Annotated in this window: 80 protein-coding genes, 1 tRNA gene and 1 pseudogene (1 of these 82 cut by a window edge); 47 read left to right on the top strand and 35 right to left on the bottom strand. The window is 38.1% G+C overall.

Going from position 1 to position 101582, the window contains the following annotated elements; genetic code table 11:
• Positions 1–424: 424 nt before the first annotated feature.
• From dnaG to K322_RS0105855, 4 genes are all read right to left on the bottom strand, one after another.
• On the bottom strand, positions 425–2449 hold the full coding sequence (gene dnaG / locus K322_RS0105870) for a DNA primase (RefSeq protein WP_026626053.1): 2025 nt from the start codon (positions 2447–2449) through the stop codon (positions 425–427).
• Positions 2450–2554: 105 nt separating this feature from the next.
• The gene (locus K322_RS0105865; RefSeq protein WP_026626052.1) at positions 2555–4279 is read right to left on the bottom strand and encodes an ABC transporter ATP-binding protein; all 1725 of its coding nucleotides are present in this window, start codon (positions 4277–4279) and stop codon (positions 2555–2557) included.
• Entirely contained in the window at positions 4280–5287 is a 1008-nt protein-coding gene (locus K322_RS0105860) for an NAD-dependent epimerase/dehydratase family protein (RefSeq protein ID WP_026626051.1), read from the bottom strand.
• Between the two features lie 81 nt (positions 5288–5368).
• Positions 5369–5620, bottom strand: coding sequence for a hypothetical protein (locus tag K322_RS0105855; RefSeq protein ID WP_134436938.1), 252 nt, complete (start codon positions 5618–5620; stop codon positions 5369–5371).
• A 228-nt stretch (positions 5621–5848) separates the two neighbouring features.
• Here K322_RS0105855 and rnr point away from each other — a divergent pair, with 228 nt between their 5' ends.
• From rnr to gpmA, 4 genes are all read left to right on the top strand, one after another.
• The gene (gene rnr / locus K322_RS0105850; RefSeq protein ID WP_374116881.1) at positions 5849–8002 is read left to right on the top strand and encodes a ribonuclease R; all 2154 of its coding nucleotides are present in this window, start codon (positions 5849–5851) and stop codon (positions 8000–8002) included.
• A 145-nt stretch (positions 8003–8147) separates the two neighbouring features.
• Complete coding sequence (locus tag K322_RS0105845) at positions 8148–9584, top strand: MBOAT family O-acyltransferase (RefSeq protein WP_026626048.1); 1437 nt, start codon at positions 8148–8150, stop codon at positions 9582–9584.
• A 113-nt stretch (positions 9585–9697) separates the two neighbouring features.
• Positions 9698–10702 (top strand): hypothetical protein, encoded by a 1005-nt coding sequence (locus K322_RS0105840; protein WP_026626047.1) that lies wholly within the window; start codon positions 9698–9700, stop codon positions 10700–10702.
• A gap of 98 nt (positions 10703–10800) precedes the next feature.
• A complete protein-coding gene (gpmA, locus tag K322_RS0105835; RefSeq protein ID WP_026626046.1) occupies positions 10801–11547 on the top strand; it encodes a 2,3-diphosphoglycerate-dependent phosphoglycerate mutase in 747 nt (248 codons plus the stop codon).
• 65 nt (positions 11548–11612) lie between these two features.
• On the opposite strand, the gene K322_RS0105830 is transcribed toward gpmA, so the two are convergent.
• Both K322_RS0105830 and K322_RS0105825 read right to left on the bottom strand, forming a co-directional pair.
• Entirely contained in the window at positions 11613–13988 is a 2376-nt protein-coding gene (locus K322_RS0105830) for a hypothetical protein (RefSeq protein ID WP_026626045.1), read from the bottom strand.
• The gene (locus K322_RS0105825) at positions 13951–15015 is read right to left on the bottom strand and encodes a hypothetical protein (RefSeq protein ID WP_026626044.1); all 1065 of its coding nucleotides are present in this window, start codon (positions 15013–15015) and stop codon (positions 13951–13953) included. The genes K322_RS0105830 and K322_RS0105825 overlap by 38 nt, the downstream gene beginning before the upstream one ends.
• Positions 15016–15484: 469 nt before the next feature.
• On the opposite strand from K322_RS0105825, the gene zwf reads away from it, so the two are divergent.
• Together zwf and pgl are read left to right on the top strand one after the other, a co-directional pair.
• The gene (gene zwf / locus K322_RS0105815) at positions 15485–17014 is read left to right on the top strand and encodes a glucose-6-phosphate dehydrogenase (RefSeq protein ID WP_026626042.1); all 1530 of its coding nucleotides are present in this window, start codon (positions 15485–15487) and stop codon (positions 17012–17014) included.
• Entirely contained in the window at positions 17011–17733 is a 723-nt protein-coding gene (gene pgl / locus K322_RS0105810; RefSeq protein ID WP_246037474.1) for a 6-phosphogluconolactonase, read from the top strand. The genes zwf and pgl overlap by 4 nt, the downstream gene beginning before the upstream one ends.
• An 80-nt stretch (positions 17734–17813) precedes the next feature.
• Here the strand turns inward: pgl and lpxA are convergent, their stop codons facing one another.
• From lpxA to prmA, 7 genes are all read right to left on the bottom strand, one after another.
• Positions 17814–18596 carry an acyl-ACP--UDP-N-acetylglucosamine O-acyltransferase gene (gene lpxA / locus K322_RS0105805; RefSeq protein WP_026626040.1) on the bottom strand — a complete coding sequence of 261 codons (783 nt, stop codon included), beginning with the start codon at positions 18594–18596 and terminating at the stop codon, positions 17814–17816.
• 98 nt (positions 18597–18694) lie between these two features.
• Positions 18695–20080 (bottom strand): bifunctional UDP-3-O-[3-hydroxymyristoyl] N-acetylglucosamine deacetylase/3-hydroxyacyl-ACP dehydratase, encoded by a 1386-nt coding sequence (locus K322_RS0105800; RefSeq protein ID WP_026626039.1) that lies wholly within the window; start codon positions 20078–20080, stop codon positions 18695–18697.
• Between the two features lie 58 nt (positions 20081–20138).
• Positions 20139–21185, bottom strand: coding sequence for a UDP-3-O-(3-hydroxymyristoyl)glucosamine N-acyltransferase (gene lpxD, locus K322_RS0105795; RefSeq protein WP_026626038.1), 1047 nt, complete (start codon positions 21183–21185; stop codon positions 20139–20141).
• A 127-nt stretch (positions 21186–21312) separates the two neighbouring features.
• Positions 21313–22308, bottom strand: a complete 996-nt coding sequence (locus K322_RS0105790; RefSeq protein WP_026626037.1) for a hypothetical protein — start codon at positions 22306–22308, stop codon at positions 21313–21315.
• Positions 22309–22325: 17 nt separating this feature from the next.
• Complete coding sequence (gene purD, locus K322_RS0105785; protein WP_026626036.1) at positions 22326–23597, bottom strand: phosphoribosylamine--glycine ligase; 1272 nt, start codon at positions 23595–23597, stop codon at positions 22326–22328.
• A 77-nt stretch (positions 23598–23674) separates the two neighbouring features.
• The gene (locus K322_RS0105780) at positions 23675–24949 is read right to left on the bottom strand and encodes a dicarboxylate/amino acid:cation symporter (RefSeq protein WP_026626035.1); all 1275 of its coding nucleotides are present in this window, start codon (positions 24947–24949) and stop codon (positions 23675–23677) included.
• 282 nt (positions 24950–25231) lie between these two features.
• Positions 25232–26074, bottom strand: a complete 843-nt coding sequence (prmA, locus tag K322_RS0105775; RefSeq protein WP_026626034.1) for a 50S ribosomal protein L11 methyltransferase — start codon at positions 26072–26074, stop codon at positions 25232–25234.
• 533 nt (positions 26075–26607) lie between these two features.
• Between prmA and K322_RS0105770 the strand changes: the two genes are divergently transcribed.
• The 4 genes from K322_RS0105770 (at position 26608) to K322_RS0105755 (ending at position 32991) form a co-directional block, all read left to right on the top strand.
• Positions 26608–28020, top strand: coding sequence for a hypothetical protein (locus tag K322_RS0105770; protein ID WP_026626033.1), 1413 nt, complete (start codon positions 26608–26610; stop codon positions 28018–28020).
• 184 nt (positions 28021–28204) lie between these two features.
• Positions 28205–29728, top strand: coding sequence for an OmpP1/FadL family transporter (locus tag K322_RS0105765; protein WP_026626032.1), 1524 nt, complete (start codon positions 28205–28207; stop codon positions 29726–29728).
• Between the two features lie 207 nt (positions 29729–29935).
• Positions 29936–30754 carry a 3-methyl-2-oxobutanoate hydroxymethyltransferase gene (panB, locus tag K322_RS0105760; RefSeq protein ID WP_026626031.1) on the top strand — a complete coding sequence of 273 codons (819 nt, stop codon included), beginning with the start codon at positions 29936–29938 and terminating at the stop codon, positions 30752–30754.
• Positions 30755–30921: 167 nt separating this feature from the next.
• The gene (locus tag K322_RS0105755) at positions 30922–32991 is read left to right on the top strand and encodes a DNA topoisomerase 3 (RefSeq protein ID WP_026626030.1); all 2070 of its coding nucleotides are present in this window, start codon (positions 30922–30924) and stop codon (positions 32989–32991) included.
• On the opposite strand, the gene K322_RS0105750 is transcribed toward K322_RS0105755, so the two are convergent.
• Positions 32981–33472 (bottom strand): outer membrane beta-barrel protein, encoded by a 492-nt coding sequence (locus K322_RS0105750; protein ID WP_026626029.1) that lies wholly within the window; start codon positions 33470–33472, stop codon positions 32981–32983. The genes K322_RS0105755 and K322_RS0105750 overlap by 11 nt on opposite strands.
• 179 nt (positions 33473–33651) lie before the next feature.
• On the opposite strand from K322_RS0105750, the gene K322_RS0105745 reads away from it, so the two are divergent.
• Both K322_RS0105745 and K322_RS0105735 read left to right on the top strand, forming a co-directional pair.
• Positions 33652–34176 (top strand): NUDIX hydrolase, encoded by a 525-nt coding sequence (locus tag K322_RS0105745; protein WP_026626028.1) that lies wholly within the window; start codon positions 33652–33654, stop codon positions 34174–34176.
• Between the two features lie 285 nt (positions 34177–34461).
• Positions 34462–35358 (top strand): hypothetical protein, encoded by an 897-nt coding sequence (locus tag K322_RS0105735; protein WP_026626026.1) that lies wholly within the window; start codon positions 34462–34464, stop codon positions 35356–35358.
• 53 nt (positions 35359–35411) lie between these two features.
• On the opposite strand, the gene floA is transcribed toward K322_RS0105735, so the two are convergent.
• The 3 genes from floA to K322_RS0105720 form a co-directional block, all read right to left on the bottom strand.
• Positions 35412–36401, bottom strand: a complete 990-nt coding sequence (gene floA, locus K322_RS0105730; protein ID WP_026626025.1) for a flotillin-like protein FloA — start codon at positions 36399–36401, stop codon at positions 35412–35414.
• A 111-nt stretch (positions 36402–36512) separates the two neighbouring features.
• Positions 36513–37001 carry an NfeD family protein gene (locus K322_RS0105725; RefSeq protein WP_026626024.1) on the bottom strand — a complete coding sequence of 163 codons (489 nt, stop codon included), beginning with the start codon at positions 36999–37001 and terminating at the stop codon, positions 36513–36515.
• 4 nt (positions 37002–37005) lie between these two features.
• Positions 37006–38427, bottom strand: a complete 1422-nt coding sequence (locus K322_RS0105720) for a hypothetical protein (protein ID WP_026626023.1) — start codon at positions 38425–38427, stop codon at positions 37006–37008.
• 255 nt (positions 38428–38682) lie between these two features.
• Between K322_RS0105720 and K322_RS0105715 the strand changes: the two genes are divergently transcribed.
• From K322_RS0105715 to K322_RS0105705, 3 genes are all read left to right on the top strand, one after another.
• Entirely contained in the window at positions 38683–39366 is a 684-nt protein-coding gene (locus K322_RS0105715) for an O-methyltransferase (RefSeq protein WP_026626022.1), read from the top strand.
• A gap of 10 nt (positions 39367–39376) precedes the next feature.
• Positions 39377–39937 (top strand): cob(I)yrinic acid a,c-diamide adenosyltransferase, encoded by a 561-nt coding sequence (locus K322_RS0105710; protein WP_026626021.1) that lies wholly within the window; start codon positions 39377–39379, stop codon positions 39935–39937.
• Between the two features lie 74 nt (positions 39938–40011).
• A complete protein-coding gene (locus K322_RS0105705) occupies positions 40012–40233 on the top strand; it encodes a DUF2795 domain-containing protein (protein ID WP_026626020.1) in 222 nt (73 codons plus the stop codon).
• Between the two features lie 55 nt (positions 40234–40288).
• On the opposite strand, the gene K322_RS18690 is transcribed toward K322_RS0105705, so the two are convergent.
• The 14 genes and pseudogenes from K322_RS18690 to K322_RS0105635 all read right to left on the bottom strand — a co-directional run bounded on the left by K322_RS18690 (position 40289) and on the right by K322_RS0105635 (position 55715).
• Positions 40289–42973 (bottom strand): outer membrane beta-barrel protein, encoded by a 2685-nt coding sequence (locus K322_RS18690; RefSeq protein WP_051290660.1) that lies wholly within the window; start codon positions 42971–42973, stop codon positions 40289–40291.
• A gap of 120 nt (positions 42974–43093) precedes the next feature.
• Positions 43094–43504: an ExbD/TolR family protein gene (locus K322_RS0105695; protein ID WP_026626019.1), complete on the bottom strand. Its 411-nt coding sequence runs from the start codon at positions 43502–43504 to the stop codon at positions 43094–43096.
• Between the two features lie 67 nt (positions 43505–43571).
• Positions 43572–44282, bottom strand: coding sequence for a MotA/TolQ/ExbB proton channel family protein (locus tag K322_RS0105690; RefSeq protein WP_260202835.1), 711 nt, complete (start codon positions 44280–44282; stop codon positions 43572–43574).
• A 230-nt stretch (positions 44283–44512) separates the two neighbouring features.
• Positions 44513–45946 (bottom strand): NADH-quinone oxidoreductase subunit N, encoded by a 1434-nt coding sequence (locus K322_RS0105685; protein WP_026626017.1) that lies wholly within the window; start codon positions 45944–45946, stop codon positions 44513–44515.
• 94 nt (positions 45947–46040) lie between these two features.
• Positions 46041–46619, bottom strand: a complete 579-nt coding sequence (locus K322_RS0105680; RefSeq protein ID WP_026626016.1) for a hypothetical protein — start codon at positions 46617–46619, stop codon at positions 46041–46043.
• A 44-nt stretch (positions 46620–46663) separates the two neighbouring features.
• On the bottom strand, positions 46664–48133 hold the full coding sequence (locus tag K322_RS0105675; protein WP_026626015.1) for a complex I subunit 4 family protein: 1470 nt from the start codon (positions 48131–48133) through the stop codon (positions 46664–46666).
• Positions 48134–48245: 112 nt separating this feature from the next.
• A complete protein-coding gene (gene nuoL / locus K322_RS0105670; RefSeq protein ID WP_035331421.1) occupies positions 48246–50183 on the bottom strand; it encodes an NADH-quinone oxidoreductase subunit L in 1938 nt (645 codons plus the stop codon).
• A gap of 57 nt (positions 50184–50240) precedes the next feature.
• On the bottom strand, positions 50241–50579 hold the full coding sequence (nuoK, locus tag K322_RS0105665; protein ID WP_026626013.1) for an NADH-quinone oxidoreductase subunit NuoK: 339 nt from the start codon (positions 50577–50579) through the stop codon (positions 50241–50243).
• A 44-nt stretch (positions 50580–50623) separates the two neighbouring features.
• Entirely contained in the window at positions 50624–51124 is a 501-nt protein-coding gene (locus K322_RS0105660) for an NADH-quinone oxidoreductase subunit J family protein (RefSeq protein ID WP_026626012.1), read from the bottom strand.
• A 189-nt stretch (positions 51125–51313) separates the two neighbouring features.
• Positions 51314–51784 (bottom strand): annotated as a pseudogene (locus K322_RS0105655) (4Fe-4S binding protein); the annotation flags it as partial.
• A gap of 59 nt (positions 51785–51843) precedes the next feature.
• On the bottom strand, positions 51844–52962 hold the full coding sequence (gene nuoH / locus K322_RS0105650; protein ID WP_026626010.1) for an NADH-quinone oxidoreductase subunit NuoH: 1119 nt from the start codon (positions 52960–52962) through the stop codon (positions 51844–51846).
• 107 nt (positions 52963–53069) lie between these two features.
• Entirely contained in the window at positions 53070–54701 is a 1632-nt protein-coding gene (locus K322_RS0105645) for an NADH-quinone oxidoreductase subunit D (RefSeq protein WP_026626009.1), read from the bottom strand.
• A gap of 109 nt (positions 54702–54810) precedes the next feature.
• Positions 54811–55374, bottom strand: a complete 564-nt coding sequence (locus K322_RS0105640; RefSeq protein WP_026626008.1) for an NADH-quinone oxidoreductase subunit B — start codon at positions 55372–55374, stop codon at positions 54811–54813.
• Positions 55365–55715 (bottom strand): NADH-quinone oxidoreductase subunit A, encoded by a 351-nt coding sequence (locus tag K322_RS0105635; protein WP_026626007.1) that lies wholly within the window; start codon positions 55713–55715, stop codon positions 55365–55367. Before K322_RS0105635 ends, K322_RS0105640 begins: the two co-directional genes overlap by 10 nt.
• Before the next feature lie 413 nt (positions 55716–56128).
• Here K322_RS0105635 and K322_RS0105630 point away from each other — a divergent pair, with 413 nt between their 5' ends.
• The 30 genes from K322_RS0105630 to K322_RS0105475 all read left to right on the top strand — a co-directional run bounded on the left by K322_RS0105630 (position 56129) and on the right by K322_RS0105475 (position 93190).
• Positions 56129–57145, top strand: a complete 1017-nt coding sequence (locus K322_RS0105630; protein ID WP_026626006.1) for a branched-chain amino acid aminotransferase — start codon at positions 56129–56131, stop codon at positions 57143–57145.
• A gap of 38 nt (positions 57146–57183) precedes the next feature.
• Positions 57184–57957 (top strand): LPS export ABC transporter ATP-binding protein, encoded by a 774-nt coding sequence (lptB, locus tag K322_RS0105625; protein WP_026626005.1) that lies wholly within the window; start codon positions 57184–57186, stop codon positions 57955–57957.
• A gap of 30 nt (positions 57958–57987) precedes the next feature.
• Positions 57988–58419, top strand: a complete 432-nt coding sequence (gene ruvX / locus K322_RS0105620) for a Holliday junction resolvase RuvX (RefSeq protein ID WP_026626004.1) — start codon at positions 57988–57990, stop codon at positions 58417–58419.
• Positions 58416–58979, top strand: a complete 564-nt coding sequence (def, locus tag K322_RS0105615) for a peptide deformylase (RefSeq protein ID WP_026626003.1) — start codon at positions 58416–58418, stop codon at positions 58977–58979. The genes ruvX and def overlap by 4 nt, the downstream gene beginning before the upstream one ends.
• 4 nt (positions 58980–58983) lie before the next feature.
• Positions 58984–59766, top strand: a complete 783-nt coding sequence (locus K322_RS0105610) for a polysaccharide biosynthesis/export family protein (protein ID WP_026626002.1) — start codon at positions 58984–58986, stop codon at positions 59764–59766.
• Positions 59763–60548, top strand: a complete 786-nt coding sequence (locus K322_RS18685) for a polysaccharide biosynthesis/export family protein (RefSeq protein ID WP_051290659.1) — start codon at positions 59763–59765, stop codon at positions 60546–60548. The genes K322_RS0105610 and K322_RS18685 overlap by 4 nt, the downstream gene beginning before the upstream one ends.
• A gap of 41 nt (positions 60549–60589) precedes the next feature.
• Positions 60590–62977, top strand: a complete 2388-nt coding sequence (locus K322_RS18680; RefSeq protein WP_051290658.1) for an exopolysaccharide transport family protein — start codon at positions 60590–60592, stop codon at positions 62975–62977.
• Between the two features lie 177 nt (positions 62978–63154).
• Positions 63155–65230 carry a tetratricopeptide repeat protein gene (locus tag K322_RS0105595; RefSeq protein ID WP_026626001.1) on the top strand — a complete coding sequence of 692 codons (2076 nt, stop codon included), beginning with the start codon at positions 63155–63157 and terminating at the stop codon, positions 65228–65230.
• A 645-nt stretch (positions 65231–65875) separates the two neighbouring features.
• Positions 65876–67822: a threonine--tRNA ligase gene (thrS, locus tag K322_RS0105590; RefSeq protein WP_026626000.1), complete on the top strand. Its 1947-nt coding sequence runs from the start codon at positions 65876–65878 to the stop codon at positions 67820–67822.
• 120 nt (positions 67823–67942) lie between these two features.
• On the top strand, positions 67943–68578 hold the full coding sequence (gene infC, locus K322_RS0105585) for a translation initiation factor IF-3 (protein ID WP_374116878.1): 636 nt from the start codon (positions 67943–67945) through the stop codon (positions 68576–68578).
• A 51-nt stretch (positions 68579–68629) separates the two neighbouring features.
• Positions 68630–68827 (top strand): 50S ribosomal protein L35, encoded by a 198-nt coding sequence (gene rpmI, locus K322_RS0105580; protein ID WP_026625998.1) that lies wholly within the window; start codon positions 68630–68632, stop codon positions 68825–68827.
• Between the two features lie 104 nt (positions 68828–68931).
• Positions 68932–69276, top strand: coding sequence for a 50S ribosomal protein L20 (rplT, locus tag K322_RS0105575; RefSeq protein WP_026625997.1), 345 nt, complete (start codon positions 68932–68934; stop codon positions 69274–69276).
• A 283-nt stretch (positions 69277–69559) separates the two neighbouring features.
• On the top strand, positions 69560–71215 hold the full coding sequence (locus K322_RS0105570) for an ABC1 kinase family protein (protein ID WP_026625996.1): 1656 nt from the start codon (positions 69560–69562) through the stop codon (positions 71213–71215).
• A 424-nt stretch (positions 71216–71639) separates the two neighbouring features.
• Entirely contained in the window at positions 71640–72326 is a 687-nt protein-coding gene (locus K322_RS0105565) for a succinate dehydrogenase cytochrome b subunit (protein WP_035331417.1), read from the top strand.
• Between the two features lie 118 nt (positions 72327–72444).
• Positions 72445–74403: a fumarate reductase/succinate dehydrogenase flavoprotein subunit gene (locus K322_RS0105560; protein ID WP_026625994.1), complete on the top strand. Its 1959-nt coding sequence runs from the start codon at positions 72445–72447 to the stop codon at positions 74401–74403.
• Between the two features lie 24 nt (positions 74404–74427).
• Positions 74428–75183 carry a succinate dehydrogenase/fumarate reductase iron-sulfur subunit gene (locus tag K322_RS0105555; protein ID WP_026625993.1) on the top strand — a complete coding sequence of 252 codons (756 nt, stop codon included), beginning with the start codon at positions 74428–74430 and terminating at the stop codon, positions 75181–75183.
• 321 nt (positions 75184–75504) lie between these two features.
• Positions 75505–77334 carry a dihydroxy-acid dehydratase gene (gene ilvD / locus K322_RS0105545; protein WP_026625992.1) on the top strand — a complete coding sequence of 610 codons (1830 nt, stop codon included), beginning with the start codon at positions 75505–75507 and terminating at the stop codon, positions 77332–77334.
• A 30-nt stretch (positions 77335–77364) separates the two neighbouring features.
• Positions 77365–79062 carry a biosynthetic-type acetolactate synthase large subunit gene (gene ilvB / locus K322_RS0105540; protein WP_026625991.1) on the top strand — a complete coding sequence of 566 codons (1698 nt, stop codon included), beginning with the start codon at positions 77365–77367 and terminating at the stop codon, positions 79060–79062.
• Positions 79055–79531: a hypothetical protein gene (locus K322_RS0105535; protein WP_026625990.1), complete on the top strand. Its 477-nt coding sequence runs from the start codon at positions 79055–79057 to the stop codon at positions 79529–79531. Before ilvB ends, K322_RS0105535 begins: the two co-directional genes overlap by 8 nt.
• A gap of 25 nt (positions 79532–79556) precedes the next feature.
• Positions 79557–80102, top strand: a complete 546-nt coding sequence (gene ilvN, locus K322_RS0105530; protein ID WP_026625989.1) for an acetolactate synthase small subunit — start codon at positions 79557–79559, stop codon at positions 80100–80102.
• Between the two features lie 23 nt (positions 80103–80125).
• Entirely contained in the window at positions 80126–80857 is a 732-nt protein-coding gene (locus K322_RS0105525) for an acyl-[acyl-carrier-protein] thioesterase (protein ID WP_035331416.1), read from the top strand.
• 73 nt (positions 80858–80930) lie between these two features.
• On the top strand, positions 80931–81977 hold the full coding sequence (gene ilvC / locus K322_RS0105520) for a ketol-acid reductoisomerase (RefSeq protein ID WP_026625987.1): 1047 nt from the start codon (positions 80931–80933) through the stop codon (positions 81975–81977).
• 157 nt (positions 81978–82134) lie between these two features.
• Positions 82135–82208: transfer RNA gene (locus tag K322_RS0105515), tRNA-Ile, on the top strand.
• Positions 82209–82594: 386 nt separating this feature from the next.
• Positions 82595–83731, top strand: a complete 1137-nt coding sequence (locus K322_RS18675) for a T9SS type A sorting domain-containing protein (RefSeq protein WP_051290657.1) — start codon at positions 82595–82597, stop codon at positions 83729–83731.
• Positions 83728–87087: an RHS repeat domain-containing protein gene (locus tag K322_RS0105505; protein ID WP_026625985.1), complete on the top strand. Its 3360-nt coding sequence runs from the start codon at positions 83728–83730 to the stop codon at positions 87085–87087. Before K322_RS18675 ends, K322_RS0105505 begins: the two co-directional genes overlap by 4 nt.
• Positions 87088–87096: 9 nt before the next feature.
• Complete coding sequence (locus K322_RS20160; protein WP_026625984.1) at positions 87097–87348, top strand: hypothetical protein; 252 nt, start codon at positions 87097–87099, stop codon at positions 87346–87348.
• A gap of 85 nt (positions 87349–87433) precedes the next feature.
• Positions 87434–89374: an RHS repeat domain-containing protein gene (locus K322_RS18670; protein ID WP_221406996.1), complete on the top strand. Its 1941-nt coding sequence runs from the start codon at positions 87434–87436 to the stop codon at positions 89372–89374.
• Positions 89375–89451: 77 nt separating this feature from the next.
• Positions 89452–89934: an RDD family protein gene (locus K322_RS21335; RefSeq protein WP_026625983.1), complete on the top strand. Its 483-nt coding sequence runs from the start codon at positions 89452–89454 to the stop codon at positions 89932–89934.
• 758 nt (positions 89935–90692) lie between these two features.
• On the top strand, positions 90693–92066 hold the full coding sequence (locus K322_RS0105480; protein WP_026625981.1) for a glycoside hydrolase family 28 protein: 1374 nt from the start codon (positions 90693–90695) through the stop codon (positions 92064–92066).
• 179 nt (positions 92067–92245) lie between these two features.
• The gene (locus tag K322_RS0105475) at positions 92246–93190 is read left to right on the top strand and encodes a DMT family transporter (protein ID WP_026625980.1); all 945 of its coding nucleotides are present in this window, start codon (positions 92246–92248) and stop codon (positions 93188–93190) included.
• 6 nt (positions 93191–93196) lie between these two features.
• Here the strand turns inward: K322_RS0105475 and K322_RS0105470 are convergent, their stop codons facing one another.
• The 3 genes from K322_RS0105470 to K322_RS0105460 all read right to left on the bottom strand — a co-directional run bounded on the left by K322_RS0105470 (position 93197) and on the right by K322_RS0105460 (position 97555).
• A complete protein-coding gene (locus K322_RS0105470; RefSeq protein ID WP_260202613.1) occupies positions 93197–93982 on the bottom strand; it encodes a LytR/AlgR family response regulator transcription factor in 786 nt (261 codons plus the stop codon).
• Positions 93982–96726, bottom strand: a complete 2745-nt coding sequence (locus K322_RS20155; RefSeq protein ID WP_026625978.1) for a sensor histidine kinase — start codon at positions 96724–96726, stop codon at positions 93982–93984. Before K322_RS20155 ends, K322_RS0105470 begins: the two co-directional genes overlap by 1 nt.
• Positions 96727–96952: 226 nt before the next feature.
• Positions 96953–97555 carry a riboflavin synthase gene (locus tag K322_RS0105460; RefSeq protein WP_026625977.1) on the bottom strand — a complete coding sequence of 201 codons (603 nt, stop codon included), beginning with the start codon at positions 97553–97555 and terminating at the stop codon, positions 96953–96955.
• 347 nt (positions 97556–97902) lie between these two features.
• Between K322_RS0105460 and K322_RS0105455 the strand changes: the two genes are divergently transcribed.
• Together K322_RS0105455 and K322_RS0105450 are read left to right on the top strand one after the other, a co-directional pair.
• The gene (locus tag K322_RS0105455; RefSeq protein ID WP_026625976.1) at positions 97903–99336 is read left to right on the top strand and encodes a PDZ domain-containing protein; all 1434 of its coding nucleotides are present in this window, start codon (positions 97903–97905) and stop codon (positions 99334–99336) included.
• A 72-nt stretch (positions 99337–99408) separates the two neighbouring features.
• The gene (locus K322_RS0105450) at positions 99409–101019 is read left to right on the top strand and encodes an ABC-F family ATP-binding cassette domain-containing protein (protein WP_026625975.1); all 1611 of its coding nucleotides are present in this window, start codon (positions 99409–99411) and stop codon (positions 101017–101019) included.
• A gap of 102 nt (positions 101020–101121) precedes the next feature.
• Here K322_RS0105450 and K322_RS0105445 read toward each other — a convergent pair whose 3' ends face one another.
• A protein-coding gene (locus K322_RS0105445) for an NAD(P)-dependent oxidoreductase (RefSeq protein ID WP_026625974.1) crosses the window boundary here: on the bottom strand, positions 101122–101582 show its 3' end. Its footprint extends 865 nt past the window's final position; only the last 461 of its 1326 coding nucleotides appear in the window; its start codon lies off the right edge, out of view; it ends in the stop codon at positions 101122–101124.

Below are 101582 nucleotides of genomic sequence, written 5' to 3'. Positions count from 1 at the left end.
ATACGAGACATCCTGTTATCCCAACTATAACAGAAGTTGAAAAATAGTCCGATAAGTATATGTATAAATAGAGGCATAGCAAAACTCATTGCATCGGTATGATACAACAAACACCTTTTTATTCTATATAGGTAGAATTTAGATTGGCGAACTAATTTAAGTTTTATTCGCCTATGTAGTATACGCCTGTGCGTGCGCGTGTGTGGTCTCTCTCTCTCTCTCTCTCTCTCTCTCTCTCTCTCTCTCTCTCTCTCTCTCTAATATTTTAGCACATATATGCAAGCCTAAATCGTTAAAATTTAGAATACCCCATATATTTTTTATGTTAGAAAAAATCGCCATCTAGCTGGATAAGAGATTATTTTACAGGGCAAATATATGTATATATATTTTAACACGCAAGATATCCACCCTTTTCTCTCTTTCAAAACCTCAATACAACTTTCTCTAGCAGCGCTTTAGCCAAAATATCACGTATCCTTTTTAACTCTTGAAACTCTCCAAGGATAGCTGTTGCTCCATCCATATCGCCATCTTTCCATTTTTGATTCATTCGAGACATCAATTCTTTCAATTTTAGAGACATATAAGCATCCTTGAGTTCTAATAAAGCCAAAGGAATCGCAGTTTCCAGTTGTTTTTCTTCAGCTAACGGTGTATCTTCTCTTTTAACATTTTCACCATACTGTTTTGTATGAACTTTCCCCAATTCATAACGGTCTTCGAGCAGATGAGCAGCCAGTTTGCTAATATCCTGTCGGGGATGAGCAAGAAAATAGCGACTAGGTACAAAATTAGGGTCATCCATCTGGCTCACCGCCTCATCAATCACCTCTTTATATAGTGGGTGCTGAAACCAAAGGCCATCCCGTTCCAAGTCGAACTTGATATACTCTAAAGCTGAAACTCTCTCTTCCGGCTCACTGTCTTCGGCTGCTTCGCCTTGAATCATCGGCAAGTTTCCATATCTCACCACATAATACAAGATTGACAATTCGTATTTATCTAAGGTATTCTGCCTGTTAACTCCTTCACGGGGTTTTATATTGATGGTAGATGCAACATTCGCTACTGCCTCATAAGGACTCTCCGGAGGTATAGATTCCGAAGGATTGGATGTTGTCCGTTTTTCATATTCCTTCTCCAGATAGTTGAGCCGTTTTTTGTTTACCTCATCTATCAGTACTCTTTCATCTATCCCAAGCAGATTACTGCAATCACGAATATAAACCGAACGGATAATACTATCGGGAATAATAGTAATACTGTTTACAATATCCGAAATAAGTGCGGCTCTTTTTATTGGATCCTCACCTGCCTCATCCAGAAGCAATTGCGTTTTGAAACGAATAAAATCGACTTCATACTCCTTTATATAAGTCTGTAATGACTCGGCATTTTGTTTACGGGCAAAAGAGTCTGGATCTTCTCCGTCAGGCAAAAGGACGACTTTTATATTCATACCTTCTTCGAGCAGAAGGTCTATCCCGCGCAAAGCCGCCTTTATACCGGCAGCATCACCATCATACAAAACTGTTATATTAGTCGTAAAACGATGAATCAACTTAATCTGCCCGAAAGTCAAAGCCGTACCCGATGATGCGACTACATTTTCGATACCGGCCTGGTGCATGGAGATAACATCGGTATAACCTTCAACCAGATAACAGCAATCAGCCTTCGTTATAGCCTGTTTCGCAAAGTATATACCATATAGCTGGTCGCTCTTATGATAGATGTCACTCTCTGGAGAGTTTACATACTTTCCAGTATTCTCCGCCTTTTTGAGTATGCGCCCTCCAAAAGCAACAACCTTGCCGGACAGTGTATGTACAGGAAACATAACACGCCCACGAAAACGGTCAACCACATAATTGTCGCCTTCGATGGTCAGTCCCGTTTTGATCAGATACTCTTTCCTGAATCCGTTTTTCTGGGCATCCTGAGTAAAAGCATCCCGTTGTTCGAGACTGTAACCCAACTGAAATTTCTTGATTATATCATCCCTGAATCCCCGTTCTTTAAAATAAGACAATCCTACGGTTTTTCCTTCCGAATGATTATGAAGGGTACTCACAAAATAATTACGGGCATGATCATTCAGAATAAAAAGACTTTCTCTTTCGTTATAAGCATTCTTTTGGTCTTCAGTCAGTTCCTTCTCCTGAATCTCTATATTATATTTCTTACCCAGATACTTTAATGCTTCATAGTAAGAAAGCTGTTCGTGCTTCATTATAAAATGAACTGCACTACCTCCCTCTCCACAGGCAAAGCATTTACATATATTCTTGGATGGAGAAACATAAAACGACGGGGTTTTGTCGGTATGGAAAGGACATAACCCAACCAGGTTCACCCCCCGTTTTTTGAGTGTGACAAACTCGCCTACAACGTCATCAATACGTGCAGCCTCTATTATCTTATCTATTGTAATCTGATCTATCATTAAAATATCCTTTCCGGACAACGAAGTTAAGAATAAACTTCAGACTTAGTCTTATTATATCGACACAGGATATTCACACAGTTATCAACAGGTCTTCGGAAGAGCCTAGAAAACCAGTTGCTGCGAATTATAAATCTCCTGATAAATTTTAGATTTCTCAATCAATTCCGAAGGAGTACCTATAGCTTCAACACGTCCGTCTTCTAATACAATCACCCGATCCGCCGATTGCATCGTATTCAACCGTTGAGTGATAATCAGAACTGTTGTATCTTTCAAAACTGAAGCCAATCCCGCTCTTATTTTTTGCTCAGTATCCGAGTCTACAGCACTTGTACTATCATCAAGAATCAATATTTTAGGCTTACGGATCAATGCACGGGCAATACAAATACGCTGCTTCTGACCTCCTGAGACATTTACTCCTCCCCGACCCAATAAAGTATCATACCCATCGGTAAAAGACATTATAAAATCATGAGCTTGAGCAACCTTAGCGGCAGCCTTGATTTCTTCTTGCGAAGCATCAGGTTTGCCCCACCGTATATTTTCGATAATACTTCCGGTGAAAAGCTCATTTTTTTGCAACACCATACCTATTTTATTATGCAATTCATCCAGATGATAATCTTTAACATTGATATTATTAATCATCACTTCACCAGCCGTAGCATCATACAATCGGGGAATCAGCTGCACCATAGAACTCTTAGCCGATCCGGTAGCCCCTACTATAGCGATGGTTTCACCGGATCTGATATGGAAATTTATATCTTTCAATATATCTTCAGCCCCGTCTCTGTGTCGAAAATCAACATGACGGAATGATATATTTCCCTGCTCGATAAGATGCTTAGCCTGCAATCCTTTTTCGGTATTTGCGAGAGAAGGATCCGTATCCAGAACTTCAAGAATCCGCTTTGAAGATGCCGAAGCACGAGCGAAAGACATCATTATCATCGACAACATCATCAACGAAATGAGTATCTGAGCCAGATAATTGACAAACGAAATAAGCTCTCCCACTTTCAGGTCTCCGTGAATAACTTTTACCCCGCCAAACCAAAGTATGGCTATTACCGACAGATTCATGATCAACTGCATTATAGGAAAAGCCGAAACAACAATATTCGAAGCTCTTACAACCATATCCTGCAAGTCTTGGCTGCTGCGGGTAAATTTTTCTTCTTCGAAATCTTCACGGACAAAGGACTTTACGACTCGTATATTTATAAGATTTTCCCTGACAATCCCATTCAACCTATCCACAAGCTGCTGAACCTTTACGAATAACGGAAAACCCTTTCTCAATATCAAATAAATACTTATACTCAATATAGGAATTGCAGCAATTAGGACTAATGACAACTCTTTATTGATCTTTACTACAAAAAACACAGACATGATAATCATCAGCGGAGCACGTAAAAATATCCGCATCAGGATAAGTACAATATGCTGTATTTTTGTAATATCATTGGTTAGCCGGGTAATAAGGGATGCCGAATTGAATTTATCAATATCAGAGAACGAAAGCTCTTGAATTTTCCGAAACAGAGAATTTCGAAGATCCGTTCCGAATCCGATAGAAGTTCGTGACGAAGTGTAAATATTGGCTATACTGGCGGCTAGTCCGGCAACCGATACGAGCAGCATATACAAACCTATGGATGTGATAGCAGATAAATTCCGTTCCATCACACCTTCATCTATTATACGAGCCATAAATAGTGGCTGTATCGATTCACTAGATACGTTTACAAGAACAAAAAGCGGACTCACAAGCAATCCCACTTTATATCGTTTCAGTATTTCCCAATATTTTTTCATTTACAACCAATGATTCTTCTTGTACCATTCGACAGATTCCCTGAGCCCTCTTTCCAGATTATACTTGGGAGAAAAACCCAAATCTTGGACAAGTGGTGTTATGTCACATTCCCAATTACGCTGTTTCATTATTTTATATTTATCACGATTCAGAGTAGAAGGTTTTTTTGTGAATTTCGATATTTCCTCCGAAATTACTGATATCACTTTTAGAACAGACAAAGGAACTTTTAAACTTAACACATACTTCTTTCCTAATATTTTTTTCACAAGAGCAGTATATTCCTTATCAGTATAAACGTCTCCATCTGCAACAAAGTACCCCTTGTTCCGAACGGAACTCTCCAGCGCAAGATATACAGCATCAACCAAATCCTTCACATAAATAAATGTCAAGTGCTGACTTTTGAATCCTGCCCCGACATCCAATCCCGATTTCACGGTCTTCAGCATCAAGAAATAGTCCTTTTCACGAGGGCCATATACCCCTGTCGGACGCATAATGATATAAGAAAAAGCTGCCTTTTCTTCGAGAAAACGTTCCGCCTTAATTTTACTTTCGCCATAAGCCGTATTAGGATTGGGAATATCCACTGTTTTTATCGGAGTATAGTTAACTTCATCTCCGATTCCATAAGCACTCAGGCTACTCATTAATACAAATTTTCCTAACGATATATTCGCCGTATTTATCGCCTCAATCAGATTAGCTGTATATTTAAAATTGATCTTATCGAAATCATCACTATTCAGACATTTTGTAACACCTGCATTATGGATAATATAGTCGATTTCTCCGTATTTTTCAACAAAATCAGACAACTGACCAGTTAGTCTATTTACATTAGAAAACTCTAAATCAACAAATTCAATCCTGCTATCCTGTAAATACTCTCGACTACTGCTTTTTCGGACTCCTGCCCAAACCTGCCAGCCCAAAGACAAGGCTTTTTCAACTAAAAAACTACCAATAAATCCGCTGGCTCCGGTTATTATTACTTTTTTCATATATAAAATACAGCTTATCTTTTTAACGGTTCTCCGAGTTTAAATGTTTCGATAAATGCAAGATTTTCGAAAATCTCCTGCTTACTTTTTTACATTATTCACATACAATGAAATCAGGCAACCTTCTGCAAAGGTAGTAGCTGTTGAGTAATAATATTCACCCAATTTATAAATCATTACACTCGATTGCATATACGGCAAGTCAAATTCTATATCACACGGTGATTTAACAGCATTTAAGCGACCTGCTTTTTGATCTTGATTTGAAGCAAAAAGTAATCTTATCCCACAAAACAAAATGAAAAAGCAAAGTGTTGTTTTCTTTAAATTCATTGCCAAAGTATTATTGATAATATTGAGAACAAATATAAACACTTTTAAATAAAGCCGATTAAAGAAATAAAAGACCATATAAGCAAATTCAACCGATAACCACAACTTATTCCAGCAGAGGATAAGTTGTCTAAATAATATTTCATTACATTTGTAAAAGGGATATATATCACATCTTAAACAGAAAACAAATATCTCTTGTTATATAATAAATTTGAATACATACCAATTATGTCTAAAAATAACATACCGTCAAAACCGACTAAAAAGAGAAAAAAGAAAAATGACCTTGTTTCAATGGTGGTCAATTTTTTCAATAAGAATACCGAAAAAGCATACAATTACAAACAAATAGGAGCCGATCTGGGCATAAAAACCCAACCCGAACGTATGTTATTGATGAATATTCTGGAGAATATGGTGGAAGATGCTTTCATTATCGACACCGGAAAAGGCAAATACAAATCAAATACAAGAGGATTGTTTCTCGAAGGACACTTCGAACGGAGAAGCACAGGGAAAAATTTCTTCGTACCAGACGATGGCGGAGAAAATGTTTTCGTTGCAGAACGTAATTCAGCCCATGCCATGAATGGCGATAGAGTACGTATACAGATGTTGGCCAGAAGAAAAGGAAGAGGTTCGGAAGGCGAAATTGTAGAAATTCTGGAACGTAAACAAACCCGTTTCGTCGGGACATTGAATGTCCAGAAGTTTTTTGCTTTTCTCGAGATGGACAGTAAAATTCTGGCTAATGATATTTTTATTCCGAAAGAAAAACTTAAAAACGGAAAAACAGGAGATAAAGCTCTCGTTGAAATAACAGAGTGGCCTGATCGTGCAAAAAATCCGGTTGGAGAAGTTATTGACATTCTCGGAATAGCCGGAACAAACAATGCCGAAATGCACGCAATACTTGCCGAATTTGGGCTACCTTACAAATATCCTGAAGCTGTAGAAGCCGAAGCCGAAAAAATTCCAACGGAAATAACAGAAGAAGAAATAGCGAAACGTGAGGATTTCCGTAAAGTAACGACTTTTACTATCGACCCTCGTGATGCCAAAGACTTTGATGATGCCTTATCGATCCGCCAGTTGGATAACGGGAACTGGGAAGTAGGAGTACACATTGCCGATGTTACCCACTATGTAACTCCGGGAGGAATTATAGATAAAGAAGGCGAAGAACGTGCAACATCCGTTTATCTGGTAGATCGCACCATCCCGATGTTACCCGAAAGATTGAGCAACGGACTTTGTTCTCTCCGTCCGAATGAAGAGAAATTATGTTACTCGGCTATATTTGAACTGAATGAAAACGCAGATATAAAGAACTACCGGATCGGACGAACCGTTATCGAATCAGATCGCCGTTTTACGTACGAAGAAGCACAATCTATAATCGAAACAGGCGAAGGAGACTTTAAAGAAGACGTCTTGAAACTGGATCAACTAGCAAAAAAGCTTCGGGAAAAGCGTTTTCAGAATGGATCTATTGCCTTTGAACGGGAAGAAGTACGCTTCGAAATCGATGAGAACGGAAAACCGCTAAGCGTATATTTCAAGGAACAAAAGGATTCAAATAAACTGATCGAAGAATTCATGTTGCTGGCAAATAAAACAGTAGCCGAATTTATAGGAAAGGTTCCTAAAAACAAGCAAGCCAAGACCTTTGTATATCGCATACACGATTTACCAAATCCCGAAAAACTGCAAAGCTTGTCGGAATTTATCCGCCGCTTCGGATACAAAGTCAAGACTGATGGAAGCAATACTGCTGTAGCTAAATCAATCAACCAACTATTGGATGATGTCCATGACAAACCCGAAGAGAATCTAATCTCTACCATAGCTGTACGCGCTATGGCAAAAGCAGTGTATTCAACCTCAAATATCGGACACTACGGTCTGGCTTTTGATTACTATACACACTTTACTTCTCCGATCAGACGTTACCCCGATATGATGGTACACCGCCTGCTCACCCTCTATATGGAAGGAGGACGAAGCGTAAGCAAACAACTGACCGAAGATGAGTGTAAACACTGCTCCGAAATGGAACAATTGGCAGCTAATGCCGAACGTGCATCTATCAAATACAAGCAGGTAGAATTTATGTCGGATAAAATCGGCAGGGTATTCAAAGCGCTTATATCCGGTGTAGCGGAATGGGGTATATATGCCGAAATCGAAGAAAATAAATGTGAAGGACTTATCCCCATGAGAGAACTCGATGATGACTTCTACGAATTCGACGAAAAGAACTACTGTATACGCGGACGACGCAGCAAACGCGAATATCGTCTGGGAGATGAGATTGAGGTAAAGGTCGTTAGAGCCAATCTCGAACGTAAACAATTAGATTTCTCTATTGTAGAATAAGATAGAAATTCGTACTTTTGCACGCTGTTCGGCGTGCAAAAGTGTCGCATTGAGACATTAGTATCATTAAATACACTTCAAAAAAAACACTCCGGCTCATTAGGGAATCAGGTTAATAACAGTCATCAAGCCTCAACATTTCCAAATGTTATTTAACTCAGGTATTTTTGCGATATTCTTTATTTGTGTATTTTTCCTCTATTGGTTTGTTTTTAACAAATCCCTGAAGTGGCAAAATATATTTTTGGCTGCATGCAGCTACTTTTTCTATGGATGCTGGGACTGGCGTTTCATGTTCCTTCTGGCATTCTCCACTTTCCTCGATTATTATTCAGGACTGAAAATCTCAAACAGCAAATCACACAATAAACGAAAATTCTGGCTGATCCTCAGTGTAGGGATCAATCTCGGATTTTTAGGAATTTTCAAATATTACGATTTTTTCGTCACCTCATTTGCCGAACTTTTAACATGGTTTGGTTTCACACCTCATTTTGCCACACTCAACCTGATTCTGCCGGTAGGCATTTCTTTCTATACATTTCATGGTTTATCATATGTTTTCGACATATACTATGGAAAGATCAAGCCTACACGAAATGCAATAGACTACTCTCTGTTTGTCAGTTTCTTTCCCTTATTGGTAGCAGGTCCTATCGAACGGGCGACACACCTCCTCCCTCAGGTCGAGCGTCCACGCACATTCAGTTATAGCAAGGCTGTAGACGGATTGAAACAAATACTGTGGGGATTGTTCAAAAAAGTTGTAATAGCGGATAACTGCGCAGAATTGGTAAATCAGATTTTTAATAATCACTGGTCATATTCGGGCAGTACGTTGGCTATTGGAGCAATGTTGTTTGCTATTCAAATATACGGAGACTTCTCCGGATACTCCGATATAGCTTTGGGTACAGCCCGGCTTTTAGGCTTTGAATTATTGCAGAATTTCCGCTTTCCCTACTTCTCTCGAGACATAGCTGAATTCTGGAGACGTTGGCATATCTCACTTTCTTCATGGTTCAAAGATTACCTTTATATTCCTTTAGGTGGCAGCCGTGGGGGAATGCTAAAAACTATACGCAATACATTTATTATATTCATTGTAAGCGGATTCTGGCATGGAGCGAACTGGACATTTATAGTATGGGGAAGCCTAAACGCCTTATTCATCACACCATCAATCATTTTCAAAAGAAACAGACGTAATCTGGACACGGTTGCTCAGGGAAGATTGGTTCCGTCGGTAAGAGAGATAGTGCAATTAGTTTCAACATTTATCCTTTCCAGTTTTGCATGGATCTTTTTCCGATCGGAAAACATGCAACAGGCAATTCTTTATATCAAAGAAATGTTTTCTGCTTCGCTTTTCAAAATACCCGAAGTCTACTCCGGTAAAATATTTATGGTGCTTATTCTGTTCTTTATAGTCGAATGGTGCGGGCGGGAAGGTAAATATGCTTTGGAACAATTTACCACTTCATGGAAACGTCCGTTACGGTGGGCTTTTTATTATATGATCATCGTTGTTATAATCTATATGACAGGCAATGAGCAACAGTTTATTTATTTTCAATTTTAGGGACTCTATTTACGGTCACAAACCTATTTAATGCTTTGATAAGTAGGACAGCCAAAGCCTGTTATAAACTAAAAACATATCATTAAATACTTTTATTTACTTAGTTGTTTAAAATGAAATTATTTTTACGAAAGGTTCTGCAATTTCTGATTTTACCTGTAATCATCTTTATTGGATTGTTGGCAGGATATATCATATACGACCCTTTCAAAGTAGTAAAATCATACGATGATTATTCACACTCTTTCAATATAAACAGAGGATACATATCCACTGAAGTTTTCTTACGTAATTACCGTAAACAACAGTACAATTCATTTATATTCGGCAGTTCACGCATCTTCGGGTTTCATGTCAGCTCATGGAAGAGCCATCTGAAAGCAGATGCCAATGTATACTCGTTTGACGCATACGGAGAAAAAATATCCGGTATGTATCATAAATTAAAGTTTCTGGATGAAAAGGGTATTGATATCAAAAATGCTCTTCTCTGTTTTGATACAGACTATACATTCCGAAAGCAAGAAAATCAACCGAAATATCTATACATCGAGCATCCAGCATTATCAGACATCAGTTGGATTGAATTTCATGAAGTTACCTTTGAGACATATTTGAATCCTTCTTTTCTTTACTCATTATACGCAAAAGAAGTATTCGGAATCAATAATGAGTATGTCAACCGCCACTATTCTAAAGACGGCGGAATTACTTACGATACGATAACTAACGAACCAAGACGAGAAGATCTGGATTCGAAAATAGAAAAAGACTTCTCCGGATATTATAGTCAGGTCTATTTTTATAGTGTAACCGAAACCGGAGAGCCTCCTTACCCTATCATAGATGATAAGGCGACTAAATATATGCGGCAAATTAAAGAAATCCTGGATAATCATCATACCGACTATCGGATTATTCTCAATCCGTTATATTCACAGGCTATATTCCATCGGATAGATATGGAAACTATAAAGAAAGTATTCGGATCCGATCGGATTTATAACTTTACGGGATCTAATAATATCACCAAAAACAAATATAACTACTACGAAGAATCTCATTTCCGTCCTTTTATAGGAGATAGTATAATGAATATAATTTATGGTGATAAGTGACTAATGCTCTTTAAAAAATGAATCCTATTTATTACCTTTGTAAAGGTTTGCCATGGGTAAACCTGCAATTCAGATTATCCAATTAAAATAAAACATATATGAAAAAAGTAGTTTTGATCCGTCACGGTGAAAGCCAATGGAATCTAGAAAACCGTTTCACAGGTTGGACAGATGTTGATTTGACAGAAAATGGTGTTAAAGAAGCGATTAAAGCCGGAAAATTATTGAAAGAAGAAGGTTTCAAATTCGAGAAAGCATATACTTCTTTCCTTAAAAGAGCTAACAAAACTCTGAATACTATTCTTGATCAAATGGATCTGGACTGGATCCCTGTTGAAAAATCATGGAGACTGAACGAAAAACATTACGGAATGCTTCAAGGTTTAAACAAGGCGGAAACTGCTGAAAAATATGGAGACGAACAAGTTCTGATTTGGAGACGCAGTTACGATGTACCTCCTACACCACTTGATCCAAGCGACCCTCGTTCGGCATCTCAAGATCCACGTTACGCAGGAGTACCTAAAGCATATATTCCCGAAACTGAAGCATTGAAAGATACTGTAGAACGCATTCTACCTTATTGGCAGGAAGTAATCTATCCTTCATTGGTAGATCATAACGAAATTATCGTTGCTGCTCACGGTAACAGCTTACGTGGTATCATCAAATACCTGAAAGGTATATCTGATGAGAACATTGTTAGCTTGAACTTACCAACCGCAGTTCCTTACGTATTCGAATTCGACGATAATTTGAATCTTGTAAAAGACTATTTCCTTGGAGATCCCGAAGAAATCAAAAAATTGATGGATGCGGTAGCTAATCAAGGTAAGAAAAAATAAGGTCAGTGACCTTTCATAAAAAAGTCCGGTTCTGAAGAATCGGACTTTTTTCTTAACCATGAACCTTATTTTACAAAAGCTTCATATAACAAGCATTCATTTTGTTTGTCAAACAATGTTTTCTTTCGATAAAGACGTTCATATTCATTCGAATATTGCGTAATCAATGGTTTATTCTGTTTCGGATCATCAGACAATGAATAACAGCTAACTAACATCAATGTCGCATACGCTTTCTGTTCTTTATCTTGTGCCATACTGTAAGCTTTTTGATAATATCCGGTAGCCAAGCTGGGTGTTCTATAATTTTTGATCCACATTGATGCACATGTTTCCTTCGGATTCGGAGTATAATAGCTATCTCCCGAACTCCATCCATAAGACATCATCATCCACGAGTTTCCGTAATAAGAGGTATTATAATAAGCATGCCCTAGCTTAAGATAAGTATCAGCAACTTTCTTCTTGTCTTTACCAGCGGCCAACACCTCCAGATCCAGCAAAGATTTTACAAATCTGGTTTTATTAAATTCATATCCGAAATCTCTCTTGGTCTTAAAGAATTTAGGCACAAAAGGATCTTCATTCAAGTACATCGCATACTCGTAATTATTTTTCCAGAACTGTTGATCCATACTTTTGAAAGTTTCAAAAGCCAGTTTGAGATCCCCATTGCGAAAGGCAATAGTTCCTTTCAGATCTTTATAAGCATCTATTTTATTAAAAGGCTGGTTACATAAGAACTTCTCAAAATCAGTTTTATTTTGCTTCTCAATAAGAATTATCAGTTTATCCATATCAGAAGTTGAAGCATACATATCAAATAGTCGAAGCCTTCCATAATATTCGGATGCAAAAGCCGGAACCTGATAATCTTTCGGATAACTCTGTTCGAAATCATAAGCTGTTTTCAACAGGCACATAGAGACAATATCACCCTTTTTGTAAAATTCATTAGCCAAAGCCAGATTCAAAGTAAAATACACACGGGAGTTTTCGTAACACGGATCCGAAAGGTTCTCCTTATTGTCTGCTTCGGGTAAATATTTTCTGATTGCTTTTAGTTTCGACAGATACCCTGTTTTAAAACGTTCTGTTGTTACATCTTCGGTTTTAACCCAAATCCAAGCATCTTCAATCACTTTTTGTATCTGAACCGACTCGTCAGCCTTAGATGATATCATAGCTAAATATTTTACCGCATCCTGTTTATTCTCTTCGAGTAAACTCAAGTGGGCTAGGGCTAGGGAGTAGTAATCTTTATAAGACTGCACTTTTGACTCGGCCTTCAATTTTAGTATAAAACTTTTCAACCTCGCCAGATATTTCAAATCGGTTTCCTGATTGTTCTTTGCAGAGTCTTCAAACCACCTCTGATAAGCGGGTTCTTTATCTTTACAGCCTAAAGTTCCCTCCTCCGATTTCCAATATACTGTAGACAAAAGCCAATCTTCCAATTTACAAACCTCTCTCATTACCAGAAACGGCATATAAGACGAATTTTTATCCCATGTTTCGATTTGCTGCATTCGGTCAAGCTCACGCCCCGGATATTGAATAGACCTTATTACGGCATCAATACTTTTCTCTTTTGCTGTAAACCATTTAGGAGTCTGAACAGTATCATTATACATTTGGGCACAACGCAGCTTTTTCTCATCGCAATTATCAAAACACTGAATATACAATTGATTGGCCTCAGCTTTACTATCCTGCCTGTCTAAAGACATAGCACAAAATAGAGCCGCCCAAGCACTCATAAGATTATCAGGCTTTACCGATCCGAAATGAGATTTAAAAATACGGGAAGATGTTTCAAAATTACCGGATTCCCAACCTAAACGCGCAACCTGAAACGCATAACGGTCTTTTAAGAAAGAAGACTTTACATTCTTATATTTATGTTCGGCTCTAAGAAATAACTGTGTCCTTTTCTCATCAGTCTTTGCATTTACCGTGCCCCATTCTTCAAATTGAAAATCAGGATCCTGTAAATCATTAACCGATACTTCGGCTTCTTTAGCAAACAACAGATATTCTAAAAGGTCTTTATGTTTCTTATCCCTTATCAAATAAGCGACTAATGTGTTTTTCTCCGCCCAAGCTTTAAGTCCATCGGTTTCGTATGCCATAATAAAATCCGTTGCCGAAGTTTCATACTGGATGACGTATATATCATCGAGTTTCACATCCGGTGAAGTCGCTTTTTGCCACTCCCCGATATTTCTTTTACGATCGTTCGACATAGGATCGGGATGCATAGAATGATAACGTACAGCCGTTGTATACCAAAAAGGCTGCATATTGTCCATGGATGGCAAAGCAGCTCTGAACGTCATGGGACGATTTTCCCAGTCATACTCGTAATATCCGCAAGCTGTTGTTTTTTTACAAAAGATCAGACTAACGGCCAGTCCGATCAAAAATACCTTTAATCTCATTTATCTGTTTTCTTTTTAGTATTTTAGAGCTAAAGTCCCACGAAAAGAAAGTGATACGTGAATACTTATCTATTTTTACATTCTTATACAGGTAGTCGGCCAGTTCTTCCAACTCCATCTGGTTCAACCCTTCTATCCTTATTTCATCTCCGGGACGCGCAAAAAAATCGCCTATTACCATTTCGGTGTTTAACATAAACCGATTTTCTCCGATCCTGGTATATCTCGAATTGATATAATCCTCGTTTTTTGCATTACGGATAACACCTTTAAACTGCTGGTTTCTGAAAATAACACCCCATGAAAATACAGGCAAAGCCAAGTCTATATTCAGAGGATATTTTACCCCTTGTACATATTTCTTTATTTCATCAATGGTCGCTATCGAATTTTTGGCATCATATTCATTTGCAGCCTGCACATTGTAACACATCAATAATACCCTATCTACAGGAGGAATACCCGCCGCAGTTGGATTCTTATACTGCCACAAGCGTAAAGTAGTTGTAATTTCTTTATCAGGAATTACTTCTTTCAGACGCTGAACAAAGTAAAAAAAATTGTCTTTACTCTTTTGCGACCAATCACAATCAATGAGGATATCAGAATATTTCGATCCGAACTGTTGTTTTTCAAATCGACTGTTCACTTCCTCAATGCGGTCTCTAATTCTTAGAGCGAGAGTATCGAGCTGCCCCTCGGTTGATTTCAAAAAAACTATATTCGAAAAAAAAACAGACGGAGTTATATGTTTACAATATAGCGAATCTGTACCGGCTTTGATTGTCCCGACAGGCTTTGCCATTTTCGAAAACACATCCCAGCCTACATCAAAATACCGTACATACATATGATTGGCTCCCATCTGCGACCAGATAGTGCTATCGGCTTCATCAAAGTCATATTGAGTCTTCCAATAACAAAAAGACCTTTGCTCATCACGGGTTCGAGTCTCTTTGACACAAGCTGTCAATGCTAAGAAAAGCAATAATATTACACAAGCCGTATATCGGAATTTCACAATCATATTACAATATCAGAAATTAAGGTCTAAGACCTATCTATTACTTAAAGAGTCTATTTCAAAGGTAATATTTTATCTAAGTAACAGCAAGTATTTCAAAAGGCATTTTCAGGCATAACTTTCTGACGTTATTATGATTGGTATAGCAATAAATAGGTCTAGTACCTTAATAAATTTCTCAGCAGACCAAAATGTAATAACAAAGACAGTTAATCGCATAGATAATATTAATCAACTATTACAGGTTATCAAATTGCTTTATTTCAGCAATTTGATCGTTTTCATCCCTCTTTTTATAAAAAATATTAAAGCTCTGGATAGAAAAGTTACAATAAATAAGTAACTTTAGATGTTGATTTATAATTCAATAGTCATCCAAGGTCTGAGACCTTTCCATAGCTTCGATTGTCAAACAACCGAAGATTTGTACAAAATGCACATGAAACAAGCAGTTAGAGATACAATACATTTTATGAAAAAAATACAGGATCAAATACTCGTAATATTCGGAGCATCGGGAGATCTTACTTATCGTAAACTAGTGCCCGCTTTGTTTGATTTGTATAAACAGAAATCATTACCGGATAATTTTGTAATGCTGGGAGTAGCACGCAGTGATTTCTCGGATGACTCATTCCGAGAAAAAATGATTGGAGGTATACGGCAGTTTTCCTTATCTAAAGATGCGCCGCAATCAGAAGTCGACCATTTTGCAGATAAACTGTTCTACTTATCCATTAACACGGACGAATCAAAAGATTACGCAAAATTAACCGAAAAGTTGTCCCTATTGGATTCGGAAAAGGGTACAAACGGCAACTATCTGTTTTACTTATCAACTCCACCTAATCTATACCCTCTTATTCCCAAATTTCTGGCTGAACAGGGACTTAATAAAGCAAAGGGTAAAATACGCCGTATCGTTATAGAAAAACCTTTCGGAACTGATCTAAAATCGGCAGTATATCTCAATAAAGGGTTGTTGGCCGACTACGAAGAAGACCAAATATACCGCATGGATCACTATCTTGGAAAAGAAACAGTTCAGAACCTGCTGGTTACACGGTTTTCGAATAGTATTTACGAACCATTGTGGAATCGCAATTATATACATCATGTCGAAATTACCGCAGCCGAAAGTCTGGGAGTGGAGAACCGTGGAGGTTATTATGACCACTCGGGAGCATTGCGAGACATGATTCAAAATCATCTACTTCAACTATTGGCACTTGTTGCAATGGAACCTCCTACAGTAATAGGATCAGATGCAATACGCAATGAAAAGCTAAAAGTATTTCAGGCCATTCGCCCGCTATCGCAGGAAGACATTCTAAACAATGTTATAAGGGGACAATACACTACAGCTAAGGTAAAAGGCAAGCCCCAGAAAGGGTACCGCGAAGAAAAAGGTGTAGACCCTGATTCGCGTACTGAAACATACGTAGCATTGAAATTATTTGTAGACAACTGGCGGTGGGGAGATGTTCCGTTCTATATTCGTACAGGGAAACATCTTCCGACACGAGTATCAGAGATAGTTATACATTTCCGCCCGACACCTCTCAATTTGTTTGTTGACAATAAAGAATATTGCAATGACGGCAACATTCTCGTTATCAGAATACATCCGGACGAAGGTATACTCCTCAAAACAGGAATGAAAGTACCGGGAGCCGGCTACAAAGTAAAAGAAGTGAATATGGATTTTCATTATTCGCAACTCCAAGACACTTATGTACCCGGAGCATACGAACGCCTTTTACTGGATGCTATGCTGGGAGACTCGACCCTTTACACCAGAGGTGATGCATTGGAGGCAGCATGGCGTTTTGTGCAGCCGATACTCGATTACTGGCAAAACAACCCCGAGGCTCCATTGTATGGATATCCTTGCGGATCGTGGGGACCCAATGTCGCAGACAGCCTTATAGAGGGCAAAAACATGACATGGAGATATCCATGCAAAAACCTATCCGACGACGGAATATATTGTGAATTATGAAAGATATAGTAAAAGTGTACAAAGACGCAGAAACCCTGAGCGAGGGATTCACTGCGTTCCTGAATGAAGAGTTAGCGAACAAAGAGCTGGTTAATATATCTTTATCAGGAGGAACAACCCCAAAATCGATTTTTAAATACTGGGCTGAAAATTGCCAGGATTCGATTGACTGGAAACGGATTATCTTCTTTTGGGGTGATGAACGCTGCGTGCCTCCGGGAGATGAACACAGTAATTATGGGATGACAAAAGAATTTTTGTTCAGCAAGGTTCCGGCTATTTCAAAAAGGCAGATACACCGTATACATGGAGAAGGAGAACCCGATGAAGAGGCTATCTGGTACAGTAATATTATCAAAGGATTTGTTCCATATGTAGATGAAACTCCTTCTTTTGACATAATGATGCTCGGACTTGGCGATGATGGGCACACTGTTTCGATATTCCCTTATGAGATCAATCTATGGGACAGTCCGAAAAAATGTGTTGTGGCAAAACATCCGACATCAGGCATGACACGAATCAGTCTTACGGGACGTATTGTAAATAATTCTCAAAACATCGTTTTCCTCGCTATGGGAAAAGATAAGGCTCTAAAGGTAAAAGAAATTATACAGCAACGCGAGCAGTTTATCAATAGTTATCCGGCAGCACGTGTAAATCCGAATTTCGGAAAACTATATTGGTTTCTGGACGAAGATGCAGCAAGCCTGCTATAATTATCTATTATACAAAAAATAAAGAGGTTGCTTATAAAATAAGCAACCTCTTTATTTTTATCCTATCGTAAATCAAATCATTAAAGATATCCTCTCACAATACCTCTTGGCGATGATTTTACAAAATCAACTATCATTTCCATTTCAGGTGTACGTTCAAAATCCTGTTCGATCTTTACAACAGCATCCGAAAAATTCAGACCCGATTGATATAACAATCTGTATATTTCCTGAATCTGGTTAATTTGTTCATTCGAGAAATTTCTGCGACGCAAACCTACAAGATTGATTCCGGCATAAGTAACAGGCTCTCTTCCAGCAATCACAAAAGGAGGAATGTCTTTACCCAAACGTGTACCGCCTTGTATCATCACATGTTTTCCGATACGTGTAAATTGGTGAACCAAAGTTCCCCCACTCAATATTGCATGATCATCGACTTCCACTTCTCCGGCTAGCTGAGTAGCATTACCCAATATAATATAGTCTCCAAGCACACAGTCGTGTGCAACATGGCTATATGCCATCAAAAGACAATGACTTCCTACTTTAGTTGTACCTTTTGAACTTGTTCCCCTGCTTATTGTGGCACATTCACGTACTGTAGTATAATCACCCACAATAGCAAGTGAGTCTTCTCCTTTGAATTTTAAATCCTGAGGAACCCCGGCTATTACTGCCCCCGGGTGTATTATACAATGTTTCCCGATACGTGCACCATACCTGATATTGGCTCCAGACATAATATGCGCTCCGTCTCCTATCTCTGTGTTATCGTCTATAAATGAGAATGGCTCTATTATAACGTCTTTTCCTATTTTAGCATTCGGGTGAACAAATGCATTCGGTGAAATTTCTGACATATTACAAATTAGTAATTGTTAAAGTTTAATGAAACATCTTTCGAATATAATCAACTTTGGCTGTTTCTCTTTCCAAAGTAACACATAGGTCTGCGACCTTATTTATTCTTAATGATTTGCGCAGTAAATTCCGCTTCAGAGACTACTTTCTCTCCGATGAATGCATACCCCTTCATAATAGCAATACCACGTCTGATCTCAGAGATCATATCTAAACGAAAGATCAAAGTATCTCCGGGAACTACTTTCTGACGGAATTTCACATTATCTATTTTCAGGAAGTAAGTCGAATACCTCTCCGGTTCTTCAACACCCGCTAATACAAGCAGACCTCCGACTTGTGCCATAGCCTCAACCTGCAATACTCCGGGCATAACAGGTTCCTGAGGAAAATGACCAGCAAAGAAAGGCTCATTTACTGTTATATTTTTCACACCGACAATGTGCTTCTGTCCAATTTCGATAATCTTGTCAACCATCAGAAATGGATAGCGGTGCGGCAAAAGTTCTTTAATTTTATTGATATCTAACAAAGACTCTTTGCTAACGTCATACACAGGGGGTTGAACATCGTTCAGTTTGATCTGTTTACGAATAGCACGAGCCAATTGATTATTTATTTTATGACCGGGACGTGTAGCTATCACACGGCCTTTAATCGGCTTACCAATCAAAGCCATATCCCCGATTATATCAAGTAACTTATGACGTGCGGGTTCATTCGCATACTGAAGAGGCTTATGATTGAGATAACCCAATTCGGACGCATCTTTATGAGGAACGCCCAAAAGATCACCTAACTTATCTAAATCTTCTTGAGAAATTTGTCTTTCGTAAATCACAATTGCATTATCCAGATCACCGCCTTTAATTAATCCGGCTCCTAACAATTGCTGTATTTCTCTGACAAAAACAAAAGTACGGCAACTTGCAATCTCTTTCTCAAATTGAGTCAGGTCATCCAATGTAGCCGATTGATTGGGTATATATTTAGATTCGAATTCAATAAAAGAATTGACGCAAAAATTTTCATCGGGAAGAAGAATAAGCTTTGATCCGCTCTCTTCATCTTTCACTTCGATTTTTCTTCTCACGACAAAGTAGTCCCTGTCATCATTTTGTTCAACAAGCCCCACTCTGTTTATTTCTTTAACATACTCTATCGAGCTGCCGTCCAATATCGGAAATTCAGGAGCATTGACTTCTATAAGACAGTTATCAACACCTAGTGCATACAACGCAGACATAGCATGTTCTACAGTACTGACATGAACATCTCCTTTCATCAATACGGTTCCTCTTTGGGTAGCACCTACATTTTCCGCCAAAGCGTCAATTACAGGCTCTCCTTCAAGATCTACTCGTTTTATTTTATATCCATGATTCTCAGGAGCAGGATTAAATGTTATGGTTATAGGTAAACCGGTATGCAACCCCTTTCCTTTCAGTGTAAAACTTCCTTGTAGCGTTTTCTGCTTTTCCATTTTATTTCTCTAGAGTAATATTTACTTTCTCTTGTCAAATATGACTCGTTTCTTTATATTATTTATTTAATGTTTCTTTCAACTCCTTAATTTCCTTCTCCAGTTGAGCTATCTGACGATACATATCCGGTAATTTAGGGAAAATCACGCTCGACTTAAAGAAATTCTTCACAGGTATCGCAGGTGACCCTAAAATTTGAGAACCCTCTTTTATATTGCTTATTATACCCGATTGAGCTCCGATACTTGTATTGTTGCCGATAGTAATATGTCCTCCAAGTCCTACCTGTCCTCCGATAACACAATGATCGCCAACTTTAGTAGATCCCGAAATACCGACCTGAGCAGCCATTACCGTATTAGCTCCTATCTCGACATTGTGAGCAACCTGAATAAGATTATCCAACTTAACACCTTTTCTAACAATAGTAGCATCCATTACGGCACGATCTATTGTAGTGTTTGCCCCGACCTCAACATCATCTTCGATAATTACAATACCCATTTGAGGTATCTTTTTATACACTCCGTCTTCCGGAGCAAAGCCAAAACCATCCGACCCGATGACTACTCCGGCATGAATAATACAGTTTTTTCCGATTTTACAACCCGGATAAACTTTCGCTCCCGGATACAAAATTGTATTTTCGCCGATAGTACATCCGTCTCCGATGTACACTTGCGGATAAATTTTCACATTATCAGCAACAGAGGCATACTCCCCTATATACGCAAAAGCCCCGACATAAATATCAGAACCTACTTTTGAAGTTTCGGCAATATAGCTCATTGCTTCGACCCCTACCTTCTTTGGCTTCGACTTTTCCACCATATCAAGCAATATTGCAAGGGATGCATAAGCATTGAAAACTTTTACAAGAGTCGCCTTAACCGGTTTTTCCGCAACAAAGTCTGAATTTACCAACACAATACTCGCATCGGTATCATATATATAATGAGTATACTTCGGGTTTGCAAGAAAAGTCAGAGTTCCGGGCTTTCCTTCTTCAATTTTCGAAAAATTGCTTACAGACACGTTAGGATCACCTTCAATGGTGCCCTTAAGTACTTCTGCAATTTGTTGAGCAGTAAAAGAGAGTTGCATATATTTAATATGTATATCTGGAATATTTAAAGTTTTAGATTGCGAAATAAGGAATAATTTTCCAATAATAAATATATTTTAGACGAAATTATGACTCAAACCGTTAATATAGCTTTTATTATACGTTTTACAAATTGTAAATATAAACCGCCACACACAGTAATACAAGAAGATAGAATAATATCACTTTCCACCGTACAACGGCCAATGACAAGAAATGCGACAGCAGCAGCGCTCCGCTTATCACAATCAGGTATGCATCTAACTTCGGATCATATACAATAAACCAGCAAGACAGGATTGATAAGATGAAACATAAATAAAAGAACATCATATTTGTCCTGATCCTTATTTTATCATGAAATGAGTTTGCCTGATAATAGAAAAACAACAAACAGCCTAATAGAGTAGCAGGAACCAGATAATACAAATCGAAAAGTGCCGATTGTTCAAATGAAAGATCCACTATCGGATATAAAGAAAGGAAAGGTGCTACGAAAGCGGCTGTATCCCCTATCGCAAGAAAGACAAAAAAGGCAAGCCAATATATTGATGCAACACCCAGCAACATCGCTACAACAGTCTTGAAACGAAAACACCTCATCATACTAAGTCCTATCAGAAACAGAGGAAAAAATGTAAGCGTATAAAACGAAAACATACTACCCACCGCAAGAAAAAATCCTATCGAATAAGATTTTCCGGAGACATTATTCTGATGATACGTCGACAAAAGAATATATATCGACAACAAAACAGACATCACTCCAATATACTGAGGAGTCATAAATAAAAAAGCCGGATGCAGACTAAACACAAAAATCACCAGTGAGGGAACCATGTATGTCCGTGTACGAATCAATGCATAACGGGCATTAATCTGTCCGAGATAAAGAGCTAGACCTACTACCGAAGCAAAGCTAAAAGCCGCAGAGATAAGTTTGTCGGACAGAATATCCAATAACAATCCTCTCCACAAATATCCTGCTCCTAACTTTTCAGGAGTATAATCTGCCACAGAAAAGAAGAAGCCTAAGCGAAGAAAACACGAAAGAATGATTGAGAAAAAAATCAGATTTTTATTCTCAATCACTCCTCTTTTAAAAGATCTAACTATATCCATGTATATGGTCTGTAACCTTATTGTAAATCAAAACCGATATCCTTACGGTAGTTCTTCCCTGCAAAAGAAACGATTGTTGCGTTCTTAAAAGATTTTGATAAAGCCTCTTCTTTTGTTTCGCCATAAGAACTAATAGTCAATACACGTCCGCCATCTGTAACAACAGCCCCGTTTGCTAATTTTGTTCCGGCATGAAACACTATACTACCCGATACACCATCTAATCCGGCAATAGGTTTTCCTTTTTCATAATCACCGGGATACCCACCGGAAACAAGCATCACCGTTGTAGCATAGCGGGTATCAATTTCCAAGATTTTATCCCGAAGAGTTTGTGTCGCAACCCCTTCCAGTAGATCCACAAAGTCGGACTTAATACGGAGCATCACAACCTCAGTTTCAGGGTCTCCCATACGGGCGTTATACTCAATTACCATCGGTTCGCCGTCAACAGCAATAAGCCCGACAAAAATAAATCCCTTATAATCAATCTCATCTTTTTTCAGACCTTCAACAGTAGGGATAACAATACGCTCCTCTACTTTTTTCATAAAATCCGCATCGGCAAAAGACACAGGCGATACAGCCCCCATTCCTCCGGTATTAGCTCCGGTATCACCTTCTCCGATCCGCTTATAATCTTTTGCGACAGGTAATATTTTATACGAATCGCCATCGGTCATTACAAAAACAGAACATTCAATTCCCGACAAAAACTCTTCGATAACAACAGTTGATCCCGCATCGCCAAAACGTCCGTCAAACATTGCTTTCAGTTCGTTTTTTGCCAAACCCAGATCATCTAGAATAACTACACCTTTTCCTGCAGCCAAACCATCGGCCTTTAAAACATAAGGAGGATTCAGTTCCGACAGAAAATCATACGCACCTTCAAGCTCACTCGCCGAAAAGCTTTTGTATCTTGCCGTCGGTATATTATGGCGCATCATAAACTGCTTTCCAAAATCTTTGCTGCCCTCCAGCTGAGCTCCGTGTTTAGAGGGACCTATTACCGGAATGTGTTTTAAAGAATCGTCAGTCTGAAAAAAATCATATACACCTTTCACCAAAGGATCTTCGGGTCCCACAACAACCATATCTACTTTTTCTTTCAAAGAAAAAGCTTTTATCGCAGCAAAGTCAGTCGCAGAGATATTTACATTTTCGGCAATCAGTCGGGTTCCGGCATTACCGGGAGCCACAAAAAGCTTACTAACGCGCGTACTTTGCTTTATTTTCCAAGCCAGAGCATGCTCACGCCCACCGCTTCCTAACAATAAAATGTTCATAAGGTAATATTGGTTTACTGGTTAAGTCCGTAAAGTTAATAATCTTCCTATTTATTACGGATATCTATTACAGAGAATTATTCAGAATCAACAACAGGAGCATCCAGATCTCCCTCCCATTTACTCACAACCGTTGTAGCCAAGGCGTTTCCTAAAACATTGGTCATGCTCCGCGCCATATCGCAAAAATGATCTATAGGCAACAACAATGCAACTCCTTCGGGAGGAATGCCGAACATAGAACACGTAGCCACTATAATAATCAAAGAGGCTCTAGGCACACCTGCAATTCCCTTACTGGTAAGCATCAACACCAACAGCATTACGATCTGAGAACTGAGGCTCATTTCTATACCGTAAAGCTGAGCAATAAATATACTGGCAAAGGTCATATACATCATACTGCCATCGAGATTGAACGAATATCCCAAAGGTAGAATAAACGATACGATCTTCGACTTACAGCCAAATCGTTCCAATTCCTGAACAAGTTTCGGAAACACAGCTTCGCTGCTCGATGTAGAAAAAGCAATCAGTAATGGGTTGCCGATAATCTTTATCAATGACCAAACTCTTTTGCCAAGAATAACATACCCTACAAGAATAAGAACAACCCAAAGGGTTGCGATACCGATAACAAAAGCGAGCAAAAAATGGGCATAAACTTTAAAAATAGACAATCCATGCATAGCTACAGCAGCTGTCACCGTTCCAAATACCGCAGCAGGAGCAACCCACATAACATACCCTACTATTTTCAAAATAACATGAGTAATAGTATCCAATGCTCTTGATATCGGAAGTCCTTTCTCTCCATATGATCCTAAAGCAATACCGAAAATAACGGCAAAGACCAATATCTGCAAGATCTCATTATGAGCCAAAGCCTCAAATAGACTTTTGGGCACAACATGATTTACAAACTCAGCCAGAGATAACTCCTGAGTTTTACCTAGTAATTCTTTTGCACTTGCAGTATTATGTATATCAATACCGGAATCTGCGCCCGGTTGTAAAACATTTACCCAGATCAGTCCTATCGACAAGGAAACCAATGTAGCCGAAATAAACCAAAGCAGGGCTTTTCCTCCTATCCTCCCGACCATCTTAGCATCTCCCATCTTGGTTATACCAACCACTATAGTACAAAACACCAATGGAGCCACAATCATCTGAATCAGCCGGATAAATATCGTACCTAACAGTTTTATATTCTCGGCAACAAGAGTCATCACTCTTAACGGGCAAAACATATGAACACACTGACCAAGAATGATTCCCAATATAAGAGACAATACAATATAATAAAACAGCTTATTACCGGCGGAATTCTTAGTTTCTTTTATTTCCATAGATAAATCAAGTAACAGAAAGTATTTAACAACGTATTCTAAAGCAACAATTACCCGTTGCTATTATGTTTACAAAGTCAGCAAAAAGCGACAACCTTGAAACTGAAAAACTAACCCCTTTTATAATTTCCACATCCGTTGAAACCCAAAACATACAAATATATAAACATATTATCAAAAATATGTCTTTTTAACGAACATAAACCCACGAAACAAAAACAAACGGTTGCCTTTTAGTTAAAAAGCAACCGTTTTGAAAGACATACAAATATCTAACAGAATCTAATTTTTCAGAAATTTCACAGCTACCCAATTATCTTTCGAATTAAAGTGATCGAATAACAAGCCATTTTTCTCGCATTCAGCCTGTATTACAGGAATATCTTCTTTATAAAAGCCGCTCATATATAGAGTTCCTCCTTTATTCAGCACTGAAACATAGACATTAATATCATTCAACAATATATTCCGGTTAATATTAGCCAGAATAACATCAAACGTCTTATCAGCATGAAGCAGATCCGCCCCTCCGATCTTCAGCTCAATGTTCGATACTTTGTTGAGATTCAGATTTTCTTTTGCATTATCATATGCCCATTCATCTATATCTATCGCCTCAATTGGGTCTGCGCCTCTCATAGACGCTAAGATGGCAAGAATAGCAGTACCGCATCCCATATCAAGCAACGACTTACCTGAGAAATCTTCATTCAGAATTTCTCTTATCATCAGTTCGGTTGTCTGATGATGACCGGTACCGAATGCCATTTTGGGATCTATATAAATATTGTATTCATAAGTAGCAGGTGCATTATGAAACGTACTTTGTATAATACAACGATCATCGATAACCAGAGGCTGGAAGTAATTCTTTTCCCATTCTTCATTCCAATTGCGGTCTTCTACTTCTGATATTTTATAATCGAAAGAAGCTTCCACCGGAAAATCGGACAACAAACTATCCAGAGCACCCTTGTCAAAAACCTGAGTTTGAATATACGCTTTGATCCCCAACTCGGTATCAACAAAACTTTCGAACCCTATTTCCCCCAAGGTTGCAGAAAGTACTTCCGTTACAACCTCATCATGAGGTCTACAAACAAAATCTATTTCAATATAATCCATCTGAATTTCTGGTTTTAAGGTCTCCGACCCATTTTTTATTTAAATATATATATCAGAACTATGATTTACGATAAGAAACACGATTAAGTAATAAATAACATCTAACCATATACTGTTATTTGATTGTTCATTACCAAAGTGACAAGTAGGTCTAAGACCTTTATTTTAAACCTTTCGTGCTATTTCTAAGACAAAATTACTCTTTTTAACTTCATTTTCGAGTATCAGGCTCTCTTTTCACATTATAACACATTTGGCCATTAAGTTTTTTTATTACCTTTCTGCTCTAAATTAAGAGCATGAAGACATCGAACATTAGTTTATATATAATTGTTCTTTACTTATAGGGAAGACCGTTGTCGCTTTTAACTTATTTATAGATTTCAGACGCAACAATTGCACACTTTTTGCATCTTATCTATATGATACAAAAAATAGCTCACACTAAGATTAAACCTTTAAAGACTATCTGTAGTCTAATTTAGGAACAAGAAAAACGATTCAAAAAAAATATAAGGAGAGGAGATAAAACAATGAAAAAAGGCAAATTATTAATATTGGCTGCGTTATTACCATTGGCTGGTTTCTCTCAGGACTGGGGCGATGATATCTACGGATCTTCCCCTCAAAAAAAAGAAACCACTAAAACGCAAAAGGTTGAAACCCCAGTTTCAAAGACCTCCAATACGAAACAGAACAATACAAATATCGCCGTTTCTAACAGAAACAGCGATATGGACATTTACACCAATGGTAATGTAAATGTGGATGTAGACGCTTACAATCGCAGAGGCGGAAATGCAAATGTTTATTCGCAGAATGACACATTGGCATACGATGAAGACGATGCGCAATACGAATACACCGACCGTATCGTAAAATACCACAATCCCGCAAACAGTGTAACAATTACCAGCGATGATGATATCAATGTATATGTTATAAACGACGTATATGACGATTATTATTACTCTCGCGGATGGAATACCAGTTTCCGTTGGGGAATAGGATATAACCCTTGGTACTATTCATACAGCAGTTGGGATCCCTGGTACTGGGATTCATGGTACTACCCCGGTTATTACTCTTGGTATAGCCGTCCTTATTGGGGATGGGGTGGTTGGTATTCCGGCTGGTATGGTGGTTGGTACGGAGGTTGGTCTGGCGGATGGGGCTGGTCCGGCGGATGGCACGACCCATGGTATTCAAGACCTTACTCACGCAATTATTATAGTAATGGTCGAAACAGTGCCGGCAGATACGGTAATAATTCTTCAGGCAGATACTCTTCATCAAGAGATAACGGAAGATATTCAGGAGGTAGATCTTCAGAAGGCGGAAGGTACAGTTCCGGCCGTACTTCCAGCGGAGGACGCTACAGCAGTGACAATGTCCGCTCAAGCGGCCGATATAGTTCAGGTCGCACTTCTGCAACCGATGGAAGATACAGCACCGGAGGAAGAACATCATCCAGAGAATCAGGTATCAGCACAAGACCATTGAATACGGGAGGAAGAACTTCATCAGGACGTACTTATATAAACCGTGATGCAACTTATGATGCGAGTACAGGACGTATATACTCCAATGGCAGAACATCTTCGTCATCAAGAGGATCAAGCGATAATTCGGGAACAACATCATCTTCTAATTCCGGAAGATATTCATCGGGAAGAACATCGTCTTCATCTAGTTCAGAAAGAACTTCCACCAGTGGACGATCCTCTAGTTCAAGAAGTTACAATAGCGGAAGTTCATCAAGCTCCAGCAGATCTTACGACTCAGGTCGATCTTCGTCAAGCAGCAGTAGATCTTACGATTCGGGCAGGTCTTCGTCTTACAGCAGCGGACGGTCTTCATCAGGAGGATCCTCGTACAGCGGAGGTGGAGGCAGCAGCCGTAGCTCTTCTGGTGGAGGCGGAGGCGGACGCAGCAGCCGCAGATAAAATCAGATAAGCGATCTTGGATATATTAAGGTTTCAGACCCTTTTATTACTTTGGTAAGCATAACAGCTAAAGTCTTTTATAAATTTAAATATATCATTAATACTTGCTGTTATTTAATAAAAATAAAAACGAAAGTTGCTTTAATAATAGGGCAACTTTCGTTCTAAGAAACAAAAATAGATTATGAAAAGAGTTTTTACACTAGCTTTAGTTTTAACATCCATTGCCGGAGGAGCTTCAGCTCAAGGCTCACTGGATGCTTTTAACCTGTCATACAACGATTTGAAAGGAACAGCCCGATCGGTATCAATGGGGGGAGCTTTCGGAGCCTTAGGAGGTGATGTCTCGGGAATTGCAATAAACCCTGCCGGTATCGGAGTATACACAAAATCGGAAATCGTTACCACTCTTAATTTTGCTAATACATCCATCAAGTCGAATTTTTCGGGAAACAGCATGGATGATAAAAAATTTAAAGTAAACTTCGACAATTTAGCCTTCGTAGGAACAGTTCCTATCGAAAGCGATGTGGTTCCATTAATCAATTTCGGATTTTCATACAATAATCTAAAGTCTTTTAACCGTAAATACAGGGCAGGAGCAAATGGGCTGAATCAGTCCTTTACTCAATACTTGGCAGATAGAGCTAATAACCAAAAAGACTTTGACAATATCACATCAGGCAACGGATATAACACTGCTAATGATTGGATGAGCGTATTAGGTTATAGCGGCTATCTAATTGACGAAACAGACAGCAAAACTTTTATTCCTACATTCAGACAAGAAAATACGACGGAAACAGCTAATACAGACCTTTATATTCAAGAAAAAGGTAACGTCAGTTCATATGATTTTAATGTCGGAACGACAATCGATGATATACTTAGCATCGGGCTTACGGTAGCCGTAACCGATATAGACTATCACTTATCATCTACATTATACGAAAAATTCTCGTCAAACAACGATGATTATTATCTGGATAATGAATTGAAAACAGATGGTACAGGATGGCAGGTAAAAGCAGGACTTATCTTTAAACCTATAAAAGAATTGAGAATCGGTGCTGCATACCACTCTCCTACTTGGTATAACATGACTGATCGTTACTACGGAGTAGTAGATGCATCATGGAATAGTGAATTAATTGGTACACCCGGATACAGAGAAGGCGGAGCATCTAATGATTATAAATTAAGAACACCTGACAAATGGATATTCAGCCTTGCTGGTATAATCGGTCAATATGCAATAATCAGTGCAGATTATGAATTAACTAATTACAGTAAAACCAACCTGTCTAACAGATACGACAGAGATTATAACTTCAGTCGGGAAAATGGTCTAACAGAACAATATTTCAAAAATTCATCAACAATACGAGTAGGTGCAGAAATCAGATTCACACCTCAGTTTTCGGGACGCGTTGGTTATATGTGGCAACAAAGTCCATTTGAAAAAGAAGTTAAAGACCGAAATATAATTCCTGAAACTGCAGGAACTGTACCTCAATATACAATCGTAGGAGATGCAAATCACTTTACATGGGGACTAGGTTATAAGTTCACTCCAAATTTTTACACAGATATCGCTTTTGTAATAAAAAACAGAAAAGATGACCTATACCTTTATCAGGATTCAGACAAAGTAGAATTGAAAACGAATCAGTTCTCAGGTCTGATAACTTTCGGCTGCCGATTCTGATAAAATAGTAAAAAGTAAGGTCTCAGACCTATTTATTACTCTGGCGAGTAAAACATTATAAACTAAAAGTATAACATTAATACTTTCTGTAATTCAAAATAGAAAAGCTGTACAGAATCCGGATGGATAGTGCAGCTTTTTCTTTTTTCTCAGATTATTCCACTTGCTTTTTATACCTTTGCTTCATTATTTTTTATTTAAACTATCATGTCAACTTATACAGAAGATAACAGGAAAGTAACCACACACCGCCTTCAGGAAATGAAACAGCGAGGCGAGAAAATATCAATGCTTACTTCATATGATTTTTCGATGGCGTCGATTGTTGATCAAGCGGGGATGGATGCTATCCTTGTAGGAGATTCAGCATCAAATGTAATGGCCGGTAATGTCACCACCCTACCCATGACCCTCGATCAGATGATCTATCACGGAAGATCAGTGGTGAATGGTGTTAAGCGCGCATTAGTTGTTATAGATATGCCCTTCGGGACATGCTCGGGAAATCCTACTCAATCTTTGGAAGCGGCTATCCGCATCATGAAAGAAACCGGAGCCGATGCTTTGAAAATAGAAGGCGGTAAAGAAATAATTGACGATATAAAGAAAATAATCGATGCAGGAATACCCGTTATGGGACATTTGGGATTAATGCCTCAGTCCATCAATAAATATGGAACTTACGCAGTAAGAGCCAAAGATGGAGACGAAGCCAAGAAGCTACTCGAAGATGCCCGCTTACTCGAATCGATAGGTTGTTTCGGTATTGTTCTGGAAAAAATCCCGGCTCAACTCGCCGGACAGGCATCTAAAGAATTAAGTATTCCGATTATAGGTATTGGTGCAGGAGGTGAGGTTGACGGACAGGTTTTGGTTATACACGATATGCTCGGTATAAATAAGGGATTCTCCCCTAAATTTTTGCGCCGTTATGCCGACTTACATACAATAATGACCAAAGCGGTACAGAGCTATATAGAGGATGTAAAAACCCGTGACTTCCCCAACCAGAACGAAAGCTATTAACATCTCTGACAGATAAAAAAGATAAAGACACACAGGCTGCAATCTGTCGAAAAGGCATAATTGCAGCCTTGGTTTTATTTAGAGACATAGAAATAACCAAAGCAATAAAAGAGGTTTAGACCTTAATTATATTTACTGATCGAAACTAAAGAATACCCAAAGCGATAATGAAAGTTTGTATAGCCGAAAAGCCCAGTGTAGCCCGTGAAATTGCCAATGTATTAGGAGCCAACAGTAAAAAAGACGGCTACTTTGAAGGGAATGGATATCAGGTGACCTGGACATTCGGGCACTTCTGTACACTCAAAGAACCCCACGAATACTATTCGCAATGGAAACGCTGGTCTTTAGATGTGTTACCGATGATACCTCCCCGATTTGGAATAAAACTTCTGGACAATGACGGGGTAATCAAACAATTCGGTGTAATTGAAAATCTTATAGCCAAAGCAGACGAAGTGATAAACTGCGGTGATGCGGGACAAGAAGGAGAATTGATCCAACGGTGGGTAATGCAGAAAGCCCAATGCAAGTGCCCGGTTAAGAGACTCTGGATATCATCGCTTACCGAAGATGCCATCCGTGAAGGTTTTCAGAAACTGAGGGAGCAAAAAGAATTCGATAAACTATACGAAGCCGGATTATCCCGTGCCATCGGCGATTGGCTGCTTGGGATGAATGCGACCCGTCTATACACAGTTAAATACGGACAAAACAAATCGGTATTATCCATCGGACGTGTACAAACTCCTACTCTGGCTCTGATAGTAAACAGACAACTCGAAATAGAAAATTTCAAGCCAGAACCTTATTGGGAACTTAAAACCATCTACAGGGATACGACATTTTCGGCTACAAAAGGCAGATTTACTACTGTCGAAGAAGGAAAAAAATTTCTCGATGAAATAAAAGACAGTATCTTCGAAGTTACAGATGTTACGACTAAAAATGGAGAAGAGTATCCTCCAAGACTATTCGACCTTACATCGCTGCAAGTAGAATGTAACAAGAAATTCGCCTTCTCGGCAGAAGACACACTAAAAACAATTCAGTCCCTTTATGAAAAGAAGCTGACCACCTACCCTCGTGTAGATACCACTTTTCTGAGTGACGATATTTTTCCGAAAGTACCTGCTACACTTAAAGGACTGTATGGGTATGAAACCCTGGTAGAAGCTGTATTGGCAAGTAAAATAAAGAAGTCGAAAAAAGTATTCGACAACAGCAAGGTTACCGACCACCATGCTATCATTCCAACAGGTGTAAGAGCAACAGCCATCAGCGAAAACGAACGCAAGGTTTACGATCTGATCACACGCCGCTTCATCGCTGTTTTTTATCCGAATTGTAAAGTATCCACAACAACCGTGCTGGGAGAAGCCGCTAAAGTAGAATTTAAAGTAACCGGAAAACAAATACTGGATCCGGGATGGCGTGTTGTTTTCGAAAAACAATCGGCTAATAATTCTGCCGATGATGAAAATAATAACAAAGACGAAGAAAATATTCTTCCCGATTTTATAAAAGGTGAAAACGGTCCACACGAACCATCATTAAACGAAAAATGGACTACCCCTCCTAAATATTACACCGAAGCAACTCTACTGCGTGCAATGGAAACCGCCGGAAAGTTAGTGGATAATGAAGAATTGAGAGACGCCTTAAAAGAAAATGGAATTGGCCGCCCCTCAACCCGTGCAGCTATTATAGAAACCTTATTTAAACGGAATTACATACGTAAAGAAAAGAAAAACCTCTTTGCAACGATCACCGGTGTCCAGCTAATACAAACCATTCAGGAAGAGCTGCTTAAATCGGCAGAATTAACCGGAATATGGGAAAATAAGCTGAGACAGATAGAGCGCAGCCAATATGACACACGGGTGTTTATTGATGAACTGAAGCAAATGCTGATACAGGTAGTCACTAATGTAAGAAACGATTGGAGTCAAAAATCTATCGAGATAGAAGAAGTAAAAGAACCCGAAAAAAAGCCGGAGAAGAAATCTTCACCGAGAAAGAAAAAAGAAGACACCGGAGAAAAGAAAGCAAAAGCATCAGCAAAGAAAACAGATAAAGAAGTTACCTGCCCTCTTTGCAAAAAAGGAAAACTGCTGAAAGGAAAAGCGGCATATGGTTGCTCGGAATGGAAAGCAGGATGTACTTACCGCCTTCCGTTCGATGGCAATGTAGAAAATATGAGCAATGACGAATTAAGAAAATTTCTTAAAACCTGATGCCATACCCTATCGAAAAGATTGCATAATTAGAATACCATTCGGGCTTCTCTTTTTTCAATAATAACTGATGAAATTCGAAATTCAAAAACCCGCGATCAGATAAGTCAAACTCGGCTCCTAATCCTAGATTACAGCCAAAATCCGTTATATTTCGGTTGTTCGGAACAGCCGAAAAACTATTGTTGCTTGCAACAACCCCAATTACAGGATAAAGCCGAAAGTTATCTATTATATTCACCAGATAGTGACCGTTAATACTTATATCTAAACCCAAGTTACTATCCGAAGGAATATAAGCTGTAACATTTGCTGCTAAACGGATATTATATGGCAGAGAGTAACGATAATTGGCTCCTATACCATATTTGGCATCATCAATCTTAGAACGATAGTTCAGGTCAAATACGAGTGACGATTTTTGAGCGTAAGTACAAATACATAGTACTGCAAATAAAATTGTGATAAGTGTCTTTTTCATATATTATGAGATTAGTGTTTCTCAAAAGTAGATATTCTTATATTCACCATCAATACCTAAAAATAATGAGATTCAGTTTCTGATTGAGTGAATGGGTTTTCTTACGTACGGGGATATTTCTGATAAGGGATCTAAACTACAGAAAAAGAACAAAAAGAATTATCTTTGTACAAAAAAGAATGCAAGAAGAAATTTTCCCGCTGGTAGATGAAGATGGCAATGTTATAGGACAAGCCTCCCGAAAAGAATGCCATAGCGGATCGAAGCTTTTACATCCGGTTATACACCTCCATATATTTAACAGTAAGGGCGAATTATATCTCCAAAAAAGATCAGCAACTAAAGACATACAACCCAATAAGTGGGACTCATCGGTAGGCGGACATATAGATCTGGGTGAAACGCCCGAAATTGCAGCTAAACGCGAAGCGCGAGAAGAAATAGGGCTACAAGACGTAACCATACATTTTATCCAAAAATACATTATCGAAACAGATAGAGAAAGAGAACTCACTTACTGCTTTTATTCCATTTCTAATGAAACTCCTCATGCCGATATGAACGAGGTTACAGACGGGAGGTTCTGGAATATTTCAGAAATAGCAGATCAATTGGGAAAAGATATTTTCACACCTAATTTCGAATTGGACTTCAAGCATTTCTTAAACTCGGGCATTGACAATTTACTCGAAAAATACAAATAAGATTATTTTTATCTATAGAGAAAGTCTGTTAACAGTGACCAGATGAAAGAGGAAAAAGTAACAATGAAAAGTGTACATAAAGTGAGTCACCTTTGTAACCTTTTTTTAACAATGATCAATAAAAAGGGGTTACAAGAAAAAAAGGAACAACCGAAGAAGTGCAATTTTGACGTCACCTTTGTTACCTTTTTGAAATTGATTACTGATAATTGTTTATTGATAACTATTCATTGACTCCGTTACTTTTGTAACCTTTTCAATATAATCTAAAAAAAACAAGATATAATGCAATTTAAACTAATAGAGAACGGAGATTCTGTTCGCAAACACGATAAAGAGATTCTAAAACAAGCAATTTTGTCTTTGAAAGAAGACGAAGATTGCTACATTATACTCGAACCGAAAAGTCCTATAGATAACAGCATCTACCTACAGATAAGTATTGAAGCAGGTCAATATAAGGTAGAGACACGACTGGTATTCGGTTCGGATGACGACTTCAAGCATCTTAGTAAACGGTACAGCAACAATGAAGAGGTAATCCATCTATTTGATGATTATTATACCGACTGTAAGTTACCCGACCTTCGCTCATGGTCTGACGATACATCGACCTTCAAAGAGGAAGAAGAAAGAGACATGGTCAAACTGTATAAAAATACAGAAGGGCAGATTCACTATTTCGAAATGTGGATAGATGAAGAAGACATCCTTACATCTCACGAAGGCATTCTTGGCGAAATCGGTGAAACTGAAAGCTTCGCCAAACCAAGTGACGAAGACCACCTTCCTCCACGAATAGCTATGGCTAAAGCCATCAAAACATATCATGAGCGGGGTTATAGCGAAGACATCAATCTCACCGAACTGATCATACAATATCCGGTGGAAAAGAATACCAAGCCTTCCGCCATCGACAAGCAGATTGAAGACATAGAGGCTTGTTTGAATAATTGTTTGGGATGGACGGGAAACGGACATTGCGACGGAGGAGACTACACCTTTGACATAGCAACATTCTTCTGCTATGTGGTAGATAAAGACATCGCAACGGAAACAATTATTGAAGCATTAGAGGAAGACGGACTTATGTTTGCAGGCGTTAAAATCGCCTATGCTGATGAAAAGACCGAAGAATATCTTCTAATCTATCCGAACGAAGGTACATTCAATATGATATAAAAATAGCGGTTGTATCTTCCGAAACAACCGCCTTATGCTCTTTGATATAATGATTATTTTTTATCCGTTTTACTATTGCTTCCTCCTGAAGGACGTGCGATAGAGTCACGCATTTCGGTATCGGCCTGGATATTCTGCATTTTATAATAATCCATCACCCCAAGATTGCCGCTGCGGAGAGCTTCTGCCATCGCTTTTGGTATCTCGGCTTCCGCTTCAATCACTTTAGCACGGGCTTCCTGAGCTTTCGCTTTCATTTCCTGTTCAAGAGCCACCGCCATCGAACGACGTTCTTCAGCTCTTGCCTGAGCAATATTTTTATCGGCTTGTGCCTGATCGATCTGTAATACAGCTCCGATATTCTTACCTATATCGATATCGGCAATATCAATTGAAAGGATCTCAAATGCAGTACCGGCATCAAGACCTTTACGCAATACAAGTTTAGATATAGAGTCTGGATTTTCCAACACCGATTTATGACTGTCGGATGAACCGATCGACGATACAATACCTTCACCCACACGGGCTAATATGGTTTCTTCACCTGCTCCTCCGACTAACTGTTTGATATTGGCACGAACCGTTACACGGGCTTTAGCTATCAGCTGAATACCATCTTTGGCAACTGCCGTAACAGGAGGTGTATCTATAACTTTCGGGTTTACCGACATCTGTACAGCATTAAATACATCACGACCCGCAAGGTCTATTGCTGTAGCCATCTGAAACGAAAGATCTATATTAGCTTTAGAAGCAGATACAAGAGCATGTACAACTTTTTCGACATGACCGCCTGCCAGATAGTGAGCCTCCAGTTCGTCTCTCGTGATTGTTTTCAATCCTGCTTTATGAGCCTCTATCATAGCTGTGACGATAGTACGGGGAGGAACCCGGCGAATACGCATCAAGAACAACTGTATCAATGAAACCCGAACTCCCGCAGAGATTGCATTAATCCACAAGAAGAACGGAACGTAATAAAAGAATATCAGCAGAAGTATGACTGCTAATACTGCAATTGCGACAAATAAAATCGGCATAATTTATTCAGGTTTTAATGTTAATAAGCAAATGCAAGTACAAGTACTTAATGATATATTTTCAATTTATAATAAGCTCTGGTTGTTATATAAATAGGTCTTCGACCTTATTTATACCGGTATGGCACTAGGCTTTACCAGCACGGTTGATTTCTCGACATGAACGATTTCGACGTTTTCACCCTCGTCTATAAATTCGCCCGTTACAGACTTGGCTTCAACAACAGATTCATTGTTGAATTCGACTTTTCCGATAGGATTCAGGCGGGATAAAGCAATTCCCTTATCCCCAACCGATAGGGTTTGTATTTCGGGTTGTTCAACCACGGCATCTATATCAGTTTTAAGGGCAATATGATCGAGTCCATTCGATTTGATGACAAACACAAAAGCCCCTACTCCAATAATTATATTGGCAGCTATAGTAACGTATCCGGCAGTTGCATCCACATAATAGAAGGCATACACGATACTGCCCACCATCATAACACCACCTGCAATTCCGGCAATAGTGATGCCGGGCAACAAGAATATCTCAGCCAGCATCAAGGCTACTCCTATCACTATCAAACAAACGATTATAATAATTTCGACGGTCATATTCTTAATTATGGTTTACCTTAATTTCTTCGTTTCTGGTATTCACTTCCAAGTCAGAAATAGTCTTCATCAATTGCTCCTGTGATTTTTCAAGATCGACAATTATCGCTGATAAAGATTTCTTCTGAGCAGCAGAGGCTTTACTGTAATCGAAACGCTTGGTTTCCAGATTATCATTTAAAATATCCAGACTCTTCTGTTTTGACTGTAAGTCTTGAAACATCGTACGAGCCTTTGTACTCTTAAAGTCTGAGTAAAAGTGATAAATCCTACTGTCATCAACAATAAACGTAAAGTCTATTGATTTCGTCTCTACTTTAGCAACCTCCTTCTTAGCCTTTTCTCTTATCGAGCGGTAGTCTTTTCCGGGTTGCCATGTATTTCTGATTGATGTTATACGAGCCCTGCTTTCGATATACTTGTCATCGTCACTCTCGACAAGTTTAACTTCTTCGTTAGGTATAAAAGTATATATGCAGACTTTGCCCTCAGGTTGAAAGCGGTCAGTAGCAAACCAACCGACACCCTTCTCTTCGTCAAAGACATAAAGATAATCATTTGCGGGAGAGTTAAAAGGCATATTCAATAATTCGGGGGTAAGAAACGAATCGTTATTGAAGTTATAACGGGTTACATAGATATCATATCCACCCAAACCATTATCGTCTTTTGCTGAAAAATAGATTGTCGATCCGTCAGTTAAAACAAACGGATAATTCGCATCTCCATCCAATCCGAAGTTATCGGCAGACAAAGCTTTCTTATTGCCGTATCCCGACAAAAGCTTATCCATAGAATAAAGAGTATACTTAGACTTAGATGGTTCGCCGAAATAAATCTTAGAGCCTTTTTCATTCATATACACAACTGATTCTACATTGCCCTTTGATTCGAAGACATCCTGATATCGTGACAAACTTCCCACCTCGGGAGATAACTTATATGCCGACAATAAAGACTGTTTATCCACAATCAGGCTATCAATGATCTGAATATCCTCTGTTCTGGATATTGCCTTTTGCATTTTATCCAAAGCTTGATTATAGGGAGCCAAAACCGATTCCTTTTCACGAGGACGAGCCTTTGCGTACCGTTGCAGCAGTTCTTCAGCCTCACTAACTCGGTACTCTTTTATATACAAGTCGCCAAGATACAGGTATGATTCGGGCAAGTTCCTTTTCGATGCAATCAGAAGACATTCTTCAGCCTTTTTCAGGTCACCGCCTGTCTCAACCAAACATACTCCATACCATAAGTTAAGAGATGCATCATTGGGTTTCGCATTATATTCCCTTTCGAAAACAGGTAAGGCTTTGCCGAAAGCTCCATTTTTATAATCGGCCTTCGCCTGAGCCAGCTCTTTTGTATTTTGAGCACTCGCGCCAAAAAACAAGAACAATAATATAGTCAGACTCCAATATTTCATACAAATCAACGTTTAAAACACAGTTGGTAATCAAAGATAAAAAATAATATGTTAAGGACATTAAGCTCTTAGACCTTTTTATTGATATAGGAAGTATAATAGACAAAGCCGTTTACATATTTAAAGATGCATAATTAAATACACTTAGCTACTTATCCTCTTCCTTTTAGAGAGGAGGCATTCTTTTTTCAAGCTGTGTTTTTAATTTGCAAAGAAGATTATATTTTTGTATCTTCCTTAAAAGAAGGACATCATATGCCAAAGATTTATCGCCTGTCTCGCACAGGCACCCGCATACTATATAAGGTGAGACATCACAAAGGACACGGAATACACTCTCCGTTTGTCTTCAATTTCATAACCAAAGTAATTGAAGAAAAGGCTCCGTATTACGCATATAATGATATCCGTGAGTTTATCTTATCACAACCGGACATCACGTTCAATGAAAATAAGTTCGAAAGGCTATTGTTTAAGTGTGTAAACTATTTCAATGCAAAAAAGATACTTGAACTGGGAGCCGGATCCGGAATAAATACACTTTACCTCACTGTAGCTTCGAAGCAATGTATTTGCTCTTCAGTAGAAACTGATCTCAATAAAAAAGAAGCAATCGACCGATTATACAATAAATGGGGATACAACATCCGCTTATCTCATGAGAAATTTCCTCAGGTTGACAAACCCCTCGATTGTATTTTGCTGAATTTACGAAATTACGAAGCCGACCATACAGCCCTCATAGAATACCTTCTCTCATTGATCAACGAAAATAGTTTCATTATAGTTGATGGTATCCGAACAAACAGGAAACATCAAATGTTATGGAAAAGACTAATCGGATGTAATGAGGTAAGAGTATCAATGGACTTGTTTCATGTTGGTATACTGTTCTTCAATCCGAAATACTATAAACGTAATTTTAAACTCAGTTATTGAGACTATCGATATGAAAAAAAGCTTAGTATATACAAAAACCGGAGATAAAGGCACAACTGCTTTAGTCGGAGGAACACGGGTTCCGAAATCGCATGTCAGATTGGACGCATATGGAACTATTGACGAACTAAATTCGTTCGTCGGTCTACTTATCTGCCAGATAAAGGACGAAGAAACTCTTAAAGTATTATCTTTTATTCAGCATAAACTATTCACCGTTGGATCGTATTTGGCAACAGAAACAGAAGCCATCGCCCCTAAGGCTGCAAGTATTATCACTGAAGCTAATATTTCAATGCTCGAATCCGAAATGGATCGTATAGACAGCGAACTACCCCGCCTAAGACAATTTGTATTACCCGGAGGCAGTGAAGCCGCTGCCCGGGCACATCTATGCCGTACTGTAGCAAGACGGGCAGAGAGATGTATTTACAAAGTAAAAGATGAATATCCTGTAGAAGATAATATAATGAAATTCGTAAATCGGCTTTCAGATTACTTCTTTATTATTGCCCGAAGAGAATGTAATAAAGATGGTAAAGAAATATTTTGGGATACTTCTTGTTTATAAGAAATATTAGTTTATTTTTGCCGAAAATAAAAACTGGGATAATAAATTAAAGGAACAAATAAAAATATATCACTATGTATTGGACTCTAGAATTAGCATCAAAATTAGAAGATGCACCATGGCCTGCTACAAAGGATGAACTAATTGACTATGCTCAACGTTCGGGTGCGCCCTTAGAAGTTATAGAAAACCTTCAGGAGCTTGAAGATGAGGGTGAGATATTCGACACAATCGAAGATATTTGGCCGGATTATCCAAGTAAAGAAGATTTCTTCTTTAACGAAGACGAGTATTGATAAAGATCGTAAATGAAAAAAGAGAGAGCAGAACTATAAATTCTGCTCTTTTCTATTAATAGTTGTACGAGTCTGTATCTTGTGCAGCAGATGATATTTTGCCGTTCAGAATATTAAACCTGTAATTGAAGCTCACTAACACATATCTCCCTATCATATTGGTTTTAGTATCAGAGATATAATTACCGGATACAACACGTAACAGATTATTCCGATCAGCCAATAGATCATAACACTGTACCTTAACGGTTCCGGCTTTCTTTTTCATAAATTGCTTCGACAAAGAAAGATTCCATAACAACTCCGAATTCTTAAATGCAGCAGAGTATCCATGATTATAAGTATAGCTGACTTCGTTCTGCAGGGAGATATCATACGGAAACTTAATCATCGTTGAAGACTTCACTCCAAGATTAGAGGTACCCAAATCTCCTTCTTGAGATAAATTATTGCGTGTAATATTAAATGCGACATTCGCTTGCAGGCGCTGGTCGAATTTTTCCGACTTATAGCTTATCGAAAAAGATTCGCTCAGGGTCAGGTTATATGTAATATTCTTCGCTCCATTAGAGTATCCGATATTACGGACAAAGTAAGCAAAAGAACTGTTATCTACCGTAAACTTCTTATTTTTAAGAGGTGTATTAAACATAATACCACCATTCATACCCCAATTACCTTTAACGTTACGATAAGAACTCTCAACGTTCCCGTCTTTATCTGTAATTGTATAATCTACAATCTTATTGGCTATATAATTCCCGGATGCAGTAATCATAAAGAAAGCCCCTTTTTCATAATCCGATACCTGATAATACATACTTATATTATTATCGAAACTGGGTTTTAAATCGGGATTTCCGTACGTTCGGGACAACGCATCGAGAATGATTGTATCAGCAGACATCTGTCTTAAAGTAGGATGTTCGGTAGTCCCATAATAATCAAAGTCGAATGTAGCATTACTTTTCGGACGGTATGTAAACTTAAAAGAAGGAGAGAAATTGACTACACTCTGTGTTTGCTTTTCTATAATAGAATCTCTTACCGTTGATCTGTTCTTTGAGTGTGTAGGATCAACGCTGAATCCAATTGTATATTCATATTTCTCATGAATAGATTGAAATCCGACATTAAATCGCTGAGTCGAATAACGAGATAATGAGTTTCGGGTATATGCTGTATCTATCACAGTATATTCTCCTTCAGGATCCCTACGAAAAGTAGAACGATCTCTGCCCGAATAATCCTGACGGTAATTGTACGAAAACTGCAGAGAATGATGAGTATCCAATGGCTCTACATAAGAGAGCATCACCCCCCAATTATTTCCCGAACTACTAATATCAAGTTTCTGATCTAATATCTTTGTCGAATTTAAAGACTGGTACCGGGTAAAAGAATAGTTCGTCCCATCATCCTGAGACCCTCTGAAAGCTCCGGTCAAACTCAAGCTGATATTCCGGCCTTTTGCATTTAATTTTCGTCCGATAACCAATGATCCATTTAAGTTATATACATCTCCCTGTGTTATATAATCAGACCATCCGGAAGTCGAATCTTTTTGATTTTGCATATAAGAAAGAGAATTACTCTTGCGCACATCATCGGCAGTTCCGGTAGACACACTCATACGAGTATATATAGTTGTCAGAGAATCCGGCATCCATTTAGAATTCAGAGAGAAGGTCAGATTCCGCTTTCTATTATTAGACGAAGATGACTGAGTACTCATCCGGTTTCCTCCTTCTATAAAAGTCTGGGTATTGCTGTCCATCTTAAACAGATTGTCATTGTCTTCATACCTCACATTCCCTCCAACCGAAATTTTACTATTACGCTGTATATTGAAGTTTGTACTCAGATTTCGCTCTTTTGTTATCCCGTCGTATTGGCTCGAAACACCACTATACTCAAAATTATCGGTAACATTATTCAAATTACCTATAACAGCAAACTGGTTATCATCTTCCATATAGTTTGCATTGAACTTATTAGCATAGCGGTCATCAGTACCGTATCCTACACGGGCATTACCAAACACCGATTTTTTCATGCCCTCCTTTACTGTGAGGTTTAAGACTTGCTCGGCATTATTATCTTTGAATCCCGTCACTTTAGACATGTCCGACTGCTCTTTAAACAACTGTAGTTTATTCACCATTGAGGCAGGCAAATTCTTTAGAGCCAAATCTATATCATTATCAAAGAATTCTTTTCCATCTATCAGTATCTTCGAGATAATCTTGCCGTTAGCCATCAGTTTACCATCGGAGCTCACTTCTATCCCGGGCATACGCCTGACCAAATCCTGAAGAAGAGCATCTTCTCCCACCCTGTAAGCGTCGGCGTTGTATTCTATTGTATCTCCTCTTACCACAATATCAGGAACTGGAGCTATTACCACAGCTTCGCCAATACTATATTCTGCGAATTTCAATAGAATGGTATTCAATTCGACCTTCGATCTGTCGTTTATATATATCGGATATTTCTTTTTCTGATAGTTTACACAAGATACATCAAGAATATAACGACCTCTTTTTGCCGGAATAGAAAATTCGCCCGAATCATTTGTCACCGCCCCTGAAACATAAGTACTGTCCTGAGCTTTCAACAAACGGATAGAGGCATAAGAAATCGGCTCATTCTTCAAACTATCCCGAACAATACCGGTTATAGTCTGGGAATAAGTTGCAACAGATAAGCATAAAAGAAGAAATACATATAGATATTTCACCAACAACTACTATTTTTCTATTATCAATCCACTCTTCTTTCCAAAAGTGACTCTTGGAATATAACGAAAAAAAAGAGCATCTAGTATGATACTCTTCTATATAATGGCTCCGGATATAAACTAATTATTCTTTTCGGTAAACAGCACCATCTTGACATGCAATTTATTACCGATATCTATTACATTAACGATATCTTGCAGATTTAACATTTTATCTGCCTGCAGCAACACATTGACATCATCACCATCGTGTCTTTCACCGATAGAGTTCACCAGTTCCTGTTCCAAGGTATCAAACGTCACCTGCTTATCATTTACATAATACTTAAGATCGGATGTTATGATCAGAGTGATATTTTTCTTAGTTGCAACCTTTTCTGCAGTCGATGAGTTAGGCAATAATACACGTATTGCGGCAGGAGTCACCATAGTCGATACAATCAGAAAGAATAATAACAAGAAAAACATGATATCATTCAATGAAGCTGTATAAACTTCTGCTGCTCTATTTTTTCGACGTTCTATTTTCATCTATAGTTATAATTACTCATTAGGGTCACAGACCTATTTATTGCATTTTCAGTAAAACGACCATAGATCATTCAGCCGAATGATCTATCACTTGGCTCCTCCTACGGTTTTTAAGAGCTTTTAAGGCATCATTCGAATCCTTATCCAGATTAGATATTATCTTATCAATACGCCCGTTTAAAACATAGTATCCCGAATAAGCCACAATACCGACCAAAAGACCGGCTCCCGAACAAATCATTTTTTGATATAATCCATCCGAGATAGTAGCAATATCAAGATCCGCTGTCTGAGAAATATTATAAAAGATAGTAATCACACCAAAAATAGTTCCCAAAAAACCAAGCATCGGAGCAATAGAAGCAATAATACCCAGATAATTCATGTGATTTTCTAACTTCGAAATCTGCTGACGGGCCTCGATTTCCATTGTCTGCTCTATCTCACTGATAGGTTCTGATTCTTCTTTTAATCCAGCGGCAACAACTTTACCCAGAATATAAGGTTTTTCGAAACAGAAATTCAACGCCCGATCTGTTTTTCCTTCCGAAATAAGCTCTATAATACGCGATTGCCAGATAGAATCACGTTTGCCAACTTTACTTATCGTCATCCAACGTTCAATTATATAATAAATCGAAAGTACCGAGAGTATGGCAATGGGAATCATTACCCATCCACCTTTTAAAATCAAGCTAAAATAACTCTCCGGAGCAGCAGTTGCCGCAGGTTCTAATGTAGAAGTTGCCGATTGCAACAAAATAAATAAATTCATCATAAGAGAACGAAAAGATTAGGAAAAAATGATTCGTTTCAGCATCACAACTACCTGTCATATTTCACATATAAAGAAAGTAAAGCGCTGAAACTTTATAACAGGCTAAAAATAACTAATTCGATAAACATAGAAACAATGTTTATCGAATTTAGTTCTAAGGTCTCAAACCTTTTTATTATTTTTTATAAGCATAACTGGTAGTTATCTCTATAAAATATATTATTCGAATATTAGAAACCGAAACTTACCGAGTTGATGTACTCGTAGAAACAACTGATAACTCCGATAAAGAAAATACCTATCATAGAACAAATTAAAGATATTTTCAGATATCCATCTGTCTGCAGGTTTTCGATAGGATCGTTTGTTTTCTTTATAAACATCGCCTTCACCACCAACAAGTAGTAGAACAAAGATATCACAGTATTTACCAATGCCAGAAATACCAATATCGTATTTGCAGGGTTACCGGATTCCATAGCCGAAATAAAGACAAATAACTTACTGAAAAATCCTGCTGTAGGAGGGATACCACCCAAAGAGAACATCGAGATCATCATTACCAAAGCCAACTTCGGATTACTGTAATAAAGTCCGTCATAGTCATTCATATTCACCTTTCCGGTCTTATTTTCAATGCTGGTGATCACACCAAAAGCAGCCAGATTAGAGAAGACATAAACAAATACATAAAATATTGTAGCTGCCATCCCCAATGTACTTCCACTGAAAACCCCCAACATGATATAACCGGCCTGCGAGATAGAAGAGAATGCCAGGAATCTTTTCATATTCTTCTGACGAAGTGCAAATAGGTTACCGACAGTGATAGTTATTAATATGATAATCCAGATTAGAGGATGCCATACGACTTCCAATGCTGGAAATACTTTATACAGAATCAACATCAAAGCAAATACTGCCGCCCCTTTAGAGATGGTCGACAAGTAAAGCGTAATATTGGTAGGTGCACCTTGATATACATCAGGAGCCCAAAGATGGAAAGGAACCAACGACAACTTAAAGAATAAACCCGAAAGGAAAAATATCATTGCCATTATGATAAGTGGCGATGAATATATATTCTGGAAAATATCAGCAAAATAAAGAGTACCGCAAGCTCCATATAAGAACGAAAGTCCGAATATCATTACCGCAGACGAAAATATTGCATTGAATATATATTTCGCTCCGGCTTCGGCACTGTTTTGTTTATATTTATCAAAAGCAACTAATGCGGCTAAAGGCAAAGATGCTGTTTCGAGCCCGATATAGAATAAAAGAAAATTACCCGAAGAAATCATCAGATACATCCCCAGCAAAGTAAGGATAGTCAACATGAAGAATTCTCCGCGTTTAATAACAGATTCGGCTTTACCAAGCCATTCATTAGCCTGAAGCATTATCAAGAACACCCCGATATTCAACACGCTTTTCATTGTCACCTGAGCAGCACCCGTCAGATACATACCACCGAATGACTCTCCGGTATCTTTATTAATAAAGAAACAATAAACAGTATGTGCTAAGAATAGCAAGCATGCAAAAGGAAAGTAATACTTCTTTGCATTGTCTGAAGCGAATAAATCATAACAAATAAGTATTAGAAATACCCCTATCAGAGATAATTCCGGCTTCATTAACAAATAATTGCTCAAATCCATCTTTTCAAATCTATATTTTAAACTTTAAGGCCTTAGCCATCTTTCTTTGGATCAAACCAAAGCTATTTTACTTTCTAATTTATAAATCAAATCTCTAGCGATAAAGATATCTTGACATATCAACATACCGGTCTTTGTCGGCGGCATTAGAATAGCCATAAATATTCGAATCAGAAAAAGTATTAACCGTCTGGTATTTATTCATATTAGTTTGACGTACCGCTACGGTATAAGACCCGAATCGACCAACTGTTTTATCAACGGTCAGGATAATATCAATACCCGGTTTAGAATAAAACAAAGACTCGTATTTACCTTTCAATCTCGATTCTCTGGTTACCAACCGATAACGGTCATTAACCAAGTCTCGCTTCACCATATCATAGATACTAGGAGAATAAAACTCCCACGCAGCCAACTTCATATCGCTAGCAAAGTCTGGAACAATAAAAGAAATCTTAGAGTTGTTATTATACGAATAAACATAATTCGTCGATAGCCCTCCGGCATACTCTCCCCAGAAATTGTACCCTTTGGATGAAACAGCCGCGTTAAAGTAATCCTGATCTTTTCCCGCCAGATCAATCAGCTCAGGCAAAGAAAAACTTTGAGCGGAAACAAAAGAAGCAATAGCTAAAAATGTTCCAAGGAATAGCGATTTTAGTTTTTTCATAAACTTCTCGGATTATCGAAGTTAATTAAAAGTCTCGAAAACCTTTAATGTAAACAAGCATGAATCATACTCGATATCCAGCCCGGGAACAAACCAACCCCGGCCACACTAAGAACCAATCCTACAACTGCAACTTTTTCGTACCAAACAGCATCTGTAAGCTCCAGGTGATGATCGTTTATCACAGGTCCGTAAAGAATCTTACCGACAACCTTCAATATATATACGGCAGTGATCACAATAGATGCACAAGCCATTATAGTCAATACTCTGTGGAACATATCGGTATGTTGGAAGGAACCTACAAAAATAGTCATCTCCGCAACGAAACCACTCAATCCGGGAAGCCCCAGAGAAGCAAGCCCAGCCAATACATAACAAACGGAAAGGAAAGGCATAATTTTCATCAATCCTCCTAACTCTCTAATATCACGAGTATGTGTCCGTCCGTAGATCATACCGATCAGGGCAAAGAAAAGGGCGGTCATCAAACCGTGAGACAACATCTGCATTACCGCTCCGGTTACCGCTGTATTATTCATCATAAGAATAGCGAATAATACCAGTCCACAGTGGCTCACCGATGAGTAAGCGTTTATATATTTCAAGTCGGTTTGAGCAATCGCACCGAAAGCTCCGTAAACCACACTTATACCTGTCAATATCAAAAAGATCCACGACATTTCGTTTGCTGCTTCAGGCAATAAATGCATAGCAATACGTAAACAGCCGTATCCTCCCAATTTCATCAGTACTCCGGCATGAAGCATCGAAACCGCAGTAGGTGCAGATGCGTGACCATCAGGAGACCATGTATGGAAAGGAAATAGTGCACCAAGTACACCGAATCCTAAGAATGTAATAGGGAAAATCCAACGTTGTGCAGCAACTGGTATCGCATTATTTTTAGCTATCTCAAGGATATTAAATGTCAAGTTGCCATCAGCCGATGAATTGAAGTAAATACCAAGAATTCCCACAAAGAGGAAAGCCGATCCACCCATCAGCATCAGGGTAAGTTTCATCGCTGAATATTCTTTTCTACCTGTCCCCCAAAGACCGATAAGCAGGTACATAGGTATCAGGGCTATCTCGTAGAAGAAGAACATGGTAAACATATCTATCGAAATAAAGAATCCGTATACACCTACAGCCAGCAGCGTAAGCCACATAAAGAAATCTTTAGGAAGAGGATTCATATTCCATGAAGCAAATGTTCCGGTAAGCATAATGATAGCAGTAAGCAGTATCATCAGCACCGATATACCATCGACCCCTATCGAATAATAAATATTCAACGGCTTGAACCATGCATAATCAAATCTGAATAACATTGCACTTGTTGGATCAGCCTCTCTTGCTGCAAAGAACATAAACAAAAGAGCTACAGCCAATACAAGTCCGACAGCCGTTCCTATTACCGCAACTGTTCTTACTTGTTTGATGTTTCTACAGAAAATAAATCCTATCAACATCAAAACGGGTATCAATACTATTAATGAAAGAATATTCATTGTTCTACAATTTAAGCAAAAGCTGATATTTAAATTAGACAATCCGAATTATACTTATCGGTTGCTTTTTTACTTGACTAATAACAAAGAGGCCTGAGACCTTAAGCTAAACTTATTGACAAATATAACAAACCAGACAGAAAGCAAATATGGCGACAAACACCAAAGCTCCGATCAGATATGCAAGGGCATATTGCTGAATACGTCCCGATTGGAAACCTTTAATTTTATCAGAGGCACTATTTGTAACAAATGCCAGTGCATTCATAAACGCATCAACAACATGGCGGTCAAACCAAGCAATCGGTTTAGATATTCCGTTGAATATAATTTTACGGGTTACAAACAACCACATTTCATCGAAATAGAATCTATGGCTCGCACCCTTATATAACCAGTTGACTTTTGAAACAAACCGATCCGGTATGCTTGTTTTCTTATAGTACATCACAGTAGCTATACCAATACCTAATATCGCAACTGCAATACTTGATAATGCTATTGGCATCACCAAATGCGCTTCGAAAGGTTTTCCGTCAGTAGTAATTAATTCCGAGAAAGGAACAAATCCGGAAAATACAGACAACACGCCCAATATGATCAACGGAATAGTCATTGAAGCTTCGGCTTCGTGAGGTTCGTGATGATAATGCTTGTGAGTATCATTCCAGAATATTCTGTAATACAAACGGAACATATAGAATGCTGTAAGACCTGCACCGATAAATAAACATGCAAACAAGAATTTATCATGGTGGAAAGCCGCAGCTAAAATTTCATCTTTACTCCAGAATCCCGAGAATGGGAAAATTCCGGCAATCGCCAAACAAGCGATCAGGAAAGTTATGTGTGTAATCGGCAGTTTTTTCCAAAGACCACCCATATCATCCATCTCATTACTATGAACAGCATGGATAATAGCACCTGCACCTAAGAATAGTAATGCTTTGAAGAATGCGTGAGTAAACAAGTGGAACATAGATGCCATATAACCCAACCCATCGTGGCCTCCGTAAGAGGAAACCCCAAGAGAGGTTATCATATAAGCAATCTGCGATATGGTAGAAAACGCGAGAACACGTTTTATATCAGTCTGCGCACAAGCTACAATCGCGGCATAGACTGAAGTTATCGCCCCAATGTATCCGATTATTGTCAGTACTTCGGGAGTACCGAATACATATATAGGGAATAGACGTGCAACCAAAAATACTCCGGCAACAACCATTGTTGCAGCGTGGATAAGAGCAGACGCCGGTGTTGGACCTTCCATCGCATCGGGTAACCAGATATGGAACGGCATCATAGCCGATTTACCGGCACCTCCGATAAAGATAAACATCATTGCCCATGATAATGCAGATATTCCTAAGAACGAAGCTCCAAGAGCAGATCCTAAGAATGGAGCATCTAAAGAAGTCAATGTTGCAAAATCGAAAGTTTTTGAATAGAATGAAAGAACCAAGATACCGATAAGGAAAAACAAGTCGGCAAAGCGGGTCACGATAAAGGCTTTCTTAGAAGCAGCAACCGCACTTGGTTTAGTATAGTAGAAACTGATAAGAGAGAATGAAGATACCCCTACAAGTTCCCAGAATATATACATTTGGAAAATGTTAGTAGCTACAACCAGCCCCAACATCGAAAAGGTAAATAAAGACAGGAACGAGTAATAACGTTGAAACCCTCTCTCGCCTTTCATATAGCCTAAACTATAGATATGCACCATCAACGATACAGTTGTAATAACCACAAGCATCATTACGGATATCGGATCGAGCATAATACCAAGATCAATATGCAGATGCTCGGTAAATCTCAGCCACTCGAAATGATAAGGCATTACACTTTCAAAAGCATCGGAAGCTCCTCTTCCGATCTTAAAGAAATATTCATATCCGGTCATATATGACAAAACTGTCATAACAGCCAGCGATAGAGTACCCAGTACTCCGGCAACTATCGGTTTCATTTTACCCCCCAGCAGTCCCAGAATAAGGAACATAATGGCCGGCAGGACAATTATCAGTAACGTATACGAATAAGGCATATCTATATCGTTTTTTTGTATTCTTTTTTAGTGTCTGTTCACAAAAGATCTATGACCTCAATGTTTCATTGTTGTTATATTCTCATCTATATACACGCTCTTCACATTGCGGTAAATAGTAATAATAATGGCGATAGCAACAGCCGTTTCGGCAGCGGCCACAGCAATGGCAAACAATGCGAAGAAAAGCCCTTCCAATTGTCCCGGATAAAGAAACCGGTTAAAGATTACGAAGTTCAGATCCGCTGCATTCAACATCAATTCTATTGACATCAATACCATCAGCATATTTTTTCGAGACAGAAAACCATATACCCCGATAAAGAACATAAGCGTACTTACAGCCAGATATGCTTCCATCGGTATGGAAAAGGTTTCTACAAGAAATTGATTCATATTATTATATTATTAAGCTATTCTACTGATTTTATTTCTTCCGGTTATCGTTTACGGGCAATCATAATACCTCCTATGATACAAGCCAAAAGCAATAAGCTGACAGCTTCAAAAGGTAACAGGTATTGATACTTGCTGGTTCCCATCATAGTAGTTCCCAGTTGAGTCATATCCAGAGTCGATTCCATATATGTATATACCTTCGACACATTATAGTATATTATATGACCGCTGATACCTAAACCGAGAAGAGCAACCAATCCGGCTAAAAGTATCCGCTTGGGTTTTTCAAATTTCACATCCTGTCCGGGATGGTTAGTCAATAAGATGGAAAAAATGAATAATACCATTACACCTCCGGCATATACGGCAACCTGTACCGCAGCAAGGAATTGGTAATCCATCATCAGGTATAAACCTGCTGTAGCAAGCAATACAAATAGCAAGTATGTTGCCGATCTGATTATTAAACGTGAAGTAACAGCCATCAGAGAACATCCGACAATCACTACCGCTAAAACGCAAAATATAATAAGCTGTGCCATAGTTAATCTATCCGTATTTTATTCTTTTGTCACATTATCAGCAGAAGCATCCGTTTTAGGTGCAACCTCCTGATTAGTGGTATTTTCTTCTTTCTTTTCAACAACAGGCTGCGAAGCCGGAGCAACAGTTTCAACCGGTTGTGGAGCAGGAGCTGCTGCAGGTTTTTCAACCACAGGTTTAGGTTCCGGTTTCTTTTTCTCTTTAAGCTTCGAACCGGCATGATTCAATTTCAACTCTAATCCTTTACGAGTAAACATAGCCCCTTCGAAATTATTACTGAAAACAATAGCATCCGACGGACAAGTCAGCACACACAGATTACAGAATGTACATAAACCCAGATTATAGTGATATTCGTCCAGAATCTTCTTTTTCTTACCGTCTTCGGTAACAATCATCTGCGAGCGCACCTCAATTGTTCCATTCGGACAATTCATCTGGCATATACCGCAAGCGGTGCAATTATGCTCATTATTTTCATCGTGAGGCATAACAAGTTCGCAACGAAAACGATCCGAAATAACCAAAGTATCTCTGTTCTCAGGATACTGAGAGGTTACTTTTTTCGCGAATAGTTCTTTCCATGTAACACGCATCCCTGTAAACAGCGATCCGATCCCTTGGAATAAACCTTTAAAATATTGTGAAACAGAACTCATTTTCTTTCAATTAAATTTCGCAACTAGTAACTAGCTAATTAAAAGGTCTGCGACCTTAATTAAAGTATATTAAATATATCTTTTAATGTCAGACCTGCCAACACAAGAATTACCATCAACAGAATATTGACCATATTGATCGGAAGAAGATACTTCCATTCGAGCGTCAATAGTTGGTCGATACGCAAACGAGGGAATGTCCAACGCACCCATAAACTGATAAATACCAGAATACCTGTTTTACCAAAGAACCATACGTATGAAGGAATATAATTCATCACTTGATTAAATCCATCCCAACCTTGTATTTGCAAAGGCATCCATCCACCAAGAAATACAGTAGTAGCAATAGCCGCAACGATAAACATATTCAGGTATTCGGCCAAATAGAAGAATCCAAACTGCAAGCCTGAATATTCGGTATGGTATCCGGCTGTTAATTCCGACTCGGCTTCGGGTAAGTCAAAAGGCCCGCGGTTAGTTTCGGCATGACCCGAAATCAGATAAATAACAAACGCAATCACAGAAGCAATATGCCCGTTAAATATATTCCAGCAATACGCCTGACTTTCGATCATTGTCGAAAATTGCATTGTTCCCGAAAGAACAACCATAGTCATTAATGCAAATCCTGCAGAAAGTTCGTAACTGATAAACTGGGCTCCACTTCGCATAGCCCCGATCATCGAGAATTTATTATTACTTGACCATCCGGCCAAAAGCACTCCGATAATACCTAGAGAAGATACAGCCACTACATAAAAAACACCGATATTAAAATCGATTACCTGTAAGCCTTCTCCGAAAGGGATCGCTCCAAAAGTCAGCATAGATGCGACAATCATAAAGAATGGAGCTGTATAAAACAAGAATTTATCAACATTGTCAACATGGATAATCTCCTTGATCAGGATCTTTATCATATCGGCAACACTTTGTATCATACCATATTTACCAACACGGTTTGGACCTAAACGAGCCTGAAAGAATGCGGTAATTTTTCGTTCTACATAGATAAGAATCAAAGCTAGAACCGCATAAGCTGTCAATAAAGCTGCACCAATAAGTACAAACTCAATAGTCAATACAGCCCAATGGGGCAGATTGTCGCTCAAGAAAGTATCGAATGCAGTCGTTAACTTCGAAAGCTCTAATGGTCTTGAAATATCTAACAACATATTTTTTATATTGATAATATAAGTAACTGATAGAATTTAAACATCTGTTTTTAAGCCACAAGTATCTTTGGTTATTTTTCACCAAAGCAATAAAAAGGTCTGCAACCTTAACGGTCGATATCGGGAATCACATAGTCCATAGAACCACCGATACTGATAAAGTCAGACAATTTCTCACCTTTACAGATGAGAGGCATTACCGAAACGGCAGCCATAGACGGCGATCTGAATTTCAAACGATAAGGAAATTTATCTCCACGGCTTTCGATAAAGACTCCAAATTCACCACGTCCGGCTTCTGCTCTTTGATAGAATTCGCCTTCGGGAAGTTTTATTATCGCCTTAGTTTTTGCCTGGAAATCTCCGTCCGGTATATTATCGATCAACTGTTCGATAATATGCAAAGACTCTTCTATCTCGTCCAAACGATTTTTGTAACGAGCATACGCATCGCATTCGGAACGGATAATTTCCTTAAACTCGACTTTATCGTAAAGGGCGTAAGGATGATATTTCCGCACATCACAAGAGAAGCCCGATCCTCGACCGGCCGGCCCTGTAACACCGTACGTAATAGCATCCTCTTTCGAAAGGATACCTAATCCTTCCATACGACCAATAGCGATTACATTACCTGTAAACAAGCGATGATATTCGTCTAGTTTTTCTCTCATATATATAACGAATGCCTTCACATCTTTCTGGAAGTCGTTATAAATATCGAACATCACACCACCAACCACATTATAATTGACAATAAGGCGACCTCCCGAGGTCTTTTCGAAAATCTGCAATATATGTTCACGTTCACGTATACCATATATAAATGCAGTAGTAGCCCCTAAGTCCATACACATACTTCCCCAACCGATCAAGTGCGAATCGATACGGTTAAGTTCGTCCATGATGGTACGTATATATTGGGCTCTTTCCGGGATTTCTATTTGAGCGGCTTTCTCTACACACATACATAATGTATGACGGTTGATACTTGCCGATAAATAATCAAGACGGTCTGTAAAGTGTAGTATTTGTGGATATGTAAGTTTTTCGCTTAGTTTTTCTATTCCACGATGGATATAACCACTATGGACATCTATTTTTTTGACTATCTCTCCATCCAACGCCATACGGAAATGCATTACTCCGTGTGTTGACGGGTGCTGCGGTCCTACGTTGATCACATAGTCATCTTTTTCGAATATTTCAGAAGTTTCTTCTTTTAAACCTTGAGGAGTTTCCACAATGCGGGGAGCAATATCAACAATCTCCTTACTTTCCACATCAACAGGATTCAACACAGGGTCAGCATCATAATCTTTTCTCAAAGGAAATCCTCTCCAATCAGAATTCAGGAAGAAACGACGCATATCAGGATTGTTTATAAAACGGATACCCAACATAGCATACACTTCACGCTCATTATAATGAGCTGTTTCCCATAAATCTGTAACTGAATATAAAAGAGGTTTTTCTCTATCCGCAGTACTAGTTTCCAATACTACTTCCTTGGTAAGGTCTTTAGATGAAGTAAGCAGGTAATTTACACCAAGAGTCTCGCCCCGGTCTACACCTGTAAGCATTGCTAAATAATCGAAAGGCAACTCTGCATTATAACGAAGCGTCTTGGCCAAATGGTGTAAACTGTCTTTATCTACAGTTACTGTCAAGATCTGCTTATCATCAGCTATAATTGCCTCAGGTACTGCTTTTAAGATTATATTTTTGATATTTTCCATTGATCGCTTATATGAATCGGTCTTCGAGCTTTTATATAATAGTAAATTCCACTATCAGAACAATCAGCCTTGGATTTACATATACCAAAACTGCATCAGGCCTTAGACCTTACTTTTTCACTTTAAATACGAATCTTTCGAGCTTAATCTTTCTCTGCAATTGCATAAGACCATAGAAGAGAGATTCGGGGCGGGGCGGACAACCCGGAATATAAACATCCACAGGAATTATTTCGTCAACACCCTTAACCACGTGATATGAGTCTACAAAAGGACCACCTGAAATAGCACAACTACCCATTGCGACTACATATTTAGGCTCAGCCATCTGATCATAGACACGTTTCAACAATGGAGCCATTTTATGAACGATAGTACCTGCTACAACCATTGTATCTGCTTGCCGCGGACTATTACGTGTTACCTCCATTCCGAAACGGGCAATATCGAAGTGAGCTCCTGCCGCTGCCATAAATTCAATACCGCAACAGCTTGTGGCAAAAGCCAAAGGCCAGACAGAATTGGAACGCCCCCAGTTGATCAGATCATCCAAAGCACCAACTACTACCGGCACACCTCCTGCACGGAGTTCTTCTGCGTATTTTTCGAGATATTCATTATCCCTGAATTCTTCATTAGGGATACCTTTTATATATATTTTCTTTACTTCCATTGCAACACTCCTTTCTTCCAGGCATAAGCTAAACCTAAGCCTAATATAAACAAGAAAAATAAAATGCTATACAACCCGGCTATTCCAAAACTACGGACAACTGTTGCCCATGGAAAAAGGAAAATAGCTTCTACATCAAACATTAAATAAAGAATAGCATACAGATAGTATCCTACACGAAATTGCATCCACGAAGTGCCTTTGGTTGGCACACCACATTCATAAGCCTGACCCTTTTGTTCATTAAAAGATTTAGGCGACAGCAATATAGCCATTCCTAAACCAGCACAAACTAAAGTCAAACCTGTAATGAATACAACTAAAAAAAGAGAAGAATCCATATATTGATCATTCAAAAAATTCAAGCATTATCAAACCGATAAGACAAATGATTGTTCAAATTATCAAGTGCACTTGCCATATTCGATGCAAAAGTAAAGCTTTTTTTTTAGGAACAAAAGAAATCCTTAGAAATTAAACTCTTCATAAAAATTCTTTAAACAGGATTAACATACTATAAACTATAAATTAAGAAAACACATCAACACCTTGATCCGACAGATAGAATGGCAACACTTCAATTATCCGAGCAAAAAATCTGTTATCAGTTGATTTCTTTTAATGAAAAACAAGCACAACACAGATTTCTTTACACTAAAACAAATTTTAATCAAGTAAAATCGTACTTTTGCACAAAGTATCAACCATTAAATATCAGGTTTTTATTTTCAGACAATTATAAAGTTTGCGGAACATGAGCACAATTGATTGGGAAAATTTATCATTCGGTTACATGAAAACCGACTTCAATGTTAGAAGCTATTTTAAAGATGGCAAGTGGAGCACACCTCAGGAAACAACATCAGAAAGCATTGACATTCATATGGCTGCAACCTGTTTACACTATGGACAGGAAGCATTCGAAGGTTTAAAGGCTTTTCGTGGCAAAGACGGAAAGGCTCGAATTTTCAGAATGAGAGAAAATGCACTCCGTATGCAATCTTCTTGCAGAGGAATACTCATGGAAGAGCTTCCGATTGATATTTTTGAAGAATCAGTATTGAAAGCCGTTAAATTAAACGAAAAATATATCCCTCCATACGGAAGCGGAGCATCTTTATATATCCGCCCGCTATTGATAGGAACAAGTCCGCAGGTAGGAGTAAAACCATCTAAAGAATACCTGTTTTTAGTATTCGTAACACCCGTAGGCCCTTACTTCAAAGAAGGCTTCAAGCCTACCCCGCTTGTTATATTAAGGAGTTACGACCGTGCTGCACCTCATGGAACAGGAACATATAAGATCGGAGGAAATTATGCCGCCAGCCTTGTGGCAGGAGACAAAGCTCACGAAATGGGATATTCGGCCGTACTTTACCTTGATCCTAAAGAAAAGAAATACATCGACGAAGGCGGCCCTGCCAACTTTTTCGCAATAAAAGACAATACATATATAACACCGGCATCTTCATCCATCCTGCCGTCTATCACCAATATGAGCCTTATACAATTAGCTCAGGATATGGGCATGAAGGTAGAAAGACGACCTGTTAAGGAAGAAGAGCTCTCCACTTTCGAAGAGGTGGGTATATGCGGAACGGCTGCTGTAATAAGTCCTGTTGAACGGATAGACGATGTTGAAGAAAATAAATCTTATCAATTCGTAAAAGACGGTATCGCGGGTCCTATCTCAACTCAACTCTATAATAAGTTGAGAGCTATCCAAAACGGAGATGAAGCAGACACTCATAATTGGGTTACCGTTCTGTAAATTAACAACAATAAGAAACAACTATAGCAAATAGCTGCATGGAACAAGAGCGACCACAAATGATACTGAGAACCGACGATCTCGTAAAAAAGTATAAATCGAGGACTGTTGTCAATCATGTATCTATTGAAGTAAAACAAGGAGAGATTGTAGGTCTTTTAGGTCCCAACGGGGCAGGAAAGACCACAACTTTCTACATGACTGTCGGACTGGTAATGCCCAATGCCGGCAGAATCTTCCTAGACGACACCGAAATAACCAAAGACCCCGTATATAAACGAGCTCAGCAGGGAATCGGGTATTTGGCTCAGGAAGCCTCCATCTTCCGAAAGATGACTGTCGAAGATAATATCAGGGCAGTATTGGAGATGACAGGACAACCTAAAGAATATCAAAAAGAAAAGCTGGAAAGCCTGATTGCAGAATTTGGGCTACAGAAAGTCCGCAAAAACCTCGGAGACAGATTGTCCGGAGGAGAAAGACGTAGAGCCGAGATAGCCCGATGTCTGGCTATCGATCCGAAATTCATTATGCTAGATGAACCATTTGCCGGAGTTGACCCTATTGCCGTTCAAGACATACAGGAAATCGTAGCGAAACTCAAGTACAAAAACATTGGAATACTTATTACAGACCACAATGTAGATGAAACATTGAGTATCACCGACAGGGCTTATCTCCTATTCGAAGGAAAAGTTCTTTTTCAGGGAACACCCGAACAACTAGCATCGAATGAGATTGTTAAAGAAAAATACCTAGGTCGGGATTTCGAACTAAAAAGAAGATCAACAGAACATCTTCGTGAATTGTAGAATAAAAAAAAAGATATATCTTTGCCACAAATGGGGAGATTACTCGCGATAGATTATGGTACAAAACGTACGGGATTAGCTGTGTCTGATCCGATGAAGATCATTGCTACAGGCCTGACTACGGTTCTTACCCGTGACCTTTTTCAGTATCTTAAAGATTATTTTAACAAAGAAAAGGTCGACGAAGTTATTATAGGGATACCCAAAAAGATGAATAATGAATCATCTGAAAATATGAAAAATGTTAAAATTTTCATATCCAAATTCATTAATTTATTTCCGGACACACCTATAACAGGTTACGATGAACGATTCACATCAAGTATCGCACATCAAGCTATGATTGACGGAGGCTTGAAAAAAAAAGACCGTCAGGACAAAGCACTTGTTGATGAAATAAGTGCCACAATTATACTTCAAGACTATATGGAAAGTCTAACTTATAAAAATAAAAATTTATGATACTCCCTATATATTTATATGGACAGCCTGTTTTAAGAAAAGTTGCTCACGAGATAGACAAAGATTATCCGAATCTTTCTGCCCTTATCGAGAATATGTTTGAGACAATGTATAATGCCGACGGAATTGGACTAGCAGCTCCACAAATCGGACTCGATATACGTCTATTTGTGATAGACCTCGAACCTCTGGCAGAAGATGACTCCAGATACAAGGGTTTTAAAAAAGCCTTCATAAACGCAGAGATACTTGAACGTACCGGCGAAGTCGTAACAACACAGGAAGGATGTCTTAGCATTCCCGGTATCAACGAAACTGTACCAAGAGAGGAAACAATAAAAATTAAATATCTTGATGAAAACTTCATCGAACACACAGAAGAATATTCAGATTTTTTTGCACGTTGCATCCAACATGAATATGACCATATAGAAGGGAAATTATTTATAGATAAAATATCAGGGATACGAAAACAATTAATTAAATCAAAACTTAATAATTTAATAAAAGGACGGGTTAATTGTTCCTACAGGACAAAAGCAATTCAAAACAAACCATAATTTTATGAAAATTAAACTGCTACTCTTAACAACACTACTCGTATCATTCTTGGGGTCTTGCGTAACTCCGAGGGATACAAATTTACTTCAGGATATTCCGAAAAACTATCCGATCGATGTAAATCTGAATAACGATTACAAAGTTATTCCCGGCGATCAACTTATTTTAAAAATATACACCCTTGACGAATCCATGCAGGAGCTTTTCAAGCCCTACATACAAAGCAGCTCTCAAGGTATCGCCTCAGCAGGGACATCTGTCAATACACCAAATGTCCTAAATATATATTCAGATGGGACAGTCAAGATTCCTTATCTAGGAAAAATATACGTAGAGGGATATACCATACCGGAAATAAAAAAACTCTTTGAAGATAAGTTCACAACATTTTCACCAAATTTAACAGTTGATGTCACCTTACAAAACCGCTTCTTCTCAGTGTTAGGAAAAGCCGGACAAGGACGCCATGCCATGCCATTACACAAATTAAATATATTTCAGGCTTTGGCGATATCGGGGGCATTTGATAAATTTGGAGACCGCACCAGAGTTAAAATAATCAGACAAACTCCTAATGGAACAGAAGTAAAAACTTTTGACATAAGATCTAAAGATATAGTTGATTCGGAATATTACTATATCCAACCTAATGATGTAATATATGTAAATGAAATGTCCAGAACATTCTTCGGACGAGTAACGACATTCTCGGGAGCCCTTGGGCTAATTGGAATTTTGGGGACAATAACAGCAGCTATAACATTTATCATTAGATCAACAAAATGAGAACAATAAAAAAACAACTCAAGTTATATACAATATTAGGAATATCAATCATTATAGGCCTTTTGAACAGTTCTTGCTCATCGCCTAAAACGACAAACCTATTGCAAGAGAAAAAACCTGTATATACAGCTAAACCCTTCCAGGACTACAAATTACAAATAAATGATGAAATCACATGTTCGATATTCACTAACAACACGGATTTCGCCAACTCTTTCAACGGATTAGAAGGTTTACAGGGAGTAGTATCAACATCCGCCAGTAACGGTTCTGTTTATACAATTTATGACACAGGAAACATAAGTATCCCCTTTTTCGGAGAAATACACCTCCTGGGACTGACAATTGCAGAAGCTGAAGATGTTGTTCAGGCTAGAATGCAACAAGCAATACCAGATGCTCAGGTCAAAATCTTTCTGAATAACAACCAATACTATATTGTTTCGGAAGGACAGAATGGAAGTTATGGGATATACAAAGACAATATGACCATTTTTCAGGCACTTGCAATATCAGGAATCCCAAACGCTGATTACGAAATAGGGAAAGTGAAGATTATCCGTCAAGATGAGACCGGCAGATCAATAATTAAGCAATTTGATTTAAGATCCGAGTCAATTATCGAATCTGAATTTTATTACATAAAGCCCAATGATATGATCTATTATTCAACAAGCAAGACTGCCTTCTTTAGGATCACATCATTTCAATCTTTGATATCAACTCTGTTAGCGCCAATCTCGGCAGCACTAACCGTGTGGGCATTTACAAATAAGTTTTAATATAAAAACGATCTTTTCGGATTGTAAGAGGAGGGATATACATGGAGCAAAGTTTAAACAAACCAAACGATTTTGGCACTGATCCATATTTTGACGAAATACAGGCAAAGACGAAGTTTTCGTTTGATTTTGTCCTATGGTTTTACAGAATATTAAAATATTGGTATCTTTTTATATTATCTCTGGCTTTATTTTTAGGATATGCATACCTTAAAAACAAAAGTTGGACTCCTCTGTATCGATCCTCTGCAACCCTAATGATGGAGCCTAGAGGCAACAACGGTGTAGCAATGGGTTCAGTGCAATTGGGAAGCCTTGTTCAGAGCTCAGTTAATCAACAGATGATACTGAATTCATATGACATGGTGGTCAGGACAGTAGGAAAGCTTCCTCAAATGCGGGTAGACTATTTTCTCAAAACGAAATTCAAAACAGAGAACCTATATGGAATGACCCCGATCTCAATAGAGGCAAAATATGTTGCACCCAGTGCATACAGTATTGTTTTCGAAATAGAGCCGATAAATGCAGATAAATGCAGGATTTTTTATCCGGGATCAGAATCGACACCTCCTTTTTCTATGGAGGTTCCATATAATCAATTCGTTCAGGAATCGAGATTCTACATCAAAATAAATAAGACGGATAGGTTTACTCCGAATTTTACACCTTTTAGTTTTCGCTTTATCTCGAAAGAAGAGCTAATTGGTCGCTATACAGGTCGTACATCATCGGGCTATCAAAGAGAAGGATCAACAGCTTTGGCTGTTTCGATATTCGGAACCAGTCCTCTGCAGGATGTCGATTTTCTCAGGGCATTATTAAAAGAATTTGAAGACTATAACCTTACTCTTAAAAATGAAGCTGCTGACAGAACAATCGCATTTATTGACAGACAGATGGCCTTAATTTCCGACTCATTGCAACAATCGGAAACAACATTCAAAAGGTTTCAGGACGAAACGGGGTTGTATAAAATAGAAGGAGGAGATAAAAGGCTTGAGCGCAATGACATACTAACAGCAATGGCTGAAAACAAAGCTCAAGAAGATATTATTCTAAGATTAACGGATGAGATAAAATCATCAATACTCAACAGTACAGAATTGGTATCACCTAACGCTTTTGGCATTAATGAGCCTAAGCTATCCCAGTCTATTGCAGATTACAACAACATAATAAAAAAACTGGCTAGTATGGGGGAAGCTCATCCTCTATATTCAAAGAGTGAGCAATCTATGAACAGTTTAAGAATAAAAATTTTAGAGGATTTAAGGACTGCTCAGGATAAAATACAGGAGAAAAAAGAATTATTAAATGCTTCATTATCCAGTGTGGAAACAGAAATGACAACCTTACCGGCTCAGGAAAGGGAATACGCAAGATATGAAAAGGTATATAAAGTGAACGATGCTTATTATACCTATCTCCGAAACAAAAGATATGAAGCCACAATTCAAAAAGCATCAAATATCCCTGACAACTTTGTACTAGAGGAACCTCGCCAGATGGGAGGTCCAATTAACGGAGATGAAAAAAACAAGACCTATACATTTTATCTGGCTATCGGGTTGGCTATTCCATTGATATTCGTCATCTGTAAAGAAGAACTCTTCAACTATGCCATCTCAACCAAAGAAGACTGTGAACGGCTATCTTCGCTACCAGTTATCGGAACAATAGAAAATATTTCCAAAAAGATGCCATCGGGAAATACAACTCTCGTAAAGAATTTTCCGAAATCGAGTTTTGCAGAATCGTTCAGAAATATGCGGATTCGATTAGAATATATGGCTCAGAAAGAAACGGGTATTTCTCTACTTGTAACATCTGCCGAACCGGGAGACGGAAAAACATTTATCGCAGGAAATATTGCTTCGGTATATCAACTAACAGGTAGAAGAGTCGTTTTGATCGACTTCGACTTACGTCGTCCATCTGTAGCTAAGCTGTTAAATATCCAGACAAAGAAAGGAGTCTCTAATTTCTTAATCGGTCAGGTATCTTTAGACGAAATAACCATAACCCATCCCGAATACGAATTTGATGTAATTACAGCGGGGACACTGCCTCCGAATCCCAGTGAGCTGATTAAGACAAAGAAGACCCGAGACCTGATAGAATATCTAAAAACAAGATATGATTACGTAATTGTGGACTGTAGCCCGATCGGGTTGGTGTCGGATGCATACATCTTATCCAAGTATGTAGATACGACACTATTTGTTGTAAGACGAGCAAAAACAAACAAAGCATTCTTTAAGAGTGTGGTTAATCAAATGCGTAATGACGGGCTCGAACATGTTGCTCTAGTATTCAATGATGTGAAAGGACGTGAAGGATATTATGGAACATCCAGATACTATGGAGACAAATCATACTATCTGAAAAGAAATTCGTACTATCACGACGACTACTTCGAAAAATAAAAAAATCTATAAAAAGAGGGGCATTAAATGCCCCTCTTTATTTTTCTTATATTAGAATTCATATATTTGCCTTTAGTAAAATAATAAGTAGCCTATATTCCGCTTAAATTTAATACTTAAGCTAAACAGGAAACTTATCGGCAATTATCAATAGGGTCGTTAATATATCGTTTTATTGTGAAAAAGTTCCTCATTCTTCTGCTTACTGTAGTAAATTCCATTGTTATCTCCGCCCAAATAAACACGGAAAGAGTAACACTCATAGGGCGCAATGCTTTATATTTCGAAGATTATGTGCTTGCCATACAATACTTCAATCAGGTAATAAAGTCTAAACCATATTTGGCTGAGCCATATTATTACAGATCAATAGCTAAATACTATCTTGATGATTTCAAAGGAGCGGAGGATGACTGTACAATGTGTATTGAACGGAATCCATTTTACATCAATGCGTATCAATTAAGAGCTGATGCACGCCAAAACCAAAAAAATTATGATGGAGCATTAGCTGATTACAGTGTAAGCCTAAAAAACAATCCCACAGATAAGTTTATACTGATTAATATGGGTATTGTCAATATCGAAAAGAAAGACTTTGATAATGCCGAAAAATATCTTGATCAACTAATTACCCAGAATCCAAACTATACCCAAGGAATATTGACAAGAGGTAGCTTATACCTCGAAAAGGGAGATACAATACGGGCACTCGAAGATTATAATAAAGCAATAGAAAAGGACAAGTATTTTGCTCCTTCGTACGCTATCAGAGCGGGAGTTTATTTAGCTCAGAAAAATTACGACCAGGCATTAAAAGACTATGATGAAGCCATAAAGATAGACCCTCTTTCACAAGGAAACTTTATCAATAGAGGGCTCACGAAGTATTACAAAAATGACCTGAGAGGATCAATGGAGGATTACAACCACGTCATAGAATTAGAACCTAGCAATCTGCTTGCAAGATTCAACAGAGCATTATTGAGAGCACAAGTCGGAGACAATAATAAGGCAATAGCTGACTTTGACTTCGTTATCAAAAATGAACCTGAGAATTATATCGCCTATATGAACAGGGCAATGCTACGTAATGATATCGGCGATACCAGAGGAGCATTAGCTGATTTGGATATTGTTCTGAAAGAATATCCTGATTTTTATCAGGGATATTATTACAAATCGGAGATAAAAAGAAAATTAAACAACCTGAAAGATGCCGAACAAGATTATCTGCTTGCACGCAGAATAGAAGAGAAAACAAAAAGAGAGGTATTCTCAGGAAAAGCAGACAAGAAAGAGAAAGACAAGACCCGAGAAAAATCGGATAAGACTATTGACAAGTTCAATCTGCTGGTTGTTGCCGACAAAGAGGAAGAAGCTAAAAGTAAATACAATAGTGAAACCCGCGGAAAAGTACAGAACAAGCAAACAAACATAGAGCTAGAGCCTGCTTTCATTATTTCGTATTACGAAAAGCCGACAGAGATTCAGAAATTCACTCATTATAATCAGGAAATTGAAAGCCTGAACAAAAAAGATGTACTCAGCAGGAAACTTCTTATTACAAATCAGGAGGTACCTCTTGATAGTGCACAAGTCTCTATACATTTCGGTTCAATAAATGAATATTCAAAATTAATAGCTGACCATCCCGAGAATACCGAATACTATTTTGCAAGAGCTCTTGATTACATTCTGGTACAAGATTTTGCGAGTGCCATAGAAGATCTGAATAGGGCTACGGCTATTGACCCGAAGTTTACTCTTGCTTATTTTAATCTGGCGGTAGCATATACCAAACAGGTAAAATCGAAAGAATTATTACCTGAATTATACAGCCAGAGCAACAATTCCGAACTCAGCATTAATATGCAGCTAGGAGCCGGAGCATCGGTAAAAACTGCAGCTACGCCTGCGGGACAAGAAACGAATATAAAAAGTATCAATTCTAAATTTGAATACGAATCTATGCTTAACAGCTACGGAAAAGTAATAGAACTCTCACCCAATTTTGTATACGCATATTACAATCGGGCAGAAATAAAGGCTATGCAAAACGATTACCGTGCTGCAATTCTTGACTACAATGAAGCAATTAAACGAAGCACCGATTTTGCCGAAGCCTATTACAACCGCGGACTTTGCCGCCTTAGAGTAAAAGATACCGAACGAGGTTTGGAAGATCTACGTAAAGCAGGTGAACTGGGAATAATCAATGCTTACAGTATAATTAAAAGAATGACCGAATAAAAAGCACCTTGCCCGATAATGGTATAAGCAAACGATTTTTATCTATACTCAAATGGGAGTAAATAATAATTAAGGTTGCAAACCTATTTATTTCATTGACAAGTATGATAACCAGAATTGGTTATAACTTGAAAATATAGCATTAAATTACTTATCGAAAAGGATCAAAAGAATAATGTATGGGCGAGGCTCTGCTTCGCTCATTTTTGTAAATATCGTGTTGAACAGAATTACACTCATACAACAAGCTGAATTCGAAGACTGAAAACAAAGTAACACAATCCGAAAAGAAGACTTCGAGTGTTACTTTTGTAACCTTTTCTCAATCAAAAATTAATTCGGAGCAATTGAGAAAGATTGTCAGATCATTCATCATTAATACTGTCACCTTTGTTACCTTTTTATGTAACATCGCATATTATTCGACAAAAAGATTCGAGATTTAAAATTTAAGGATTATAAGATAAAAGAATCCATAAAATGTGTAATTTTGCAGACCTTAAGGTCTAAGACCTTTTGTTCATAAACAAAACATAACAGCAATAAGACTTCAGACATAAGAAGTATTGCATTAAGAACTTATTGCGATTAATTGACTAAAATAATTACCCTCACTTGTACGAGAGTAAATAAAACAGATAACTAATGATTAAAATTACATTTCCTGATGGTTCCGTAAGGGAATTTCCCAGAGGAACATCTTCAATGCAGATTGCAGAAAGTATCAGTTCCAGATTAGCTCAAGATGTTTTGGCATCAAGCGTAAATGGTCAGACATGGGATCTGACGCGCCCTATAGAAGAAGATTCTACTGTAAGCCTGCTCAAATGGGATGACGAAGAAGGCAAGCATGCATTCTGGCACTCATCGGCTCACCTTATGGCCGAAGCAATACAGGAATTGTATCCTCATGCTAAATTCGGTATCGGGCCTGCTATCGAAAACGGATTCTATTACGACATCGACTTCGGCGATACGCCTGTTAAAGACTCCGACTTTCCGGCAATCGAAAAGAAAATGAAAGAACTGATTGCTAAGAAAGAAGAGATCGTTCGTAAAAGCATTACCAAAACCGATGCACTAAAAATGTTCGGAGACCGTAATGAGGGATACAAAGTCGAATTAATCAACGATCTTGCAGACGGAACAATCACAACATATACACAAGGATCATTCACCGATCTTTGTCGTGGACCTCACTTACCCAATACTTCATACATCAAAGCTGTAAAGATTCTTAGTGCAGCTGGAGCATATTGGAGAGGTGATGAAAAACGTAAACAGTTGACCCGTTTATACGGAATCACCTTCCCTAAACAAAAGATGCTGGATGATTACCTCACTCTTTTGGAAGAAGCAAAAAAACGTGATCACCGCAAAATAGGAAAAGAACTAGAGCTATTTGGATTCTCTCAGAATGTCGGTCAAGGTTTGCCATTGTGGTTACCAAGAGGAACACAATTGCGTCTTCGTCTGGAAGATTTTCTGAAAAAGATTCAGAAGCAATTCGATTACGATCAGGTTATGACACCCCACATCGGGGCAAAACAATTATATGTAACTTCGGGTCACTATGCAAAATATGGAAAGGATTCATTCCAACCGATTCATACACCGGAAGAAAACGAAGAGTTTTTATTAAAACCGATGAACTGCCCTCACCACTGTGAGATATACAAAATAACACCCCGCTCATATAAAGACCTGCCTCTTCGTTTGGCTGAATTCGGCACAGTTTACCGTTACGAACAAAGTGGTGAATTACATGGATTGACTCGTGTACGCGGGTTTACTCAAGATGATGCGCATATTTTCTGTACTCCCGATCAGTTGAAAGATGAGTTTTTGAAAGTAGTCGACATTATCTTCATCATCTTCAAAGCATTAGACTTTGAGAATTTCGAAGCTCAAATCTCATTGAGAGATCCCGAAAATAAAGAAAAATACATCGGATCGGAAGAAAACTGGCAAAAAGCAGAAGCAGCTATTATCGAAGCCTGCGAACAAAAAGGACTTCCTGCTAAAGTAGAGTTGGGTGAAGCCGCATTTTACGGACCCAAACTAGACTTCATGGTGAAGGACGCTTTAGGACGCCGCTGGCAGCTTGGCACTATTCAAGTAGACTATAACCTACCCGAACGCTTTGGTCTTGAATATACAGGAGCAGATAATCAAAAACACTGTCCGGTAATGATTCACCGTGCGCCATTCGGTTCTATGGAACGATTTATCGCTGTGCTTATCGAACATACAGCGGGTAAATTTCCGCTGTGGCTGACACCCGATCAGGTTGTAATTATGCCTATCAGCGAAAAATTCAACGACTATGCACATAGGGTAGCTTCATTCCTGAAAAGACGTGACATCCGCACTCAGGTAGACGACCGCAATGAAAAAATCGGACGAAAAATACGTGATAACGAATTGAAAAGAATCCCGTATTTACTTATCGTTGGAGAGAAAGAAGCAGAAAGTGAAGAAGTTTCGATAAGAAAACAGGGTGAAGGTGATAAAGGTTCAATGAAAATTACTACCTTTGCCGATCAAATTACAGAAGAAGTTGAAAAAATGATGAATGCATGGAACAAATAGGGTCACAGACTCTTATCCATTTTGGTTAAAACCAAACAGTATTTCATCGTATAAAATGAATATAATCAGGTAATAAAAAAAATTTAATAAGAAAACAGAAAGGAACATAATCTTTTTTTAATGAGGAACAACAGAATCAATAACAATAAAAAAGAGGAACTTCACAGAATCAATGAGAAGATTCGTGTACCTCAAGTCCGCCTAGTCGGTGAAAATGTTGAGCAAGGAGTATATTCTACTCATGATGCGCTAAAGATAGCTGACGAAAAAGGTCTCGATTTGGTAGAGATCTCTCCAAATGGTGATCCTCCTGTTTGTCGTATTACTGATTATCAGAAGTTTTTGTATCAACAAAAGAAAAAGCTAAAAGAACAAAAAGCTAAATCTGTAAAGGTAGTTGTAAAGGAGATTCGTTTCGGACCTCAAACCGACGACCATGATTTTAACTTTAAGCTCAAACATGCTAAGTCTTTTCTTGAAGAAGGTTCAAAAGTAAAAGCTTACGTTTTCTTCAAAGGGCGTTCTATCCTTTTCAAAGAGCAAGGAGAAGTTCTACTGCTTCGCTTCGCAACAGAGTTGGAAGATTATGCAAAAGTAGACCAACTACCTCAGCTTGAAGGAAAGAAAATGATTATCATGCTTTCTCCTAAAAAACAACCGGTAAAGGCTGCGCCTAAAAAAGTTGAAGAAAAAGGCAAAGAAGATAAAAAAGCTGAAAAGACAGAAAAAGCGGAAGAAAAACAAGAAGAAGCTTAAAAAAAGCTACGCAAGTAGTATCATAAATATTAAAAATTAAGTATTAACAAGATGCCAAAAATGAAGACTAACTCCGGTGCCAAAAAAAGGTTCAGCCTTACCGGATCAGGAAAAATCAAAAGAAAACATGCTTTCAAAAGTCACATCTTGACTAAGAAAACTAAAAAACAAAAAAGAAATCTTACCCACGCTGCTACAGTACATGCCGCTGACGTGAAAAATGTTAAGCAATTGCTTGCATTGAAATAAGTTTCAATAGTTTTCTTAAAAGCAAATTTTGATTTATTAACAGAATGTATGCACAAAAGAGTTCTAAAGGGTAGAGCCGCTAACATTCAAAACATCTTACAATTATGCCAAGATCAGTCAACCATGTTGCGTCACGCAACCGCCGTAAAAAAGTATTAAAATTAACAAGAGGGTATTACGGAGCCCGTAAAAATGTTTGGACAGTTGCCAAAAATACTTGGGAAAAAGGTCTAACTTATGCATTCCGCGACCGTCGCGCTAAAAAACGCAACTTCCGTGCACTTTGGATACAACGTATCAATGCAGCTGCACGTCTTGAAGGAATGTCTTATTCTCGCCTTATGGGTGCTCTTCACAAAAACGGAATCGAAATCAACCGTAAAGTTCTTGCAGACCTTGCAATGAACCATCCTGAAGCATTCAGCGCAATCGTAGCAAAAGTAAAATAAGGTCTCAAAACCTATTTTAACCTATGATATTAAAAATGACCAGTCGAAATCGGCTGGTCATTTTTTTATCTATATACAAAGAGGTATTCGGTTTACTTAAAACTCACAAAAACATTGTATATTTACAAGTAAACAGGGTTTCAGACCCATTACTTAACTTTGCAAGCACAAAAGCAACAGATTATTATTGCTAAAAGCATATCATTAATACTTTCTGCTACTTAATAGCTAGCTGGGTTAGACCTTAAAAATATTGCAAGTAGAGCAACGGAGGGATATATATATGGACAGTATCAGAAAAATAAAAAGAACAGCTCAATTAGTTTCCATTCTCACTAAATACGGATTTGATACCCTTGTTACAAAAACCGGCATCAAAAATCTTATCCCCGAAAGCTATATCAACAAAAACGAAAAACGAAAAGAAGTATTTTCTCTGGGTATATACGAACGTATACGACTAGTGCTCGAAGAGTTAGGACCCACTTATATAAAACTGGGACAATTACTAAGCAACAGGGATGACTTATTCCCGATTGAAATGATAGAAGAGCTCCAGAAACTACAGGATAATGTACAAACCAAAGAAATAGATCTTAGAAATACAATAAAGAAAGAATTTAACAAAGATATTGACGATCTATTTTCCGAAATAGATACAAATCCGATTGCAGCAGCATCATTATCTCAGGTATACACGGGAATATTACTTGAAAACAATCAAAAAGTCATCATCAAAGTAAAAAGAGAGGGTATAGAAGAAATCATAGAAGCAGATCTTCTTATCATGAAAGACTTTAGCCGGCTTCTTGAAACGTATTATGACATTGCCCGCCAAACAGGGATAAACCATATAATAAGAGCCTTCGAAAAATCTATTCTGAGCGAACTCTCCTTTACTCAGGAATTGAACAATATTGAACGGTTTAGGAAGAATTTCAGAAAGAATCCATCAATTTACACACCAGCAACATACAAACACCTGTCGAATAACAATATACTATGCATGGAGTTTATAGATGGAATAAAAGTCTCAGACAAGCAGCAATTGACAGCACAGGGTTTGGATACAAAGAATGTCGCAATGCACATTGTAGACCTCTACCTGAAACAGGTAATCGAATATGGTTATTTCCATGCCGACCCACATTCCGGCAACATCTTCGTTTTACCTTCTTCTCAAATCGTTTTCATAGATTACGGATCAGTAGGTCGGATCATCCCTCAGGATCAGGAGCTATTAGCTAATTTCGTGATGCATATACTAAGGAAAGACACAAGACGCCTGATCAGAATAATAAAAAAAATCGCACTGGAATATAAAATCAAAAATGACGCCCAATTCGAAAGAGACCTCTACGATTTTCTTGATATAATAGATACCGACTCGATAAAAGACCTCAATCTGCAAAGTATAATAAAGAGATTCAGCCGGATATTGTATGACAACAGGATTATCCTCCCCGATTATATCTATCTGCTTGCGCGCAGTATAGTCATACTCGAAGGAATAGGGCGGGAACTCGGACTCGAAGCAAGTATTATCGATCATGTAAAGCCCTACGGACATGACATGATCAAACAAAGGCTGAATCCTAAATACATAAAAAACCTCTTGATGGACAAATTGTATAGCTGGAATGACCGTCTGGAAGAACTTCCGGAGGATTTCCATTCACTTATACAAAAAATCAATCATGACGATCTGAAGATAACTCACAATATTAATGGGTTGTCAGACATTAAGAACACAATCAACCGACTTGTTCTGGCTATTTTAATATCATCTATTGCCGTGGGGTCATCTATCCTTATTCTGGCGAGCATGCCGCCCTTATTGCGGGGTGTTTCTATATTAGGGCTATTAGGTGTAATAATATCGGGGGCATTAGCAATCGTAGTCATACTTACAATTCTTAGAAACAAGAAAGAAAAGTAAGAGAGAAAACAGCACAAACAAAATTAAATATTGTTCATCCAATAAAAAATAGAACGATGTATAGTAAAAACAGTTCGTTTACATTTTGTCACAATATCCGAACAAGAAAAAAAAATATCGCTGAGCAAATTTAAACTTCGATTAGTATAAATAAAAGAATGAACGTGTTAAACCCTATAAAAAGAGGATAAAAAAGTATGATTTTCCTTTCTTTCAAAGGTTATTTACTTTAATTTTGCGAAACGAAACATTGATAAAAAAAATATCTAATTGTTTTTATTTATAAGCTAAAGACTATAGATTCATGTAATAATAATTAACAACGGCTTGCTCTTGTTATGAATCATGCAAAATAACAAAATGGTCTGAAGCCTTATCCACGTAATCAACAACCATTAAATAACTAAAAAAACTATTAAAACTTATGAGTTGGTTAATTAATTCCTCCATTGGCCGAAAATTCGTCATGGCTTTGTCGGGTTTAACATTGGTGCTATTTCTGCTTTTTCACATGAGCATGAATTTAGTTTCAATCATCTCAATAGAAGCTTATGAGCAAATTTGTGCATTGTTAGGTGTAAATTGGTATGCCCTTGTCGGAACTGCAGCACTAGCAGCTTTGTTTGTCATACACATTTGCTATGCCATCGTTCTAACTTTACGTAATCGTAAAGCCAGAGGTAACGACCAATATGCATCGTCAAATTTATCGGATGTGCCTTGGTCTTCAAAAAACATGCTTGTATTAGGTATTGCGATTTTAGTATTCCTACTAATACACTTGTACGATTTCTGGTTCAAAATGATGTTCGCAGAATTGTTTCACTTAGAAGAAATTGTTGTATATCCAGAAAATGTAGGCAATCACATGCTTGCTGTGTTTTCTAATCCGATCAAAGTTGCTTTATACCTTATCGGTGTTATTGCTATTTGGTTTCACTTATCACACGGTATCTGGAGTATGTGCCAATCGTCCGGACTTAACGGAAAAACTTGGATGCCTCGTTTGAAATGCATCGCTAACATTGTATCTACAATTGTTTGCATAGGTTTTGCTATTGTTCCGATTTACTTCTTTGCTAAAAGCATACTTTGCACTTCGTGCATGTAAGTAACAAGAAGTATTTAATGACACTACCCAAGTGATAATTACAAACTATTATCATTTACGGTAAGTCAATAAATAGGTCTGAGACCTTAATCAATAAACGCTAAAAGAAAAAATAAATATGGCTACTATATTAGATCCAAAAAAAGATTCTAAAATCCCAGAAGGTCCACTGGCTGAAAAATGGTCGAACTATAAAGCTCACCAAAAATTGGTCAACCCTGCAAACAAACGCCGCCTCGACATCATCGTAGTAGGTACAGGTCTTGCCGGAGGTTCAGCTGCAGCCTCTTTAGGTGAAATGGGATTCAATGTTCTCAATTTCTGTATTCAGGATTCACCTCGCCGTGCTCACTCTATCGCTGCGCAAGGAGGTATCAACGCTGCTAAAAATTATCAAAACGATGGTGACTCTGTTTACCGTCTATTCTACGATACAATCAAAGGAGGAGACTACCGTGCACGTGAAGCGAATGTTTACCGTATGGCGGAAGTTTCAAACAACATCATCGACCAATGTGTTGCACAAGGAGTACCTTTTGCTCGCGAATACGGAGGCTTGCTTGACAACCGCTCATTCGGTGGAGCTCAGGTATCACGTACATTTTATGCTAAAGGACAAACAGGACAACAATTGCTGCTTGGAGCATACTCGTCATTGAGTCGCCAAGTACAAAAAGGTTCTGTAAAATTATACACTCGTTACGAGATGCTTGACCTTGTTATTATTGACGGTCGTGCCCGCGGTATTATTGCCCGAAACCTTGTAACCGGTAAAATCGAACGTTTCTCGGCTCATGCAGTAGTTATAGGAACAGGTGGATACGGAAACGCATTCTTCCTTTCTACAAATGCTATGGGATCTAACGGTTCGGCAGCTATTCAGGCATACAAGAAAGGAGCTTACTTTGCAAACCCATGTTTTGCACAGATTCACCCTACATGTATTCCTGTACACGGAGAATTCCAATCCAAATTAACTTTGATGTCAGAGTCTCTTCGTAACGATGGTCGTATCTGGGTACCAAAGAAAAAAGAAGATTCGGAAGCAATTCGTGCAGGAAAGCTTAAACCAACTCAAATAAAAGAAGAAGACAGAGACTACTACCTGGAAAGACGTTACCCTGCATTCGGTAACCTTGTTCCTCGTGACGTAGCATCTCGTGCAGCAAAAGAAAGATGTGATGCAGGATTCGGTGTCGGATCAACAGGTCTTGCTGTTTATCTTGATTTCTCGGCAGCTATCGAACGTTTAGGAAAAAGTACTGTAGAAGCAAAATACGGTAACTTATTCCAGATGTACGAAAAGATTGTTGATGATAATCCATACGAAACTCCGATGATGATTTACCCAGCAATCCACTACACAATGGGTGGAGTTTGGGTCGATTACGAATTGCAAACATCAATCCCCGGCTGTTTCTTTATCGGTGAAGCTAACTTCTCTGATCACGGAGCCAACCGTCTTGGAGCATCTGCATTGATGCAAGGTCTTGCCGATGGTTATTTCGTATTACCATATACAATCCAAAACTATTTGGCTGACCAAATTACTGTACCTCGTTTCAGTACTGATTTACCTGAATTCCAAGAAGCAGAAGATGCAATCAATAAAAAAGTTGCAAAACTGATGGCTATCAAAGGAGAACATTCGGTAGACTCTATCCACAAAAAACTAGGTCATATCATGTGGGAATACGTTGGAATGGGACGTACAAAAGAATCTTTAGAAACAGCAATCGCCAAGATTAAAGAACTAAGAAAAGACTTCTGGACAAACCTTCGTATACCAGGTGAAGCAAATACATTGAACACCGAATTGGAAAAAGCTCTTCGTTTGGCTGACTTTATCGAAATAGGTTACTTGATGGCTATGGACGGCTTGGATAGAAACGAGTCTTGCGGAGGTCACTTCCGTGAAGAATACCAGACTCCTGAAGGAGAAGCTCTTCGTGATGACGAAAACTACTCTTATGTTTCATGTTGGAAATATATGGGAGAGGATCAAGATCCTGAATTGGTAAAAGAACCTCTAGACTACGAATTTGTAGTTAGACAACAACGTAACTATAAAGCATAACCCAATCAGAAAAAGAGTAACAAAATGGATAAGACAATAAATATAACACTGAAAGTATGGCGTCAAAGAGGTCCTAAAGAAAAAGGAGCTTTTGAATCATACAAATTGGATGGAATATCAACAGAAAGTTCATTCCTTGAAATGTTGGACATCCTGAACGAAACACTTATCAATAAAGGTCAGGAGCCGGTAGTATTCGACCATGACTGCCGCGAAGGTATCTGCGGTATGTGTAGCTTATATATCAACGGACACCCTCACGGACCGGACGAAGACATCACTACTTGTCAGTTGCACATGCGTAAGTTTAAAGATGGCGAAACCATCACTATCGAACCTTGGCGCTCGGCAGGTTTCCCTGTTATCCGCGACTTGATGGTAGACCGTACAGCTTTCGATAAAATCATCCAAGCTGGTGGTTACACATCAATCAATGCAGGTGGAGCACAAGATGCAAATGCAATTCCTATCTCAAAAGAAGATGCTGACGAAGCAATGGACTCAGCTTCTTGTATCGGTTGTGGAGCTTGTGTTGCAGCATGTAAAAATGGCTCGGCGATGTTATTCCTATCAGCTAAGGTTAGCCAATTGGCACTTCTTCCTCAAGGTAGAGTTGAAGCTGCTAAACGTGCAAAATCGATGGTTGCTAAAATGGATGAACTAGGTTTCGGTAACTGTACCAACACCGGTGCTTGCGAAGTAGAATGCCCTAAGAATATTTCTATAAGCAATATCGCTCGATTGAACCGAGAGTTCCTGGTAGCGAAATTCAAAGACTAACACACTGTACATTAATCATATGGGTAAGGATGGTTCTCAACAGAACCATCCTTATATTTTATCTGTAAATGAGTATAATTTAAAAAAAACAGAAAAAAAGCTTGTAAATAAAAAAACATTTATAACTTTGTGACATAACGAAAGTAATAAAAATGGCAAATTGTGTATTACACGTCCTCATTCTTGATATTCTGCTCGTCGGACAGAATAAATGAGAAAGGTATGTGCAGCACAGATCGCTTGAATCGTAAGAGTATATAATGAATCAACATAAGCCTTTCTCAGTAATGGGGAAGGCTTTTTTATTAAAAGATATTAGCAATGGGAATCGAATTACGCAGTTCGTCCAGCACACAAGGACGTAGAATGGCAGGAGCAAGAGCTCTTTGGAGAGCCAACGGAATGAAAGAAGAACAGATGGGCAAACCCCTTATCGCAATCGTAAACTCATTCACTCAATTCGTGCCCGGTCATGTACATCTACATCACATCGGACAACAAGTAAAAGCCGAAATAGAATCATTGGGTTGTTTTGCAGCCGAATTCAATACAATAGCTATCGATGACGGAATAGCAATGGGACACGACGGAATGTTATATTCCTTACCTTCGAGAGACCTGATTGCTGATAGCATCGAGTACATGGTTAATGCCCACAAAGCTGATGCAATGGTATGTATCAGCAATTGCGACAAAATAACTCCGGGAATGCTTATGGCAGCTATGCGTCTGAATATCCCTGCTATATTTGTATCAGGTGGACCAATGGAAGCAGGCGAACTGGACAATAAGCATCTCGACCTTATTGATGCGATGATCAAAGCCGCGGACAATACCGTTTCAGATAAAGAAGTAAATGCCATTGAAAGAGCAGCCTGTCCCACTTGCGGATCATGCTCAGGTATGTTTACCGCTAACTCGATGAACTGTCTGAATGAAGCTATAGGACTTGGATTACCCGGTAACGGAACTATTGTAGCAACACATGCCAACCGTGCAAAGCTATTCAAGGATGCAGCTAAGCTAATTGTTGAGAACGCATATAAATATTACAGAGACGGAGATGCTTCAGTTCTTCCACGCAATATAGCATCAAAACAAGCCTTTCTTAACTCCATGACTCTGGATATCGCAATGGGAGGATCAACAAATACCATCCTGCACCTTTTGGCTATAGCACACGAAGCAGAAGTAGACTTTACGATGGATGACATAGATAAGCTGTCACGAAAAACACCATGCCTTTGTAAAGTAGCACCAAATACAGATAAATACCACATACAAGATGTAAACAGAGCAGGAGGTATCCTCAGCATTTTGGGAGAACTAGCAAAAGCTAACCTCATCGATACATCCGTAAAACGTTCAGACGGAATGACTCTGGCTCAAGCAATCGAAAAATACGATATTACAAAAGCCTCTATAAATAAAGATGCTGAGATATTATATAAATCAGCTCCCGGAAATAAGTTCAATCTCGTGATGGGTTCGCAAGACAGCTACTACCCTACCCTCGATACCGACCGAGTCTCGGGATGTATAAGAGATTTTGATCATGCTTATACTAAAGATGGAGGTCTGGGTATCCTCAAAGGAAATATTGCCCTCGATGGTTGTGTGGTAAAAACAGCTGGTGTAGATGAAAGTATATTCAAATTTTCAGGTACAGCTAAAGTCTTCCATTCTCAGGATGCAGCATGCGAAGGAATCCTTAGAGATCAGGTAAAATCAGGAGATGTAGTCGTCATCACATACGAAGGACCTAAAGGAGGTCCGGGAATGCAGGAAATGCTTTACCCGACTTCATACATCAAATCGAAACACCTAGGAAAAGAATGTGCCTTGATTACCGATGGACGTTTTTCGGGAGGAACATCCGGATTATCAATCGGACACGTATCTCCGGAAGCTGCTGCAGGTGGAGCCATTGGACTGGTTAGAGACGGTGATATTATAGACATCGACATTCCAAACCGTTCAATCAGCGTAAGAGTAAGCGATGAAGAATTGGAAAAGCGCCGTAATGAAGAATTCGCAAAAGGCAACTTAGCCTTTAAACCCAATAGAGATAGAAATGTTTCGAAAGCTCTGAAAGCCTATGCAAGCATGGTAAGTTCTGCTGACTTAGGAGCTGTAAGAATAATAGAATAAAAGTACATTAGACAGAAAATCATTAAGTATATGAGTACACAAATAACAGGAAGGGAAGCACTTATCCGGTCTTTGATACAGGAAGGTGTAGATACCATTTTCGGATATCCGGGAGGTGCTATCATGCCCATATTCGACACTATATACGATTACAAAGAGCAAATCAAACATATATTAGTACGCCACGAACAAGGAGCAACACATGCAGCTCAGGGCTATGCCCGTACTTCGGGAAAAGTAGGAGTTGCGTTTGTAACATCGGGCCCGGGAGCAACCAATACCATCACAGGTATTGCCGATGCAATGATGGACAGTACACCAATGGTAGTAGTAACAGGGCAGGTAGTATCTTCTCTTCTGGGAAGCGATGCATTTCAGGAAGCAGACGTAGTAGGTATTACTCAACCGATAACAAAATGGGCTTATCAGATAAGACGTGCCGAAGATATCCCTACAGCAGTAGCCCGTGCTTTTTATATAGCAGCATCTGGTCGTCCTGGCCCTGTTGTGCTGGACATAACCAAGGATGCTCAAAATGGTTTGCTTGACTATAAATACGAAAAGACCACATTTATCCGAAGTTATCAGCCGAAGCCCAATATAAACAATAAGGAGATAGAAGAAGCAGCACGAATAATCAATGCAGCGAAAAAACCTCTGGCACTTATCGGACAAGGCGTAATTCTGGGAGAAGCCGAACTGGAACTGAAAGATTTCATTGAAAAGAGCGGAATTCCTGCGGCATTTACGGTCTTGGGATTATCATCGATACCGACTGACCATTCTCAGAATGTAGGCATGCTCGGAATGCATGGAAACATCGGTCCTAATCTAAAGACAAACGAGTGTGACGTACTGATAGCTATAGGTATGCGTTTTGACGACCGTGTAACCGGAGACCTCAAGACATATGCCAAACAAGCAAAAATCATTCATTTCGATATTGATCTGGCTGAGATTGATAAAAACGTAAAAACGACGGCTCGTGTATACGGCGATGTAAAAGATACCTTACCTGCTGTAACGAAGTACATAGAAAATAAAGAGTATCCCGAATGGCTTGGTGAGTTCAAAGCATGTTATCAGCGGGAATACGACGTTGTCATTAAAAATGAGCTTTACCCCGAATCAGGCCATCTGAAGATGGGAGAAGTAATCAACAAAATATCTGAAGCGACAGGAAATAAAGCGGTATTAGTTACCGATGTGGGTCAACACCAGATGATGGGTGTCCGATATTTCAAATACCAGCAAAGCCGCAGCGTTGTCACTTCGGGCGGACTCGGAACAATGGGATTTGGCTTACCTGCTGCCATTGGGGCAAAAGTTGGAACGCCCGATCGGACAGTGTGCCTATTTGTTGGAGACGGAGGTATACAAATGACAATTCAAGAACTCGGTACTATTATGCAATACGACATTGATGTAAAGATTGTAATCTTGAATAATCATTTTCTGGGAATGGTACGTCAATGGCAGGAACTGTTTTTCGATGAAAGATATTCGGAAACAGTCATGAAGAATCCTGACTTTGTAAAAATAGCGCAGGCTTATAATATCGAATCTAAGAAAGTAGATAAACGCGAAGATCTTGATAGTGCCATATCAGAAATGCTGAATCATAAGGGTTCATTCCTGCTTGATGTTGATGTAGAAGCCAAGGGTATGGTTTATCCAATGGTTCCGGCAGGAAGTTGTGTGACAAATATTCTCTTGGGTGATGAATAAGACCAAACTGCTTGTATATCTCTTATTCGTGGCCGGATTAATATCCTGCTCAAAAGAATCGCCATACGAAATTCGATCTTTATACATAGAATATAATAATATACCGGCAGATATTCAAAAGATGATTGAACAACAAGTAGAAAACAAAAAAGATACGGTATTCAATTTTGCTAAAACCTCCGAGAAAAAACAATATATTATATATCGGTTTTATTCGGCCAGCCAATTACCAAAGGAAAACCTCCTTGATGGAACCCGTAAGATAAGGCTTTCTGTTCTGAATGAAAAAGACTCTATCGGAAACCCTCTGTATCAGGTGGAGCTTTACAAATCAGAACAGTCGCAATGGAAAAGAACCTGGAATTTAGGATCAACCTCTTTCTACTCCGATACCATAGTAAGTGACAAATACATCGGGCAGGCTTTAATTTCCAGTTTAAATATATCTCACTGGAAAGGTTTACCGTAAATCATATCTTTTTAAATAAAAAGTCATGGAAGAAAAAATATTATATACAGTAACCATCTTCTCCGAAAACACAGTAGGACTATTAGGTCAGGTTACAAGTGTTTTTACCCGCCGGCAGCTAAATATAGAGACTCTATCGGTCTCACCATCAGCTTTGCCGGGAATACATAAATTCACAATAACTATCTTTACAGACAGGGATACTATAGTGAAAGTCGTAAAGCAGATAGATAAACGCATTGATGTACTGAAAGCATATTTCAATACCGATGACGAACTTATACATCAGGAAATAGCATTATACAAATTATCTACACCCGATTTTCTAAAAATGGGCACGGTAGAGCAATTGATCAGAAAATACAATGCTAAAATTCTGGAGATAAACGAAAATTGTGTAGTATTGCATAAGACAGGGCATCATGCCGAGACTCAGGCTCTTTTCGAAGAATTAAGTAAGGCAATCGGAGTCCTTCAGTTTATCCGTTCGGGACGTATTGCTATCACAAAATCAAAAATCGAACGTTTGAGTGATATGCTGAAAGAAATTGAACATAAAAAAAATAGCTAATAACACGCGATATAAAGTTTCTGATGCTTGGAAATATAGGGACATATACATATACGATAGATGCATATCTGACCGACTTCAGGGGAAAAGCAACATTACCGATGATCGGAGGATTTATGCTTCAGGCGGCAACCCGACATGCCGAAGAACGAGGATTCGGATATTCGTGCATGGTTAGTAAACAACGGGTATGGGTACTTACCAGAATGAATATTCAATTATCGGGATATCCTGACAATGATACCCAAATCAAATTGCATACCTGGGTATCCGATGTGAATAAGCTATTCACCGAAAGATGTTTCGCTTTTGAAGATCAAAATGGAAATTACTTCGGATATGCACGCTCTTTATGGGCATCGATAGACATACAGACCCGTAGAGCCACAAATGTTTTGGAACTCGAGGGAATGACAGACTTTATCTCCGACAAAGAATGCCCGATTGACAGTGCCGGAAAGATAGTACCAGCAAAAGATTCGGAACTAGCAGACTCTTTTATCGTGAAGTATAGCGATATAGATATAAACAAGCACTTGAACAGCATGAAATACATTGAACATTTCGTGGATATATTTCCGCTTGAGTTATATCAAAAAAAGGAGATTAAAGGCTTTGAGATAAACTATATCACAGAGGGAAAATATGCATCCGAGCTCTCCATATTTAAGAAAGAAATTTCGGATAATATCTATTCTCTTGATATGAGACATGACGACAAGGCGATTTGTGTCGCCAGAGTCACATGGAAATAAATAACGTCTACATTATTAGACGATCATTAATAATAATTCATCTATTTCTTAATAATAAAATTAAAAACACAAAATGGCAGAAATGAATTTTGGAGGAGTTACCGAGCAGGTAGCGACCCGCGAAGAGTTCCCACTGGAAAAAGCAAGAGAAGTTCTTAAAAACGAAACTATTGCAGTTATCGGTTACGGTGTACAAGGTCCCGGACAAGCTCTTAACCTGAGAGATAACGGATTTAATGTAATTATCGGACAACGCAAAGGTGGTAAAACTTGGGAAAAAGCAATCGCTGACGGTTGGGTTCCCGGAGAAACTCTATTCGAAATCGAAGAAGCTGCATCTAAAGGTACTATTATTCAATACCTACTATCAGATGCTGCTCAAATAGAAGTATGGCCTCGCATTAAACCTTATCTTACTGCAGGTAAAGCATTATACTTCTCTCACGGATTCGGTATCACTTACAAAGAACGTACAGGTATTATACCTCCTGCTGATATTGATGTAATCCTTGTAGCACCTAAAGGATCAGGAACAAGCCTTCGCCGTATGTTCCTTGAAGGACGTGGTTTGAATTCGAGCTACGCTGTATTCCAGGATGCAACAGGACGTGCTAAAGAACGTACAATAGCTCTTGGAATCGGAGTCGGATCGGGATATCTTTTCGAAACAGACTTCAAACGTGAAGTATATTCTGACCTTACCGGAGAACGCGGAACATTGATGGGAGCAATACAAGGTATTCTTCTTGCCCAATACGAAGTTCTTCGTGAAAACGGACACTCTCCATCAGAAGCGTTTAACGAAACTGTAGAAGAGCTTACTCAATCTCTTATGCCTCTTTTTGCTGAAAAAGGAATGGACTGGATGTATGCAAACTGTTCTACAACTGCACAACGCGGAGCTTTAGACTGGATGGGACCTTTCCATGATGCAACAAAACCTGTATTCGCAAAACTATATGCAGAAGTTGCTTGTGGCAATGAAGCTCAACGCTCTATTGATACCAATTCAAAACCAGACTATCGCGAAGGATTGGAGAAAGAACTGGAAGCTCTTCGCGAAAGTGAAATGTGGCGTACGGGTGCTGTCGTAAGAAAACTTCGTCCTGAAAACAACTAATTTTTTAAGATTGGCTAATATACTGAGAACCTGTATATATATGTACAGGTTCTCTTTTTTCAGGAATCTTTTCAACTGCTTTTTTCACTCAGAACTTGCATATATAAACAAAAAGCAGTAATATTGCATCCGATTTCAAGAACTAACTTCTTAATCAGGTCCTATAGCTCAGTTGGTTAGAGCATCTGACTCATAATCAGGGGGTCCTTGGTTCAAGCCCAAGTGGGACCACTCCCAAAAGCAATTACAGTAATGTAGTTGCTTTTTTTATTTTATCTTACTTTGAGAATATATCCCATTACCAACATAAATAAATGACAACAAATTTCTAGCTTAATTAACTAATACAAAAACTATTTGTCATAAATAGCAGCATAAAACATCATATATCTAAAAAAACGGACAAATAGCAGCAAAAACAGTCAAGAATTCATCTTTTTCGCAAAAATAACATACATTTACAGAATGCTATAATTTACAAAACATTAAAGACAGACACTAGACCGATTAATCATTATTTTCAATCATAAAACATAGTTTAGACTTGATTCATTGGAGTAGATCACAATGAACAAAACTATAAATACAAACTTGAAAACAACTAAAATATATAGTATATGAAGTTTCGCTTTACTGCTATTCTGTTATTGGCCATTCCGCTGACAATAACAGCGCAAATCGTACAACGTTATAACAGTCCCCGTTCGGGCGATGAAATAATAAAACAGCAGGTCGAATTTAAAGATCCCGGAAGAGAAGGAGAAAACGTCATCTGGGACTTTGGTAAACTCAAATCTATTAATAATCGGTACTCTTTGACTTATTCTTCTCCTGATCTATTGGACAATTCTTACTATATATTGGGACGTGACACAATACAGTCAAATAATGATTCTGTTCAGTCTCTGATCGGCACAGAACATAGCACTATGTATTATTTACAGGTGCAAAATAACAGTCTGTCTGTTCTTGGTCACGAAAATGCAACAACTTCCCTGAAGTATACCCCTTCGTTATTATCAATGACATACCCGACTAACTATAATGAATTGCATCAAAAGCAATATCAATCCAAGGGGCTGTACTCATGCCGTATACCTTTCGAATCACAGGGAGAAATCAAACAGATCGCAGATGCTTATGGTATTATGATTCTTCCGTCGGGAGATACATTGAAAAACGTGATGCGGGTAAAGACCGTCCAAACCATCGAGGAGACCATTTTCGATGTCAATAATAACGTGAATACTATCCTAAATATGAATGTCGAGAATTATAAATGGTTCTCGAAAGGGTATCGTTATCCTATCTTTGAGACGATCAAGACAATTCCTCAGGACTCTTCTGCGAATGAATTTTCCACTGCTTTTTTCTTTCCTCCTCAGGAACACTTGTATCTGGATACAGATCCGGATAATCTGGCAGTTTTGGATAGTTTGTGGAATATTGACCATAATATACCGGATGTGACAGATCCGACTGAAGAACAGCCCAATGCAAATCTCTCCTATAATTTCTATCCTAATCCGGTTGAAAGCATACTTACTGTAGAGTATTATCTTGAGAAGCCATCATCGGTAACGATCTCACTCTACAATCTTGACGGCAGGCTTATAAAAACTGTAGTTAAACCGATTTCATCAAGCGGTATATATACCGAACAGATCGATTGTTCATCCTTAGCTAAGGGAACTTATATTATAAGTATAGGTACGGGTTATAAAGTGTATTCTGATAAAGTGGTTAAGAAATGACAAAGAGAATATCGAAAAATACCTTAAGTATAATGTTCTTGTTGTGTTTAATCACACTTTATTCACACGCAGATAATGGAGTTACTCCTAACCTCAACATTATTCCAACATCCCCTAATGCTGCAGCATTAGGAGCATATGGAGTGGTACCTGTTGATCTACATACAGGAACAATCTCTGTTTCGGTTCCGATATACGATATAAATCTTGATGGAGAAGTGATTCCTATTAGTTTATCATACCGCACAACAGGGGTTAAAGTTGCACAAGAAGCCAGCTCTGTCGGATTAGGATGGACTTTAAATGCAGGAGGATGTATTGTTCGGAATATAAAAGGGTTAGATGATTTTGGCGGAGGTGGATTTTACGATCATCCGGGAGAATTTTTTCCCCCAGGAAACGATCCTTCAGATGACGATTTTAGTGGATTGATTTGGAGAGAAAAGCTATTCGATCCTACTGCTATAGGTTTTAGATCGTATTATTTAGGCGAAATGGATCCTGAACCAGACTCATATTTTTATAATTTCTGTAATAAATCAGGAGAAATGCTTATGAGTGCCGATCAAAAATTTTATTTTCAGAATCATAATGAATTTTTATTTGTAAAAAAAGCAAGCGAATACGAATGGATTTTATATGACTCTAAGGGATATGAATATACATTCTCTCAAATAGAAAGATCTAAAGCTTATTTTAGAACAGATTTAAATGTATATATAAATCCTGAAACAATTCCTAAAAGCTCATTATTTTATACAGACGGCAGCAGGTATGTAATGACTGCGTGGTATTTATCAAAGATTAAATCGCCTAAAAACAATATCGTGGAATTTAAGTATGAAACTGAAGAAATTGAAACTCCTATATCATTTGCCGAAGAAGTATTTTCTTCAATTTATTCAGATCCTGATTTACCTAAAGATTTAGGCAGTAGTTTTAGCTACTACTCTTACTCATATTCTAAGATAGAACAACCTCGTATTAGTCAAATACTTTTTGATAAAGGATCTATAAATTTTTCGTCCTCAGCAAGGTTAGATATTATAGGAGCCAATAAGATCGATAAAATTCAACTCAAGGATAATTCAGGAAATTTAGTAAAAGAAATAAATCTAGCATACTCTTATTTAGGAGTAACAGGTAAACCTCTAACATGCAAAATGTTACTAAATGAAGTTTCTGAGCAATCAGGCGATCAACAAAAAAAATATATACTAAACTATAATTTAGGAGCAACCGGGAAAATACCATCTAAGCAATCTATTGCGACTGACTGGTGGGGGTATTATAACAAAAGTGCTGAACCCAATCTAAATACCGGGTTTAAGACAATTGCAGGCATAACAAATACCTATACTTCTAGTAATAATAATTATTTATCAGGAAGGGACAAGTCTTCTCTGCTTGAGACAACCCTAATTGGAACACTATCTTCAATAACATATCCTACTGGAGGAAGATCTGAATTTATATATGAATTAAACAACTTCCTATCCACACCTGGGCTTGATGGATTAAGTTTAAAAAAAAAAGACACGGTTTTATTTATACTAGATACAGCTCTTAAATATGGAGGGCAAGCAACCATTAATAGTGAACAATTTACGATAGAAAAAGGAGTTCAGAACAAGAAATATTATTGGTACCTCCAGGGTCCTCCCCCATTAGATAATAACCCTTATGAAAACTGGATATTTAATGTATCAATTAATCTACAAAAATTAGAGGATACAAAATGGAAATCGGCCAGAATTTTCACAAAACAGTTCACTTATATGCAACTCTCAAATGGAGAGGCCTTTGATGAAATAAACGCTGTCGAATCAGATGGAACCTATAGACTTGTACTCTCTTATGATATGAATATAGATGATGAAATTCGTAACAACTCATATTTTTCATTTTCTATGACATATTCTAGTCCTTTCGTATATGAAAAAGATAAAGACAAAGAAATACAAGGCAATGGGATTCGAATCAAAAGCATTAAGAATATCCTACCCAATGGGACAGTTAATCTCACAGAGTATGGGTACGTTGATGAATCAGGGAAATCATCAGGAATTATAAAAGCCAATCCGATGCATTACGGACTTGCTTATTTGACCACATCTATCAACTCAATGACTGGGGATGGCTCTCCTACATACAGAAAAATTAAGGAAGCATATTATTTTACAGGACAAACCTCTCCTTTATATAGCGTCTCTAAAAACCATGTAGGCTATTCAATAGTTAAAGAAGATAAAGAAAAAAATGGTTATACAATACAAAAATTTCATAATACAAGTGAAAGTCCTCAGATAAATTTATATACAAAGTATGTCCCGGGCGTCCCAAGTGTTTATGATATATTAGATGGAACTCTTATAGAAAAACAAATTCGAGATTGTAATAACCAGTTAAAAGAACGGAGTTTATATACATATACACTAGGCAAACATCAATTTGTTACAAAAGGATTACGGATGTATAACTTTCCGATGAAAAGCTTAATAGAAAGTGAAACTAATACTCTGCTGCCTAATATATTTTTCTATCCAAGAGAATTTGAAAAATACAATTTAACTCAGGAAATTAATATAAAATACTTTGATAAAGATTCGATCTCAGTTATAAAAGAATACAAATATGATCCTGCCTATTTTATAAATAATAGTACCAAAATCACAGATAGTAAGAAATCAGTAACAGAAAGTATATTAAAATATCCATTTGATTTTACTGATGCTTTAAGTCTAAAAATGAAGAACAATTACATTCTCAATCAACCTATTGAATCAATAGATTTGAAAGATAACGTGATAATCGGGGGCGGAAAGATTTCTTATATAGATACTCTAGGATTATTACTGCCTAATAAATATTATAAACTAGTAGCAGAGAATAATCTTAATCTAAATAATTATTCAAATAAATTTTCTTTGGAGAATACTTTAGGTAATTATACAAACAATGGTCAAATAGGACGTATTATAGGTAAAGATGGATTGATTTCAATCTATTTATGGAGCTATGATGGCCAATACCCTATTGCAGAGATCAAGAATGCAACTTACTCTGAGGTTGAGACTGCAGTTAAGACACTTTTTGGAGTTATCAATATTGATGCATTATCAAAACTGGCAATTCCTAATGAGACAAAACTAAAAGATGGAGATTTACAAAAAACTCTCCCTAAAGCTCTTATCACCACCTATACCTACAAACCCTTAGTTGGGATGACCTCTATGACCGATCCTCGAGGAACAACCACCACTTACGAATACGACTCATTCGGGAGGTTATCCAAAGTAAAAGATGCCAATGGCAAACTGATTAATACTTACGACTATCACTATCAAAACCAATAAACACAAACGATGACAAAATACATAATACTCTATCTGAGTTTGTTGTGTAACCTTTGTGCTTATTCTCAAAGCGAAGTGAATCTGGGAGAAGGAGCTATACCCAATGGAGGCAGTGTCACAGCCTGTACAAAGATAACGCTTCAACCCAAGTTCTCTTTCAAGGCTGATAATACGAAGACCCTGACTCTGAAAATGTCGCCGTCGACCTGTGATCCATTCAATGGTCAGGATATAAACGTAACGGCTGTAGCGGATCATTAAACAATTCGGACCGGGAGACGCATGGGCGAACGCTCCTTCCGAAACAGCCTATCTCACCAATGACCAAACCATGAATGCCTGTATAATGTACACGGTAGGAGGAACCCGTCAGGCTCCGTCTTTGACCAAAGGTGCTAATTATCCGACAGGAGAATTATATGTCACACAAATCAAAGACGAACGGACAGATAATACCAGAGCCATCTCTTACGAGTTTAAAGACAAGCTCGGTCAGGTTGTAATGACACGCCAGATTAATGATGGTGCAAATCTCGATACTTATTATGTTTACGATGATTATGGTAATCTGTGCTATGTGCTGCCTCCTTTAGCCGCAGGAAAGAGCGATACCGCCACCCTCAACTTATTAGCCTATCAATATAAGTTCAATGACCGCAACCTATGTATCTGGAAAAAACTTCCGGGATGTGAACCTGTATATTATGTATATGATAAAGCAGACCGCTTGATCCTGACTCAGGATGGCGAACAAAGACAAAACAGCGAATGGCTGTTCTCTGTGCCCGATGCTCTGGGTAGGGTTGTTCTTAGCGGTATCTGTAAGAATTCATTGGATTATAGCACAAGCCCTCTGCAGTCAACAGTCATAAAAGCAGATTGGAAAAAGGCAACGAACAATTACAAAGGATATGAAGTAAGCGGTATTACGCTATCAACGCCAACGGTACTTACAGTTAATTATTATGATAATTATGAGTTTATCAATCTTAATAGTTTCCCAAACTGGACTTTTATTTCTCAAACCGGATATGGAACTCAGCACGGTAATAATAAAACCCTGCTCACAGGAACAATCATCGCTCAGCTCAATAATACAAACAAATTGCTTTATACAGCTATGTATTATGACCTGAAAGGGCAGTTGATTCAGACCCAAAGCACCAATCATCTAGGAGGAAAAGAAACAGAATACATTGCCTATAATTTTACAGGTCAACCGATAAAAAAACAGCATGTGCATACCAAAGGGACGACTACCCAAACCGAATTATATGCATACGAATACGATCATGCAGGACGATTACTCACAACAAAACATAAGCTGAATACGGGCAGTGAAGTTATTCTGGCACAGAATACATATGATGAGTTGGGACGGTTGAAAACTACTGTTGGTAATAGTCAATCCGCTCTGACAACCAATTATACATACAATATACGGTCGTGGACAAAAAGTATCAACAATACTCTTTTTGTTGAAGCATTAGACTATAAGATGAATGGAGATATAGGTATTCAGACATGGACACAGAATAGTAAGACCCGTAAGTATGTATTTGCATATGACAACATCTCCCGTCTTAAATCTGCAACTTATACAGGCGATGGTAAATTCGGGGCGACTTACACTTACGACAGTCACGGCAATGTCAAGACCTTAACACGGGAAGGATTGACTACGGCAGGAACATACGGAACAATTGATAACCTCACATTCAATTATGATGGAACGGGCAACCAGTTAAAATACATTACGGATGCAGGTCCTAATGTAGCATTGAGTACCAGTTCCGATTTTAAAGATTTCAGTAAGGTAACCACAGCAGAGTATACGTATAATAAGAACGGCGCGATGACCAATGATCTGAATAAAGGCCAGACGGTTTCTTTCAACTCATTGAATCTGCCTCAGGAAATGCTGATCAATAACGCAACTGCCAAGGGAAAGAATTACTATATTTACACAGCTACCGGAGCTAAACTGCAGGTGATACATTTAGTTGATCCCACTCTTCAGATACAACCCGTAACAGGAACATCGAATGATGCGGCTTATCGAAACAAGGACACGACCGACTATGTTGGAAACAAGATATACGAAAACGGAATACTCAACAAAATACTTACGGATAACGGATATATCGAAGGTGGAATTTATTATTTTTACATCAAAGACCACTTAGGCAATAACCGCATAGTGGCGAATGCTTCGGGATCGGTTATTCAGCGGAATAGCTATTATCCATTCGGCATGTCTTTCGGAGAGGAATCCGGGGAGAAGTAGAAAAAACAGAACTTTAGATACAACGATTTACGGAACACAGATAACGTGTTTATTATTTAATCTATTTTATATTTCTCATGAAAATTAAACGTTTGGTAGCTTTTTATATTGATCTTATATCTATCTTATTCCCTGGTGCAATTATAAGCTTGTTCATGGACGAGCACCCACTGACAATTATTATAGTTTTTTCTTTGATATTTTCTTTAATTCTGAATAAAGACATATTAGATGGACAAAGTTTAGGTAAAAGAATCCTCAAACTGAAAGTTGTTAAAAAGAAAGGACAATCTACACCATCCAAATTAATCTGTTGTATTCGGAATATATTCTTATTTCTATGGCCGATTGATTTATTCCTTATATTATTCACAGGGAGAAAATTTGGAGATTATATAGCTCAAACAGAAGTTGTAACGAAAACAAGTGCTTCTGGATTTGTTACCCGAAATATAATAACGAGAAGTATACTGTTCATAATAATAACTGCTGTTATTATTAGCTTAATTCTATACTTTACTGTGTACAATTCCAGATCATACCGATTATTATATATCTAAGTTGATAACCGGTTTCTTTCTCTCTTTAATTATGAAGAAGAATTTAATTTAAATAAATTTGAAAAAAGCATATCATTATCTATATTATCGATTATATAGGTATTATAACTCAGGATTCTTTGTCTTCAAGACAGAGATGAAAGCAAATATAGTATTGTCCATATTAGAGCTTCTCTTTCTTATATCTATCTTCGTTTATTATAAAATTTTCGTTAATCGATATATCCATCTAAATAATAACTTATATATATGGATTGTAACAGGTCTCGTTTATGCTTTTAACTATATAGTATTTCAGTCTCGTGATCAATGGAAAACTATAATAAAAGAATTTGACAACCTAAGTAGGAAAAAGAGGATTATCTATGATATAGCTGTATATATATTTATAGCATTTGTTTTTGCAAATCTAATATTCTCTTTTTATCTAATGAGTCAAATCGATTGGAGTTTATATCGGTAAATCTAATATTTTGAATCGCCTACTTAAGATGTGGAAAGCAACCTCCATCTACTCGGATATGGCATCCGTGGACTAATCAAAAAAGGATTTATAATCAGTCTTCTAGCATATCATTATATTTTTATCTATACCAAAAGTGTTCTTTAAATTTCACAATAATATCTCAACTTGGAAAAGTATACGACTGAAAAGATGTAGTTTTCGAGTAACTTTTGTTACCTTTTGTGTTTATTCAACAAAATAGATATTATTGTTTTGTTCCCATTAAACATTAATTATTAACTCAAAATACAACATGAAAAACTTATTCTTTACATTAATTATTATAACAGGATGTTTCTTTATCACTTTCTGTTCTCGCACACACACAAAATCAAATGACATTGCCGAAGGATGGGATATAGTTCCTCATATAATGAGAAACATATCACCTCCTCAATTCCCCGACACTGTATTCAATATTCTTGATTACGGCGCTAAGTCCGATACAACCTTCAATAGTTTGCCGTCCATCATGACCGCTATAAATGCGTGTAATACGAATGGAGGAGGAAAGGTTCTGATTCCTAAGGGGTCTTATTTAGTGAAGGGCTCAATCATGCTGAAAAGTAATGTTAACCTACATCTCGAGGAAGGTGCAAGATTAGAGTTTTCGACCAACCCTAAAGATTATCTACCGATGGTACTTACTAAATGGGAAGGAACCGAATGTTATAACTACAGCCCATTCATATACAGCTACCAGTCAGTAAACGTAGCACTAACAGGTAAAGGAGAAATCGATGGCAATGGATCTGTTGAATTTAACAGCTGGCGGCAAAAACAAGATCCGGCAACAGATAGACTGCGCCAAATGGGCAACGACTCTATTCCGGTCTATGAACGTGTCTTCGGGGAAGGTTGGTATCTTCGTCCCGGGATGATTCAATTTTTCGGCTGCAAGAATGTATTAGTTGAAGATCTAAAAATATACGACTCTCCATTTTGGATTATCCATCCTGTATATTGTGATAACGTAATCGTGCGAAATGTATATATCGACAGTAATAATCTTAACAATGATGGATGTGACCCCGAATCGTCATCAAATGTATTGATCGAAAATGTCGATTTTAATGTAGGAGATGATGGAATAGCCATCAAATCGGGAAGAGACCAGGAAGGTTGGCAAATAGGACGCGCAACCGAAAATGTGATCATCAGAAATTGCCACTTTGCACGTTGGGCTATAACTATCGGGAGTGAGATGTCGGGAGGAGTACGCAATATATTTATCGAAGACTGTAAAATAGACAGCTGTAGAAATGCCATATATTTTAAGTCGAATCTCGATAGAGGAGGCTTCTTCGAAAATCTGTACATGAGAAATATCGAAGCTGACATTTGCTCGTGGGGAGTCGTTAACTTCCGTACCGATTATCATGGATACAGAGGGGGCAACTACCCCACTCAATTCAGGAATATTACAGTCGAAAACATTGTGTGCAACAGAGTAGATAGTGTCGCTATTATGGCAAACGGGGTTCCCGAAGCTAAATTACACGACATAACATTACGGAATATAAAGGTAAAGAATGCCCCGAAAGCAACTCAAATGAAAAACGTGGTTAATCTAAAACTTGAGAATGTCGAAGTCAATGGAAAATTAATAAGCAAAAATGATGAATAAGAAGATTGTCTTAAGGTCTCAGACCGTTTTATTGACTTAGCAAGCATAACAGCAAGAGTAAGTTATCATATTAGAATACTACATTAAACACTTTCTGTTGCTTATTTATTTGTTTTTCTTATTATTTCAGAGAATAGATATTCGGGGCTTTTCTGTAATTTTACTTCAAAAAGTATTCCATGAATTCAAAACTGAAAGGAACTCTATATGCCGTTATTTCTGCGGTAAGCTATGGAACAAATCCACTAGGAGCACTATCCTTATACAAAGAAGGGGTAAATGCCAATTCCGTTCTGTTTTACAGATTTTCCTTAGCTGCAATCATTCTCGGAGGACTAATGCTCGTTCAAAAAAAGTCTTTCAGGATAACTCCGAAGGAATTACTTATTATCAGCAGCTTAGGGATACTTTTTGGAATATCATCGCTAAGCCTGTTCACTAGTTTTCATTATATGGATGCAGGAATAGCTTCTACTATATTATTTGTATACCCTGTAATGGTTGCAGTAATAATGGCTATGGTCTTTAAAGAGAAAGTATCACTCACTACCGCTTTATCGATTCTTTTTGCTCTAGCCGGAATTTCTCTCCTTTACAAGAATGAGGGAGGCAGTACATTAAGTTCTATCGGTGTACTGTTAGTCATGACATCTTCCCTTAGCTATGCCGTCTATATTATAATTGTAAACAAATCGTCATTAACCATGTCATCGGTGAAACTCACATTTTATGTGCTTCTTTTCTGTATGCTGACAATTGCTATACACTCCCTCAGCTCAGAGGCCAACCATTTACAGATGCTGACCACACCATCCATGTGGATGTGGGCTGGAATGCTGGCTTTAGTTCCTACTATAATATCCTTAATAACGATGGTTAAGGCTGTACATGCTATTGGTTCTACCCCGACAGCTATTATGGGAGCACTAGAGCCACTGACAGCTGTTGTCATAGGAGTTTCCGCTTTTGGAGAACTCTTCTCTATGCGGATGGCAGTGGGTATACTGATGATTTTATTTGCTGTAATTCTTATAATTGCGGGAAAGTCTTTACACCCTCAGTTTTTACTGGCAACGGTCAATAATGCCAGACATACATTACAGAAGTATTTTAGATGGAGATAGTATTTTTCATCTCTGGTTTAATATCCTCAAAACCATCTCCCGACGCTGCCTTGAGATAACAATACTAGTTCCATCTTTCATTTGAATATATCCGCCATCAGTTTTCACAAAGCTCTTCACTTCATTCAGATTTATAAGATGCGACTGGTGTACCCTCAGAAAATCATATGCAGTCAGCAGCTCATCGTACTCTTTCAGCGTCTTTGAAATTAATAGCTTATCTCCATTTTTCAGATAAAAATTTGTATAGTTTCCATCAGCTTGACAACGAACGATATCAGCCACTGCTACAAACTCTATCTTATCAGACAAAGGCAGAGCGATAACCTTATTAAGAGAATCACGGTGTTGGTTTTCAAGCAGATTAACCATACGGAGATTAGTCATCCTATTCTGTATTGATTTTGCGGCTTTATCCACTGCCCGGAGGAGTTCGATTGTATCGATAGGCTTTACAATATAATCCAACGCAGAAAACTTAATAGCCTTAACCGCATAATTCGTAAATGCTGTCACAAAAATGACTTCAAAATTCAAGTCAGATAAACTTTCCATCATCGAAAAACCATCACCTCCGGGCATTTCAATGTCGAGAAAAACCAAATCGGGTTTCAGCTCTAAGATCTTTTGTCTCCCTTCCAAAGCTGAAGAGCAAAGAGCTACAACCTCCAAATCAGGACAATAATCTTTGAGTTTACTATAGAGATTCTCTCTGTTGTGCTGTTCATCTTCAACAATTACACCTCTTATCTTATATTTTATATCTTCCATATTATCAGATTCTTTATCCATCAAACAGGAATACTAAGAATAACCCTGCATCCTTTTGTTATTCCATCCTGCTCTACATTTTCTATTTGTATGCCTATATTCAAGTGCAAGTCTTTATTCAATAAAGCTAGCCGCTCTCGGGTAGATTTCAAACCGAAACCTTTCGTTTTACTCTCTATATCCGGCATAAATCCACTACCGGTATCAGTTACCTGAGCATATAAAATTTGATCTTTCAGACTGAAATCAATTATAACATTTCCTCCTCCATAAGGAACAATCCCATGTTTTATCGCATTTTCAACAATAGGCTGAATAAGCATTCCCGGAATTTCCTCTATCTCAGTTTCTATATTTTCATCGACCACAATAGAATAAGTAAAAGGAACACGCAATTGCTCTAAGTGCAAATATAAACTAATGAGAGCTATCTCATCCGACAAAGGAATCAGCCTTTTCTCTGAAGAATTCAACACAATACGAAGAAGTTTTGCAAAATTAACGAGATATTCATCTGCTTCCTTCCTTTTATCCTGAGCTATAAGATTTTGAATAGAACCTAAAGCATTAAATGTAAAATGAGGATTCATCTGTGCCCTGATAGCCTTGAGTTCGAGTTCAAGTAACTGCCTCCTCACCCTCTCCTGCCTTTTCACGAAGAAACGCACAAGAAAGAATGTAACAAGAACAGCCGCTAATATAATCAAAACAAAGGGTAAGACCCTGCTCAAAGCAGAGTCTTTTGTTTTTAAGGTATCCATATCATCCTGTATCAACCGAATCAGAAAGTGAGGAGAATCTATATATTTGCTGTTTTGCCATCGATCTACAATAGTACCGTCATTCCTCATCACGATATAAGCATCTGGATTAGACGCTACCTTATATCGATAATCTCTGATGACTTTATCGGGCACAAAATACAAGAACTGATGAATCTTATTATTTTTCTCAAAAAGAGATTTTTGGGATTCTCCGGTAACAATATAAACTTTTACTTTCTTCTCCAATTTGGCTTTTTTAATCTCGTCTTCGAAATTGCTTAGTCTTTTTTCGAAAAACCGATCATCCGGATTGTTACCTAAATTGTCGCTTACAAAGAGAACTATGTATTCATCAGACTTATTTCCAATCGAAAGGTATTTCTCGACATCCAGATCCAAGCCTTTCAAATTGGCTCCCGGCTCAACTTTCAATAATTTCTCATGCAAATCGACAACCGGAGTCCGAAACTCAGGAATACTACATCTTTCAATAAAATATTTATACTCCCTTTCGCTTTCATTCAACTGAAAATAAATCATTTGATCTTTCAAGGCTTCGCTTGTCAAATAAAACCTCGGATATCCCCAGAAGATAGCATCGGCAAAATAAAATTTCATAATATTCCCTTGTAAATACCTTATACCGGTGAGTATACTATTATTTGCCTGCCGTGCTTTAAAGTCAAAAAATGTCTGAATAAGATCCCCGTAATTATAGGGCTGGTACAAATAATCGGTAAAAGGATAGAGATTCGTAAAATGCTTATCACCCCAAGGTATATTGCTCTCGTCATGATACCTCTGTCCCCAATCTCTCATTACATTCTCATTATAGATTATCATCTTCTGAGCCGCATACCAATAGTCGAATGAAAGCTTGGCTGATTTTACCCAATACTCATTCATCGAAGATTCATATTTGCTGAACTCTGTATTGAAAACCGACTCAGCTTGTGCAAAAAAGTCGCCTGACCTCTTCTCCCCCTTATATAATAGCGGCACTATTGCATTCGTAAATATACTATTTATAGACCCTTTACCTGAGATCTTATATTCGCTATTAATGGAAGCTACATTAAGAGAATCTCCGGGAGTAAGATCCAGTATAACGTTTTCAAAATAAACCCGCTTAGGTTCGGATAAAAATAAATCAAACTGATAAGTATTTTCATCTTTATGAACCGGCTTTATTTTAATGTCTCCGTTAGAAATAAAAACCTGATCTTCTTCAATATCTACAGGAACAGTCAGTTTTATCTGAGTATTCGGATTTAAATCGAATGAAGCCGAACTTAACTGAATAAATGCAGGACTTTCAGAATTTTTTTTAACATCGGGACTCAAATCAATCAGCCAAGGCATGGACAGTCCTTCTTTAAGATTCTTCGTCCATCGATTAAAATAAGATTGCAGAGCAGATTTTACTATAAAATCAAAATTCAGAGTATAATCTAATATCGTTCCATCAAAATGAACCATACTTAACCCCTTTGGTATCTCGAAGATCTGTGCATACCACATTTTAGCTGACCTCCCACTTTTCGGGTCGTCAGTCTGTTTCGGAAAATTAACGCTCACCTCTCCGGTATTATTAGCTAGCGATGCTGTAACCAAGTTATTCTCAAAAAGAAAGAAACGCGACTTTCCATCAAAATAATCGCCGTAATAACTGAAGTCTAAATAATTATTTACTCCTACACCTTCTCTCTTTAATAAATCCGGATAATTCAGATTCGGATAGCATATATACCAGTTAAAAGGTCTTACAGCCATGCGTACTGAATCTTTATCTACAGATAAAACAATAAATTCGACATCTATTTTCTGTACATTATCATAACTCCAGACCGACGAAGGCTCTGACTTTCCGACAGGAACAGTAATTTTCAAGCTAAACGAATCTCCCGCTTTCAAATCCTTGACCGAAGTAACACTCTTGCTCCAAATCTCAACAGATAAGACTGAGAATAGCATGAACGCAATTAACAATATTCTTTTCATAGCAAACAAATTTAATTAACAGATTTCATTTCGTATCATAAAATTATATATCTGTCAATTCTTAAAATCAGAAGTTTATCAAACAGTCTCACCGACTTATTATACTACCTATCTTATCTATTATTCAAAAGTACATACCAATAAAAGCAAATAAGACCGGAAGAAAAACTTCCGGCCTCATTTATCAAATACTTAGGCAAACCGTAAATAAATCAATCTTTAAGTATTACTTTATTGCTGCAATACGACTGATATATTTTCCGATAATATCGAATTCTAAATTAATAACCGAGCCTACTTTAAACTGATGAAAGTTTGTATGCTCGTATGTAAATGGAATAATAGCTACCTGAAAAGAATTATCTGTAGGATTACATACAGTAAGGCTTACACCATTTACCGTAACCGATCCTTTATCTACTGTAAGATATCCTTTTTTTGCCATCTCTTTATCGTAATCATACTCAAAAGTAAAATACCAGCTGCCATCCGCTTCATCAATAGCGATGCAACGGGCGGTCTGGTCAACATGTCCTTGAACGATATGCCCGTCAAGGCGTCCGTTCATTAACATACTGCGCTCCACATTTACCTTATCTCCGAGATTTAACAATCCGAGATTCGATCTTTCCAACGTTTCCTTTACAGCTGTCACAGTATAAGAATCTTCGGTAAGATCTACAACCGTAAGACACACCCCATTATGGGCGATGCTTTGATCTATTTTCAGCTCTTTCACAAAAGAACAACCGAGAGTCAGATGTATATTTTCATTTTCCTTCCGGATATTTTTTATAATAGCTGCATCTTCAACAATTCCTGAAAACATATCCTTATATTTTTTTGATTATTCAATCTATGTTTACAATTAACTACAATCATATCAACAATATAGCCAATACAAAAAGGACTCAACCCTTAAAGGGATACAAAGATACAAAATAAAAACCAGAGAAAAGAGCAAAAAAAATTATCTGAAATTTAGCGTTTGATTATTAGACTAATAGTGTATCTTTGCAAACTGAAACGTATATTTAAAGATCTATAAGGTTTTGATGACCGAATTTGTTAAACTCAGCATAAAAAACTGACATACTTACATATTAACAAAAAGATATAAAACCTCATATTCAACCACATAAACAAAGAGCAACAAACGTAAAATTAACTAAATAAATGAAGAAAGTAAGTCTTATTTTATTTCTTATAGCACTAATCGTATCAGGGATAAATGCTCAACCAAACCGTAAATATCGAGATTGCGGTATTTTATTCGAAGTTAGTAATAACCCAAACTGGGGATACGGCGAACCCGTAATAACATACGTACAGCCTTTCTCTTCTGCATACAATGCGGGATTGAAACGTGGCGACATCATAATGGAAGTCAACGGCTCTGCAACCTATCTAAGAAACAGCCAAACAATAGCAGGATGGCTTACCGGAGGCAGCGAAAGGGATATGACTTTAACTATTAGAAATATCAATACCTATTTTAAAGAATACAAAGTAGAGGCAGAGACCAGAGTTATGAATTCCATCAGTGAATTTGATCTGGCATCTATGTATTCTTTTTATAGCATAGAAAGCACCAGCGACAGATCATTTACCTTACCTCTGAAAGTGAATCCGAATCAAAATGTTGACTTTTCGGATTATCACACATTCGATTTCATCAATGAGGGTACATCTGTTCCCGAAATAGACCATTACATAAACAAAATAATTGAAGAAGCTCTTATTGATCGAGGTTTAACAAGAAGCAGCAACGATCCTGACATTATTGTACAATCGTACTACAGTTATCAGCCGAATGTTAAATACAGTTCTGCAGGTAGAATTCAAAATCAAAAGACATGGAGATTCGATCCTGAAACCCGTCAGATGATTCAGGTTCCGATACTTTCGGGCGATGATGTGAATGCAGAAACAAAAGGACAATATGTACTTGAATTAGGAATCAGATTTTTCGACAAAAAGTATATCAGTAAAGATAAAATGACTCAGATTTGGGATTGCAAAGCAACCGAATACCTTACTTCCGATTATGATTTATCTGAATACACCCGTATACATGCACCTCTCATGATGATGCAATATCCTTACACCACGGCCAAAACATCAGCTAAATATCTTGTCAACTACAAAGGATTTAATTACACAGGTATGAATTTTGATAACAAAGACCTCAAAACCCTTGCCAGTGTAGACGAAAACTCTCCTGCCTACAAAGCCGGACTAAGAGCCGGTGATGTTGTTGAAAAGATCAACAATGTAAACTTTAAATATACAAAAGCAGAACAGGAGAACGGCTATAAGCGATTCATCATTGAATCAATGAAATACCGAAATCCTAAAACTCGCTTTATCGATGCCAACGGATTCCCTGACTGTATGATATGGAGTATCAACAAATATGCAGAAGTTTCGGATCTTTTCAAAAAAGAGCCTATATATACGCCATGTTTTAGCTATCTTTACGCATTCCAAAAATTCGTCCCATCCAACTCCGCCAAATCGGTGAAGGTTGAGGTGAAAAGCGGAAACAATACAAAAGATGTTCAGATCATACCCGAGTTACAGACTTCGGTAGACATAAAGGCACTCTGATAATTTTAAAAACATTATAAATATTATTAGAGGATAGCCAGTATCGGTTATCCTCTAATTTTGAGGTAAAATATGATTACAGTATCTAATTTAGGAATTCAGTTTGGAAAGAGAGTGTTATTTCAAGATGTGAATTTGAAATTTACACCGGGCAATTGTTATGGTATAATCGGTGCGAATGGAGCCGGAAAATCTACTTTCTTAAAAATATTAAGTGGAGAAAAAGATGCAACACAAGGTTCTTTTTCAATGCTCCCAAACGAGCGTATGTCTGTTCTGTCGCAGGATCACTTTGCGTATGACGATCAGACGGTATTGAATACAGTGCTACAAGGACATACAATATTGTGGGATATAATGACCGAAAAAGACACATTATATGCTAAAGCAGACTTTACGGACGAAGACGGAATCAGAGCTTCTGAATTAGAAGAAAAATTTGCAGAACTCGAAGGATGGAATGCTGAAAACGATGCAGCGGCATTATTAAGCGGGTTAGGGATAAAAGACGAACTTCATCAACAAATGATGCGGGATATGAGCGGTCAGCAAAAAGTGCGTATCCTTTTGGCTCGCGCCCTCTTCGGAAACCCCGACAACCTGTTGCTCGATGAGCCTACCAATGACTTGGACATTGATACAGTTATGTGGCTGGAACAATACCTTGCCAATTTCGAAAATACTGTATTAGTCGTATCACACGACCGTCACTTCCTCGATTCTGTATGTACACATACTGTAGATATCGATTTCGGAAAAGTAAACCTTTACCCCGGAAACTATAGCTTCTGGTACGAATCGAGCCAGCTGGCACTTCGTCAACAAGCTCAACAAAACAAAAAAGCCGAAGAAAAGAAAAAAGAACTCGAAGAATTTATCCGCCGTTTCAGTGCCAACGTAGCTAAGTCTAAACAGACCACAAGCCGTAAAAAGATGTTGGAAAAGCTAAACATTGAGGAGATAAAACCTTCGTCTCGAAAATATCCGGGAATCATTTTCACTCCTGATCGTGAACCTGGAAACAAGATTCTGGAAGTAAAAAATCTGAAGGCATCTGTCGAAGGCACAGTCTTGTTCGATAATGTAAACCTGAATATCGAAAAAGAAGACCATGTCGTTTTTCTTTCAAAAGATCCCAGAGCGATGACCGCTTTCTTCGAAATCATCAATGGATACCAGAATCCAGACAATGGATCATTCGAATGGGGACAGACTATCACTGAGGCTTACCTTCCTCTTGACAATTCGGAATATTTCAAAATAGACCAAAATTTAGTTGAGTGGTTATCTCAGTTCTCTGATGACACTAGTGAAATATACATCAAAGGATTTTTAGGGAGAATGTTATTCTCCGGAGAAGAAGTACTTAAAAGTGCCAAAGTATTATCAGGAGGAGAAAAAATGCGCTGTATGCTTGCACGTATGATGATGAAGAGTGCGAACTGCCTGGTATTAGATTCTCCTACAAATCACCTCGATCTGGAATCTATTCAGGCATTCAATAATACTCTGAAGCAATTCAAAGGCATTATTTTGATGTCGTCTCATGACCACGAATTCATCCAGACAACTTGTAACCGTATAATAGAACTGACTCCAAACGGGATCATTGATAAATATATGGATTATGACGATTATATCGTATCTCCCGAAATCAAAGCATTAAGAGAGAAAATGTATTAAGATTTAAAGATTACGATCTAACAACCTAAAATAATAACGGCAGCCCCATAACTAGGCTGCCGTTTTCGCATCTCTGCGATCCATTAAATATAATAATAAAAACTAGTCGCTAAGTAATTTTACGGCATCCACATATTGGGCAATTCCCATTGCCACACGCTTTGCATCTCTCATGGCTAAAACAACGGTTTGAGGAGTATGCACCACATCACCTCCCGCAAAAACTCCTTTTCGTGTAGTCATCCCATACGGATGATCTTTTGTAATCACATATCCTGCTTCATTTATTTCGATACCAAGAGAGGTCGACACGATGCGGTTTGCAGGCTTAGACCCGATAGCAATCAAAACACGATCGACCGGAATTGTAACTTCTCCCGACAAATCTATTGCCTTCAAAGCTTTCAAGGTATTATTTTCTCCAAGAAACTCTCTGGTTTCGGTCTGCCATCTGAATTTCACACCTTCTTCCAGAGCCTCATTATATTCCGTTTGCAGAGCAGGCATGTTTTCCATCGTATCATTTGAAACAATCGTTACTTCTTTGGCTCCCATCCGTATTG

Origin of the sequence: Indolivaga capnocytophagoides DSM 22835 (assembly GCF_000426485.1) — a bacterium.
Lineage (GTDB): Bacteria > Bacteroidota > Bacteroidia > Bacteroidales > Dysgonomonadaceae > Dysgonomonas_A > Dysgonomonas_A capnocytophagoides.
This window is presented reverse-complemented; position numbering and strand designations above follow the sequence as displayed.

Excerpts from the sequence above, each read along its gene's own strand:
- K322_RS0105640 (WP_026626008.1), bottom strand. The coding sequence starts at position 55,374 with ATGGAAGTAAAGAAAATATATATAAAAGGTATCCCTAATGAAGAATTC.
- K322_RS0105450 (WP_026625975.1), top strand. The coding sequence starts at position 99,409 with ATGATTACAGTATCTAATTTAGGAATTCAGTTTGGAAAGAGAGTGTTA.
- K322_RS0105860 (WP_026626051.1), bottom strand. The coding sequence starts at position 5,287 with ATGAAAAAAGTAATAATAACCGGAGCCAGCGGATTTATTGGTAGTTTT.
- ilvN (WP_026625989.1), top strand. The coding sequence starts at position 79,557 with ATGGAAGAAAAAATATTATATACAGTAACCATCTTCTCCGAAAACACA.
- rplT (WP_026625997.1), top strand. The coding sequence starts at position 68,932 with ATGCCAAGATCAGTCAACCATGTTGCGTCACGCAACCGCCGTAAAAAA.
- ilvB (WP_026625991.1), top strand. The coding sequence starts at position 77,365 with ATGAGTACACAAATAACAGGAAGGGAAGCACTTATCCGGTCTTTGATA.
- prmA (WP_026626034.1), bottom strand. The coding sequence starts at position 26,074 with ATGGATTATATTGAAATAGATTTTGTTTGTAGACCTCATGATGAGGTT.
- K322_RS0105865 (WP_026626052.1), bottom strand. The coding sequence starts at position 4,279 with ATGAAAAAATATTGGGAAATACTGAAACGATATAAAGTGGGATTGCTT.
- K322_RS0105725 (WP_026626024.1), bottom strand. The coding sequence starts at position 37,001 with ATGACCGTCGAAATTATTATAATCGTTTGTTTGATAGTGATAGGAGTA.
- K322_RS20160 (WP_026625984.1), top strand. The coding sequence starts at position 87,097 with ATGACAAAATACATAATACTCTATCTGAGTTTGTTGTGTAACCTTTGT.
- K322_RS0105660 (WP_026626012.1), bottom strand. The coding sequence starts at position 51,124 with ATGGCACAGCTTATTATATTTTGCGTTTTAGCGGTAGTGATTGTCGGA.
- nuoH (WP_026626010.1), bottom strand. The coding sequence starts at position 52,962 with ATGTTGTTAGATATTTCAAGACCATTAGAGCTTTCGAAGTTAACGACT.
- panB (WP_026626031.1), top strand. The coding sequence starts at position 29,936 with ATGTCAACTTATACAGAAGATAACAGGAAAGTAACCACACACCGCCTT.
- ilvD (WP_026625992.1), top strand. The coding sequence starts at position 75,505 with ATGGGAATCGAATTACGCAGTTCGTCCAGCACACAAGGACGTAGAATG.
- purD (WP_026626036.1), bottom strand. The coding sequence starts at position 23,597 with ATGAACATTTTATTGTTAGGAAGCGGTGGGCGTGAGCATGCTCTGGCT.
- K322_RS21335 (WP_026625983.1), top strand. The coding sequence starts at position 89,452 with ATGAAAATTAAACGTTTGGTAGCTTTTTATATTGATCTTATATCTATC.
- K322_RS0105570 (WP_026625996.1), top strand. The coding sequence starts at position 69,560 with ATGGACAGTATCAGAAAAATAAAAAGAACAGCTCAATTAGTTTCCATT.
- K322_RS0105535 (WP_026625990.1), top strand. The coding sequence starts at position 79,055 with ATGAATAAGACCAAACTGCTTGTATATCTCTTATTCGTGGCCGGATTA.
- gpmA (WP_026626046.1), top strand. The coding sequence starts at position 10,801 with ATGAAAAAAGTAGTTTTGATCCGTCACGGTGAAAGCCAATGGAATCTA.
- K322_RS0105685 (WP_026626017.1), bottom strand. The coding sequence starts at position 45,946 with ATGGATTTGAGCAATTATTTGTTAATGAAGCCGGAATTATCTCTGATA.
- K322_RS0105460 (WP_026625977.1), bottom strand. The coding sequence starts at position 97,555 with ATGTTTTCAGGAATTGTTGAAGATGCAGCTATTATAAAAAATATCCGG.
- K322_RS0105635 (WP_026626007.1), bottom strand. The coding sequence starts at position 55,715 with ATGGATTCTTCTCTTTTTTTAGTTGTATTCATTACAGGTTTGACTTTA.
- dnaG (WP_026626053.1), bottom strand. The coding sequence starts at position 2,449 with ATGATAGATCAGATTACAATAGATAAGATAATAGAGGCTGCACGTATT.
- nuoK (WP_026626013.1), bottom strand. The coding sequence starts at position 50,579 with ATGAATCAATTTCTTGTAGAAACCTTTTCCATACCGATGGAAGCATAT.
- K322_RS0105780 (WP_026626035.1), bottom strand. The coding sequence starts at position 24,949 with ATGGAAATAAAAGAAACTAAGAATTCCGCCGGTAATAAGCTGTTTTAT.
- K322_RS0105720 (WP_026626023.1), bottom strand. The coding sequence starts at position 38,427 with ATGAAATATTGGAGTCTGACTATATTATTGTTCTTGTTTTTTGGCGCG.
- K322_RS0105715 (WP_026626022.1), top strand. The coding sequence starts at position 38,683 with ATGCCAAAGATTTATCGCCTGTCTCGCACAGGCACCCGCATACTATAT.
- K322_RS18685 (WP_051290659.1), top strand. The coding sequence starts at position 59,763 with ATGAGAACAATAAAAAAACAACTCAAGTTATATACAATATTAGGAATA.
- K322_RS0105475 (WP_026625980.1), top strand. The coding sequence starts at position 92,246 with ATGAATTCAAAACTGAAAGGAACTCTATATGCCGTTATTTCTGCGGTA.
- K322_RS0105565 (WP_035331417.1), top strand. The coding sequence starts at position 71,640 with ATGAGTTGGTTAATTAATTCCTCCATTGGCCGAAAATTCGTCATGGCT.
- K322_RS0105505 (WP_026625985.1), top strand. The coding sequence starts at position 83,728 with ATGACAAAGAGAATATCGAAAAATACCTTAAGTATAATGTTCTTGTTG.
- K322_RS0105825 (WP_026626044.1), bottom strand. The coding sequence starts at position 15,015 with ATGATTGTGAAATTCCGATATACGGCTTGTGTAATATTATTGCTTTTC.
- K322_RS0105845 (WP_026626048.1), top strand. The coding sequence starts at position 8,148 with ATGTTATTTAACTCAGGTATTTTTGCGATATTCTTTATTTGTGTATTT.
- thrS (WP_026626000.1), top strand. The coding sequence starts at position 65,876 with ATGATTAAAATTACATTTCCTGATGGTTCCGTAAGGGAATTTCCCAGA.
- K322_RS0105645 (WP_026626009.1), bottom strand. The coding sequence starts at position 54,701 with ATGGAAAATATCAAAAATATAATCTTAAAAGCAGTACCTGAGGCAATT.
- K322_RS0105690 (WP_260202835.1), bottom strand. The coding sequence starts at position 44,282 with ATGATGAATTTATTTATTTTGTTGCAATCGGCAACTTCTACATTAGAA.
- K322_RS20155 (WP_026625978.1), bottom strand. The coding sequence starts at position 96,726 with ATGAAAAGAATATTGTTAATTGCGTTCATGCTATTCTCAGTCTTATCT.
- K322_RS0105755 (WP_026626030.1), top strand. The coding sequence starts at position 30,922 with ATGAAAGTTTGTATAGCCGAAAAGCCCAGTGTAGCCCGTGAAATTGCC.
- floA (WP_026626025.1), bottom strand. The coding sequence starts at position 36,401 with ATGCCGATTTTATTTGTCGCAATTGCAGTATTAGCAGTCATACTTCTG.
- K322_RS0105695 (WP_026626019.1), bottom strand. The coding sequence starts at position 43,504 with ATGAAAATAGAACGTCGAAAAAATAGAGCAGCAGAAGTTTATACAGCT.
- ruvX (WP_026626004.1), top strand. The coding sequence starts at position 57,988 with ATGGGGAGATTACTCGCGATAGATTATGGTACAAAACGTACGGGATTA.
- K322_RS0105735 (WP_026626026.1), top strand. The coding sequence starts at position 34,462 with ATGCAATTTAAACTAATAGAGAACGGAGATTCTGTTCGCAAACACGAT.
- K322_RS0105745 (WP_026626028.1), top strand. The coding sequence starts at position 33,652 with ATGCAAGAAGAAATTTTCCCGCTGGTAGATGAAGATGGCAATGTTATA.
- K322_RS0105790 (WP_026626037.1), bottom strand. The coding sequence starts at position 22,308 with ATGGATATAGTTAGATCTTTTAAAAGAGGAGTGATTGAGAATAAAAAT.
- nuoL (WP_035331421.1), bottom strand. The coding sequence starts at position 50,183 with ATGCCTTATTCGTATACGTTACTGATAATTGTCCTGCCGGCCATTATG.
- pgl (WP_246037474.1), top strand. The coding sequence starts at position 17,011 with ATGAAAGATATAGTAAAAGTGTACAAAGACGCAGAAACCCTGAGCGAG.
- K322_RS0105800 (WP_026626039.1), bottom strand. The coding sequence starts at position 20,080 with ATGGAAAAGCAGAAAACGCTACAAGGAAGTTTTACACTGAAAGGAAAG.
- K322_RS0105840 (WP_026626047.1), top strand. The coding sequence starts at position 9,698 with ATGAAATTATTTTTACGAAAGGTTCTGCAATTTCTGATTTTACCTGTA.
- K322_RS18675 (WP_051290657.1), top strand. The coding sequence starts at position 82,595 with ATGAAGTTTCGCTTTACTGCTATTCTGTTATTGGCCATTCCGCTGACA.
- K322_RS0105765 (WP_026626032.1), top strand. The coding sequence starts at position 28,205 with ATGAAAAGAGTTTTTACACTAGCTTTAGTTTTAACATCCATTGCCGGA.
- K322_RS0105525 (WP_035331416.1), top strand. The coding sequence starts at position 80,126 with ATGCTTGGAAATATAGGGACATATACATATACGATAGATGCATATCTG.
- infC (WP_374116878.1), top strand. The coding sequence starts at position 67,943 with ATGAGGAACAACAGAATCAATAACAATAAAAAAGAGGAACTTCACAGA.
- K322_RS0105770 (WP_026626033.1), top strand. The coding sequence starts at position 26,608 with ATGAAAAAAGGCAAATTATTAATATTGGCTGCGTTATTACCATTGGCT.
- K322_RS0105470 (WP_260202613.1), bottom strand. The coding sequence starts at position 93,982 with ATGGATAAAGAATCTGATAATATGGAAGATATAAAATATAAGATAAGA.
- K322_RS0105555 (WP_026625993.1), top strand. The coding sequence starts at position 74,428 with ATGGATAAGACAATAAATATAACACTGAAAGTATGGCGTCAAAGAGGT.
- K322_RS0105480 (WP_026625981.1), top strand. The coding sequence starts at position 90,693 with ATGAAAAACTTATTCTTTACATTAATTATTATAACAGGATGTTTCTTT.
- lpxD (WP_026626038.1), bottom strand. The coding sequence starts at position 21,185 with ATGCAACTCTCTTTTACTGCTCAACAAATTGCAGAAGTACTTAAGGGC.
- K322_RS18670 (WP_221406996.1), top strand. The coding sequence starts at position 87,434 with ATGTACACGGTAGGAGGAACCCGTCAGGCTCCGTCTTTGACCAAAGGT.
- K322_RS0105455 (WP_026625976.1), top strand. The coding sequence starts at position 97,903 with ATGAAGAAAGTAAGTCTTATTTTATTTCTTATAGCACTAATCGTATCA.
- K322_RS0105750 (WP_026626029.1), bottom strand. The coding sequence starts at position 33,472 with ATGAAAAAGACACTTATCACAATTTTATTTGCAGTACTATGTATTTGT.
- K322_RS0105855 (WP_134436938.1), bottom strand. The coding sequence starts at position 5,620 with ATGAATTTAAAGAAAACAACACTTTGCTTTTTCATTTTGTTTTGTGGG.
- K322_RS0105830 (WP_026626045.1), bottom strand. The coding sequence starts at position 13,988 with ATGAGATTAAAGGTATTTTTGATCGGACTGGCCGTTAGTCTGATCTTT.
- def (WP_026626003.1), top strand. The coding sequence starts at position 58,416 with ATGATACTCCCTATATATTTATATGGACAGCCTGTTTTAAGAAAAGTT.
- rpmI (WP_026625998.1), top strand. The coding sequence starts at position 68,630 with ATGCCAAAAATGAAGACTAACTCCGGTGCCAAAAAAAGGTTCAGCCTT.
- lptB (WP_026626005.1), top strand. The coding sequence starts at position 57,184 with ATGGAACAAGAGCGACCACAAATGATACTGAGAACCGACGATCTCGTA.
- K322_RS0105610 (WP_026626002.1), top strand. The coding sequence starts at position 58,984 with ATGAAAATTAAACTGCTACTCTTAACAACACTACTCGTATCATTCTTG.
- lpxA (WP_026626040.1), bottom strand. The coding sequence starts at position 18,596 with ATGTCAGAAATTTCACCGAATGCATTTGTTCACCCGAATGCTAAAATA.
- K322_RS0105560 (WP_026625994.1), top strand. The coding sequence starts at position 72,445 with ATGGCTACTATATTAGATCCAAAAAAAGATTCTAAAATCCCAGAAGGT.
- K322_RS0105710 (WP_026626021.1), top strand. The coding sequence starts at position 39,377 with ATGAAAAAAAGCTTAGTATATACAAAAACCGGAGATAAAGGCACAACT.
- K322_RS0105705 (WP_026626020.1), top strand. The coding sequence starts at position 40,012 with ATGTATTGGACTCTAGAATTAGCATCAAAATTAGAAGATGCACCATGG.
- ilvC (WP_026625987.1), top strand. The coding sequence starts at position 80,931 with ATGGCAGAAATGAATTTTGGAGGAGTTACCGAGCAGGTAGCGACCCGC.
- zwf (WP_026626042.1), top strand. The coding sequence starts at position 15,485 with ATGAAAAAAATACAGGATCAAATACTCGTAATATTCGGAGCATCGGGA.
- K322_RS0105630 (WP_026626006.1), top strand. The coding sequence starts at position 56,129 with ATGAGCACAATTGATTGGGAAAATTTATCATTCGGTTACATGAAAACC.
- K322_RS0105680 (WP_026626016.1), bottom strand. The coding sequence starts at position 46,619 with ATGAAAAAACTAAAATCGCTATTCCTTGGAACATTTTTAGCTATTGCT.
- K322_RS0105675 (WP_026626015.1), bottom strand. The coding sequence starts at position 48,133 with ATGAATATTCTTTCATTAATAGTATTGATACCCGTTTTGATGTTGATA.
- K322_RS18680 (WP_051290658.1), top strand. The coding sequence starts at position 60,590 with ATGGAGCAAAGTTTAAACAAACCAAACGATTTTGGCACTGATCCATAT.